Below are 115,343 nucleotides of genomic sequence, written 5' to 3' on the forward strand. Positions count from 1 at the left end.
GACCTGAAGCCAGATTCTCACGCGTTACTCACCCGTCCGCCACTAAATCCTAAGATTCCGTTCGACTTGCATGTGTTAAGCATACCGCCAGCGTTCATCCTGAGCCAGGATCAAACTCTCCGTTTTGATTCCTTTCTTGGCTACCCTTTTTTAACCTTAGCCTGGTTATTTTATTTACTTGACGCAGGCTACTTGTGCTATTATTGCTTTCAAACTATAATCTTTTCATGGTTCGGTTCCCTTCGAGCGAGCTTCGCTTTGCAGCGCCCCCTCTCTCAGGCACTTATCCAATATATCTAATCCCTCAATAAGTGTCAACCTCTTTCTCAAAAAATATTTTTTCTTTTCTCTCTATACCTCTACACTTTCTAGCTAAACAGTCTAGTGTGTCGTGCAGAAAGCTATTTATAAAATAGTGTTGTACATCCAACTCACAAGCTAGATCAGGTAAGTCATCGGTCATAGCAAAGCATCAGGAATCAGTTATGAGGTATATGAACACATACTTTAGTTAAGAACTAAACTTGTGACCATTGTCTGCCAACTTTCGCTAAATTGGAAAAAGGTAGGTAGACTTAAGGAAGTGTTAAATGTCAGCACAACTGTTACTGGTAGATGATGAACCAGGATTGAGAGAAGCTGTGAAGGATTATTTACAAGAAAGCGGCTTTAGTGTTCAAGTTGCCAGTAATGCCCGTGAAGGCTGGGAGTTAATGGAGCAGAACACGCCTGACTTGGTAATTTCTGATATTATGATGCCCCAAGTAGATGGCTATCAGTTTTTGAAGCAATTAAGAGAAGACCCACGCTTTCAAGCATTACCTGTTGTCTTTTTAACTGCTAAGGGTATGACTGGCGATCGCATTCAAGGCTATCAAGCAGGTGTTGACGCATATCTACCGAAGCCTTTTGATCCAGATGAGTTAGTAGCGATAATAGAAAACTTACTGTCTCGTCGTCTTGTTAAGCCTACGTTTACAAGTGAAGACAGTGAAACCCCAGATATTGCCGAATTAGCTAATCAAATCGCGCAAATCAAAGCTCTTTTGACACAAAGAAGTGCGATCGCTCAATCTCCAGCTCCATTTAAAATTGACTTAACCCCCAGAGAGCAAAGTGTTTTAAACCTAGTAGCTGAAGGGCTGATGAATAAAGAAATTGCTCGTCGTTTAGAAACCAGTGTTCGGAATGTAGAAAAATATGTAAGCCGTTTGTTCAGCAAGACTGGCACAAATAGTCGTACAGAATTAGTTCGTTTTGCGCTCGAACACGGTCTTGCTAAGTAAAAATTTCAAAGTAATTGTGATATTGCTCGCTTTAAATCAGGAATTATATAGATATTTTAGCGATTTTTAAATAAAACTCTTTGCTGCTCCCAATTCATATCTTGGGATGCTACACGATCACTCCAAACTCAAGCATAACGCAACCAGGAGCGTTTAAATTAGCAAACTCCTAGATTAGAATCCTGCAAAAGTAAATTCCTCATACTGTACTAAACCAGTATTTTGCCAACCTGGAAAGACAATACAATTTGAGTTTGAGATGCTAGATTTTGGAAGGGTTGATTGGTAAGCTTTTCCGTTATCTAGCTTTTGCAATCATTTTTAAGTTTGGGGTAAAGTCTGAGTCTATCTTCCTGCCTAAATTATTTAAACACAATCAAACATCGATAGATGCCTGAAAGATATTTTGGACTGTTGAGATAGTCAACAACCATATATTCATCTTGAATGCGATCTCTTCACAAAGCAACACCCTGGCTAGAAAAATTTTGCGGGTAGATCAATACTCTTGACTGTAAAGTGATCTGCAAAAAGCATCAAATTATTGACTAGCTGTCCATCTTTATTCCTTGATGCTCAGGTTGATAGCTACTTTAGATGCTTGATGAAGTTTTTGTAAGGCAACATAAATTTAAAGCTTGTGGCTTGGTAGTGAGGTTAAAAACCAACTTAATGATGATTTAGTATGGCGCAGGGAATGAGCGAACTGCAAAAATTACTGTAACGATGCCCCATTCATCAACTATTGCTACTCAATTACTGGAGAGCTTGAGAACCGACTATTGAGTGTTATCAGCAGCATTCCGTAAGCGCATCAGTTGACGACGCATTTGAGGTGATGCCTTAAATTCTGAGACTTCCTGAGCTTTCACAGAGGCTTGCAGCGTCTCTAAGAAGTCATCAGAACCTTCAGTTAAAGCGTCTAGTAGTACTTGTAACAGTTGCTCGCGATCGCCCAGGAGGCTCTTTTCCTCAATCAATCGGAATTTGAGATGAATCTCGCATTCATAAACACCGACTTCAATATTATTTATTTGGCGTGGTAATGCTTTCGAGTTCATAAGTTTTGCGGATTTTTTTTACTTGGTAGTCATGAAATTGAGGAATTATTCTCCTCAGCAAACATCTTTTATCTTTTTTTTGAATCTATACCGCTGTAATTTAAGATTTTCAACTTATCTCATTCTAGGGTTCATTTTTATCTCCTATGTTTTTTCTAGCTAGTCTTGCACACCTGAAGTTGTAATCTTCCTCCACCAGAACTGGTTTAGGTAAACCATCACTATTATTCAGTTTTTAAGATTCTATACAATAAAGTTTCTGTAAGAAGTTGTTCTACCTTTTTAAAGGTTTTTACATCAACTTCATCTTAACGTCAATAACAGTTCGAGTTTTTACTGACTTTTTAGTAATTATACGTAAGTAAATTCGCTGTATTTTTTCAATTTAATTAACCCTAGAGGAAGCTTCACGATAATTACGTGAAAACACTTGATGTTAGTTTTTTTCACCAATAATTTCAGGAGATTTTGATGAATAAATTTATTAAGAGTAAAATATTGATTCTTTGTAGATAAATATACATCGTTAATCAATTTTTTTTAAGTATAAAAATTAGAATTTATCTGTATGAAAACCTGTAAATTTGTGCATTGTAGAAACGAAAACTGCGGTGGCGAAACTTCAGCAGTCAAAAATCAAGTAAGAACTTAAGTATAAAAATCAAAAATTAGCAGTTTAAGTAACGGTATATGGGTATAAATGATTTATCTGTACACAAAATGAGTTCAGCAGTACTAGCAATAGCCACACTCAAAAATCTCACCCAAAAATGAGGTAGAAAGAGGCAGATGTATGGGGAGAATAATAATTAACTACTGATGAATTAATGAAAGCTTATGGATAGAGCAGATTTTAGGGCTGGGCAACCGTCTACAATGATTTCAGTGTAATCAACTGAAACCTTTACACCATTCTATGGACAACCCAATGCTGCTCAAGTCCACAACCCGGCATATCCGCATTTTTGCGGCAGAAATTGACCGGGATGGCGAACTAGTTCCCAGTAATCAAGTTTTAACGTTGGATGTTGACCCAGACAACGAATTTAATTGGAATGAAGATGCTCTACAAAAAATTTATCGTAAATTTGACGAATTGGTAGAATCTTCTAGTGGTGCAGACCTAACAGACTACAACTTACGCCGCATTGGTTCAGATTTGGAGCATTATCTGCGATCGCTCCTCCAAAAAGGCGAAATCAGCTACAATCTATCTGCTCGCGTTACCAATTACAGTATGGGAGTTCCCCAAGTAGCTGTAGACGATAAATAGTAGCACCCCTTACAGCAACCACAGAGGTACAAATCAATTCAATAGCGATGAAGATTTTGCATCCTCAGTAGCCAGAATAAAAGCTGTCAGATCAGCTTTGGCTGGTGCATAAGTTTGATTATTCAATAGTAAGAGTTAGGAGTGATGTGTATTCTCACTCCTATATCTTTAGAGATGTCAAGTTACCGCTGCTATGTAAAAACTAATAATCGATATATATTCATCAATCTATGTTTGGAGACAATCTCGTAGACTAGAGAGATTTTGATTTTATTGATCATTAGCAAAATTACATCGTCTGATAGAAGGCAGAAGTCAGAATGCAGAGGGCATTTCACAATTTTTTCTAGTTATTGTAATTATTGTGACTAGTGCATTCTGAATTATGCTTTCTTGCACAACAACTCCATCCACAATCATCTAATTGAGAGGGTGGAACAAAAATTTTTCAGATCCTGGCTTTAGCAGAGTAATAACTGCTATTTAGCTAGTTTCACAACTAACTTTTTAATTCTTAAATAAAATTAATTTAAAGTTTGTAACTGATCAGCCCATATAGTTCAGTAAGGCACATCAACTTAGTTTAAATTGAGTTTTATACCCTGTTTTTTGGGTAAATTTGGAGATTTTTAACTCCAACTAAACCATATTGACTTATAAATTAAAGAAACAGTTGTATTATGTGTGGCTTTCTAATGCTCTAATTAACTCAAAGCACCTAATTACAGATAAGTAAAGGTTAAGTTTTGTTGACAGGCTTAAAGTTAGTTGCACTGGCAACGGAAAGTCACAGAACAAGAAAAGTTATGATGAGGCTGTAGAATTGGCCAAGGAGTGTGATATTTGCATAAATTCTTTCAACCAAGTATTAGCATTGACTGGTGTTTCCCAGCTAGAATCATGATCCCCAGTGGGATATGTCTGTTTGCAGAAACAAAAGCAGCCTAGTACTGCTCACTGCCTATGGTTTTGAAGAAATTGCCAATCGCTAATCAGTGCGAACACTATGGAAAATGATGCGGCAACCCTCTACTGCCCAAATGAACTTTGTCAGGCTGCCAACCCCCTGACTCATAAGTTTTGTCAACGATGTTCTACACCCCTACCCAAACGATATCTCTGGGTTGTGGGTGATGTTCTAAATGTGGGTAGTCCTGGAGAAATATTAGCCGATCGCTATTTAGTCCTGAATAAATCTGTTGTTTTAGATACTAAGCCTGGATTACTGCCTCAAGGATTAGAAACAGACAACTTACAAACAATTAGAGCTTATTTGAGATTAATTCCCTACAGCTTACATATACCGCAGGTGTATGGAGTACTGCCTTTAAGAGATGGACGCTCTCGCAAAGAAATTTTACTTTTAGAAAAACCGCCTTTATTCACAGAACCGACGACAGATTCTCAATTAAGGTTGTGTCCGCAGTTAACTACTGCATGGCGCAATGCAACATCTATGCGTCAACTGAATTGGCTATGGCAATTAGCACATCTCTGGCAGCCGTTGGTGAGTGAAGGTGTTGCGTCTAGTTTACTTGAACCTCACTTGTTAAGGGTGGAAGGGTCTTTAGTCCGCTTATTAGAATTGCGGTTTGACACTGCAACACCAAAATTATCTGACTTAGGGGAATTTTGGCAGCAGTTATTACCAGATACCAAACCAGTCATTGCCGAATTTCTTAACCAAGTTAGTAATTATCTGATTAACGGAGAAATCAATTCCGCAGAAGTGCTAATCTCAGTTTTAGACCGGGGATTAACTGAATTAGGCGAATTGCAATCGCCAAAAATTAAAATTATCACCAAAACGGACACTGGCCCAAAACGCCAACGCAACGAAGATGCCTGTTATCCACCAAGTGGCACAATGTTGAGTAAACCGCCTCAAGCTACAGCCTTGGCTATTGTCTGTGATGGCATTGGTGGACATGAAGGTGGTAATGTCGCGTCTAATTTAGCAATTGACACTATTCAGCAACAAGTTCAACAACTCACCAAAGTTCCGTACAACCATATAGACCCTTCATTGCTGCTGGCAGACTTGGAGCAAGCTGTGGCAGTTGCTAATGACAAAATTAGCCAGCGCAATGACAGTGAAAATCGTCAGGGGAGAAAGCGTATGGGTACAACCTTGGTGATGGCATTGCCAGTAGCCCATGAGATGTATATTACCCATGTTGGTGATAGTCGCGCTTATTGGATTACACGGGATGGTTGTTACCAAGTCACGTTGGACGATGATGTTGCTTCGAGGGAAGTACGTTTAGGATATGCAATTTACCGGGAAGCGGTGCAGCAAAGTGGTTCGGGTTCCTTGGTTCAGGCATTAGGGATGAGTTCTAGTACAGCATTACATCCAACAGCACAGCGGTTTATTGTGGATGAAGATGCTGTGTTTCTGTTGACATCTGATGGCTTAAGTGACTTTGATCGCGTGGAAGAATACTGGGAAACAGAAATTTTACCAATTTTGACAGAAGAAACAGATTTAGTCACAGTTGCTGATAAATTGCTGGAAATTGCCAACACCAAAAATGGCCACGATAATGTGACGATCGCTTTAGTTCATTATCAAGTTAAATATGTTGAGCCAGAGCTTACCTTAAAAGCGGTGGTTGTTGAACGTCCTAGTACTACAGCCGCAAAAGTTACACCTAAGCCCTTACAACCAACTTTACTAGAAGACATTTCTGAGCAGAAAACTTTAATTCCCGAACATAAGTCTAGTTCTCTTCAACAACTGCCACTACATTTAATTGTGCCAATGATTATTGCGATCGCCGCAGGTTCTTTAGGACTGCTGGTGCGGGGACTGTTCATGTCATCGCCGTTATTGACTACAGATCCTATCCCTACTGTACAGCCGACTCCTACTGCTACAAATGAGCGATCGCTCAATAATCTGGCTCCCGGCTGGGTAATTACCAATAGCCAAGAAATTACCTTGGATGATCAGAAGTTACAACCTGGCAGTTTGCTACAAGTGCTAGAAGTCGAACCGGGAGATCCAGCAAATACTCAGGAATCTGTAATTAAATTGCGGCTTTGCCCTGCTGAAAATACTCCATCTCCTCAAGCTGACAAACCACTGCGAGTTAAATTAGCGCAGTTGCAACGTCAAGGCATTTCTGTACTGCAAGTCAACGAAACTAGTAGTTGTGGAAATTTATCCCAGCTACCAGATAGTTAAACTCCTGTATCTACCAAGGTGAAAATGCAACAAATACTCGATAAACTTGTAGAAGCCTGGAATAATACATTTAATAACTAGATTTAAAATTTCCAGGCGAAAAGTTTTCCTCACGGAAAATTGTTATCGCAAGTCCTTGGTTCCTACTTTTTAACTTAAAGAACCCATGCCATCCCTGAACTTAGCGATCGCCCGTCTCATCAATACTGGCACAGATAGCTTTGCCATTTGGGTGGTCAAAGCTCCTTATCCTAGTGGCTATGTTCTGCGTGACTGTGTATGGCCGGCTGAACTGAATCAAGTTTGGCAAGAGTGGCAGCAAATGTTTGCTGGACACAGTGGTTTAGTTATAAACAACACAGCGCCTCAACCTGCTAACCCACTCGCGTTGAATTTAGGTACCACTAATTCTGGCCACATGCCTGGTTATGGTGGTCGTTTAATGCAATACTTAGGGCTGTATTTGTGGCGCTGGGTATTTGACGGGCCAATTCTCAGCAGTCTCGAACGCAGTTGTGGAATTGCGATGGGACAGCACAAACGTTTGCGCTTTCAAATCGAAATTCGTGACCCAGATTTGATTGCCTTACCTTGGGAAATTATGCAACGTCAACCCGGACAATCCGCGATTTCGCTTTCCCAGGACTTACTGTTTAGTCGTACCACTAGTGAAGTTGAACCACTGCCATTTTTACGTACAGATCAGGCCTTAAATATCTTGCTAGTATTAGGTCATGATGAAAACTTGCAACTAGAACAAGAAGCAAGTATTTTGCAACAAATTTTGGAGAATCAGCCGCAAATTAACCGCAATTATTCTGGGTTTGCGCCTTGTATGGTTAAAACGCTGATTCAACCAACACCCCAAGAGTTGATTCAAGAATTAGAAACAAAAGCTTACAATATATTTTTTTACGCTGGTCATGGCTTACCAGGGCCAGATGGAGGATTGTTATTTTTGCGTCCCGATAAAACCCTCAATGGCATAGAATTGGCGCAAGTTTTAACTCGGAGTGGTTTAAAATTAGCCGTTTTTAATGCTTGTTGGGGAGCGCAACCAGCAGCAATTAATCACCAAGCAATTCCCGCCAGCAGTTTAGCAGAAGTACTCATTCGGCATGGTGTACCAGCAGTTTTAGGAATGCGAGATGTGATTGCTGACCATGAAAGTCACAGTTTTATTAAAGCTTTTGCTGAGGCTTTGCGATCGCGCAAACCTATTGATGAAGCTGTGGCAGAAGCTCGCCAAGAAATGTTAACACTGTATAAGTTCAACCAACCTGCTTGGACTTTACCAGTTCTGTATTTACATCCAGATTTCAATGGCGAACTTGTTAAAAGCATTGATGAGGGAATTACAGAGTTACCAGATATTTCCATTATTAATGTAAATCGCGTTACTTCTAGAGCTTGTTTGCGATCACTCTCCCCAGGAGGTAGAACTTGGTTTTTACGTACCGGTGTAACTCGTATTGGTCGCACTCAAGATAACGATATTGTAATTCCGGAACCATCAGTTTCTAAGCGTCATGCCGAAATTTTATGTCGTAATACTTATACTGGCAACACTCCAGTACAAACTTATTATTTACAGGATCTCTCAACTTACGGTACAACTTGGTGTCTAAGTGCTAATGGCTGGCAACAAATCCTCCGGGAAGAAGTACTATTACAACCTGGAGCTAAGTTAAAGTTTGGCAATTCTGGCAATGAAACCTGGGAGTTTATTATTGAAAATTAAGCCTTCTTTCAGAATAAAAATTACAGTGAACTGTATACTTCACGCTTCATGCTGACTTTATGAAATTTTTTCCGATTCAATTACTAAATAAAAATCAGGTTCGTTTTTGCGGAAATTCTAATTTCCAACTTGTAGCAGTCAGTACTGCTAAATAATTCATCAGGAGTCAAAACAATGATTAACAAATTCGACAATTCCAACAATATCCCCTCATCGCCCACTCAAGCTGAATTAGAATTCCTCGAACTACTGCTAAAACCTGAAGATGGGACTTATCCTTGGAATCCTGCCGATGAGCAAACCGAAACATATTTTGATGAATTAGAACAGCAGTTTGCGATGCAAGATGTCCTAGAAGAAGAACTACATACTAGATCGCAATCTTTTTATGCCAAGCTAGATGGGTTATGGTCTCAGGTGACAAACTGTGCTGATTACAAATGTAATACAAAAGTCAGCATTTTTGACAGTCTTTGTGAAACTTTACATAGTGCCTTTGCCGCTGGCGTACCCACAGGTTGGTTAAACGCGATCGCCCAGAAAGCCACAGAAGTGACAGCTATGCAGCAATCAATCAACGAACAACTAGTGCAATGTGTTCAAACGGTATTACCTGCATGGGAAAGTGACGATATAGAAGTTTTTGCTCGCCCTTATGCTTATGCAATGCGTAGTAGCGAAAAGCAAAACCTGGCATCAGTGATGAATAAAATTAAAAACCAGGATTGGGCAACTTTATCAGAAATCGAGCAAGCTAAAGTGAGTGTAGCGATCGCTTACTATGCACTCAGACAAATAGATAAGTTAGAGACCGACGCTTAATGAGAAATTTGTCAGACTTTCTATTGATGGATGGAGATTAAATCTCTGTAGATTAGATATTATCTTGACTTTAGATAGAAAATTCCCAGAATAAACTCAAACTAAGACAATCTTCCCAACAAAGCAATCTATCCTGAGATAGAAAAAACTGGAATTAATCAAGCCTAGTTGAAAAACACGGTTAGAGAAAGAGGGCAGAAAGCAAACTGTAAGATTTCTACCCTGATCTGCTAGATTTGCAGATATTTATTTCGGGCCGAGAAAACGAGTTGCAAAATTTTGAGATCGCGTTGGTGATAACGCCCTGGCTTTTAAAATTGCTGCCATCAACACAGCGTAAGCTAAAACTCCCACCACCACCAATAAAAAAGCGTTAATCGAACCCAGCGCATTCCATAAAGCATGAAGTACAGATGCACTTAAGTAGCCGATAGAAAGAATTTGCCAACTCTTACTGGGTTTGAGAACAGCTAACCCAATAAAATATCCCAGATAGCCACTGTAAGCCATGTGACCCGCAACCGAGCCTAAAACACGCGGAATTAGCAATTGTAATCCAGCTAATTGACCAGCCGCACCAATACCAACTTGTTGACTCACATTTTGAGTAATATCTGGTACATACTGTCCCAAAGTTTCTAAAAGTGTGAAACCCAAAGCCGAAGCTGTGCCGAGAAGAATACCATCCAGAGGTTCCCACACACCAATATTTTCGCGCCAAGGTGAAGGTAATTTACTGCCGATGAAATATGCACCTAAGATTGGCAAAGCCTTGAGCAATTCTTCCATCAACCCTGCACCAAAGAACATTCGGATGAAAAGTTCTGTGATAGTAGCATCTTGAGCTGCGGCTAAGTTCCCTGGCAAAACCACCCGAAAAATAAAGATAAATAAATCTAAGATTGGACTCAGCAAAATTAACGCTGTACTCAGCGCCGTACCAATGAGAACCCACCAAGGTTTGGACTTACCACAAAGTTGATAAACAAAGTAATAAACCACAAAGCCAATGTAACTGGCTACAATAACTTGGTTAGCCTGGGGTCTACCAACAGTAGCAAACATCAGCACTACAAAAACTACTGTGAGTATTCCAGGGACAAGGTAAGCTTTACTAGTTAAATCCTTACCAGTAGAAATAATCGGAAAAAGTTGTGTAAAGCTAACTGAATCAGGCTGTTTGATTTGGGTATGGTTTTGAAAGTTAGCAGCAGAAGGCAATGATGCGTTTTGTTTCGTCATCATTGTTGGTTGAGGTATCAAGTCATACTCAAAAATAAATTGAGGGCCATCACTACCTAAAGCAATGCGATCGCCTGACTGTAATTCTTGACATCCATAAAAACGTTTACCATTGAGATAAGTACCATTAGCACTGTTTAAATCGCAAATTACCCAGGTGAATTTATTATCTGGCGATGAAGAGAGAGGGCGAACCGCAGCATGACGACGAGATACCATTCGATACATCATGGCATCCAAGACAACCTGACAGCTGGGGTCACGTCCAATTACCATCTCTTTACTTGCGTGTAGCGGGTAACGAGATTCTGAACCAAAAGCTGCTGCATTACCAGACACCAGCCGCAGAAAAGCGTTATGTCTTGCGTTTTTGCCTGTCATCGAGTTAGAGTGTCTTCCCAAACTAATTCATAAAATATTCTGGCAGGATGACTTAACCTTAGCCATACCGACAGCAGAATTGCTAAATCCACTATAGCTTTAGTTTCTGCTCAGAAATTCAAAATTTTCTCATGCAAAATTTAAAATTATCTAACTTCATATTGACAAGCATTTTGGCTATTTTTGGTGTCTTATGTGCCTGTTTGCTGGTAAATATTTCTCATAATACATAGATTTTATGTTATGCAAAGCCCACAGCCAAAAAATGTGCAGTAATAGCTGAAATTTTTAGTAGTATAGGCAACATATTAAGGCATTTATAGCAATCTCATTTTTTCTCAGAATTCAGGAGTCAGTATTCTGAATACAGAATGATGAAAAAACCTTATACTTCAAAAAAGTACAAGGCTTGGCGAATTTTGTATTTCATCCTTAAACTTGAGCAACTTCTGGATGTTCAATTTTAGTACCAAGTACTTTGAGAAACTCCGCCAGCCAACGGGAATGTGCAGGCCAAGCTGGTGCTGTGACTAAATTTCCGTCTACGATGGCCTCATCCACTGGGATTTGCACATAATTACCACCAGCTGCACGCACATCTGGACTACAAGCTGGATAAGCAGTACAATTTTTATCTCGCAGTACATCAGCCGCAGCTAACAACTGTAAGCCGTGACAAATAGCAGCAATAGGCTTATTTGTTTGAGCAAAATGACGAGTAATTTCTAATACCTGTTGATTTAAGCGAATATATTCTGGTGCGCGTCCTCCAGGGACAACAAGCGCGTCATAAGTATTAATATTTACCTCTGTAAAAGTAGCGTTTAACGTAAAGTTGTGTCCAGGTTTTTCACTATAAGTTTGGTCGCCTTCAAAATCATGAATTGCGGTTCTAACTTTTTCACCAGCTTTTTTGTCTGGACAAACAGCATGAACAGTGTGTCCTACCATTTGTAATGCTTGAAAGGGAACCATCACTTCATAATCTTCCACAAAATCGCCCACCAGCATCAAGATTTTTTTAGCTGCCATGTTTTGTTATCCTCAAATTTTTGTCAATGGTCATTTGTTATTTGTTAAATGTACTCTAAAAAATAAATGATTTAATTTATTTACTCAACAAAACTTATATCTGTAGGACTTACGTAAGTGTCACAATTGGTGGTTGGTGCGTGAAGCTATAAATTTCATGACTACGTTCCAATCTTCTTATTGAGTCACGCACCCTACAGAAAAAATATGCCAGTTACGTAAGTTCTAATCTACCTTATCTACCTTGTCCACCTCGTCCCTAAATATAAAGTGTGAACTACAGATTTATTAAAGCAGATCAAATTCTGCTATGGCATGGGGAAAATTTTTATTTTCATGGCTGGGACGGCTGAGTTTAATCAAGGCAAATCTTTGTAAGGGAGTTAAAGCCGCCCACTGTTCTAAACTCAAGTTGACACCTAATTCTTGAGCTTTTTCTTGTAAAGTAGCTGGGATAGTACTAGAGTCCATCCAAGTAGGATAAGCATCTACAGGGAGTTGTCCTACAGGTGTACCTGTTTTTTCTAAAATTAGTTGTTGGAGATATTCTCTGTAAGTGTCAATTTCGGTTTGGGTAGTGCAAGGTAATTCTAGTACAGTTTCACGCTCATCTTGCGTCATTTGTAACCAATCTGATAACTTGAGTTTAATTCCGCAAGTATCTAATTTATATCTCACTTGCATTGGTATACAGCGCAGAGAAGTTACAAAATCTGCTTCAAAATTAAAAAAGGTTGCCATATTTTAAATCATAAAAAACTTGTAGCAGTTGCTATTTGATATACGAGCAAAATAGACAAGGGATAGATATTTGCAGACTATTGAGTATTACTAAATTTTGGATGATTATTTTATATCTTTATATAATGTTAAATAGTTTTGACATTATATAAATACCTGTTAAATATGAAAAATTTTAATGAGATTGTTTGGAATTACTAGAGCGGATGATTAAATAACTGATAGATAAAGCTAAAATAGCAATTCCTAAACCAATTATATCAATTCCTGTGACTTTTTCTAAGTCAAGAATAATAATTTTACGAGCGACAGCAATTAAAGACGTGACAATAACTAATTCTACTTGGAATACGTGTTTGCGTAGATAAGCTGTGATATTTTCGAGAATTTCTAAGGCAATTAGGATATTTAAGAACAAGCCAAATATTTTAAATAATGTTGTATTGAATTTTCCATAGGGAGTATCAAATAACTCTTTAATTAAAAAAATTCCTAAATCTCCGATCGCTACTAATATTACTAGCACCATTAACACAGATAAAACCTTAGAAACTATAACCTCGACGTTCTCGATAACGTGCATGAAGCCTTCATCGGTAAATACTCCGAAGATGTTGTTAAATAGTTTTTTCATCTGCTGCATCCTGGTTATAGTTCAACAAGCAATTGGTAATGAAGCATAGCAGAAGGCAGGAGGCAGGAGGTGAAGCAGTGCGGTCTTGGGGGTTTCCCTCATGAGCAACTGCTGAACCCGAAGGGCAGAAGGCAGGAGGTAAAATTTAATAATTCCTAGCATTCACGCTCATCAGATGTCCTAACCTATATAACTACAGCTATAAATATCAAGAATTAAGACATAATTTCTTATGTCTTACTTATAGTCAAGAGTATAAGATGAGGATTTTAAATTATCACCATCGAATATCATCTATTGATTTAATTACTCAATTACCAATTTCTTGTTTAAGGATATACCAAGCAGATCACCATTGTGACGATTGGAGTTGATAATTTTTGCTTGTTACTTCCACAGAAATTGGTGCTAGTTGGACGGCGCAAGCTTTTAATTCTGGTTGCAGAGAATCGGGACAAGATTCGGGATGAGTGAGGGCGTTGGCTTCGGCTTGATTTGCCCAAAGTGCGCCCCAGTGCATCGGCACAAATACAGTACCAGGTGAGATCGCCTTGGTCACTTTTGCGGGAAAATGAGCTTGACCACGCCGCGATCGCACTTCAATTATCTGGTTATCGCTAATTTCCAACTTCGCCGCATCACGGGGATGAATTTCAATGAATGGTTCCGGGTGCATCGAGCGAATTTTTTCAATTCGACCTGTGCGCGTTTGCGTGTGCCAATGTCCGTAAAGACGACCTGTAGTTAAGATAAAAGGATAATCGGGGTCTGGTGGTTCGGCTAAACCTTTGGAGTAATAAGCCCCGAACCGCGCCCGACCATCGGGGGTGTGAAAGTGTAGGTCTGTGTAAAGGCGTTTGGAGAGGCGAGAGGCGAGAGGCTGGAGGCTAGTTTCTTGATGGTCGGGATGTGGCCAGTGGGTTGGGCCTTGTTTTTGTAATTGTTCATGACTGATACCCGACATATCGCATGGGCGATTTTTGGTGAGTTGGGCAAACTCGGCGTAAACTTCGGCAGAATTAGCAAAGCTAAACTTATCAGCAAAACCTAAACGTCGTCCGACTTCGGCGAAAATTTCCCAGTCGGCTTTGGCTTCTCTTGGTGGTTGGCGGAATGCTTGACATAAACTGACGCGGCGTTCGGAGTTGGTCATTACGCCTGTTTTTTCACCCCACTGGGCAGCAGGTAACAGCACATGAGCATAAGCGGCGGTTTCGGTGGGGTAGTATGCGTCTTGGTAAATTGTGAAAGGCGATCGCAATAAGGCTTTTTTTGTCCGTTCCAAATCTGGCATACTGACAGCTGGGTTAGTAGCGGCAATCCACAGTAAACCGACATCGCCAGTTTCTAAACCTGTAATCATATCCCAAGCCGTCAAACCAGGAACAGAAGAAATTTGTCCCCGCTTCAGTCCCCAAAAATCTTCCACTTCGGCGCGATGTTGGTCATTTTTCACCAAGCGATAACCAGGTAATAAATGCGCTAAACCTCCGGCTTCTCTACCTCCCATCGCATTCGGTTGACCTGTTAACGAAAACGGCCCCGCCCCTGGCTTACCAATTTGTCCTGTCATCAAGTGCAGGTTAATAATAGTCCTTACCTTGGCTGTCCCTTCAGTTGATTGGTTCACACCCATCGACCACAAAGAAAGCACTCGTTGAGACTGACCCCAATAACGTGCGGCTGTTTCTAAATCTTCAATGCTAATACCACATTGACGCGCTGTTACTTCTGGAGAATAGTGGCGGATGACTTCTGCATAAGCTGAAAAATTGCTGGTACAGTCATCGATAAAGCCAACATCGATGTAGTTCCAACGCATTAATAAATGGGCGATACCATTTAACAAATCAATATCTGTACCGGGACGAATTGCTAAATGTAAATCTGCGGCTTCGGCGGTGGGTGTGCGGCGGGGGTCAACCACCACCATTTTTACTTTGCGGTTTTTTTTGTGGTATTTAGCCAGTCGGTTAAAAATAATGGGATGACATTCGGCTGTGTTAGTCCCGATTAAAAATGCACAGTCAGTTAACTCTAAATCTTCGTAACAGCAAGGCGGGCCATCTGCACCAAAACTTTGAATATATCCAGATACAGCACTGGACATACATAAGCGTGAGTTCGCATCAAAATTGTTAGTTCCTAAACAGCCTTTTAAGAGTTTTTGGGCGATGTAATAATCCTCAGTTTGGAATTGACCGGAACCATACATACATATAGCTTCTGACCCTTGGGTGAAGCGAACAGTTTGAATGCGGTTGGTAATTAGTTCAAAAGCCTCATCCCAACTAACTCGCCGGAACTCTTGGTCTAGAGAGTCCCGCACCATTGGGTAATGTAGTCTATTTTTATCTAAAGATTCGGCGATCGTTGCACCTTTAACACATACCATTCCCTGGCTTGATGGGTGAGATTTATCACCCCTGACTCGCCAAGTCGGATTTCCTTGACTATCTCGATTGGTGGGTTTATTAAGTTGGGCTGGTGGAGACACTTCTAAACCACAGCCAACACCACAATAAGGACAAACAGTTTTAGTAAATTCAGTCATGTAGATACACCTAATGTATCGGTGCTTATCGGCTGGTTGATTGTTTATAAACCAACAGCATCCTTATATTCCCATTTATCTCGAAATTCCTTACTTTCAGGACTTACGCAAAATTATGAAAAAACGAACCGCAAAGGGCGCAAAGGACACGAAGTTATAAGAGTTTGAGAGAGTTCTTGCGTAAGTCCTAAGTTTCTCACTCTTCTTTGCGCCTCTGGTTACTGAGTTTCGACTACGCTCAACTACCGCGCAGTCGAAGTATGCGTCTTTGCGCGAGAAAAAATCTTACTCCTCATCATGCGCAAACCGACGATAGAGGAAATCTAGAGCATAGTTCCGCAAGTTGTAGTATTCCGGGTCTTCCATGATGCGGCGGCGGTTGCGGGGACGGGTGAAGGGAATTTCTAACACTTCACCGATTTGAGCGGCTGGGCCATTGGTCATCATCACCACTCTGTCAGCGAGGAACAATGCTTCATCAATGTCGTGGGTAATCATCAACACAGTAACTTGATGGTCACTCCAGATTTGCAGTAGTTCTTCTTGTAGTTCTTCTTTGGTGATTGCGTCTAACGCACCAAAGGGTTCATCTAAAATCAAGACTTGGGGACGGATAGAAAGGGCGCGGGCGATCGCAACTCGCTGTTTCATCCCACCGGAAATTTGACTCGGTTTCTTGTCTGCGGCTTCGGTGAGTCCCACCATTGCTAAGTGTTCTCGGACGATGGCGCGTTTTTCGGCTTGGGGCTTTTTAGGAAATACAGAATCTACAGCTAAATAAACGTTCTCAAATACACTCAGCCAAGGTAATAAGCAATAGTTTTGAAATACCATCATCCGGTCTGGGCCTGGTTCGGTGATGGGTTGGTCTTGCAGCATGACAACGCCATCGGTGGGTGTGTTGAAGCCAGACACCATATTGAGGAGGGTGGATTTACCGCAGCCGGAGTGACCAATTAAGCAGACAAATTCGCCTTCACGAACTTTGAGGTCAATTCCATCGAGGACGGTGTAGGGGCCTTCGGGGGTGGGGTAAATTTTGCTTACGCCTTCGATGATGAGGAAGTTATCGGCTTTGGTTTGTGGTTGTTGGAGTGTTTTGTTTATGATTTGCATGATATGTTTCTGATTTTATGATTTTTTCACGCAGAGGCGCGGAGGCGCGGAGAGTCTGAGGGAGATGGGAGAGTTATAAATGACTAAATAAAGACTTCTTCTATACGGATGTCTCGTTTGATTTCTAAGCTTTTGAGGTATTCTAGGGGTTCTGAGGGGTTAAAAACTTTACCATCGAATAGGTGAATTGGGTCGTCGTAGCCAGTGTCGAGTAAGCCGAGGTCACGGGCGGCTGCACCAAAGATGTCTGCACGACAAACTCTTTCGATAATTTCTAGCCAGTTTTTGGGGAAGGGTGTTAAGCCCCAGCGTGCTAGTTGAGTCACCATCCATAAGATTTCGGTGCGGTTGGGATAGTTGGTTTTGTTGAGGTAAAACTGGTTGTAGGCGGTGAGTGATTGGGGTTGAGTACCATCGCCGCGATCGTAGGGATCGGTGAAGCCGGGGCGGATGTAGGCTGGGTTGAGGTTGAGGTATTCAGGACGACAGATTAATTTGAGAATTTCTTCGCGGTTGCGGAGGTCATCACAGTATTTGCAAGCTTCTAATAAGGCTTTGATTAGAGCTAGATAAGTTTCTGGATATTGCTGCGCCCAGTCTTCGCGCACACCTAAGACTTTTTTGGGTTGTCCTGACCAAATTTCTAGGGCGGTGGCTGCAACAAAACCGACATCATCATGAACCGCCATATAATTCCAAGGTTCGCCAGCGCAGTAACCGTCGATGGTTCCGGCTTTGAGTTGGGCGACCATTTCTGTAGGTGCGATCGCAGTTAAGCTCACATCTGTATCAGGATTAATCCCACCAGCCGCTAACCAATAACGCAGAATTAAGTTCTGCATGGATGTGGGATGAACTACACCCAATGTCAAAATTCTGTCAGGAGCAGCGTTAATGGCTGTTTTGAGATCGCCTAAATTTTTCACACCTTCACCATACAGTCTTTTGCTTAAGGTGATAGCGTTGGCGTTGCGAGAAAGATTCAGCGCGTTGACAACCGGAATTGGTGTTTTACCACCTGCGCCTAAAGTTAGTGCTAAAGGCATTCCTGCCAGCATTTGGGCTGCATCTAATTTGCCTGTGGCTACCCCTTTGGCAATTTCATTCCAATTGCTGGCACGGTTGAGGGTGACTTCTAAACCATATTCAGCAAAGAAGCCTTTTTCTTGGGCGACGATTAAAGGTGCTGTGTCAGTTAAAGGTAAAAAGCCGATTTCTAAGTTGACCTTTTCTAATCCTCTGGGAGATACCGCTACAGGTGCAGTTGCTTTTTGCGCTTGGCGTTTCTTGGCTTGCTTTTGCTGGTTGAGGAAGTAAATTATCTCATTCCGCAGATTGTAGTAACTGGGATGATTGACGACTTCCAAACGTTGACGGGGACGAGGGATAGGTACTTCCAGGATTTGCCCAATGTGCGCTTCTGGGCCATTGGTGAGCATAACAATGCGATCGCTTAACAATAATGCTTCATCCACATCATGAGTTACCATCACACAGGTAACATTATGCTCATTGCAGATTTTCATCAATTGTTCTTGCAAACTACCCCGTGTCAGCGCATCTAAAGCACCAAAAGGCTCGTCTAACAATAACAACTTTGGACGTATAGCCAAAGCACGAGCGATCGCAACTCGTTGTTTCATCCCACCCGATAACTCACTGGGACGCTTCTTAGCTGCTAGACGCAAGCCTACCATATCGATATGCTCTTCGATGATGGACAGGCGATCGCTTTTCGACTTATTTTGATAAACCTCATCCACTGCCAAGGCTATATTTTCCCGCACATTTAACCAGGGGAGCAGCGAATAATTTTGAAACACCACCATTCTGTCTGGACTCGGTTCTCTAATCTCCTTACCTTCCAAAGTCACACCACCAATACTGGCTCTATCTAAACCCGCAATGATGTTAAGTAAAGTAGACTTCCCGCAACCAGAATGCCCAATTAAAGAAACAAACTCCCCCTGCCGGATTTTTAACTCAATATTCTTCAGAGCAATATACTTACCACCATTCGGTAAATCAAATATTCTATCAACGTGGTCAACTTCGACAAAAGTAGTAGTCATATCTAATTACTCTTTGCGTCTTTGCGCCTTTGCGTGAGGTAATTCTTTTTCTGGATTCAGCCAACGCTCTCAGTTTTCTACTTCTGTTCAGCCACAACCTTACTCGCAATAAAACCAACCAATCTATCCAACATCAACCCCACCAGACCAACATAAATCAACGCCAAAATAATCTCACTCAAATTAGTTTCCGTAGTCGTGTTGTAAGCATCCCAAATAAACGAACCAATACCCACACCACCGACCAACATTTCCGCCGCCACAATTGCTAACCAAGACAAACCAATCCCAATCCGTAACCCTGTAAAAATATACGGCACAGTCGCCGGAAACACAATCTTAAAGAAATACTTTGGCCCTTTCAGTTTTAAAACTCTCGCCACATTCACATAGTCTTGGGGAATTTGCTGCACACCCACGGTTGTATTAATAATAATCGGCCAAATTGACGTAATAAAAATTACGAAAATTGCTGAAGGATTAGCTTGTTGAAATGCTGCCAAAGAAATTGGTAGCCATGCCAATGGCGGTACAGTTCTTAACACTTGAAATATCGGATCTACCGCATTATATACAAACTGATTTGCACCAATTAAAATTCCTAATGCAATACCAACAACTGTTGCTAACGAAAAACCTAAACCAACCCTGCCTAAACTGCTGAGTATTTGCCAACCCAAACCTTTATCACTTTCGCCATTATCAAAAAATGGGTGAATAATAAAAGGGTCAAAAGTTTCGGTAAAAGTTTCTATTGGGCCAGGCAATTTAAAAGCAGGATTTAAACAAAGTAATTGCCAGATTACCAGAAAGATAGCTAATGCTACCAACGGTGGGATAACTTTTTTGACAATAAATTTATTAATTGCCGTTTGTGGCTTTTTTCTAACTGTGCGATTTCCTAGAACAACTGCCATTATTTTATGATTCCGAAAGTGTTACTAAATTGTGTTGCGATAGTTGGGAGAGAAGTCAGAAATTAGACTTTCTTAATTTTCAAAGATTGTAAATATTCTTCTGGTTTTTCTGGGTCGAATTTCACACCATCAAAGAAGGTTTCCACACCACGAGAACTGCTGGCAGGAATTTGTGCATCAGGGACACCAATAGCTTTTGCGGCTTTCTTCCAAATGTCTTCTTTATTTACTTGGTCAACGATTTCTTTAACTTTGGTATTTTTTGGTAGATAACCCCAGCGAATATCTTCAGTTAAAAACCAAATATCGTGACTCTTATAAGGATAGGAAGCATTATCAGCCCAGAATTTCATCCGATAGGGAAAATCTTTTTCTGTACGTCCATCACCAAAATCAATATTACCTTTTGCTCTTTCGATAATATCTGCGGCTGCAACATTAAAGTATTTGCGGTCAGCACAGATTTTACACATTTCTTCTTTATTTTCTGCCTTGTCGCACCATTGTTGTGCTTCAAGAATTGCCATCAATATTGCTTGGGCTGCGTTGGGATTTTTATCAACCCAATCTTGACGCATTGCAAAGGCTTTTTCAGGATGGTCTTTCCATAATTCACCTGTAACTAAGGCGGAATAACCCAACTTTTGGCTAACTAATTGAGCATTCCAAGGTTCACCTACACAGAAAGCATCAACAGTACCAACTTTCATGTTGGCAACCATTTGTGGTGGTGGCACAGGTTCTAAAACCATATCTTGATCTGGGTTAATCCCACCAGCCGCTAACCAATAGCGCATCCATAAATCATGAGTACCACCAGGAAAGGTAATTCCAGCTTTCAAGGATTTCTTATCAGCTTTGGCTTTAGTTGCGGCTTCTTTAAGTGCTTTACTTTCGAGGTTGACTTTGAGTTCTTTGAATTTATTGGCGACGGAGATAGCCTGACCATTTGTATTTAATCGCGCCAAGAGATACATCGGCACTTTATCATTAATGGTCATCAAGTATGGCATGGGGCTAAGGATATGTGCGCCATCAATACCGCCGCCAGCCGAACCGATTTTTAAGTTATCGCGGGTGACAGGCCAAGATTTTTGCTTGATAACTTCGACATCTGTCATACCGTATTTCGCAAAGAAACCTTTTTCTTTGGCAATAATGAGTGGTGCAGAATCAGTAAGGGCAATAAATCCAAGTTTGGCTTTGGTTGTTTCGACTTTGGGCGCATTCGCAGAGGTAACGTTAGATACTGGTGCGGCGGATGGGTTGTTCCCACCATTGGAGGCTGTATTACTGGAACAACCATGAGCAACAATAGAAGCGGCGGCGGCTGCACCAGTGGTAAAAATAAATTTTCTGCGGGAAAGATTGGTCATTAATTTGTCCTTTGTCATTTGTAGGAGTTACGAACCGCAGAGGCGCAGAGTTCGCAGAGAAATGAGAGTTTGAGAGAGGTTTTGCATAAACATAAGTAGAAGTCTCAAATTTCAGACTTCAGACTTCATACTTCACACTTCCACCAAGGCTTCTTGTTTGAGTTCTGCGCCGAAGTGTTTAATGAGTAGTTCTTGTAGTACTGGCTGTAAGTCTTCGCAGGGTACGCCTTTGATGGCGCAGGTTCCTAAGTGCGCGTCTTTGCCGACTTTGCCACCCATATAGATGTCTACGCCTTCTACAGCTTTGCCATTTTTGCGGGCTTTAGTACCCATTAAGCCGATGTCTGCAACTTGTGGTTGTCCGCAGGAGTTGGGACAACCTGTCCAGTGAATGCGGACTGGTTGGGTGAAGGTTAAGTCTGCTTCTAAGGCTTGAATGGTAGCTAGGGCGCGGTTTTTGGTTTCGATGAGAGCGAAGTTACAAAATTGTGCGCCTGTGCAGGAAACAAGCGATCGCTCCAACGCCCCCGGATTGATGGAAAATCTTGTTAGTAGGGGTTCTGCTAAAAATGTTGCGAGGCTACCATCAGAAATATTCGGAATGATGATGTTTTGTTCAACTGTTAGTCGAATTTCACCACTACCATAGACTTCTGCTAGTCTGGCAATTTCATACATATCTTCGGCATACAACCGCCCAACGGGAACATGAAAGCCTACATAGTTAAATCCTGGTTGTTTTTGCTTATATATGCCGAGATGGTCGCGTTTTTCCCAATCAATCTCGTCTTTGGGTGCAGCAGGTAACAATGATTTACCTAAACGCTGTTCGACTTCGGCGCGAAACTTATCTATACCCCATTCATCAATTAACCACATTAAACGTGATTTCAGGCGGTTTGCGCGTGAGCCGTTGTCTCGGAACACCTCTAAAACTGCTCTACATACCGCCACTACATCTTCTGGGGCTACCCAAGCATTAAGCGGAATTGCTGCATCACAACGTTTGGCAGAGAAAAAGCCACCCACGAGAATGTTAAACCCGAAATTTAGTGCTGAGTGTTGTTCACTGAGCGTTCGCGCAGCGTCTCCGTCAGGAGAAGTCGAAGTGTGAGTGCTGAGTGCTGAGTGAAAGGCGGGAACGAAAGCTAAATCGTTGATTTCGGCGTGAACTGAATTATCCCTTCCACCGGTAATGGCGATATTAAATTTGCGGGGGAGGTTGGTAAACTCTGGGTTGCCTTGTCCTTTGTTGGTGAGCATATCTTGAATTTGCTGCACCAAGTCTCGCGTATCAAACAATTCGTCTGCATCTAGCCCAGCGACAGGATCGCCTGTGATGTTGCGAACGTTGTCCATCCCAGACTGCACACTAGTTAAACCAACGGCGTGAAATTTATTGAAGATATCGGGTAAATCTTCAATTCTGATCCCGCGCAATTGAATATTCTGCCGAGTGGTAATATCAGCACTACCATCATCACCGTAACGCTGCAATACTTCTGCCAAAACTCGCATTTGGTCACTGGTGAGAATACCATTCGGCATCCGCATCCGCATCATGAACTTGTCAGGGGTAACTGGGCGGAAAAATACGCCTACCCATTTGAGTCGATGATCTCGGTCGGTTTCGTCCATTGCTTCCCATCCGAGGGCGGCAAATTTTTCGATTTCGGCTTTAACAGCGAGTCCGTCTTTTTCGGCTTTGAATTTCTCGAATTTATTGACGCTGGTTTTGGTAGTGGTTCCTGTATCTGTCATGAGTTAACTCTCATTATTACTAATCCAGTGAGAACTTCAGGTTTATTAACCCAATATCAATCAACCCGTAGTTTGAATGTTTTTTCTACGAGTTTGGGGGCTTTAAATTGAATATTTATTTATTGCTAATTTTTAAGTTTTTAGTGCGTTCTGAAATAATTTATCAGCTGACTAATTAACTCAGAATTTGAGATTGAACGCGACTTCGTAAGGTTTGGGAGGTAATTTGTAATCTTTTACATAGGGAAAAGTTAGCAAGAAAACAAGGCAATTGTTTATGTAACAATTTCGACACTTTTAAGGTTAAAGTCAGATTTATGATAAAATCGTATAATTAGCTACAAAATATTAGTAAAATTTCTAATTTTGCATCACAATAATGCGTTTTCTGCATTACACTGAGCAGGACAGTGATCTAAAAGCGTCGCTGAATCACACCAGTATGATGTTGAGGCTACAGTCTGGAAAAGCTGCTAACCGTAGAGCCGGCGATCGCTGTTAATCTAATGACAAATAATTTCCACAACTATGAAACGTCGTGATTTTATTAATTGGGTTGGTTTAGGTTTAATAGCGAGTAACCTACCAGTGGCTATTGCTGCTTGTACTTCCCAAACAAATACACCAACATCGACAACATCTGGAGAGTGGCAAAAAGTAGGCACTACTAAAGACCTAGACCAAAAAGGTCAACTGTTGGTTAAAGGTTCCCCTGTTGGTGATGTTCTGGTAGTAGGTACATCTCAAGCAGCTAATCTGGTTGCTGTTGACCCTACCTGTACTCATAAAGGCTGTACTGTAGACTGGAAAGCTGACGCGAAAAAATTCGCCTGTCCTTGTCACCGTGCAGAATATGGTTCTGATGGTCAAGTACAAAAAGGCCCAGCCGAAAAACCATTAAAAACCTATACCGCTAAAATTGAGGGCGATTCCGTTTTGGTGAAGAGTTAATAGGTTAAAGGTTACAGGTAACAGGTGACAGAATTAACAGTCTTTTGTTCTCTGCTGATGTCCCAACTACTTTGCCAATTGCTATATTTACGCCGTGTGTAACTTTCTCTCAAACCTAACCCCCAACCCCTTCCCTACAAGGGAAGGGGAGTAAGATTTAAAGCCTCTCTCCGTTTCGGGGAGAGGTTTGGAGAGGGGTCGCAAAAATAAGTTGCATATCGGTATTTTCTCCCTTATCCTCCTTGTCTCCCACTCCTTAACTTATGCAAGGCAATACCAACCAGCTTTTAATACAAGCACAGACGGCGTATGATGCTGGTGATTGGTCAGTGCTGATTCAATACCTGCAACAGTTGATTGTGCTGGAAAATGAGAAATATTCAGAATATTTGCTGAAATTAGCACTACCTATTTTAAAAATGGGCGATTTTCAGCAGCGTTGGGAAATTACCAAGGTATTACTTCGCTTGGGGAAAATTGCCATTCCGCCCCTGATTGAGATTTTAGAAGATGAAGAAGCAGAGGAAGAATTGCGTTGGTATGCGGCGCGGACTTTGGGCGAGTTTCAACATCCAGAGGCGATCGCACCTTTGGTAGAATTACTCAAAACTAGCGATGATGAAGAATTAAAAGCGATCGCCGCTACAGCACTAGGACAAATGGGGAGTTTAGCAATTACCCAACTCTCACAACTATTAAAACAAGATGATACCAGACTTCTGGCAGTGCGATCGCTGGCTTATATTCGCACTCCAGAGACAATTACACCCTTATTGACTGTAGTACAAGATACTGAAGTTGCAGTCCGCGCCACCGCCCTAGAAGCCCTCAGCAGCTTTCACGATGAACGTGTACCACCTGTACTCATCAACGCTTTAGATGATGTGGTGGCGACAATTAGACGCATCGCCGTACTCGGTTTAAGTTTCCGCCCCGATTTAACTGGGAAATTAGATTTAGTTACCAAACTCCAACCCAAGCTTTATGACTTCAATATAGATGTTTGTAGTGCGACAGCCGTCGCCCTTTCTCGCCTTGGTGGTGATAATGCTACCAAACATTTATTTTCTGTGCTGATGTCAACCCATACACCCACAACCTTACAACTCGAAATTATTCGTGCTTTAGTTTGGGTAGGGACATTTTCTGGTTTGGAATATTTACAGCAGACATTACACCAAACTAAATCAGAAATATTGTGTCAAGAAATTGTCACAGTTTTGGGGCGAGTCGAAAAACCACAATTAACTGCAAAAGCCACAGAAATTTTATTAGAATTATTAAATTCACATCATCCAGCTAAAGAAATTGCCTATATCAAAAGTGCGATCGCTTTATCTTTAGGACAGTTAGGCAATCAGCAAGCCATCCCCTCATTAACTACTTTATTACAAGACTCGAACGAACAGGTAAAATTACACGCGATCGCTGCACTGAAAAAACTCGCACCAGAAATTCTCCCCATCCAGTCTTGATTACAATTAAAGTAATCATACTTTTATATAGTTTTTATGAGCATCTCAACAGCTAAACGCTTCACAACATCTGAATATCACCGTTTAACTGAACTCGGCTTTTTTGTAGAAAATGACCGCGTTGAGTTAATCAAAGGAGAAATTATTGAAATGGCTGCGAAAGGTACACCACACTCTGTTTGTAATACCCGCTTGAATCGAGAATTATTCACACTCATTGCAGGGAAAGCAACTCTTAGAGGACAAGAACCGATTATTATTTCTGATATTAGCGAACCAGAACCAGATTTAGTAATTGTCCAAAATCGTTCTGATGATTATTTCAGAGAGCATCCTAATCCATCGGATGTCATACTACTAATAGAAATTTCTGATTCTTCTTTAAAATACGACCAAGAAACAAAATTATCTATCTATGCTGAAGCGGGTATTCCCGATTATTGGATATTTAATTTAGTAGATAATTTTTTGGAGTGTTACAGCGAACCTTATCAAAGTCCGCAAGGTCAATTTGGTTATCGTCGCAAACTCATATTTCTACCAAATGAAGCAGTCAATCTACCATACTTTAATGATTTAGTTTTAGATTTATCTAAAGTCTTCCCAGGTGTGTAAATTATGAGTGCTGATCCAGTTTGGTGCTTGTTTAGAATAGAGCCTTCAGATGTACTCAATGTATCTCAAGCTTTTAATCAAGCTGTGGAGCGATCGCAAATTGCATTTCAGTTACAAGACTATCTTAAAATCAGAACTGAAATTCTTAATCAGCTACCTTCCCAAATATTAGATTCATCTAATATTTATTTTCCTGATTGTCTAATTGAAAGACAGCAAAATTCTGATGTGTTCGACTGGGAAGATTTACATCAAACTTACCATCTTTTTTTCCCAAAAGTATTTGTAGAAATCTTTAATAATCTATTTGTAGGCGATACTCCAATTATTTCTCAAAGAATGAGTCAAGCTCAACTAGAATTAATCATAACTAATCGTGTATGTGCCACAGAAATGTTATGGGGTGGTTTAGGTTGGCAATGTGCAAATAAACTTCCTGGTTACTTAGGAAATATGTTTGTCAAACCAGAAGATATTGCAAATGTTTTAGCAATCATAGAAGAAGTTTTTACAGAAATAAGTACTGATGAATTTATTCAAGGAGCGAAGTCAATCGGATTTAGAGGAAACTGTAATGAAGATGATGCAGAAGCTCTGCAATCAATCATTCTGTCTTGTTTTCATACTGTTTTACAGGAAGGAAATGGGCTTCTAGCTTTGAGCCATCCACACATCGGTATTATGCCATTTCCTGAAAATTATTAATTGACCTGTTATATTAATGGGATTATACTCACTCAATAACTCTCCGCGCCTCCGCGTCTCTGCGTGAAACAATATTCTCCTCATAAAATCAAACTTTGCATCGCCTGTTGTAACTCGTTTGTAAAATCACTAACCGCTTGCTTTGCCCCTGCACGACTTTCTTTATATGCAGAATAATGCTCAGATATAGATAACGGTTGACCGATATTAATCTTAACTTTTTGCTTACCCAACTGTGGACGCTGAAAATATTTATCACCTTGAATTTTGGCAATCATCTGGGATAAAATTAAAGTTGTTTCGGCAAATCTTTCAACTGATGGTTTCTCTTTAATATAATTACCAGAAACCGCCACAAAACTTTCTACTAAGCGCATGTGCCACATTCTTGCAGTTGCTTCTTCGGCAATGCGATCGCCTAAAGCTATTTCCACAGAAGATAATGCGTTGATATCCTTAAAATCTTCCCTAAAGATATAATTCCAACCTGCTTGTTCTACTTTCCGACAACGGTCTGTTAAAGTGCCTTTGGCTGGTAAATTAAAATACTGCTCAGATATTTGCAAGGCGGCATTTAATAATGCTTGTAAGCGAAATGCCAAGGCTTCATTTCTATCTTTAATTTCCGCGACAGCTTGAGCATCTGCTAACTTTTGATGATAGAACCGCGTGTAAAATTGCTCCATTAAAGATAATAAATGTTCGGCTAAAGCTAATAATCGCGGATACATTAACTCCATTGAAGCAATATTATCGGTTTTTCCTGCATTCACAGGTAAACCACTAGCCGCTTCTAAATCACTCAATAATTGCGCGATCGCACTCCAAGGCGCAGCAGTATAACTATATTTAAGTCCAACTGGTACAATTAAAACCTGTTCCGAGCGTCCGGCTTTTTGCAAGTCTTCCGCGCACCAAAAGCCTAACTGAGCAATACCGGGTTCTAATGGACTAACAATTTCTGATAGTCCATTTGTCGCACCTTCTGGCGCAGCAGCCATCGGGAATTTACCATTGGCGAACAAATCACGCGCCGAACGCAAACCCGTCCAGTCAGCCTTACCGCGCTGAATAGGAGTTCCACCCAAGCGCGAAGCTATCCAGCCTGCATATTCACCCGCCCAGAGAGGAATGCCGCGATCGTAGATAAAATGAGCATGAATCGGAGATTGTAATGCTATACCCTGTTGTCGTGCTACCCTCGGCACAAGTTGAGACAGTAAGTAAACCAAACAAAAGGGATCATCTGTTTTAGGATGACGAAACGCCAATAAAAAGCGCACCTTACCCTCTTGAAACTGACGATAAAGATCCGCCAAAATTTCTACGTTTTCAGCTTCTATCTGGGAAATAGCTGTTTGCCATTGTATCCAACTAGGTAGAACCGTGTGAACAACGCGCAAAAATAAAGGATTAAACGCTGGCGAAATAAATTCTAAAGGTGGCTGCGCTTGATAAATTACGTCTGACAAGGTAAGTTTCTCCTGAAGTATGAGGTTAGGGGCTAGGGGCTAGAGACATGAGGAAAGTTACAAATGACAAATGACCAATGACTATTGACCATTGACTAACCACTTTATACTTCATACTTGAGAAGATTTGGAATTTGGAAAGGGATTAAACGATGCGACTGTCACAAATGTTATTCGTTACACTCCGGGATGATCCTGCTGATGCGGAAATTCCCAGCCATAAGTTATTACTCCGTGCAGGGTATATTCGTCGCATCGGTAGCGGTATTTATGCTTATCTCCCGTTTATGTGGCGGGTGTTGCAAAAGGTTTCTCAAATTGTGCGGGAAGAAATGAACGCCACAGGCGCACAAGAATGTTTGTTACCCCAATTACAGCCTGCTGATTTGTGGAAGGAGTCAGGACGTTGGGATACTTATACTAAAGCTGAGGGAATTATGTTTTCCCTGATCGATCGCCGTGAGCAACAATTAGGATTAGGGCCGACTCATGAAGAAGTGATCACAGCGATCGCGCGTGATATGATTCGCTCTTATCGTCAGTTACCGCTACATCTCTACCAACTGCAAACCAAATTCCGTGACGAAATTCGCCCCCGCTTTGGTTTAATGCGCGGAAGAGAATTCATCATGAAAGATGGTTATTCTTTCCACGTCGATGAAGAAAGCCTGAAAAAAACCTACCAAGATATGTACCAAGCCTACAGCAATATGCTGCGGCGGGCTGGGTTGGCGTTTCGTCCAGTAGAGGCTGACTCTGGTGCAATTGGTGGTTCTGGTTCAACAGAATTTATGGTGTTAGCGGAAGCTGGCGAAGACGAAGTTCTCTACACCGAAGATGGTAAATACGCCGCCAACGTCGAAAAAGCTGTGTCTTTACCTGCGGATGCTGAAACATCACCTTTTACTAGTTATGAGAAGCGCGAAACACCAGGAACAGATACAATTGAAAAACTCTCTTCATTCCTGAAGTGTTCTCCTACCCAAGTTGTGAAAAACGTTTTGTATCAAACAGTCTACGATAATGGCGTGACTGTGTTGGTATTGGTAAGTATTCGCGGAGATCAGGAAGTCAACGAAGTCAAATTACAAAATGAATTGACGCGGTTAGCAGCTAACTACGGCGCAAAAGCAGTCATCGCCTTAAATGTACCCAGTGCAGAAACCCAACAAACCTGGGCGGCGAAATCTTTACCTTTGGGTTACATTGCACCAGATATTAGCGATGAATATATTGCAGCTAACAAACAAGTTCACGCCAAATTTGTGCGGTTAGTAGATAAAACAGCCGTTGATTTGAAAAACTTTGTCACTGGTGCGAATGAAACTGGTTATCACGTCGTTGGTGCTAATTGGAATGAGCAATTTAAGCTACCAGAAAGTGTAGTAGATTTGCGTAAAGCCAGACCAGGCGATCGCGCTATCCACAACCCAGAACAAACTCTCTCTAGTGCTAGGGGAATTGAAGTTGGTCATATCTTCCAATTAGGTACAAAATATTCCCAAGCCTTGGGTGCAACTTATACCAACGAACAAGGAGAAGAAAAACCCTTGGTGATGGGATGCTATGGTGTGGGTGTTTCCCGCTTGGCACAGTCAGCAGTTGAGCAATCTTACGATAAAGATGGGATTATTTGGCCTGTAGCGATCGCACCTTATCATGCGATCGTCACAATTCCTAACATTAATGATGCCCAACAAGTACAAGTAGCCGAAAAACTTTACACAGAACTCAATCAAGCCGGAATTGAAACATTATTAGATGACCGTGATGAACGCGCCGGAGTTAAATTTAAAGACGCTGATTTAATTGGTATACCTTATAGAATTGTTACCGGACGTGCAATTGCTAACGGCAAAGTTGAAGTAGTAGAAAGAGCCACTCGTCAATCTCAAGAAATTGCCATTGATGAAGTTATAACTACACTAAAACAATGGATTACCACTGCAATAGAAGATAAAAAGTAACCCCCAAAGAATTTAGCTCCGACGAATGGAATTCGCGGCTATAAAAACAAAGTCCGCCTACGCGGACTAAGGCAAAATAAAGGATTTATATTTGTCTGTGTAGCCGCGACTTTAGTCTCTGGGTGCAAGATGTGTGTAAACAGATAATAGATGAAAATTCTGTCACCTGTTACCTGTCACCTATTCCCTAATTCTTAATAATTTCCTAAATCTTACGAAATAATGAGATTTATGAAATTTGACAGATGACGGATTTAAAGTACAAATTCTAGAATTAGATCAGGACTATTTAGATTTAGCGATCGCCTGATTTTAGCGTATCGAGCTATTCACGAAATCTCTGGAAACTCTCAACTTATAAGTATCGTCCATAACCAGGCTGCTCTTCACCTCACAATTATTTCAGCCCTTAGTCAGTCAGGAAGGTTTTTAATATGAATGATGAACAAAAATCTAATCGCATATCTTCGGGCGTAGTTGCAGCTGTTTCCGCAGCCGTAATTGCGGTTAGTGGTGGTGTAGCTTGGTTAACTACCCAGTCCCAAAAAGCGCCTATCACAACTAACCCCGCCAACCCCAATCAAAGCATTCAACAACAGCCCACACAGCCATCAAATACCCAACAAAACGAAAAAACTGCTCAAGTTTATTGGCTGAAACCTAAAGAAAGAAATGTGGCTTTAGTGCCTAAATCAGTAGAAGTAGCCGTTACTCAACCTAATCAAGCCTTAGAAAGAGCTTTTCAGGCTTTATTAGAAGGGCCAAGCGACGCTACAGACTCAACCACAATTCCCAAAGGTACTAAGTTACTCGGCTTAAAAGTCGAAGGTGATGAAGTCCACGTCAATTTATCCAATAGCTTTACCAGTGGTGGCGGCAGTACCTCAATGGTGGCGCGTGTCGGCCAGGTTGTGTACACAGCCTCCAGCTTGAACCCCAAAGCCAAGGTTTACATCGACGTAGATGGTAAACCCTTAGATGTGTTAGGTGGCGAAGGTGTAGAGTTGGAACAACCCCTCACCCGCGAAAGTTTTGATAAGAATTATCCGCTTTAGTCATTGGTCATTCGTCATTGGTCATTAAGAAACACAAATGACAAATGACAAAAGACCTAAAGTTTTGTATTCAGAACGCGAAAGTTACGAGCTTGCTGTTCTAACCTTGTAGCGATGCGATCGCACACCTGATTACACAATTCAAAAATCATTTCGTCTTCCACCCGGTAGTAAGCGCAAGTGCCTTCACTGCGACGGCTAAGAATTCCGGCTTGCCACATTACTTTCAGGTGTTTGGAGACATTTGCCTGCGAAGTTTGTGTTGCCTCTACCAATTCTTGTACACATTTTTCTTCATCCCGTAGTAAGTGCAACAGCCGCAGACGCATCGGCTCACTTAACAGGCTGAAATATTCGGCTACTTGTTGCACCACTTCCGGCGGTACAGGCAACGCTTGTTTCATCAGGAATGATCCGTAAAAACAGACAAGGTTAACAATCACTCATTTCATATATACATTAATACTTAATCAGGGTTAATTCGCATCAAAGGTTGACCATATTCTACAGGTTCTCCATTTTGAAGCAGAATTTCCATAACTTGCCCTGAGATTTCGGCTTCAATTTCGTTCATCAGCTTCATAGCTTCAATGATACACACAGTTTGACCCTGACGGACGCGATCGCCTACTTCCACAAATGGTGCTTCCCCTGGTGCAGGGGCGCGATAAAAAGTCCCTACCATTGGCGAAGCAACTTCTACTAATCTTTGATCTATCGCTGAAGGTGCATTTCCTGTTACCTGTACACCTGCACCAGCAGTATCTAAAATTCGCTCTGGAGAAAGCGTTGGTGCCACTCCTCCTGCTGCAACTGTTGTTACTGCCGCCACACCACCAATCGCAGCTTGCGGTACAGTGTGATTGTTTATGCTGCCAGCTTTACGTACCGATAGCTCAAAGTCATCACTTTTCAGAGTTACTTCTGCAATATCTGTTTGTGCAATAGTTACCAGCAGTTGACGGATTTCATTAAAGTCCAATGGCACAGCTTTTATTACCTCAACCTGTCCGTAAAATGATTATTTTATGTGATACCAATTGAATTAATGATTGAGACTGATGGATCGACAGAACTGAGACACAGACAGTTACTCCCCATTCAAAATCAAAAATCTCAAATCCAAAATGGTATGAGGGCAGGGATTTAAACCCTATATAGGGATTTAAATCACAATTAACTCTAAAATTTAAGAGAAAATTTATTCCCTGCCTAAATATTTATCTTCACGCGTATCAATCCGAATCCGTTCTCCTTGAGAAATAAACAAGGGAACCATTACAGTTGCACCAGTTTCTACTTTGGCTGGTTTAGTACCACCTGTAGCTGTATCGCCCTTAACACCAGGGTCAGTCTCTGTAACTTGTAGTACTACAGAGTTAGGTAATTCCACTTCTAGAACTACATCGTCCCAACGAATCACGTTCACTTCCATACCTTCCTTGAGGTATTTGACGCGATCGCCAATTTGTGCAGCACTGAGTCGCCCTTCTTCATAAGTTTCCATATCCATAAAGACAAACTCATCGCCCTCTTTATAGGTATGCTGCATTGTGCTTTTTTCCAAAGTTGCTTGCGGCACAGTTTCCCCAGCCCGGAAAGTTCTTTCGAGAACCTTGCCACTTTGGACGTTTTTCAGCGTGGTGCGGACAAACGCCGAACCTTTACCTGGTTTAACGTGGAGAAAATCAACCACCCGCCATACAGACCCGTCTAATACAATTGAGACACCGGGTCGAAAGTCGTTACTAGAGATCATGAAGCTTTCAAATGTTGGAAGACAATCGGCATTTATTGTACCCTTCTAGCGGAGTAATTGGTTAATCAAGTAGAAGGCAGAAGGCAGAAGGTAGGAGGCAGAAGGGAAAATTCATTATTCTACCTTGCTCCCCAACTCCTAACTCACTGCTAAAAATACTCAACACTCAGCACTCAACACTCAGCACTCTTACTATGGGAAGATTATTGATGGGTTACGCCCAGTCAACAATATTCATGCTGCATTTGAGCCATACTCATGTTTAAGTTAATAAAATCCTGGCTAAAGTCCAGCCTAGTAACAATACTGTTGGTAATTATATTTTTAGGCATCAATACAGCTGGCTGGACTCCCTCCAGTAATGCCGCCTTGCCCTCTGGCAATGCAATTACCGACGGCAAAGCTTTGTTGCGTTATGCACTCCCAATAAAAAATGAACCAGTCAGGCAACTGCAAGCCAGTCTAGAAGACATATCAACTCAGTTGCGAGCTAATCGACGCTGGGGTGCTGTCTCCAAAGACCTGAGTAAAGCATCTCGCGTGCTTGATAAGCCTTCACAAATCTTAGCAAGCGTTCCCGAAGAACGCCAACCCCAAGCCACAGCATGGCTTGACGAATTAAAATCTGGTGTAGTTGAACTGCAAGAATTGACACAATCCAAAGATAAAGAAAAAATTCTGCAAGGGCGAAACAAATTGTTGAGTTTAGTTTCTTTGCTAGAAGAGTCAATGGTGCAGCAATTTCCCTTTGAAGTCCCAGAAGAATACAGTAATTTAGCCCAACTCAAAGGGCGTGCCACTATTGCAATTAAAACCAATAAAGGCGATTTAACCGTTGTTGTCGATGGTTATAGCGCACCTGTGACGGCTGGTAACTTTGTAGATTTAGTCCAAAGGGGTTTTTATAACGGGTTAGAATTTACTCGCTCTGAAGAATCCTACGTCTTGCAAACAGGCGACCCCCCAGGTAAAGAACAAGGTTTTATTGACCCCAAAACAGGCAAATATCGGGCAATTCCTCTAGAAATTCTAGTCGAAGGAGATAAAGCACCAACTTATGGCATTACCTTAGAAGATGCTGGTCGTTATTTGGATATGCCAGTTTTACCGTTCTCTTCCTTTGGTGCATTAGCAATGGCGCGTCCCGAAAGCGAAGTTAATGGTGGTTCATCGCAAGTGTTCTTTTTCTTGTTTGAACCAGAACTCACCCCCGCCGGACGTAACTTGCTGGATGGACGTTACTCAGTATTTGGTTATCTCACAGAAGGTAGAGATGTTTTAGATAAACTCAAAGCTGGGGACAAAATCGAATCTGCAACAGTAACTCAAGGCATAGAAAATCTAGTCCAACCCCAAGGAGCCTAAATCAAGTATGAAGTATGAAATTTAACACTTCATACTTCATACTTTACAAATTTCCCGCCGCGAATATTTGATGAGGAGCGATCACTAATTCGGGAAACGTCTGCGATACAATTTTCTGGTCAGCCGTAAACAACGTCTCTTCGTAAAATCCTTCTTCCAGCAACAACACAGTGACTTTTAATTCTAACGGGTCTACAATCCAATATTCTGGCACTCCAACCGCAGCATACTCAGAACGCTTATGGCGATAGTCCCGTTTAATAGAATCTGGGCTGACTACTTCTACAACCAGTAATGGTGGTGTCTCAAATACAGATGGAGCCTTTAGTAAATCTCTTGCTTGCTCCTGTGTTACCACACACAAATCAGTTAACCTAGACTTATTTCTTCCCGTCCTGATCCCAGTTTGCTGAAACGTCAACGCAGGTAAACTCAACCGCTTGATTTCTGTATCCAGCAATTGCTCAAGGAATTTAGCAATTAAGCAATGTTCTATCGTTGGGATGTTAATTAACTCCAGCCTGCCATCAACTAGTTCATAGTGAAAACCAGTACCATCATCATAAGTTAAGTACTCTTCAAATGTGAGTTTTGTTACTGGTGTAGCGACCATCCCCACAATCTCCTGAACTATACCATTATCGTAACTTGAGGAAGTAGAGAATAGGGAGTCGAAAGTAGGGGAGGTAAAGGTGCAAAGGTGTAGGGAAGACAAAGAGAAGGGACAAAACAAAGAACAAATGACCAATGACCAATGACCAAAATTAAAGACATTGGCGAACAAGGCCTATTAGCAAAATTACAAAGCTTCTGCCCCCCAGAAATTATTGGAGATGATGCAGCAGTTCTAGAAACAGCGCCAGGAACATCACTAGTAGTAACTACCGATGTTTTAGTTGATGGCGTACACTTCAGTGATGCTACTACTTCCCCAGAGGATGCAGGTTGGCGAGCCGCAGCCGCCAATTTATCAGATTTAGCTGCGATGGGGGCTTCTCCTTTAGGCGTTACTGTTGGTTTGGGGCTACCTGGCGATTTACAGGTAAGTTGGGTAGAGCGACTTTACCAAGGAATGACAGAATGCCTGCAAAAATACCATACCCCAATTGTCGGTGGTGATGTAGTGCGATCGCCAACTGCAACCATCTCCATTACCGCCTTTGGTCAAGTTGATCCCCAGCGAATTATCCGCCGTTCTGCTGCTAAAGTGGGAATGGCGATCGTAGTCACGGGTGTTCATGGAGCCTCCCACGCCGGCTTACAATTACTCTTGCATCCCCAATTAGGGCAGAACCTCTCTCCAGCAGAAAAGACCGCCCTTATCAAAGTTCACCAACGCCCGCAACCCCGTTTAGATGTCTTACCCACCCTCTGGGAAATTGTAACTTCCCCACTCCCCGTTGCCGGAATGGATAGTAGCGATGGTTTAGCAGATGCAGTTTTACAAATTTGTCGCGCCAGTAACGTAGGTGCAGTTATAGAACGCCAGCAAATTCCCTTTCCAGCTACTTTTACCAATTGGCTCAAACCAGAACAAGCAATAGAATATGCCCTCTACGGTGGTGAAGACTTTGAGTTAGTACTTTGCTTACCACCCACACAAGCAAATACCCTAGTACAACAACTCAACCAAGACGCAGCAATTATCGGTACTATTACATCTGGTTCACAGGTGTTATTACATGACCAATATCAAAAAATCCCTGACCAAGTTCTTAGTCTTAGTCAGGGATTTCAACATTTTAGTCCTTAGTCATTTGTCCTTAGTTTTAACACCAATGACAAATGACAAATAACCAATGACTATTGACAAATTATTGCCACTTCTCAGCTACTAGTTCAGCCAAATCTAGAACACGTTGGCTATAACCCCACTCATTGTCATACCAAGCCATAACTTTTACTAAGTCACTGCCCATTACTAAAGTCAAGCTGGCATCAACAATAGAAGAAGCATCAGTACCTTGGTAATCTGAAGATACCAACTGAAGTTCGCTGTAGTCTAGAATACCTTTGAGTGAACCTTCTGAGGCATCCTTGAGGGCTTGGTTGACTTCTTCCGTAATAGTACGCTTCTCAACCTGAACAACGAAATCTACCATTGAGACGTTCGGGGTTGGTACACGTAAGGCAACACCATTCAGCTTACCTTTGAGTTCTGGAATTACTAGCGCCACTGCTTTTGCTGCACCTGTAGAGGTGGGGACAATGTTGATGGCTGCTGCTCTTGCCCGACGTACATCGCGGTGAGAAGCATCTAGCAAACGCTGGTCTCCGGTGTAGCTGTGGGTGGTGGTCATTGTGCCTTTAATGATACCGAATTTGTCATTCAGCACCTTGGCAATGGGAGCCAAACAGTTGGTAGTACAGCTGGCATTACTAATAACGTGATGTGTGTTGTGGTCGTAGTCGTGGTGATTCACACCAATTACGAATGTACCATCTTCATTTTTCCCAGGAGCAGTAATTAGAACCTTTTTAGCTCCAGCATTGACGTGCTTTAAAGCTCCCTCTTTGCTAGTAAATACCCCAGTTGCTTCAATAATCAGGTCAATTTCCCATTCTCTCCAGGGCAAGTTTTCTGGATTGCGATCAGATACGCATTTAATGGTTTTACCGTTAACGATGATAGAGTTATCATCGGCGGAAATGTCAACATCCTTTAACTTCCCAAGCATTGAGTCATACTTCAGGAGGTGAGCATTTGTTCTAGGATCTGATGTGTCATTGATAGCTACAAGGTCGATATTGCTATTTTGCCGACCTAACCAACAACGTGCAAAGTTACGCCCGATGCGCCCGAAACCGTTGATTGCGACTCTAATCACAGTGTCTTGCCCTCTGTATTTATGCCTATAAGTTGATATCTTTGAACCCAATCATATCGCAAAGGAGGGGAGTATTAATAACTATAAAGTGTTAGATCCAAAAAAAAATATATATTTTATTCAGAATTTTCTGAATAGAGGTTATTGGTCGTGATGTAGAATCTAACCGGCTCTGGAACTAAATACTTAATAGATTTATTTTGGCAAGAAAGTTTACGAATAAGACTTGACGAAACTCCCACTAAGGGTATATTCAAGAATTGCCAGTGAATGGTAAGTGACTGCTGTTGTAGTTGTTGCTCAACTTGCTGGCAGATAATGTTGCTTTTAGCTTGATCACCATCTAATTGTCGGGGCGCAATCAACCAGTCACACATTTGTACTAATTCTTGTCTACGGTACCACCGAGGTAAGGTTTGGAAAGTATCCAAACCCAAAATCCAGTACCAGTGAGTATTTGAATAAACAGCCGATAAGTCAATCAACGTGTTGATAGCATAAGAGGTTCCAGAGCGAGTTGACTCCACCAAGGAGACAGTAAAAGCTGGGTTATCTCTTGTAGTTATTTCCAGCATCTTCACTCGATGCTCAAATGGTGCTGCTTTTTTGTGTGGAGGATTGAACGATGGTACCCAAATTATTTGATCTAGGGGTACTTGAGACAAAGCCATTTCGGCTATGAGTAAGTGTCCCCAATGAATTGGATCAAATGTGCCACCGAAAATTGCCAGATGTTGCATCTGCTCATACCCAGGCTTTATACATTTGAAACACAATTTCACTGTCAATGTATTATTGTACTCAATTCATGCCTTAGCTTGATGAAATTTAAAACTCATTTGGCTAGGAATGTATTATCGTAGCCCTTACCAGTCAGGAACCTAAAAATATGTATTTCTCCTTACAAGAATTTCTTTCCCGATGCAGTGGAAATTTTCAGAATAATCTTAAAAACAGTTCAGAAATAGCAAAAACCTCCTACAAAGGTAAAATCGTTCTCAATCCACATAACGAAAGTGGAAAAGCTCTCCGACAGCCAGTATAAAAAAGGTGTAGAAAAATTTACGGTAAAAAACAAATTCCTGTTATGATACGCGTGTCATTTGTGAATATGGTGTGGTGTAAGAGGAGTAATCAATGAATAATGCTGTGGATTTCGGTGGTAGACCATTCCATTTCATTGGAATTGGTGGCATAGGGATGTCTGCTCTGGCTTATGTATTGGCAAAGCGTCAATTGCCAGTATCAGGTTCAGATGTTCGTCCTAATCATATTACGCGCAAGTTAGAATCTATCGGTACACATATTTTTGGTAAGCAAGAAGCAAGTAATCTTGAATTCTTTCGCCCCAAGGTGATGACGAATGAGGCAGAATTAAGTTCACAAGAATTATCAGATGCTATTGAGTCTTCACTGCCTCAAGTAATTTGTTCCACTGCAATTAACACTAACAATTTAGAATATAAAGCTGCTTTAGAATTAGGCTGTCCGATATTACATCGTTCAGATGTACTTGCTGCTTTGATTGCTGATTATAAAAGTATTGCTGTAGCAGGTACTCATGGCAAAACTACAACTAGTAGTATGATTGGTTACATGCTCCTACAAACTGGTTTAGATCCCACCATTTTGGTAGGCGGTGAAGTCAATGCTTGGGAAGGCAATGCTCGCTTAGGTGAAAGTGAATATTTAGTAGCAGAAGCAGATGAATCTGACGGTTCTTTGGTGAAACATGCGCCGGAGATTGGCATTATCACTAATATTGAACTAGACCACCCTGACCACTACGACACATTAGATGAAGTGGTCGATACTTTCCAAACATTTGCCCAAGGTTGCAAGACCTTAATTGGCAGTATTGATTGTGAAACAGTACGCGATCGCCTGCAACCAACAATCAGTTACAGTCTGCATCAAGATACAAATGCTGACTATAGCGTAACCAATATTGACTATCGTCACGATGGCACCACAGCATTAGTCTGGGAACGCGGTAAAGCTTTAGGTGTATTAAAATTACGCTTACTTGGTCGTCATAACCTGAGCAATGCTTTAGCAGCAGTGGCTGTTGGTCGCGTTTTAAATTTAGAATTCGGTGAAATTGCCAAAGCTATTGCCACTTTTGAAGGTGCAAGACGACGCTTTGAGTTTCGCGGAGAAGTTGATGGTATTACATTTATTGATGATTATGCCCATCATCCCAGCGAACTGCGAGCTACCCTTGCGGCTGCACGTCTTCAGGCTAGACCAGGACAAAGAGTGGTGGCAATTTTCCAACCCCACCGTTACAGTCGCACACTGACCTTTTTAGAAGAATTTTCTGAGTCCTTTGCTCATGCTGATTTAGTTGTTCTGACTGATATTTACAGTGCAGGAGAACCCAACTTAGGACAAATCAGCGGGGAACAGTTAGCAGCAGAAGTTGGTAAGTTTCATCCCCAGGTGGTATATCAGCCAACTTTACCCCAAGTGCGTGAGTTTTTGCTCAAAACGCTACGCCCTGGTGACTTAGCTTTGTTCCTTGGTGCTGGAAATCTCAATCAAGTCATACCGGAATTAATTACTACACTTTGTGAGGCTGCTACAGCCACATCTTAAGACCGTTGAGTAACGGCACTATTAATTCATATCTATTGCTGTATTTTTGCGGCAGAAAAATGTAAAAATTTCACAAAATTGATGTCAAAATGAAAATCTCCCAGGCAGCTGGAAACATCTGCACAGTTTCTGCTACACCTACACAGAAACAGGAAACAGATAAATCATCAGATAACAAAATTATTTATTTACCAGGTACGGATTGCATGATCAGGCCACAGGCTGCGTTATCTGCGTTTACTTCTTATAGGGTTGGAGGAGCAGCAGAATGGTATGTTGCGCCTCGGAACTTGGAAGTATTGCAAGTCAGCTTGAATTATGCAAAAGAACATAACTTAACTGTAACAACTTTAGGTGCAGGTTCTAACCTGTTAGTAAGCGATCGCGGTTTACCTGGTCTAGTGATTGCCACACGCCACCTACGCCACACCCACTTTGACCCAGAAACAGGTTTATTAACAGTCGCTGCGGGAGAACCAATTCCCAGCCTAGCGTGGGAAGCAGCACAACTGGGATGGCAAGGTTTAGAGTGGGCTGTTGGTATTCCCGGAACCGTGGGTGGTGCGGTAGTTATGAATGCTGGCGCACATAATAGCTGCATCGCAGATATCTTGGTTAGTGCCGAAGTTCTATCTCCTGATGGCACACTCGAAACTCTCAGCCCTGCACAAATGGGCTACAGCTATCGAACTTCATTACTCCAAGGTAGCGAGTCTCCTTCGGAGAGGCGTTGCCAACGCATCGTCACCCAAGCTACCTTCCAACTGCAACCAGGAGCCGACCCCGCCACAGTTTTAGCTGTGACTAAACAACACAAACAACATCGACTCTCCACCCAACCTTATAACTTCCCCAGTTGCGGTAGCGTCTTCCGTAACCCCAAACCCTATTCAGCCGGTTGGTTGATTGAACAAACGGGTCTCAAAGGCTATCAAATCGGTGGCGCACAAGTAGCTCAACTCCATGCCAATTTTATTGTGAACCGCGGTGGAGCTAAAGCCAGTGATATTTTCTGTCTGATTCGTCACATCCAAGAAAAAGTACAAGAACGCTGGTCTATTTTGTTAGAGCCAGAAGTCAAAATGATGGGTGAGTTTCAAGCAGCTTGTGGCTAGGAAGAGGCTAGAGGCTAGTAAGGAATTTTATTCATAGCCAGCGATATTTAATCAAAAATATTTCTATTTCCCAGTCCCTAGCCTCTAGCCCCTACTCCCTAGCATTAATTATTAGTAACAAAAGTGGCAAATTACCACCCGCATCTATAATTGAATGTGATTTGTTATTGAAAGCACACGCGGACAATCTATTATGACAGGTAAAGGACAAGGATTCGGCTTTGGCTTAGGCAAAATGAAAGAACTTGCCGAAGCCTTTAAAAAAGCGCAGCAAGTTCAAGAAGGTGCAAAGCGACTCCAAGAAGAATTGGAGCAAATGGAAATTCAAGGAGAAGCTGGTGGTGGTTTGGTCAAGGTAATTGTCAGTGGCAACCAAGAACCCAAACGAGTAGAAATTTCTCCTGATGCCTTAGCACAAGGTGCAGAATTACTTTCCGACCTTGTAACAGCAGCGATGAAAGATGCTTACACCAAGTCCACAGCCACAATGCGGGAACGGATGGAAGAATTGACCAGTGGACTGGAATTGCCTGGATTTTAGTTATGAGTCATTAGTCATTAGTCATTAGTCATTGGTTTGTACAAATGGCAAATGGCAAATGACAAGTGACAAAGGACAAAGTACAAAAAATACCTATGCCCTACAAACTTTTGTTTGTCTGTCTGGGAAACATCTGTCGTTCGCCATCGGCAGAAAACATCATGAATCATCTGATCGATCAGGCTGGATTAAGTGACAGCATTATCTGTGATTCTGCTGGTACATCTAGCTATCACATTGGTAGTCCACCTGACCGCCGGATGAGTGCGGCGGCGGCGGCTAAATTAGGAATTCAACTGCGTGGTCGAGCCAGACAATTTGCCAAGTCAGATTTTCAGGAGTTTGATTTGATTTTGGCAATGGATCGAGACAATTACGATGATATTCTTGCTCTTGATCCCACTGGCAAAGATCACCACAAAGTGCGCTTAATGTGTGATTCTTGCACTCGACATAACCTGAAAGAGGTTCCCGATCCCTACTACGGGGGAGTGGAGGGATTTAATCAAGTCATCGATTTACTGGTGGATGCTTGTGAAGGTTTACTTCAGGAGATTACGCAGCAAGAATTACAAGCTTGATTGATGCACAAATAGTTTATAACTTACGCACAAAGGTTATTTGTGAAGAATGGATGTAGGGGTTTTAAATGCCTACATCCCTACATCCTCTTCCAAAGCCTTAGTTTTTTGTATCAATGGGTAAGTTCGATAGTTATTCGACTAGACCATGTTTAATTGCAAACCGTACCAGTTCAGCCCGGTTACTGGTAGCGGTTTTTCTTAATAAACTACTAACGTACTTTTCTACCGTTCTGGGACTCAGGTGTAATTGTTGTCCCATTTCCACATTTGACAAACCATGAGTCAGCAGTTCTAAAACTTCTTGTTCTCTGGAAGTCAGGGAAGAGAAAAACTCTGGTTTGTCTAGGTGAGTAAAAACAGAGTTCTGAGCTTCTACGGCTGTTGCTGGGGTAGAATTACTCAGATTTTCTTTATGAGAAACGCGGTATTGTGATTGAATGATTTGCGATCGCTCCAACAAATTGCGAATAGCCGCCGCTAATTCCTCTAACTCAAAAGGCTTGGGTAAATATAAATCACAACCCGACTGATAGCCCAAAATTCTCTCTTGGGTCTTGGTACGTGCTGTTAATAAAATGACAGGCAATAAACGGAATCCTGGTTGTTGGCGCACTCGGCGTACCAGTTCATAACCATTCATCCTTGGCATAACAATATCAGTGACAATTAAATCAGGACGGTATTCTTCTACCATTGCCAAAGCTTCTTGACCGTCATTAGCCGTGATCACCGAGTAGCCAGACAGTTCAAGATAATCGCTAATAGACAGACGAGTGCCCAGGTCGTCATCCACCACAAGGATCGTCAAGGGCATGGACAGTACACCCCTAGCATTTTTGTTAATTGGAAATTTGCTTCTACGCGCTTTTTCAGTGAACACAGCTAATAATAGTGTTCTTATGTTTCATACTATGACAGGATTACCAGCTAATGACTGCCCGAATAGATCAATTATAAAGAAAATCTTAAATCATTAGGAGTGGCTCAAGCAGTTTAACGTAGGTTGTATAGCTAGTGCTTGCTAGACATAGAGACTTTTGTAATTCTTCACAAATTGCAATTAACTCAGAGTAATAACTCACCATACTGTAAATAATATTGACTTTATAAATCATAATGCAGCAACTTGTGAGGCAAAAAACATTTTACTTGATAGTTGTCAAAAGCTAGATTAATACAATAACACTGATATTCCGAGAATAATTAATTTATAGTGGTTTAATATGCCTCTATAAATTCACCTGCCAATCTCAAAGATTTTGGCAACACATTTAAACTTATAAAAATATCAATGAGTGAAAAAAGCGAAAGTTACAAAGTCATTAGCGACAACCGTCAAGCCCGTTATTTGTATGAAATCTTGGAAACTTATGAAGCTGGTGTGCAGTTGACTGGAACAGAGGTGAAATCCATTCGTGCTGGCAAGGTGAATCTCCAAGATGGTTATGCTTTGATTCGTGATGGAGAAATATGGCTAATTAATGTGCATATTTCTCCATATACTGCTAGTGGGCAATATTTTAACCATGAACCCCGACGGACACGCAAGTTATTATTGCATCGTCAGGAAATTCGGAAGTTGATTGGCAAAGTAGAACAGCAGGGTTTGACACTAGTACCTTTAAAAATTTATCTCAAGCGAGGCTGGGTAAAAATCAGCATTGCCCTTGGTAAAGGTAAAAAACTCCATGACAAGCGAGAAGACCTCAAACGTCGTCAGGATCAACGCGACATTCAAAGGGCGATGAAAAATTATTAGTCAATGGTCATTTGTCCTTGGTCATTGGTCATTCTCCCTTCCCCTACTCTTTGCTTTTAAGCCAAGAAGTGCAAGGAAAAAATTTCAGACTTCAGAATTTAGACTTCACACTTTTTCTTTATATACCCTCAGCGTGAGTTGATAAACAGCTTAGTTTATAGCTACAGATTGATTCTGGTCTTGCTAGGAGTCGATACAGTGGTGGGTAACTTTGGAACCAACAAGGAACCTCACCATGAAACTCAACTTAACTAAAGCTGTTAGTGCTGGAGTATTAACATTAGGTATGGCAATTATGCCTTTAACATTACCTGTGCAAGCTCAAGACAACACTACTACAACTACTGGTGATGCGCCCAGAACAACAACTTACGCTCGCAATGATTTTGATTGGGGTTGGCTGGGATTATTAGGTCTCATTGGTTTAGCAGGTTTAGCTGGTAAAAAGCGTAACGATGAACCTACTCGTTATCGTGATCCTAACACTCCTGGTGCTACTAGCTACAGAGACTAGCACCACAAACTAGAATGCGGCAACATCAACAACAGAAATGGGCAAGTTTAAAGTAACAACTTGCCCGTTTATTCAGTCAGTAATTACGCACAAAGGTTGTCTGTTGAGGATGGGTTTAAGGATGTAAGGGTTTTGAACAACTCTTTCCTAAACCTTGATTTTGCATCCCACGGCTTAAGTCCTGTCAATGTTAACTAGCAGATTCTGGGTTAGATGAATTAATGGCTTGGCTACTATCTTGATGTAGTGGTCGCCAGTAACTTGCAATGATAGCCACCATCAACCACCAAAGTGTATTTACTTCCGGCCGGAACCAAATTGTATCTACAGTACCGTGGGCTAACATTCCCAGTAAAGTTGCACAAGCACCAATTAGCCAAAAACCTTGAACATTTCCTAATTCGCGCAATCTCCGCAGTTGCATAAATGCTGAGTTGAAGGTGACTACTATCAACCACAGGAAACAAGCCAAACCCACAAAGCCAGTTTCCACAGCAACCTCTAGCAGAATTGAGTAGGCACTTAACGCACTATAGCGAGGATGTTGATATAGTGGGTAAACTTTATTAAAAGCGTTGTGACCGGGGCCAATACCAATAATCGGACGATCGCGGATCATTTCAAAAACAGCATCCCAAACATTGCGGCGATAATTGTTACTACTATCTTGGCGATCGGCAAAAATACTAAAAACTCGCAAACGTACAGGCTCAACAAAAATAACTGCCAGTACTAATAATCCCAGCAAACCGCCCAGAATTATCGGCAGTGACCAAGTACGCCAAAAAGGAGGTAGCTGTAAACTCTGCCAATAAACTAATAATGCGATCGCTGTTAAAATTGCGACTACCAGGCCAATCCAGCCACCACGGCTAAAAGTCAAAATCAAGCAAGCCGTATTTACACCTACCATTGTCAACGCTAAAGCTTTTTTGACCCAACCTTGCCAAACAAAAATTGCCACTAAACTCAAAACCACAGCTGGCATTAAATACCCAGCCAACAAATTAGGATTACCCAAATAACTATAAACCCTAGTTGTTTTCGACAAAGGTGATTCCGGGTCTACCCATGTAGCTAATTGGGCAGCACCAAAAAACCATTGCCGTAATCCATATACACTAACAATTAGCGATATATGTAGATATAACGTAATAATCCAAGACCGCAGTCGCGGCGACCTCAGTACCCTAGCACAAAGAGCAAACAGCAACAAATATAGTGTTAAAGTTACCAAGTCATTCAAAGCAGCCTTTTTCACTGGTGATAATGCTGTAGCTACCACAGCAATTCCCCAATAAAGCAATACCAACAAGTGAATAGGCGTGACTAACGGTGCATGGGCTGGTACTGGTTCATCAGATAAAGTCAACAACAGCCAAAAACCTACACATGCTATCAGCAGTAACCCGATTAATGTACTCGACACAAAAGGCGCAAGAGCATAAATTAAGCTGATTAAGGCAGCTGCAATTATGTCTCCCCACTGAAGCAAAATGCTACTTTGCCGCCACGAATTCAGCAAACCAATCGAACAACGACGTAAATAGCTCGTTGCTAGATATTCTTTGAGCGGTAAATCAGATAAAGTCAATCGTTGCCAAACTAAATTCATAAAACACGCTGCATTTAATGAGCAGAACTGCACAGGCAGAACTTGCACTCAATCATAATGCGGGTGATTATAAACAGTTAACAACAGCGATCGCAAGGTAATATTACATCCGGGCGAAAATAAGATATCACATCTAAAAATTGGTCAAAAATCGAAATTTAAGATTGTAGTCTTTTTCTTTAGGATACTCCCAAAAATAAATTATCCCATTTGTTTATTACACAAGGTTTCTATCTACCTTGTTATCCTGATATTCCTTGTCCTCGAAGACGGAATATTTTTTCTAAATTTCCGCCGCTTCTGTCTGTTGATACTAGTCGTGATTGATCAAATGATGCTGATTGATGGGAACAAATTAGTAGTTGGGTAGATTCTAAACAAGTAGCTGGTGATTAGATTTCGTTAACAGGTTCGCTCGTATTAGCAGTTTGTAGTGGCAAAGAAAGTACATAACGGTGTCCTGATTCTGCTGAACCTTGGATCGAAATTTGCCCCCCATGCAACTCAGCCAGCTGACAACTGAGCAATAAACCTAAGCTTTCACGAGATAAACCATTATTGGTCTTCACTAATTCCATATCAGAATTAGCGGTCAATAAATCTGAGTAAGAATCATTTAAGTTTGGTGATTGTTCTAGTGCTATTGTCAAACCTCCTAATTCATCTGGGTTAGCGGAATAAGAACTGTATGATACTGCTTCATTGGTCAATTCCAATAAAGATAAGGGATGAAGGCGAAAATAAGGATCAACTTCAGTAATTCCATCTCCTAACCAAGGATGTGAAACCCAAACGGTAATATTGAGGGTATTTTCCTTGTAAGAAACATGAATCCGCACAATACTACCTGTAGCAGACAACTGAATAACGCTGAACACCATGTGATAAAGTATTTGCCGCACTTTGTCTTTATCTAAAGGCCAAATACGACCACGCCCTGGTTCTATTGACAGGCGAATATCTTGCTCCCGCCGATTAGCTGGCTCTTCTAAGCTATTTATAGCTTGTTGGCATAACATTTCGATGTCTACTGGAGCCAGGTTGAGACTCAGGGAATTGTCATCTACAGTACCCAATTCAGTGATCTCATTCACTAACGAAAGTAAGTAACGACCACTGTGTTGGATAATTTCCAAATACTCTCGTTGCTTAGTTGTCAAAGGCCCATAAATTTCTCTACCTAAGACACTAGCCATACCCAGTACAGAAGTTAAAGGAGTACGTAACTCTTGGGTAAGTTGCCCTAATAACTCTAGTTTTAGCTGTTTAGTAGAATGTGATTCTTTTTCTAAACTGGCTGATGTGAGCTTAATGCCATTGCTAGACTCATCATTGATAAACAAGGTAGACGAATTCTTTTGGTTGCTCTTTTCTGGTCTACTTTGCAGGAGTCGGTTGCGCTCAAATTCACTCATGCTCCAACGAGCAATGATTTGCAGAAATTCAATATCTCGATTTTTAAATTCACGCGGTACCAAATCCATCACGGCTAAGGCACCCAAACAATGACCCGAAGAATCAATTAATGGCACTCCCAAATAGGCGCGAATGCCATATTCTTGTACTAATTTACTAGTAACAATAGTATTACTACTATATTTATGCGTGTCATTAATGACTAGTTCTCTGCAAGTTTCTACGACTTGGGTACAGAAAGATTCTCGGCGCAATAACTGACGGTTTTGCGCCAAATGATTCATTAATCCCAGTCTGGATAAACCTACTGCTGACTTAAACCAGTGACGTTCCTGATCTACAAATCCCAATATGGAAATTGGTGCTTCCAAAAAATGGGCAGCCGTTTGAGTAGCTTCCTCAAAAACTGGTATTGTTTCGGGTTGTCGCAAACCTAGTTCTAACAGCACTGTGAGGCGCTGTTGTTCTCTTGTTTCCTGAGAAGCCCAACCATCTTTAAGAGCAAATAAGTTATTTTCAGGCTCTACCATTGCCACCGCTACCTTGATAATTCGTCGATATTGTAATATATATAACCACTGTTGCCGGGTTATGATTTCCTATTGTTAAGCATTCCCCAATTTTGCCCTCGACAAACAATAATCGCATAGAAATTTTATACAACTGTGGAAAATACTGAGATAAAGCAGGATGGCAAGATTACTCAAGGTTTTGATGTCAGACGACGTTAGTTTTCAAATTGATATGGGTAACATAATTCTAAGACTGGTATAAAAGTAGTTTCTCTATAGTAGTTTTATACATAGGGTAAAAATGAGTATTTCTGAATTACTTACGCAAATATTGTTTACATCCAAAGTAAATTTTAAGTATAAATACGGTTAAAAAACAATTGAATTTCAGGGGATATTTTGATTTTTAAGCTAAAAAAATATAGATTTTTCTAGTATTTAACAAATGATAAAAATCATTTTCACAGCAGGATAAATTTGACAGCAACACAAATTAGCCCCAGGCTTTTATGTTGCTTATTCATGGATTTCATGGCAAAGAAATGGTATTTATCTGAGCCAGAATTATCTTCAAGAGTAAATTTTATCAAAGGTTTACTTGTGTTTTACAAATCTGATGTGTTTAAAGTTTATGGTTAAGCAATCAGGTTAAACAGATTTTATAGCAAGTTTTACACCTAAAGTTTGAGGCGCAAAATCAATGAATCAAATGGCTGTTAGAGTACCTTTTGTTGACTTAAATTTACAACATCAACCAATTCAAAATCAATTAGAAAAAGCAATTAATGATGTATTAAATCGAGGAGATTTTGTTTTAGGTAAGGCCGTTGCGGATTTTGAAATAGCTTTTGCGGCAGCATCTGATTCACAATATGGTGTGGGTGTAGCTTCTGGGACAGATGCGATCACTCTCGGTTTACAAGCTTGTAATATTGGTGTGGGTGATGAAGTAATTTTGCCAGCCAACACTTTTGTTGCCACATTAATTGGAGTGTTACGAGTTGGTGCAAAACCGATTTTAGTTGATTGTGACCCCGATACAGCCTTAATTGATTTAGCCGCAGCAGCGAAAGTAGTTACTGCCCAAACCAAAGCGATTATTCCTGTACATTTGTATGGGCAGATGGTATCACCAAAACAATTATTAGATTTTGCAGCTACATACAAACTATTAATTTTTGAAGATGCAGCCCAAGCGCACTTAGCTGAACGTGAAGGTTATCGGGCTGGTTCTGTGGGGACAGCCGCAGCTTTTAGCTTTTATCCCAGCAAGAATTTAGGGGCTTTTGGTGATGGTGGAATGTTAATTACCAAAGATCCAGAAATTGCCCAAAAAATGGTGCGCTTACGCAATTACGGTGCAGCCCAAAAATATGTACATGTAGAACCGGGGACAAATAGCCGCTTGGATACTTTGCAAGCAGCAGTGTTGCAGGCAAAATTGCCTTATTTACAACAGTGGAATAGCGATCGCAACGCCATCGCCCAACAGTACGATACTCAATTAGCCCCCTTAGCCTCTGCTGGCATTATCGCCATCCAAAATCACAGCGGTGCAGGACACGTCTATCACCTCTACGTCATTAAAATTGATGATTCGACTTCACCAGAACGCCGCCAGCAAATTCAAGACAAACTCTCAGCCGTCGGCATTCAAACAGGTATTCACTACCCAATTCCTTGCCATTTGCAACCAGCATTCACCTACCTGGGCTATCAATCAGGAGATTTCCCCCACTCGGAAAAACTAGCCAAACAGATATTATCTCTACCCATGTATCCTGGTTTAAGCAGTAGCCAAATTCAAGAAGTCGTAGCAGAAATTACATCAATCATGAGTGGCGAACAGCAACAGTTGTTATCTGTTTAACAATCAGGAATTCAGGAGTCACTGCCGGAGGCAGTGACCACATTTCGGCAAGCTCAATGACCACCTGCACGGCTTCCAAAGTATTGCTTTTAGGTTAGTCCGCGCAGGCGGACTTCGGTTGTGTAGCCGCAGACTTTAGTCTGTGGGCATAATGAGATTCATTCCAGAGACTAAATTTATCATCTGATGGTCTTTTGACTCCTGAGTTCTGAATTCTTCAATACTTTAAAATCATGGCACTTCCGCAACACATTCAAATTAAAAGCACCCAACAAATACTGAGCATCGCCATTTTAGGTGTTTTGGCATTGCTGTACACACCATTGTTGCTTCATTGGCTAGATGGTTGGCTACACAAAACTATCAGCATCGAACATGAATATTTTAGTCATGGAATAATCGGTCTACCGTTTGCTGCTTATTTGAGTTGGTTAAACCGCAAACAATGGCAACGCCTACCAGATAGCACTCATCCAGTGGGTGCTTTTTTACTATTAATCGGCGGCGTATTTTATTTGAGCGGAATTGCCGATTGGGTTAACCTGTCTTTACCAATTATTCTGACAGGATTGTGCTTATGGTTTAAAGGTGTGGACGGTGTGCGCTTACAAGGCTTTCCGTTGGTATTGATATTTTTGGCAACCCCCACTTTTGTACCTTATTTATTAGTTCCCTACACCTTACCTCTACAAAGCTTTATCGCTGGCACAGCCGGATTCATACTCAATCAAATTGGGATGCAAGTCACCGTTGATGAAATCAATATTTACGTTGGTGGACGCATTGTAGAAGTAGCACCCTATTGTGCAGGACTAAAAATGTTGTTTACGACTCTCTACGTCAGCTTAATGCTGCTGTATTGGACTGGTGCTTTGGTTTCCCGACGCATTAGTATTTGGTTTATGTGTATTGCTGTAGCCATTAGCGTTACCGCCAATATTATTCGGAACACTTTCCTTAGTTACTTTCACGGCACAGGCAACGAAGCCGCATTTAAATGGTTACACGATAGTTGGGGCGGTGATCTGTATTCTGCTTGTATGCTTTTATTATTGGTACCATTACTGAATTGGATGAACAACAACTTTTTAGCAGATCCAGAAATTGTAGAACCTATAGAAGAGCAGAACTAATAAAAAAGTTATGTTTGGTAAAAAACAGCCAAAACAACCAAGCCAATCTCAAAGTAGCAGTGGTGTAAATTTAACTGGAAGTGCAATTTAACAAGGGCAAGCTGGACTTTAAACACTGACTGTGTAAGCTTTACCAGCAATTTTAGTCTACTCTCCGCCAAGACCCAATTATTAGAGACTGCTACTTTTACTGAACTCAGAGTACCAATTATTCAGTAAAATCTTGCGTAAATCTTGCAAATTTTACTGATGATTTCCTTTTCTAAGGTTCTCAAAGAAAAACAGGTGACTTATATAATACCTCTGGTATTATTGCTGCTGCTCTTGGCAATGGGCGCAGTTCCCAGCTACTTAAAAGGACGCTGGGAATGGAAACAGCCACCACCTGTCACCACCCTCAAGGAATTAAGAAAAATACGCAAAACCGGATTAACCATTCCTGGATGGGACACGGTGCAACGAACCGAACAACAAGTTGGCGAACATAAATGGTCGTTGCAAGTTATCAAACAATCAAATTCACCCACTCAGGTGATTTTGCTATTACTGCCACAAAATGGCCCGAAGGATCAACCGGAAGTTGAATGGACGGAGATTAACGGCTGGGGTAGGTTGCGCTGGGGAAAATGGGATATAGCCCAAGAACGTTCTCTAGAATTTTCAGTTAAACAGTCCCAAACCTCCAACCCTAATTCTGATATGTCGGTGAAAGCGAGATTTTTCCGCGTTTCCACCCAACAAGATACCTTTGCTGTTTTACAGTGGTATGCTTTCCCCAATGGTGGCAACCCGTCGCCTTTGCGCTGGTTTGTTAAAGATCAACTAGCACAGTTGCAAAAACGCCGGAATCCTTGGGTAGCAGTAAGTATGATGATACCGATTGAGCCTTTGGGTGACGTGGAAAGTACTAAGCCTTTAGCTCAGTCTTTGGGTGAAACGGTGCAAATTACATTAATGGCAAATGCTTTATCGCCAGTTGAGAAGTAATTTGGGCTGCAAATCTGTGGATTTAACTAATAATGTGGAAAAACTGCTATCTTGAATCAATCAATTTCGTAGAGTAGCAAGTTAAAAATTTACCTCTTTTCTATAATCAATTCTGCAACTCAAAACAAATATACAAGTTAATTTCAATCTAAAATAACGACTCGGTAGAATTAATTCTCAATACAGTTTGACTGCACCGATGTTTATAGTTTCCCATCCTTATGTACGTGCATTTAGCACTTTATGTTTTGTGAGTTTTCAGGCAGGTGTTTGGCTGACAAATTCTGTTCAACCTGTTGTAGCTCAATCTTTACCATCTCCTGCAACCTCTCCAGGGCAATTTCCGGTGCTACCACCTGCAAATCCAACCCAGGAAGAATCACCACTACAGCCTCCTACACCACCACCAAATGCTGATGGTACATTTCCCAATGAAAGCGGCCCAGCGTCTTCTCAACTCAATCGTTACCTTTTAGGGCCGGGAGATGTGATTAGTGTGACGTTTCAACGTCCTCCTGGTGCTTATCGCTTGGGGCCGGGAGATTCTATTAGTGTGATAGTTCAACGCTTCCCAGATTTAAGTTTCCAAGCTTCGATTAATCCAGAAGGTAATATTGCCGCCCCCTTGCTTGGCACAGTACCACTACAAAGTTTAACTTTACAAGAAGCCCAAGAAAAAATTCGCTTGTTATTCAATCGTTATGTGATTAATCCTGTAGTTGTGTTGTCTTTGACTGGTCTGCGTCAGGATTTGAGTTTTCAAGCCCAAATTAGTCCTGAAGGCAATATTGTTGTGCCACAGGTGGGAATATTATCTATACAAGGTTTGAGTTTGGCAGAAGCTCAAGAAAAAATTCGTTTAAGTTTAAGTCGGGTCATGGTTGATCCGATGATTTCTGTATCTCTATTTTCCACAAGACCTGTACAAATTACGATTAGCGGTGAGGTTTTTCGTCCAGGAATTTATTCTGTCAGTTCTTCAACTCCCAGGGTTGCTGATGCTTTACTCATAGCTGGTGGTTCTACAATGAGTGCTGATCTGCGCCAAGTGCAAGTACGGCGGACATTAATGGATGGTTCTGTAATTTCGCAAAATATTGATTTGTATGCTGCTTTGCAAAATGGTGCTTCGGTGCCGAATTTGCGTTTGCAAGATGGTGATGCAGTAATTATTCCCCGTCGGGAGGTGGGTAATGATGATGGTTATGACCGCAATTTAATTGCTCGTTCATCTTTGGCTGTACCACAAATCCGCGTCCGGCTGTTAAATTACGCCTCTGGGGGACTGGTGACACAAACCCTACCAAATGGTAGTACTTTTGTAGATGCTTTGGGGGGGATTAATTTAGATACAGCGAATCTCCGAGATATTGCTTTAATTCGATTCGACCCAGAACGGGGTCGTGCAATTACGCAAAGACTTGATGCTAAAAAAGCACTTTCTGGTGATATATCTCAAAATGTCCCCTTACAAGATAATGATGTTATTGTTGTTGGTCGCAACTTAATTACGAGAATCACCAATATCTTTAGTACAATTACTCGGCCGTTCTTTGATGTTCAAAGTTTTATCCGCTTCTTCCAATTTTTTGGCGGTGGCTCAAATTAAAACATCTCTGGCTTGTTAAATGATTCTTGACCACCATTCTCTCGCTTATTTCTATATGTCTGTGCTATGACCCCACCAATTGTTAAACGCTATCTAATTGCATTCGAGAAGTACAAGTGGATTGGACTAGCTAGTTTTGGGCTAGTTGTTGTCGGGTCAACAGTGGTGGCTGTACAACCAGATCCACCAATAAATTACATAGGAGATGCAGCACTGACTTATAATCGTCCACCGGTTTCTTTTTCGCTGACGGGGAATGAAATTCAGCAGCAAGGACAAGACTTAAGCGAGGCGGCTTTATTGTCAGATCAAATTATTGAAGCAGTGGCAACAAAGGTAAATGTTAAGCCCAGAACTATTGGTGCAAGTATAGCTTTGAAGTTACCAGAAAAAGCCAAGGCGGGGGAAGTAGCATCGACAGTTATTGATCTGAAATATAAAGATACTGATCCAAAACGCGCCCAAGAGGTGCTTCAGGAATTGATGCAAGCGATGATTAAGTTGAGTGCGGAGATTAATACCGGGCGATTAAGATCAATTATTCAAAAAATTGAAGAACGTATACCCCAGGCAAAGGCAGAATTACAAATAGCGGAAAAAAGATTAGAACAATACGATCGCCGGGAACGTCCGGCGATATTATCGGCAGAAAATGGTAGTCTCTTGGCAGCAATTACAAATAGCCAAAATCAACAACGGCAAATTCAATTAAATATTGCGGGGATTGATGCTCAAATTCTCAGTTTACGCAACAAGTTGGGTTTAGATGTCAATCAAGCTTATGTTTCTTCGGCTTTGAGTGCTGACCCCATTTTAGGTAATTTGCGAACACAGCTATATCAAACAGAATCGCAAATCGCTTTGCTGCGGAAAGATTTACGCCCTGAACATCCGACGATGATTCAGTTATATCGCCAAAAAGAAGCCACAGAATTATTAATTCAACAACGTGCTAATGAAGTGATTGGTGGCGGTGGTGCAGCCGCACCTTTTGCGGGAAATATTTCGGGAATTCGCGCCCAAAGTAACTTAGACCCAGCTAGACAAGGGTTAGCGAATCAAATGGTGACTTTGCAAACCCAACGCGACACTCTACAACAACAGTTGGCACAGCAAATCCGCGAGGAAGTCCGACTGCGGCAGGAGTATTCTTTAATACCCAACAAACAATTAGAGCGATCGCGTTTAGAACAGGAAGTTGCCTTGAAAAAGGCGGTTTATGACCAAATGCAAGCCAAACTGACTGATTCTAAAACCGCAGAGGCGGAAACTGTTAGCAGCTTAACTGTTGCTCGCTCACCATCGATTATTCCTGAACCTACGAAAGCCAAGAGTGTACCAGCTACTTTAGGGATTGGTGGTTTCTTGGGCTTGTTAGTAGGTGGTGGTGTGATATTTTTATTGGGTTCCCTTGAAGGGACTTTCAAAACCAAAGAAGATATCCGCGACAGCCTCAAACAACGGGAAGTTGTATTACTGGGTGAAATACCTTTAATGTCTGTGAATGATTTAGCTCCAGACACAGTACCAGTAGTATTTTCCCCCGATTCTCCATATTTAGAGTTTTACGAAAAGTTCCGCAGTAATTTACGCCGTTTAGCAGGTAAAGACGTAAAAATACTTCTCATCGCTAGTACTGGCGCTCAAGAAGGTAAAACAGTTAGTGCTTACAATTTGGGTGTAGCTTGCGCTCGTGCTGGTAAACGTACTTTGATTATTGAAACTGATTTGCGATCGCCTTCGCGGGCTGCATCCCTAAAAGTTAATCTCGACCCCGACGCGACTATTGAACCTTTGCGTTATTATGCCAGCTTGAGCGATTGCATTCGCTTAGTGCCGGATGTGGAAAATTTATACATTATTCCTAGCCCTGGCCCTGTACGCCAATCACCAGCTATCATTGAATCTAGCGAAATGCGGCGGCTGATGGAAGATGCTCGTGAACGTTATGATTTGGTGATTTTAGATACCAGTCCTTTAAGTTACTCTAATGATCCTTTGTTGATTCAACCCTACAGTGATGGTATAGTCATGGTCGCCCGACCAAACTATACACAAGAAAGTCTGTTAGGTGAAGCGATCGATCAATTACAAGAGGCCGAACTGGGGTTGTTGGGTGTAATTATCAACGGTGCTGATATTGAAGTTGCTTTACCCGACACTAAAGAACAATTATCAACCTCTTTGCCAGAACCAGAATCAGCCATTGTTGAAGAAGCTGACCAAGTTTCCGCAGGGAAGTAAGAGTATACGGCGCAGAAAAAATTTTTACTGATCACTTTGCTAAAATTCAAGGGAAGTATGATGATCATGCTTCCCTGAGAATATGCTTGTAAGTAAACAAGCTAAATTAAATTGATTTTAGTAAGCTAAAGTTTCTAAAGTTTCTCTTAAATACTTTTGTACTTGCTGTTCCAGGAGCAAATCTTGTAATTGGGTATTACGTTCTAGTTGCCAACGTTGGAAACCGGAACTGGCAGCGATCGCACATTTAAGGCTATACCAAATTTCGGTATCGGCGGGGTATTGACGATTACTAGCAGCAGAAGTTGGAGTCATAGTCCCTTATTCCTCAACTTTAAAAGTTATGGCAGTTTTCGTTGTGAGCAAATACAACCTGTCTAAGCCAGACAGGGTATACTCTGTGAAATCTTGATTAGGTTCTGATTTTTAGGGCTGCTGCGAGTTTCTATTACTCCCGATGAAGGATTGAAACAACCTGGGTAAAATTTGATTAACTTGCACCCCTAAAATAGTGAAATTATGCTTGATATTTTCTAAAGATAACGGTTCGAGGGCAGCAAATTCTGTGTCATTAGTCACTAAAATCCGCGCCACACTCACAGGAACTTGTAAAAATAAATTACTTGCTAAAAAAGCTAAAGCAGCTAAAAGTAAGCCTAAGCCATGCCACTGAGGCAAAAAGCTGACTAAATGTTGCAGATGGGGTACAACTTTGTAAAGCTGCCACAAGATGACAGTTAATATTATTGCTGCCACCAGAGACAACACTCGGTTTAACTTAGTATTAATTAAACAAAGTATCTTACGTTGTTGCTCGGTTAAATTTTCGGGTTTGAGAGCTATCCCTAAAAGAGAATATATATAAAATGGGCGGCGTAACTGCATCCATAACAATGGGGTAACGCCGACAGTGGCGACTAATAATAGTTCTCCCCACACCGGGAAGAGTGGCTCACCTATAGCCAAGAACAATAAGCACAAAACCAAAAAAAATGGTAGTGTCGCTAATCCAGCAATGTGAATCCACAATATAGGGTCAGAGCGAAACGAAGGCATAGTTATAGTGCTGAGTGCTAAATTCTGAGTGCTGAGTTTGAAGTTTTGAGTGTCGAACTAACTTAATTTTCAGTTCAACACACTTAAACTTAGATTTCAACTCAGCACTTAGTGTTAACCACTATCTTGTCAATGTGAGGGTACGACGTTTTGTCACCATCTGGTAGGCTTCAATAATGTCGCCTTCTACCCAGTCATGGAATTTATCGACGTTAATACCGCATTCATAACCGGCATTGACTTCCCGAACATCGTCTTTGATCCGTTTGAGAGAATCAAGGACTCCTTCGTAGACGACTTTACCACCACGACGCACACGCAGTTTGCAGTTACGTACTAGTTTGCCAGACTGCACATAACAGCCAGCAACGGCTCCTTTGCCAACTGGGAAAACAGCACGGACTTCGCACTGACCAAGAGCTTCTTCTACCAACTCTGGTTCCAGTAGACCTTCCAAGGCTCCTTGGATATCTTCGAGGAGTTTATAGATGATGTTATACTCCCGGACATCAACACCAGCCTCATCAGCAGCTTGTCTTGCGCCACTGGCGTAGGTAGTGTTAAAGCCAATGATGACTGCGTTACTCGCAGCAGCTAAGTCAATGTCTGTTTGGGTGATTTCCCCAGCTGATGCTAACAGCATCCGGATCTGCACTTCGTTTTGGGGTATTTGCTTCAGCGAACCAATAATCGCTTCTACAGAACCTTGCACGTCGGCTTTGAGAATTAAGTTGAGTTCTTTCAACTCGCCTTCTTGAGCTTGTGCCGATAGGGTGGTGAGGGTAACACGTCCCTGCAACAGTCGTGATAGACGTTGCTTGTCGGCGCGATCGCCTGCAATGGAACGAGCTTCTTTTTCGTTCTCGAAGACCTCGAATTCATCCCCAGCGGCGGGTACATCACTTAAACCCAACACCTCAACGGCGAAGGAAGGTGTGGCTGCTTCAACTCTCCGTCCACGATCATCAACCATTGCTCGGACTTTACCAAAGGCTGAACCTGCCACCAGCATATCTCCGACATGGAGACTACCGTTCTGAATCAACAAGGTAGCAACTGCACCCTTGGCTTTATCCAGGTGAGCTTCAATAACAGTACCTTTTGCTAGGCGATCGGGGTTGGCTGAGAGTTCTTCAACTTCTGCCACCAATAGAATCATTTCCAGAAGTGTATCAAGGTTCTCGCCCTTAATCGCACTGACTGGCACCATGATGGTTTCACCACCCCATTCTTCTGGGGTTAAGCCATATTGTGTCAATTCTTGTTTCACCCGGTCTGGTTGTGCGCCTTCTTTATCAATTTTGTTGATGGCGACAACAATTGGCACTTCTGCGGCTTGAGCGTGGCTGATGGCTTCAATTGTTTGGGGACGCACACCATCATCGGCTGCTACAACCAAGATGGCGATATCTGTCACCCTCGCGCCTCTAGCCCGCATCGCCGTGAAGGCTTCGTGACCAGGAGTATCTAAGAAGACAATCTGATGCAGCTTACTGTCATGTTCGATGTCCACATGGTATGCACCGATGTGTTGGGTAATACCGCCTGCTTCTCCAGCCGCGACTTTGGTTTTGCGAATCGAGTCGAGTAGGGTAGTTTTCCCGTGGTCTACGTGACCCATGATGGTGACAACTGGCGGACGACGAATGAGATGTTCTAAATCTGCCACGTCGATCATTTCTGTGACTTTCCGCGCTTCTGCTTCTGGTTCGGCGGTTTCTACTTCTACTTCTAACTCTTTAGCTACCAAGGTAATGGTCGGAATATCCAAATTTTGGGTGATACTCACTGCCATACCTTTGAGGAACAGGATTTTCACAATCTCTGTATCCGCCACTACCAATTCGTTGGCAAGTTCCTGCACAGTCATCGGGCCTGTGACCACGATTTTGGCTGGGCGTTCGCGTTTTGGCTCTGCTTCTGGACGACGGTTCTGCTCACCGCGATTTGAGCTAGTTCTCTTGCCTTTAACAGTTGGTGAAGCTACAGATGTGGCTGCTGTTTGGGCTGGTCGAGCTGCTTTTGGTTTTGGCGGACGAGCAATAGAAAGAGTTGCCTGGATGGTAGCTGGGATTTCTAGACCTTCTTCTTCTAGGAGATCATCATCTTCAAAGTCATCATCCAGAATTGGTTTGACCCGCTTGCCTTTAGGGCCGCCTTTGCCTAATTTCTCTTTAACTTCGTCGATGATTTCTTCTTCTTGCCATTTTTTGCCACCTTTGGCTAGACGAGGTGGTGTTGGCCGTTTTAAGTCTAAGAGTTCAGGAACGACAGGATCATCATCAACTCCGAGTTTGCCTGTGGCTGCACCTGTGGGACGACTTGGTGGAGTTGCCAAGGGTACAGTCGCCGCAGGTTCTGATGGACGCATCGGTCTTTGGGGACGTGGTACATCTCCTGAACCTGGAGCTGAGGGTCGATTTGCCCGCTGTTCTGATTTGACTGGCCCTGAGTTCTGACGACTTTGTTTGGGTGCTGGCCCTGCTGATGAGTCTGAGTGAGACTGAGATGGTTTACCAGCCTTGGTGGGTTTATTGGGGCTATTTTGGTCGCGATCGCGCTTCAGTATCGGTTTTTCTGCCGTACTTGACCCACCATTAACTGCGGGTTTTTCTGCCTCTGGTCTGGCAGGTGGCGCAGATAATTGCGGTTTTTGTGGTTTTTCTGGCCTTGGCTTGTGCGAAGGCGCTCTTTCTGGTTTTTCCGCTGCTGGGTTTTCTGCTAAGGGCGTATTCGGTTTTTGAGGTGCATCTGTGACAGCAGGTGCTTGTGAGTTCTCAGATTGATTCCGGGGTACTGGTTTGGTTGGTGCCGTCGGCTTCATGGATGAGACTGGTGTAGCGAAGGGCCGTGGAGGTGCTGGAGAATTGACTTCAGAAGAAGCTGATTGATTATGATTAGCAACTGATGCCTCTGGGGCATTGGTGTTAGGATTTCTCAATATTTTGGGTTTACGAATTTCCAAAATTTGTTGTTTGTGTGGTGGTGGTGCAGGTCGGCTATGAGAGCCAGTTTGGTGTGAATTTGGTTTGGGGGTGTTTGTTCCTAGTTCTCTTTTAGGTGTTCCATTCGTTACTGCCAACTTTTCGGCAGCCGTCCGGATTCGTTCTGCCTCTGATTCTGAAATTGTGCTGCTATGGCTTTTGACCGCAATATTGAGCTGGTCGCAAATTGCTAATAGCTCTTTGTTATCCAAATTCAATTCCTTTGATAATTCATAAATTCTAACTTTGCCGTTGTTCATCCACTCTTCCCCTTTAATTTACAGTTTTTTGGCGGATGGTTGCCTGGGAGTGCGACATCTCCATCCTTAGATCACTGTTTTTCGGTTGCCCTTGGTATTTTTGCCGGTGCCTCCAATCAGGAAAGAGAGATGTTTCAGGTTAATGTTGGCATCTGTGCCAAATCTGGCTGTTGACTGGCTCCCATAAAAGTTTTGTTAATAAAAAAAATTTATTGGAACTTGTGATGCCGAACTGCGCCTGATCGCTACCAGGTTGCCATTCTGTAGTTTTTTGTTTTGCTGATTCTGAGTCTTCCACAACACAATCGAGTAAAACTTTTTGGGAGTATTGCTGCGTTCCTTGTTCAAAGGCTCGCTGACAAACTACACCTACTTACTATTTTGGCACTAACCCCAACAATTGCAGAGGGTGTGTTTGGAGCGCGAACAGTTCGGCTTTAGGCACAATCCTCTGGGGATTACCGCCACCAAGTTTTTCAACCTGATATTTGATTTTGGTGATGACTTGGGGCTAGACGCTGCCACAATGTTTGATACAGTGTTTCTGGCACTGATGCTTGTAGCGATCGCCCTAATCTATTCTTTTTTTGTGCCGCTTGCAAACAAGTCACTTGCGGACAAAGATAGGCAGAACGCCCCATGCCCTCATCTAATTGTACCTTTCCAGATGGAAAGACGCGGACAATCCGCCAAAAGTCTTGCTTTAAGCCGACTTCGCGGCAACTAATACAACGCCGATAATTCGGTTTCATCAGTTTTTTCTAGGCATGAAGTCCAACAATTTGGGATTTTGAATTTACCTCCCTAATGAATAATCATGGCTGAACCGGAATTTTAAATTTTTTATTAATTCCATCAGCAAATTATGACTCAGTAGTTTTATAGCAAAATTAAGCTAGTACAGCTAATCTTTTACTAATACCTCATTTTTTCTCAAGTAATTATTAAAACTCTTACTGAGCTAAATATTAGCAGAACTATAGCCATCCTATTTGATTCCTTAAGTACTGCTTAAGGCAGGTAATAGGCAGTAGATTTGTTGGTAATTTCTACTAGACTGCTATTTCTCAAGCAAGCTCATCTGTTACTCTTCTTCATCCAGATCAAAAGATTCATCTTCTAATTCTTGTTGATTCTCTGCCTCTAATTCTTCTAATTCCAGATCATCATCTTCTAATTCGATGTCATCTTGCTCTAGTTCCATTTGTTCTTGCTCTAGTTGAGCTTGGGCGCGGGCTGCGGCAAATTTCGCATCTTCGCCAGCATGGTCGTACTTGGCTTTATCTTTAATATCAATTTTCCAACCTGTTAAGCGAGCTGCGAGGCGGACGTTTTGACCTTCTTTACCAATTGCCAAGCTCAGTTGGTCTTCGGCTACTAAGACGTGAGTTTGCCGCGTTTCCGGATCCATCAGGCGGACTTCATCTACTCTTGCTGGACTTAAGGCGTTAGCAATGTATGTGGCTGGATCTGGCGACCAACGAATTACATCGATTTTTTCACCGCGGAGTTCATTTACTACTACTTGAATGCGTGATCCCCGTGCGCCAATACAAGCACCTACTGGGTCAACATCTCGATCTAAGGTATCTACGGCGATTTTAGTCCGGGGGCCAACATAACGCGATGGTGGATTTGCTTCCCGCGCCACAGCAACTATTCGCACCACTTCATCTTCAATTTCTGGGACTTCGTTGGCAAACAAATAAACTACCAACCCAGCATCAGCACGAGATACTAAAAGTTGTGGCCCCCGTTGTTGACCTTGGGAAACTTTCTTTAGGTAGACCTTGAAGGTAGCATTGGCACGATAATTATCGTTTGGTAGCTGTTCTCGTTTTGGTAATTCAGCTTCTACTTCTGGCTGACCAAAAGTACTGCTAACTGCCAAAATTACCGATTGTCTCTCAAAGCGTAGGACTCTGGCTTGCAATACAGTTCCTTCCAAGTCTTGGAACTCTTCTTGCACCATTTGACGTTGTTGATCCCGTAATTTTTGCGCTAGGACTTGTTTGGTTTGCATGGCAGCCATGCGTCCAAATTCGCCTTGATCGGGAGTGACATCTAAAACTACAGAATCACCTAATTGAGCTTCTGGCGCGACTTGCTGCACTTCGTCTAAAGAAATTTGATGGTCGCTGTTGTTAACTTCTTCAACGATGGTTTTTGTAGAAAGGACGCGAAATCCTTCTTCATCAATGTCGAGTTCAACTTCAAAATTATCAAAGTAATCTTCATCAAATTGCCTGCGTTCTAAATTTTGAGCGCGGCGATAACGTTCATAACCTTTGAGCAGTGCTTCTCTAATGGCTGATTGCACTGCTAACCGCGGTAAATTTCGCTCCCGACTAATACTTTCAATTAATTCTTTTAATCCTGGTAGACTAACCATTGACATAAGCAATCTCCTTTAAAAATAAGGGAATAGGGTCTAGGGTTGAGAAGATAGAAAGTTAAAATTGAGCATTAACGAATAGGGATTAGAGAAAAGATTGACTCTAGTCCCTAGTCCCTAGCCTCTAATCTCTAGACCCTAATCCCCCGTTTATCGACGTTCGTCTAGTTGCACCCTAGTAATGAGAGAACGAGGAATCTCTACTACCCGACCCTTTTGATTTAAATAAATTTTGGTTTCATCCCGGCGAATCAACTGACCATTCCACTCTGTTTGTCCTTCGTGGGGTGGCGAGGTGGAAACAATCACGGGAAATCCTTTGAAGGAGATAAATTCCCGGTCAGTTACCAATTGGCGCGAAATACCTGGACTAGACACCTCCAAGACATAGGCATCTGGAATGATCTCCGCTGCATCTAAGCAGGTTTCTAAAGCGCGGCTCATCCTTTCACAATCATCCAAACCAGTATCTTGCTGGGGATTACGGATGTCTACCCGCAATACTGGTGGACGTTGGTTAGTGTGAAAAACTGCGCCAACGACTTCTAATCCCAGTTGTTCTGCTACTGGTGTCGCCAAATCGATAATTTGTGGGACTAACGGATGAGTCATGCGAAATTTCAATAAAAAAAGTGGGCTTCGACCCACTTCCTGCGATAGGGATATCTTCCAAGAAGTCTTGTAACGAACTGATGATAGTTCGCCCTAAATTGAGTGTAGCGCATTTCTCTAAGAGTCAATAGTTAAATGGTCATTTGTTATTAGTCAGTGGTCAATAGTCAAAAGGCACGAAGATAAAATTTAACACTTCATACTTTTTTATCTCTGATTTCAACGATCGCCGTACTTTGCTCTACTATGGGCTGAATGTATGATTGTGTTCTTAGCTGTCTGGTTTGCTCGACGATGCTTTCTATGTCTTCTTGGGATAGACGTTGAACGTAGTTGAGCTTAACTTCTTCTAAGAAATCAAATAGCAAGCTTTGAATTTCAGCTGTGACTTTTTTTTGCTGCACTTCTGCACCTAAAGCGTTGGTGAAGCTTTGGGCAAGTTGGCTTGTGAGTTTTGCACCCACGGGATCTTGGATAGCACCGACTAAAACGCTGTATAAGCTGGTGGTTATTTGAGTTGCTAGTTGTTCGCTGAGTTGGGTTTGGGCTTGTCCGATGGCGGGGAAGGCTTGGAGGTTGCGGTACAGGGGAACTTGATTGAGTACTGTGTCGATGTTGTGGCGCAAAATTGCTGCTATGTCAGGCTGAATTTTGGGTAAAACTTCATAGACGACGGTTTGGGTTAAAATCCCTGCGATCGCTTCAATTTCATTAACATTATTAATATCCACATAGGGACGTAGGTTTTCTTGTTGCGATATCCAACGAGTAAAATCTCCCTGTTTAATCGAAATTTGAATTTGGTTGATCACCCGTACCACCACAATTTCCGTGAGTTCCTCAGCAAAATTCGCTACAACTGTTTGATTCATTTGGCGCTGTAATGGTTGCAGATTTAATAGTTGCGCTTGGTCGAGGCGGACAATTACAGGTATAACTCGCAACCATCGCCAAAACGGCATCAGTAAAAATAAATCATACCAGCGGTCAAATACTGCATTTAACCAGCTAGAACCGGAGTGGCGACGTTTGATGTAAAAGATGCGTGCAAGAAACTCAATCGCAAAGATGCTGATAAATGGTAGGTCGATCAGCCAAAAATCATCGAGATATTCACTATTTTCACCGATTTGGCGGTAATAGTTGCTGGCGATTAAAGGACTAATTTTTTGGTTAAAAAAGGTAATTTCTTGATTCCAGCCTTTTTGGGAGAGATAGGCTTGACTCCAGAAAGTGGCAAAGGATTGCTTGGCGGAATCTTTACCGATGCGATCGCGCATTCGGTTTTTAATTTTTTCCAGAGTCCCACTCTTGCCAACCCCAGCAAATGGGTTACTATCAATCATCTCCACACTCAGGCGGCTGAGTTCGTCTAGTTTTACCTTCGCTTGGGGAGATGTTAAACCTGTCTGGTTGACTTGTTCTTTGAGTACATCTACCGCTTTTAAATAACTTTGAGTTTCTCTATGGGCGGCAATACCTTTAATTGGATCATAAGTTTGAGTTATTTGCGGTAATCTCCGCAAGTAAAAATCCCGCCATTGTACATAAGTCAAATCAAACACAACTAAACCTAAGTTGACTGTGGCTACCAGTGCCATCAACCTTTCAAACCAAAGGTTTTTGTGTTTTGGCAATGTTTGATTAACCATTTTTTTGTTTTAGATTATACAAGTTTTAAGTATTTAGTTATAACCCAATTAGCGAGTTGAGAAGTAGACATATAAAATCTCAATACTTCTCAAGGAAGATTGCAAAAATTTTATATCAATATAAATTAATTAATTTTAATTAATCACAAATGATTAAACATTGAGACAAAAGTCTTCAAGAAACGTAAAATGCACCTGTTAATCTCTATATAATGCTGATTTAACTGCAAGGAGTTTGAGATATGTGGTGTGGGTTTAATAAATCCAGCGCGATGATTGCGGCTACTTGCCTAGTAAGCGCCAGTGTACTAATTGCCGACAGTACCTTTGCTGCCCGTCAACGTAACTATACACCCCAAGAATTTCGGGCTGTGTTGCATGGACTGGGTTACAAAGTTAAAGTCTCCAATACACCTTTAACAGACGAGGAAACCAAAAAAGCAATCCGCGACTTTCAAAAAGGCTACAAGCTTGGTGTGGATGGGATAGCAGGGCCAAAAACTCAAGATTTTGCTGCTAATATTGTGCAGATTCTGCAAGCTAATTTAAATGCAGTCCTCAAACCAAATCCGCCTTTACCCCGTGATCAATTCTTTGGCCCCCGCACAGAACAGTTAATTAAGGAATACCAGAAAAAAAATCAGCTTTCAGAAACCGGAATTGCTGATTTAGCACTCCGTCAGAAGCTAAATGCAGAAGCAAAAGAAACTATAGGTAAGCCTCAACCTCAGCCTACAGCAACACCAACAACTAAACCGACGGCTAAACCAACAGCGACACCAACAGCTAAACCGACGGCTAAACCAACACCAACAACTAAACCGACGGCTAAACCAACAGCGACACCAGCACCAACAGCTAAACCGACAGCGACAGCGACACCAACAGCAACACCAACACCTTAAGTTTCATAGATGTAATCAAATAGATTAAGAAATCACTGATGGCTACAGCTTGATGAACTGAGTTTAAACTCAGCAACGCCACTGAGGGAGTCAGCCAAGCCTTCCAACACAGTGGTTCCTTAGCACTTAATCTAAGCTTCTTCCAAAGGTCTGCCTTTGGGTGTTGGTAAAATTGGACGACGGTCATCATAAGGCATAGGAATATACTGGACAGTTGGCCGTCCTCCCTGGGGTTGGGGATACAAATCCATCAAGTCGTAAATGGAACGGTGTAGTCCGACTGTGATGGGCAACCCCATCTCTGTAGCTTCTTCTACCGTGACAGGATAATCATGAGTCACACGTCCAGTTGTCAAAGCATCGATAATCGGTTCAATATTTTCTGGCTGAACCTTTTGTTTAGGGATGTTATCTTTTAGCAGCGTCCGCACAAAGCGTTGTACTTGTTGAATGGCTTTTTCTGCTTGGTCAGCCATAATTAAAGTTTGGTCATCAATCTCGCTGATGGGTTTATCTTTAACTACTTTTAAAATACTAGCTGCGGGGAGGTTTCCTAATTGGGGATCAACTGGCCCCAAAACAGCGTTCGCATCCATCACAATTTCATCAGCAGCCAAAGCCAGCATTGTGCCACCACTCATAGCGTAGTGTGGGACAAAAACTGTCACCTTGGAAGGGTGACGAATTAACGCCCTAGCAATTTGTTCGGTAGCGAGTACCAAACCGCCAGGAGTGTGCAGAATCAAATCAATGGGAACATCTGGGGGTGTGAGGCGAATTGCCCGCAAGATTTGTTCTGAGTCTTCAATTGTGATGTAGCGTGATAGAGGAATGCCAAGTAAACTAATAGATTCTTGTCGGTGGATGAGTAAAATCACCCGCGTTTTGCGTTCTTGTTGAAATTCTTGTAAGGCGCGAATACGCTGATATTCTACTTGACGCTTTTGCCAGAGGGGTTGTAGGGAAGAAAGCAGTAGAAAAATCCAGAATAAATCACCAATACCGAAGCCCATAGGTTTGATTGTCCAAAAATAACGGTTATCGTCATTTATTTTGACAATTTTTGATTAATAGCAAGTCTATCTAGGGGTTTATCTCCAGTAACAAGGGGTGTAGGGGAGAAGAGAGAGACAGGGAGACAAGGGAGATGAGGAAAGGGGGGACAAGGAAGACAAGGAAGCTTAAAAGTGTAGGTTTTTAACAATTTCAAAACTTGAGTACCAGGAATAGTAAGACTTTTCCTCCTGCCTTCTGCTATATGACTGTCAAAATCACGAGTTAATTAAAGTTTCATCACTCCTAAAAACGTTATGCTGACGCTCGCCGTGAAGCTATTACACCCCTACAATTCATCAGGATTTACACCCAGTTGGCGTAACCGTTCAGCAAGTTTTTCGGCTTTCTGTTCAGCAATTATCGCCCGTTCATTTGCCGCAGCAACTTCTTCTGTAGGTTCAGGGATTAATTCACCTTCTAGTGTGAACCACCGTAACCATAATCTTTCAATATCCCGAAATGTGCCTTGCCATACACCCAAACTTAACCTTAACTCTGGTATGAGTATGCGTCCTTGAGTGAAATTCATCGGTTCATAATGACCACCAATTAACTGAAATGCTTGGAGTTCATTGGTGTAGCGGCTAAAGACAATATAGTAAGGAATTCGCAAGATTTGTTCATAAACTTCCCATTTACTAGGAGGTTTATCTTCTACTTTTTCGCTTGTTCCTAGGTCTTCGGCTTCGGTTTTGGGAGATAACAATTCAACAACCACAAAAGGATTTGCTGGTTCTTGCCAAGTCACATAACTTAATCGCAAATCTTCACCGTTGTAGAGTTTTTTCACCCCCACGACTCCAAACCAATCTGGACGTTTATACCACAAAGGATGCTGTACATCATAATAAAGATTTAAGTCAGCAGCACTATAGACTAATTCAGGATTCCAATTAATTGGTTGAAAAGTTAAATATAAAAGTAAAGGTTGTAAAAAATGAAAATCGTCTGGCAAACCTGGTTCCTCTGGGTTATCGCTGGGTAAATCATACATTGTTGGCAGCGTTTCCCAAGGTGGACGCGGCGGATCGGATTGGGGGATGTATTTGGGGAATGTTGTCATAATCTATAATTCGAGATATTTAGATTACCGATTTTTTGAAGAAGTCGAGGAGCTTGTTATTTACGAATGATTGAGGATGGTTATAGCATCGCATTGATACGAGTAAAAATTTTATCTATGGTGCTGGTTCAGTATAAAATAGTGATGTATTCAATTACTATAAAACCATGATACCAGCATCAGTTAAACCTTCATCTTGGCTAGAAAAAGGGATTCAAATTGAAAAAGTCAATAGTGTGAATCTGTTTAAATTGACGGATGAATTGCAAGACCGAATGCAAGAACTTGTCGATAAAAAATTAGCTGATTCTCTGACACCAAAGGAAGCGTCTGAATTGGAAGCAATTGGGGATTTAATTTTTATTGTTACTTATATTAATGGGCAGATTGTTTCTGCGGCACAAAAATCTCAAGATACTGAAACTTGGGAACAAAAACTAGACAAAAACTAGGCGGTTTCAAAGCATTTTTTTATAGGCAAATGCTATCAAGTTGGCTTTACGTAATATACTGCCCAAGAACTAGCAAATATTGATTAAATAAACCCCTCAGACTGGAAGTCTAGGGCTATACAAACAAAGCCTGCCTCCGCAGGCTATATGCTTCTTCATATCGATTTGGTATTAGATTGTTCCATACCCGACTTTGCCAAAAAGTCGGGTATTTAACTGTTACGTTAAAATGTGCCGGATTAAAATACTCATAACTTCATCGGCGTTTCCAGTTGCTAATAGTGGACTCCAGTCGCCGACACTGGCGTAGCCAATTACCTGTAAACGGTGAATTGTATTGGTGACTGCTTTGGGAGAACCCATTAATAAATGTTTTATTGGTTCTCGATGGGGAACTGGCGGTTGAGTTGATTGACTGCGGATGCTTTGATTGAAGTCTTCGTCACGCAGATATTGTTCTAGTTTTGACTGTGCAGACTGTTGTAATTGTGTCATGATGAATTTGTAATCGTAGTAGGGTTACATAAAGGCGATCGCAAACTCTGGCCGGAGAACGATCGCCTTTATTCTTTAGTAGGGTTTAGATAAGAGCGATCGCAAACTCTGTTTGGAGGGCGATCGCTTTTATCATGCCACTGTATTAAAGTATAATTTTATACTTATCAAACGCAAGCAAAAATTTTTTCATCATCAAATTCTCTTTAGCTAATCATAGAAAAACCACTGATTACTGACTGCTGAAGAATGAATTAAAAAGCAGCTAATTGCTATATAGCAGTCCTGTTTGATGTACACACAAAACACACAAGGGAGAGAGATATTTGTAAATCATTTAGGTTTATCTATGCTTATGATTCATCTTTCTTGATTCATCTAAAACCAGTCATTGGTGCTGACAAAGAAAAAATAACTAAACTCAATCAAAGTATTTGCAATTGCAAGGCATATCGACTTAGTTATACAGAGTTCATATTGACTTTTATTCCTAAAAGTTTTAGATTCTTTTCTTGAAGTATTTGAAACTTTTTATCAAAAATACTGCCAATAGTTCCTAACGGAGAGTTAGAAATGAATGTGAATAAAAAGGGTGTGTTGGGTGCTGGTGTTGCCTTTGCGGCGCTAACCGGTTTGGTTGCTGGCAGTTTTGGGGCGATGCAGACGAGTGATGCTAATGCTAACGTTATTCCTCATCAACAAACGCCTCACTTACTAGCCCAAGCTAGAAGACTAAATAATTTAACGATAATTTTTCCTAGTCGTTCTGACTCTACAGATTTGCAAAATAAAGCCAATGCTGTAGCCAGATTTCTCTCTAACGAGTTAAAAATTCCCGTCAAAGCGCAAATTGGTGATGATACGGCGGCGGTGGAAGCTTTGAGAGCAAATCGCGCTGATGTGGCTTTTCTGAGCAGTCGTCCGGCGTTGAAAGCGGAACAGTTAGCAAATGCAAAGTTGTACCTCGCAGAAGTCCGCGACAATTACTCTGGGAGATACACCTATAATTCAATATTTGTCGTTCCTAACAATAGCCCTTTAAAAACTAGAAATACGGCTCAAGCAACTCTGGGACAACTGCGGGGTAAGCGCATCGCCTTTACTTCTCCAACTTCTGGTTCAGGGTTTGTTTTCCCGGTGAGTGAATTGGTGAAACAGGGATTTGTCCCCAACCGCGATCGCCTCGATGGTTTCTTTGGTCAAGTTGCTTATGGTGGTAATTACAGCAAAGCCTTACAAGCCGTTGTGCGCGGTCAAGCTGATGTAGCGGTTGTGTCTGAGTATGCTATGTTCTCTCCGTACATCACCGCCCAAGAAAGAAGTCAGTTGCGCGTACTGCATAAAATCTCCGGTGTTCCTGCCCACGGTATCGCCATTGATGATGATGTCCCAGTTCAAGACAGAGAAAGATTAATCAACGCTTTACTCAAGTTAAATCAATCACAAAATAACCAACTTCTGCGTAACTTATACAATTCCACCGAATTGGTGAGAGTTGATCATAACCGTCACTTGTCCCCAGTTCGTACCGCCTTGTCTCGCATTGGAATTGCGCCATAGTCACTGGGTGAAACACAGGGGTGTATGGGAATAAGGGTGTATGGGTGTGGGTAAATTATTGACTGTGAATTTATCCTCATCATCATTTCCTACACCCTCATACCCTTACACCCCTCAATCCTTACACCCCTTAAAAAAAATCGATGAATGATTTTGTAATTGAATGTCATAACTTAGAAACAGCCTACACCGCGTCTTTGAATCGTCCTATTTTGAATGGCATTAATTGTCAGATAAAACAGGGCGAGTTTGTGGTTTTACTGGGACTGAATGGTGCAGGTAAATCAACATTATTGCGATCGCTGATTGGGTTAGTACCTTACACCAAGGGAGAAATTAAAATCAATGGTGTAACAATGACACCCCGCACACTTGTGCAGATTCGCCGTCATGTTGGAATGATATTTCAGGGCGGTGGGTTAATTCGGCAGTTATCCGCCATTGATAATGTATTGTGTGGCAGACTTGGCGTGAGGACAACTTGGCAGACATTGTTTGGTTTCCCCCAACGCGATCGCAATTTAGCAATGGATTTACTTGCACAGTTGGGTTTAAAAGAACAAGCCTATCAAAAAACCAGTCAACTCAGTGGCGGACAGCAACAGCGAGTTGCGATCGCCCGTGCATTAATTCAATCACCGCAGATACTTTTAGCTGATGAACCAATTACAGGTTTAGATGTTGTTGCCTGTCAACAGGTGATGGAAACTTTATCAGAACTGCACCAGCAAGGGATGACGATTGTTACAGTTTTGCATGATTTAGGTATAGCTGCAAAATACGGACAACGTGCGATCGTCTTAGATGCTGGACGCATTGTTTACGACGGAATTTGTGAAAACCTGCAAGCCCAATTTGCCTAATGTTAAATTTCAAGACTCTTCGCCGTTATCCTTGGATTAGTCCCTTACTCATCCTATTAATTATAGTCGTAGTTTATACATGGGCTTTGCAAGGCATCAAAGTTGATTTTGAATTGCTAACCTCTAGCTGGCCTTACATCACCGACTTTGTATCTCGCCTATTCCCCCCAGATACCACAGTTATAGATATAGCAATTAAAGCACTCATTGAAACAGTGCAGATGTCTTTATGGGGAACTACTGTTGGTGCAATTTTATCTTTACCCATTGCAGTAGCGAGTGCTAGTAACGTTGCGCCTCGTTGGTTGCAATGGTTAGCCAACTTACTCCAAAATGCAGTCCGTTCTGTTCCTTCGATCATTTTAGGTTTGATTTTCGTCGCCGCCACTGGTTTAGGCGCACCAGCCGGAACTTTAGCCTTAGCTATATACACCATTGGCTATTTAGCAAAGTTCTATCAACAAGCCATTGAAGCCGTCAACGCCAAATCTTTAGAATCTTTAGAAGTCATGGGTGCATCAAGATTTCAAATTGTGCAGTATGGCATTTTACCCCAAGTTTTACCTTTAGGATTAGGCTACACCTTATGGATGTTTGAATATAACATCCGCGCCGCTTCAGTATTAGGTGTAGTTGGTGCTGGTGGAATTGGCTTTCAACTCAAGAGTTATATTGATGGTTTTGAATACAACAAAGCCACAACGATGATGTTAGTCCTGTTGGTTGTTGTAACTGTAATTGATACCTTTAGTAGTAAATTACGTCAGCGCCTAGATTCGATGTAGTTGCAGATGGGAATACTATAAATAACGTTGGCTCTCCCAGACTTGGGTTGATAAATTAACACTAAAAAATGGCTAAAACAATTGATATAACAAGGTTTGCCTAAAATAGAATCAAAGATTTAATAAAAATTTACTTTATCTCTTTTAAATCCCAGACTATGTAAGGATTTAACCAGATATCAAGTATTAATTTGTTATAGCTAGTCTAGGAGAGCCATAACGTTTAGTGTTTGAGAATGTTATGGGCATTATTGCTAACTACTGGCGTGTGACACCAGAACAGTTTGCCGAACTTCAAAATGATCCTCAAGCAGCTAAAGCTTTTTTTGGGTTTGACTTAGATAGTTTCCACTTCAGTCATCCAGAATCAATGTTAGCCACACAAAAAGAGAAACAATCTAGTGAAAATTTCTTCACTCTAGAAAAAGAATGGCACGCACTACATTGCTTACTGACTGGAGACTTAAGTTTAGAAGAAGAGACTCAAGCATCACCATATTGGAATGTAGTAATGGGAGGTACACCAACACAGTTTGAAGCCACCTATGGATTTGTCCGCTATTTAAACCCTGAAGAAGTTAGGGAAGTTGCCGAACTGTTGAGTGCAATTTCTGTGGAAGAATTAAGCCAAAGATTTGATGTTGATGCGTTTAATGCTGCACAAATTTATCCTAATCCTAGTCCTGGTGGATGGGAGGAAGAAATAGAGTTTTTGTTAGAAATATATCCAGAGTTTGTCCAATTCTTTCAAAATGCTGCTAGACAAGGAGACATAGTTTTACTGTCATCTGATTGAGTTGATTTTTGTGAAACAGTTCTTCTACAAATTCTCTGAGAAACTGAGACGTTATATACAACGTCTCTACTTTTAGCGATCGCACTAACTGTTGATTTATGATCAAGGTTAAAATATAGGACTTGAGTGAATGCAAACTTTTACAGATATTGGTACATTGATTGTTCGCACACCAGGAACACTAGGTGGCCGTCCTCGCATCGCAGGAACCAGATTATCTGTACAAAGGGTTGCAGCTTGGTACAAAACGGGGCTAAATGCTGAGGAAATAGTTGAAAGAATGGGTAACTTGACTTTAGCGCAAGTATATGCAGCATTGACTTATTATCATACTAATCGAGAAGAAATTGAAGCTTACCTCACGACTGAAAAGCTCGTCTTTTTAAGCGCCTATCCTGAAGAGTCATCTAACAACTATAGCAATCCTATCTGAGTTGTGAAAAAATATTCTTTTTAACGAACCGCAAAGAACGCATAGACGCGATAGCGGCTTCCCGCAGGGTAGGACACAAAGAAAGAGAGGAGAGAAAAGAAAGGAAATTTCACCAATGATTTAGGACTGCTATAACCAATAAAATATTAAAAATTGGCGTTGCTAATTAGTGGGATGAAGGTTAACTCACGCAGAGACGCAGAGGCGCGGAGCATAAGAGTTTGAGAGATTGAATTTTTAATTTTCATCCTCATATTCAGCAATGCTAAAAATTAAATAACCCAGCTATAACTCTTGCATCTTTTTTGTCAAAGTTATAGCCAAGTTTAAAGGAAACACACTAATCTGCCGACTTCATGATTTTCTCATTAAATTGCAGAAATTTTTGCAGAAACTTTATTGAAATTAGAGATATTTATTGGTAATAATTCTGAACTTTCAGTTTGCTTATCTTCTGGCTGTTGTGCAAAGTGCTTATCCATCACAGAAGCAACTTCAGAAGGTTTAATCCGGTTATAGCGGGTTTTATCAGGCATCACTACATTAGGGCCAGCTTTGCAGTTTTTCATACAGCCTGTACCTTTGATGGTAACTTGGTCTTCTAGGCCGCGATCGCTCAATGCAGCCTCAAATGCTTGACACACTTCTTTACCGCCGCGTTTCCAACAGTCTGATTTTTGACACATTAAAATTGTCTGCTTGGCCTTTGCAGATTTAACTTTAGCTACAGTATTCGCTGGCGGTTCCTGTAACGCTACTCTACCCAAATCAGAACGCGCAGCCATTACCCGTTCAGCTTTGAGTGTAAACTCACTTTTTTTATCATCGTATTTCTTGGTACCGACGACTTGCAGCCAAGTACCTTTAGGTAAGCGCCAATCAAAAGCAGCCCTCAAATGTTTAGCCAGCTTGACATAACATTCACCCTCAGAAGTCTCTAATTTTAAACCTTTGAGCTTATAACCATCTTTAATAACAAAATCTATAAATCTGCCTTCTAAGCAAAATTCCGTAATTTCCTGACCGTAGATTATACCCATATTTTTCACCCTATCTTTTACCAAGTAACTTTTTTCTAACCACGTCATGGCTCTCAGACATCTGTCTTTGGCTATGACTTTCAATAGCGGCTTTGCCAGCTATTCTCAAGAATCTGAATTAGTTCTGGGCGACAAGCGAAAAATCGTTGCATCACGCACCAAAACTGCACCATTGCCAAGGGATTAGCAATTTCCACTTGCAATGGCTGATTAGCCTCACAGCAACAGGGAATATCTAGCTCATTTAAACGTTGATAGACTTGCCAGCGATCTGCCCAATTAATTTCTACTACGTACTTTTGGTCTATTTCTGAACCGGAACTAAACGATTTCAAGAGACGAACCCTCAAAGCGCGACGAATTTGCAGTAACTAGCCTGCCTTGGCTCCCCGATTTTGCAAATCTTGGGATCACAGCTTCTTTAAATAAGGATAACCTAAGTGCGAACTATTCTCAGTTATTTCCAGGTAAAAATATGAAATTTTCTCATTAACAGAAGGTTAAAAAGTAGCTCAAACGCTTATGTCATCAAGCTTTGACCTGATTGTAAATTTGTAAAAATTTAATAATATTTTAGGAATTACGTAGTGGGACGAAATGGAGGTGTGGGGAGTGTGGGGGGAAAGATTTCTTCACCATCCTCCCACCGTTCGGCTGACGCTCACGGCGAAGCCCCAAACCCTTTCACCCTTACACCCAATCTCTACAGATAATCTTTGTGCGTAACCCATAACTCTGACACCCAGCCTCTTTGTGCGTGAGTCTTATTTATTGATACCCAGTCACTTTCAAGTAGGTATTAAGTAAGAGCAATAGTAAATTGTCTGCTTTAGTTCAGTGGTGCTACTGGGAAAGACTGAACAAAGTTCAGAAAAATCAGGCTCAAAACCTCTTCAGTTCTGCTTCTCGGTTTTTGATTCTACTTTTCCTGAATGTCTTTCTTGTTTCCTTTACTTTATGAATTTCTTAATTAGTAATTAATCCTATTAGTAAATATTTCTACAATCGCCAGATATACGTCTTAAGAAATAGTTCAAGATTTATGTGCTAAAAAGCAAGAATTTGCAATTATCGCCACAAAAAGTTTTAGAAATTTATGATATTCTTTGGTCTTGCTTTTATTTTCAGAATGTTAATATGTAAAAACTAAGCGGTTAAAAACTATAACTGCAAAAATAGCGAGGAGAACCATGTCTGATACACAAACTTTGTTACAAAATTTCGGTCAGGTTTATGACAACCCTGTATTGTTAGACCGCAGTGTTACAGCTCCAGTTACAGAAGGACTAAACGTTGTCTTAGCTAGTTTTCAGGCACTCTACTTGCAGTATCAAAAACATCATTTTGTTGTAGAAGGTGCAGAATTTTACTCATTGCATGAGTTTTTTAACGATAGTTACAACGAAGTCCAAGACCATGTTCATGAAATTGGTGAAAGACTTAACGGTTTAGGTGGTGTACCGGCTGCTTCTTTCAGCAAATTAGCAGAATTAACTTGTTTTGAGCAAGAATCTGATGGCGTATATTCTTCCCGCAAAATGGTAGAAAACGACCTAGCCGCCGAACAAGCTATTATTAATGTAATTCGCCGCCAAGCCGCTCAAGCAGAGAGCTTGGGCGACCGTGGTACACGCTATATGTATGAAAAGATTTTGTTAAAGACAGAAGAAAGAGCTTATCATTTAGCCCATTTCTTGGCCAAAGATAGCTTAACTTTGGGTTTTGTTCAACCTGCTCAAAACTAGAAATATTATTATCTAGTTCAGTCTTTATCCGGTTGCAGCAAAATCTGATAGTCCAGAATATTAAGAGAAAGTAAAAAATGACAGAGAGCCATTCAGTATCTCTGTCATTTTTTATTTAGATACACAAAAAATCACAAGCTAAAATAATTCTCTAGTTGTATATTAAAAATTATTAGCGATTAAGTAAATGATAAATACTTTTATTTAAGAAACATTGCGGCTCTTGTTAAATATTTATATTAGCTGGAAATTAATACTTAAATAATTAAAGTAGATAGTAGCTTAGATAAAAATTATTTGCGGGTAATTACGAATTTGCGTTTTGAGAATTACTTAAAACTGTCAATACAAAAAAACGGGATACCGCGTTAGTCAAGACAAGTAAGATACATAAGATAGTAAAAGAGATATATTCGTTGATAGTCATTCGTCGATAGTCATTTGTTCTGTGTATAGCAGTCGAAGTATAAGTGAGGAAATTTAAAAAGCACAAATGGCAGACACAGTATAACTTTTACCTCCTGCCTCTGGTTGGTGAGCGAAGCCGAACCACTGCCTTCTGCCGTATATCCTGGTTTTATTACTTTCTTTTCTCTAGCGGCGAAGATTCAACCCGGAAAACTTGATAATAAACAAGATGACTGAGGGCAAAGACCCTTAAAATAATCAGGATTTGTATTTTCTTACTCCAACCCCAAGACTATGCCCCGCCGTCAAGACCTGAAAAAAATACTACTGTTAGGATCTGGCCCAATTGTGATTGGGCAAGCTTGTGAGTTTGACTACTCTGGAACCCAAGCCTGTAAAGCATTACGAGAAGAAGGCTATGAGGTGGTGTTGGTCAATTCCAATCCTGCCACAATTATGACTGACCCGGAAACGGCCGATCGCACTTATATTGAGCCGTTAACACCAGAATTAGTTGCTAAAGTCATCGCTAAAGAACGCCCAGATGCTTTACTCCCGACAATGGGAGGACAAACCGCCCTCAACCTCGCCGTTGCCTTAGCTAAAAACGGTGTCTTAGATCAATATAATGTGGAATTAATCGGTGCAAAGTTAGACGCGATCGAAAAAGCTGAAGACCGCAAACTATTTAATGAGGCGATGGCCAAAATCGGCGTGAAAGTCTGTCCCAGTGGTACAGCCTCATCCCTAGAAGAAGCCAAAGCGATCGCTCGTAAGATTGGCAGTTATCCCCTAATTATCCGCCCCGCCTTTACAATGGGGGGGACTGGTGGCGGTATTTCCTACAACCAAGAAGAATTTGAAGAAATGGCACAGGTGGGGATTGATGCGAGTCCGGTATCGCAAATTCTCATTGACCAATCCCTCCTCGGCTGGAAAGAATATGAATTAGAAGTCATGCGCGATTTGGCAGATAACGTAGTGATTATCTGTTCTATCGAAAACCTCGACCCGATGGGTATCCACACAGGCGACTCCATCACCGTTGCACCCGCCCAAACCCTCACCGACAAAGAATATCAACGGTTGCGGGATATGTCGATTAAAATTATCCGCGAGATTGGGGTAGAAACTGGCGGTTCTAATATTCAGTTCGCCGTTAACCCGGTGACTGGGGATGTGGTGGTAATTGAAATGAACCCCCGTGTATCTCGCAGTTCGGCGTTGGCTTCTAAAGCTACAGGTTTCCCCATTGCTAAGATGGCGGCGAAGTTAGCCGTCGGTTACACCTTAGACGAAATTAACAACGACATCACCAAAAAAACCCCCGCTTCCTTTGAACCGACAATAGATTATGTAGTTACCAAAATTCCCCGCTTCGCCTTTGAAAAATTCCCCGGTTCGGAACCAGTGCTAACCACACAGATGAAGTCTGTTGGGGAAGCAATGGCTATCGGACGCACCTTTAATGAATCTTTCCAAAAGGCGCTGCGTTCTTTAGAAACCGGACGCGCGGGTTGGGGTTGTGACAAAGCCGAAAAATTACCTAGTGGCGAACAAATCCGCGCGTTGTTGCGGACACCGAATCCCGATCGCATTTTTGCTGTGCGTCACGCTATGCAACTAGGTCTCACCAATGAGGAAATCTATGAACTCACAGGGATTGACCCTTGGTTTTTAGATAAAATGCAGCAGTTGTTGGAAACTGAAAAGTTTATCAAACGCACGCCGTTAAAGCAGTTGACGAAAGAACAACTATATGCAATTAAACGGGAAGGTTATAGCGATCGCCAAATTGCTTTCGCCACCAAAACCACAGAAGATGAAGTGAGGGCATACCGTCAACAGTTGGGAGTCATACCAGTGTATAAAACTGTTGATACCTGCGCGGCTGAGTTTGAAGCGTTTACCCCATACTATTATTCCACCTACGAAGAAGAAACCGAAGTTTTACCTTCCGAGAAACCCAAGGTGATGATTTTGGGTGGCGGGCCGAACCGTATCGGTCAAGGAATTGAGTTTGATTATTGTTGCTGTCACGCCTCTTATGCTTTAAAAGGCGCAGGCTATGAAACCATCATGGTCAACTCCAACCCAGAGACAGTTTCTACAGATTACGATACTAGCGATCGCCTCTACTTTGAACCATTAACCAAAGAAGATGTCCTCAACATCATCGAAGCCGAAAACCCCGTTGGAATCATCGTTCAATTTGGCGGACAAACCCCATTAAAGTTAGCCTTACCTCTGCAACAAGCACTCAGTGAACATCCCTCAGCACGGCCTGAACGCCCCGCTACCGCTAACAGCACTAAAATCTGGGGTACATCACCTGATTCTATCGACACCGCCGAAGATAGAGAAAGATTTGAGCAAATTCTCAAGCAATTAAATATCGCTCAACCACCAAATGGTATTGCACGGAGTTATGAAGATGCGTTGATTGTGGCTAGACGCATTGGTTATCCTGTGGTGGTGCGTCCTAGTTATGTGTTGGGTGGACGGGCGATGGAAATTGTCTACTCGGATACAGAACTAGAACGCTACATGACCTTTGCGGTACAAGTAGAACCAGACCATCCCATCTTAATTGATAAGTTCTTAGAAAATGCCATCGAAGTCGATGTAGATGCGATCGCTGATCATACCGGAAGAGTAGTAATTGGTGGCATCATGGAACACATCGAACAAGCTGGTATTCACTCTGGTGACTCTGCTTGTTCTTTACCTTCAATTTCTCTCCCCCCCGCCGTTCTCAATCAAATTCGTTCTTGGACTGTACAACTGGCGCAAGCACTTTCTGTCGTTGGGTTGATGAATATTCAGTTTGCGGTGGTGGGTGTTGGTTCCTATTCTCCCCAAATCTACATTCTCGAAGCTAACCCCCGCGCTTCCCGGACTGTACCTTTTGTTTCTAAGGCTACAGGTGTGCAGTTGGCAAAACTGGCATCATTAATTATGTCGGGTAAAACTCTGGAGGAGTTAAACTTTACGGAGGAAGTAATCCCTTCACATATTGCCGTCAAAGAAGCAGTTTTACCCTTTAATAAATTTCCTGGTACAGATACAATATTAGGCCCGGAGATGCGCTCAACTGGTGAAGTGATGGGCATAGACAGCGACTTTGGCCGCGCCTTTGCCAAGGCAGAGTTAGCTGCTGGTGAGCGTTTACCCCTAACTGGTACTGTATTTGTATCCATGAGCGATCGCGACAAAGCCTTAGCCGTTCCCGTAGTCAAGGAGTTTATTGACCTAGGCTTTACTGTGATGGCGACTTTTGGGACACGCCAAGTACTTCAAGAAAATAACTTAAATGTTGAATTGGTGCTGAAACTCCACGAAGGCCGTCCCCACGTCCTGGACGCAATTAAAAACCAGAAAATTCAACTCATCATCAACACACCTTCCGGTGAAGAAGCCCAAACCGATGCTAAACTCATCCGCCGCACAGCCTTAGCCTACAAAATCCCGATTATTACTACCATTGCTGGTGCCAAAGCCACCGTCGCCGCTATCCGTTCTCTGCAAAATACGACTTTAGACGTAAAAGGCATCCAAGAATATTGTCTGAGGCGAGAGCCGTAATTCTGCCCGGCGTGGCACTTAATTTGACTGGAGTATGAGGGGTTTGGAGGCAGTGTAAAGATTTCACTTGTCTCCTACCCTTTTTTCATGAATCTGCTTTAAGCAGTATTTACAAGGAAAATTAAGTAATTATTATAGAAGAAACCTTATGGTTCATATTGAGATATTTTAACAAATATGAGTAAATTAATTTTTCTCTCTGCGAATTTTTATTAACTAGCAAGTGCGATCGCCTTTTGCTATCTCAAGTAATTATGCTCATGCTAAACACTTGATTGATAGGAGTTTCAGCCTCAAACAACCAATTAATGACTTTTGTCTACCTATTGACCACAGTCTATGGTTCTCATTGTTGCTATACAAGGAATAAAGCTTGATCAAGCAGTGTGTTTAGACTATTACAACCATTCTCAAATCCAATAGTTTTTAGTCTGTGGGGCTTTGCAATATTTTTCATAAATGTTACAATTTTTAATAAAGTTTAAAGATGTAAGGTGTTGTTCTAGCTACCTTTATCTATCCGTAGATACTTGTACAATCTCTGAAAAAACTGTAACGTCTAGCAGTTAATAGCCTAATTTGATTAATAAAATCTGCCGCCCGTAACGGAAGCGTAAATCGTAAACCATATCATGTGTTCCCAATTCAATTGGACAGCACATCAACAAACATCTATTTATCAGTTATCTACTAGTTAGTTGAATGACTCCAGCAATTAACCCCCCAACATCACCAATGAGTAGCGCCATCAAGACGGCCCCAACAGCTACAGACCTCGTGCGGACTTATCTGCGTGAGATTGGCCGTGTACCCCTGTTAACCCATGAAGAAGAAATCCGCTACGGTAAACAGGTACAGCGTTCAACAGCTTTACAAGAACTCCGAGAATCTTTAGCTGACAAGTTAGGTCATGAACCCACCTTAGAAGAATGGGCGAAGGAAGCCAAGCTTGAGACAACCGAATTGAACAAAGCGATCGCCGAGGGTGAAATTGCGAAACGTAAAATGGTCGAAGCCAATTTGCGCCTAGTGGTATCTGTCGCCAAGAAATACATCAAGCGCAACGTAGACCTACTTGACTTGATCCAAGAAGGTAGCATTGGAATGCAACGGGGTGTAGAAAAATTTGACCCCACCAAAGGTTATCGGTTTTCTACCTATGCTTACTGGTGGATTCGCCAAGCAATTACGCGGGCGATCGCCGAAAAAGCCCGTACTATTCGCCTACCTATTCACATCACCGAAAAACTCAATAAAATCAAAAAAGCCCAGCGTCAGTTATCGCAAAAACTCGGACGCGCCCCTTCAGTCGGTGAATTAGCCCAAGAACTAGACCTCACTCCCAAACAAGTCAGAGAATACCTCGAAAAAGCCCGTTTACCCCTTTCCTTAGATTTACGCTTGGGAGACAACTACGACACCGAACTCGGAGAAATGCTAGAAGATCCAGGCGCTTCTCCCGAAGAGTTTGTCATGCAAACCTCCCTCTCATCCGATTTAGAACGAGTCATGGCGGAACTCACCCCCCAACAGCGAGAAGTCATCACCTTGCGCTTTGGGTTAATTGATGGTCAAGCCTTAACCTTAGCCAGAATCGGTGAACTTCTAAACATTAGCCGTGAACGAGTCCGCCAAATAGAACGGGAAGCCTTAAACAAACTCCGCAAATCCAAAGCCACCATGAATGAGTATTTGGCGAGTTAGTTTTTTGTCTTTTGTTCTTTGTCCTTGGTTATTAGTAAAAGGGTTTAAGGGTGTAGGGGTACAGGGGTGTATGTATCCACAAGCCTTACGCCCCATACCCTTACACCCCTACACCCAATCTCGACAAACAAACTTTGTCCGTAAGTCCTGAATAATTGACTAATAACCATTAGGCGAGAAAATACTCCGGTTTTGGTACGGTTACACCGACTTCTATATGAAAATATGCCTGTTAAATTATTTATCAGGAACATAAAAACGGCAGCGATCGTTAAATATAAGACAGGCACATATTATCTCAGTTGCAAACATAACCGCCAGCAACGGTAGTATAGGAGGCTAAACGTGAGTAACCAATCCAATCGAGTCTCAGAAGAATTTTTCCCCAGCGACGCATCAGAAACCAGTAACTTACTGTGGCAATATGTTAAATCTTTAAGCCCCGAAACAGTGAGCCATTTATCTAAACCAACATCTCCAGAAGTCTTCCAAGTCATGGAACGTAACATTGTAGGGTTGTTAGGTAACTTACCACCAGAACACTTTAATATGACCATTACAACCAGCCGGGAAAGTCTTGGTCGTCTCCTCGCTTCCGCAATGATTAGCGGTTATTTCCTGCGTAACGCTGAACAACGTATGGATTTTGAAATGGCGCTACAAGGTACAGAAACCAATAATCAAGAAATTGAAGAGTAATGCAAAATTTCACTGTCCTGCGAAATCCTAATTACCTACCTTTGCTCACATCCAAATCCCTGTAATGCGTTAGCGACAGTCTCAATACAATGACTCATCGCTAACGTCGTGAGGATTTGATTCAGGGTAATGAGTAGTTATGAAGGGAGTGAGATGATATTAGATTTCTCAGAATAGATGAATCAATAGTTCTGAAATCAAAACTTGTAGCTTAGAGCGACTTCTGCGACAATATTTAAGAAATTAACAGAAATTTGACTATCAATCATATAAACTCGGCAGACACAAAATTAACCTGCCGAGTTTTTTGATCAGTCTGTCAGATACCCGACTTCTTCAAAAGTCAGGTATCTTACCACTCCACTTAATTAAATAAATCACCAAATCTGTAATCTAAAATTAATATGACTTCTATTCCACATAAAATTATTGGTGTTGCCGTTATTTGGAATGAACAACAGCAAATTTTAATTGACCGCCGTCGTCAACAAGGTGCAATGGGTGGTTTATGGGAATTTCCTGGGGGCAAAATTGAGCCTGGAGAAACCATAGAAGAATGTATCCGGCGAGAAATAGCCGAAGAACTGGGTATAGAAATTACAGTCAAAGACCATCTCATCACCATCGACCATACTTATACCCATTTGCGCGTAACTTTAACCGTGCATCACTGTCACCTGTTATCAGGTATTCCCCAACCTCTAGAATGTGAGGAAGTTCGCTGGGTAAGCTTAGATGAATTAGAAAATTATGCTTTTCCCGAAGCTAATGGTCAAATTATCGCGGCTTTAAAAAGTGCTGAGTGCTGAGTGGGATTAAACAAGGGAGAGGGGGTAGACAAGGTAGAGGGGGTAAAACAAGGTTGAAGATTGCTCCCTTCTTGTCTCCCTACCTCCTGACCTCTGCCTTCTGCTTTAACATTGTCCACAAGTAACAATCTATTAATTCAATTCAGTTCATCCCGGCAATTTTCTACAATAATGCCAGAGACTGTAAAAAATGGTGTCAGCAAGCAAATGTCTAAAACTGTTGACGACGTAATGAGCCGCAACCCGATTGTTGTTCGGACGGAAACTCCTCTAAAGGAAGCTATTCAAATTTTGGCAGAGAAACGCATCAGTGGGCTGCCTGTGGTGGATGATGTCGGTCAACTGGTGGGGATTATCTCGGAAACTGACTTGATGTGGCAAGAAACTGGTGTAACTCCACCTGCCTACATTATGTTTTTGGATAGTGTGATTTATTTAAAAAATCCTGCCACTTACGATCGCGATTTACATAAAGCGTTAGGGCAAACTGTGGGAGAAGTGATGAGTAAAAACCCCGTAACTATTTCTCCCAATAAAACCTTAAAAGAAGCCGCACAAATGATGCACGATCGCAATGTGCATCGCTTACCTGTCTTAGATAGCCAAGGTCAAGTTGTTGGCATACTTACCCGTGGTGATGTGATTCGGGCAATGGCAGCAAGTTAATCATGGTCATTAGTCATGAGTCCTTTGTCATTAGTTAGGAGTTTCTTGACTATTGACTATGGACATTTGACGATTAACTATGGAGATTTTTTAAAACATTTTAGAAGTTAGGATCATTAAATGAGTATTACTCCTGAGTCGGTAAGACAAATGCTCAGTTCTGAAGATTTGGGCGATCGCTTGCGTGCTGTCAATCAAATCCGCGACTTAGAACCCGCAGTTGGTTTAGAACTTGTGCAGCTTGCTATAGGTGATAGCAACTCAAGAGTGCGTTACTCAGCAGTGAGTCAGATGGATACACTCGGTAGCCAAGATTTGCAATTGTCTTTGAATATTTTACGCGATCGCCTGATCAATGACCCCGAAGCCGATGTGCAAGCCGCCGCCGCCGATTGTTTAGGTGCGCTCAAATTACACGATGCTTTTTTAGATTTACAGCACCTTTACCACTCGACTAATGAGTGGTTAGTTCAATTCAGCATCATTGCCGCATTAGGCGAATTAGGTGATCCTCGGTCTTTTGAGTTACTCAAAGAAGCCCTGTCATCCGAAAATGAATTAGTCCAAACTGCTGCCATTAGTTCCTTTGGTGATTTAGGAGATACCGCAGCCATTCCTTTATTAGCACCATACTCTACTAATCCCGATTGGCAAATGCGCTATAGAGTCGCCCAAGCTTTAGCCAGACTGGGTGGCGCAGAAGCCAAAGCGATATTAGAAACTATGGTGAATGATGAAGTCGAAGCAGTCGCCACAGAAGCACAGAAATCTTTGCAGACTTTTTAGTGATTCGCTAATTTAGACGATCGCACCGTTGTGAGTTGCAGGTGCGATCGCTTGCTACATCAGAAAAGTCTTAAGATTATTTGTGTCACAATTGAGGAACAAACAATAAATCCCACAAACGAGCAAGCGCAAGCCTGTGTGCGTGTCTGCCAAATGTTATCAAACACCTATCGCAGTATAGAGTTATTCCGCTTTGATGACCAAACCAAAATAGTGTTTATTTTTGTGAATGAGGAAATTCAAATCATTGTACCCCCTGATGGAAATTGGAGGTTTTTCAATGCGTCCGAATTTTGAAGCTATGACTAACAAAGAATTGATAGCTTATGCGCTGGCACATCGTGAGGATGTAGAGCCTTTGCGTGTACTGTATAGTCGTCGTACTCCAGACTCGGAAGCGACATGGTACGGGCCAATGTTTGCTGAAGATGGTACGCCAATTGAAGAGAATATTCGGATAGCGGAAGAAGCAATTAGACAACGTATTGAACAAGCAGAGAAAAGAAAACAAGATTCTCAAAGTTAGGTTATCCGCCAAATACTTGCGGCCAAGTTGTCACAATAAAAACAGCAACTGCGGCTACTGCTAATAAGCCTTGAATCAGATTTCCGACTAATGTACCGACTACAATGCCTATACCTGCTTTTACTGCTGGCCATAATTCTCGGCGGTAAATAAATTCACCCACAATTGCGCCTAATAGCGGCCCGAATAACATTCCGAGTAACGGCCCGCCAAAAGGTAAAGCTGGTAATAATCCCAAAATTCCTAATACTAACCCCACAACTGCGCCAATTTGTCCCCATTTACTAGCACCTGCTTGTTTTGCACCTACGTAACTTGCTAAAAAGTCAACGCCTATACTTAACAGCAAAACAATGACTGTGACTATTAACGGTATCTTAATCGCTGCAAAAGAACCGCTTATAATTCCCCAAATAATAATGGCAGCTAAAATTAAGCTGCTACCAGGAATTGCTGGCACTACAGCACCAATAATTCCCACAACCATTAAGGCAATTAGTAACCAATAAATAATTTGCATAAGTAATTTTTAATTATGAAGCATCAACGCTGATTTGTTGGAGAGTTACGGCTAATTTATCAGCAATGCCAGCAATCCAATTTTCATCTTGTTTGGTGTAACTTCTGGGTGCATTAGCTCCTAAAATCATCACACCTTGATTGCCAATTGGTTGACAAATTACTCCTTGAGTATTTTCGGGTAAGTAATCAAATTCTATTCTGCCTGGGTAGAGGTTTAACGCTACTAAATAAACTGGCTGTTGTTTTTCGATAACCCGATTGAATATTGCCCCTGGTAAGACTTCTGATTTAGAACCCAGAATACCGCGACGTAACAAAACTTTGCCTTGATATACAACTACCAGCGATCGCGTGACGGTATTAGTTAATATCAAATGAGATGCCCAAGCTAGTTCTGTTTTCACGGCTTCTGGTAAGTCTTCTGACAGCACAAAACCTTCTTCCCCAATCAGTTCCACAGCTTCAGGCGATCGCGGCTGTACTTGCTGCCAAATTAACCCTGTTAAAATTAACACAGCACTCAAAATTACCCCCAACACATCGCCACGGGATTGGGATTCTGTGAGTTCTGGTGTTAATACACGGTTAATCAGCAAAAGTATAGCGCCTAACCCACCAACAACTATGGGTAAACGGCGCAAAACTCGATTGGGATCAGGTTTAGTCATTGTTCAGTGCTGAGTGCTGAGTACTGCGTGCTGAGTGCTAAAATTTCACTCTTCACACTTCATACTTTCCCTTACTCTTCTCCAGGTTCAATTATGCGTTGAAACAGATAGCCTGTACCGCGTGCAGTCAGGATTAGTTCTGGATTACTAGGATCGTCTTCTAATTTTGCCCGTAACCGAGAGATATGCACATCTACCACCCGCGTATCTACATGGCGTTCTGGTGTGTATCCCCAAACTTCTTGCAAAATTTCAGAACGAGAAAAAGCTTCACCAGAACGACTAACTAGCAATTCTAGTAAACTGAATTCCATTCCTGTCAAGCGAATGCGTTCATCGCCTTTGTAGACTTGCCGTTTGTTGGTATCGATTTTGATATTCCCTACGTGAATTACTCCGGAACTGGGAATTCCCGATGCACCTGTTTTATCGACACGACGCAAGACTGAGCGAATCCGCGCTTCTAGCTCTTTGGGGGAGAATGGTTTAACTACATAGTCATCAGCACCTAATTCTAAACCCGTGATGCGATCGGCAACGTCCCCCAAGGCTGTTAGCATAATAATAGGGACATCTGATTCCTTACGTAATTCTTGACACACGCCATAGCCATCGAGCTTTGGCATCATCACATCCAACACTACTAAATCAGGATCAGATTTGCGAAAAGTGTCCAACGCTTCTTCACCGTCGCCAGCTGTCACCACATCGTAGCCAATCATCGAAAGGCGCGTTTCTAAAATCCGCCGAATGCTGGCTTCATCGTCTACCACCAGAATTTTTTCTTTATGACTTTCCAAGTTTCTCAACGCTCCTTAACTAAAATTTTTCATGATTAATTTTTAATACCATAATATTAAGATATCATTCCCACAATTGATTTGAAAAATGCGGTAGAACCCACTTTTCTTTGACTTTAGATTTTTGTAAGAATTAAGAAAAAATTAAGAATAATTAACTTAATTAAGATTTAAGAATGCCTAAGCCTAAAACCTTTTACATTTGTAACGAATGTGGTGCAGAATCTCCCCAATGGTTTGGTAGATGTCCTAATTGCGGAACCTACAATTCTTTAGAAGAACAAATTGCGATTCAATCTTCTGTTGATGTACCGACAAGGGGCGGAGTTAGCAGTTGGCACAAAGAGCAAAATAATGGTAAGCCTAACGCTAAACCAGCAAAACCGCGAGCTTCGCTGACTTTTGATCAAATTAGCGATCGCCAAGTCACGCGCTGGGAATCTGGCTATGGAGAATTAGATCGAGTTTTGGGTGGTGGCGTTGTTCCTGGTTCAATGGTATTAATCGGTGGTGATCCGGGAATTGGGAAATCGACATTATTGTTGCAAGTATCCAACCAACTGGCGCAGAGATACCGTATTCTTTACGTTTCTGGGGAAGAATCAGGACAACAAGTCAAATTGCGGGCTTTGCGTTTGGGTGTATCCAAACCAATGAATGTAGTTGGGAATGGTAATGGTAAACAAGCTGAATCTGAGGAGAATACAGAAGAGTCAGAAACATCGGCGACTCCAGAAGTAGTAGAAGCAGAAAACCCCGAAGGGATAAGTGCAGACTTGTATGTTTTACCAGAAACTGATTTAGAAGAAATTCTGCGTGAAATAGATTCCCTCAGACCGAATGTTGCAATTATCGATAGTATTCAAACAGTGTTTTTTCCGGCTTTGACATCTGCACCTGGTTCGGTAGCCCAGGTAAGGGAATGTACCGCAGCCTTGATGAAGGTGGCGAAACATGAAGATATTACGATGTTAATTGTGGGACACGTCACCAAAGAAGGTGCGATCGCCGGGCCGAAAGTTTTAGAACACTTAGTAGATACAGTATTGTACTTTGAAGGCGATCGCTTTGCCTCCCACCGCTTATTAAGAACCGTGAAAAACCGTTTTGGTGCTACTCACGAAATCGGTATTTTTGAAATGGTGGAACACGGACTGCGAGAAGTTTCTAACCCTTCAGAGTTATTTTTAGGCAATCGTGATGATCCCGCACCTGGTACAGCCATTGTTGTAGCTTGCGAAGGTACACGCCCGATTGTGGTGGAATTGCAAGCCCTTGTTAGCCCTACCAGTTATCCTTCCCCGCGACGGGCTGGAACTGGTGTAGACTACAACCGCTTGGTACAAATTCTCGCCGTCTTAGAAAAACGTGTGGGGATTCCCATGTCTAAATTAGATTCTTATGTTGCTTCGGCGGGTGGATTGAGTGTAGTGGAACCAGCCGTAGATTTAGGAGTCGCGATCGCTATTGTTGCCAGTTTCCGCGATCGCATTGTTGACCCTGGTACAGTTTTGATTGGGGAAGTCGGCTTGGGTGGACAAGTCCGCGCCGTTTCCCAAATGGAACTGCGGTTAAAAGAAGCAGCTAAATTGGGATTTAAAAGAGCGATCGTCCCGAAAGGCACAAAATTTCCCGACCTTAACCTAGAAATCTTACCAGTATCCAAAGTAATTGATGCCATTATCGCCGCCATCCCCCATCAAACCCTAGAAGATAGCGATTTCGATCCCGACGATGACGAATAGGTAATAGGTAATAGGGGACAGGTTATAGAATCTCCCCTCAACACTGGTTACTGAGCGCAGCGCCTCCCTGAGCCTGTCGAAGGGCCGAAGTACACCCCACACCCCTACTCAACATGACAGCCACAATCACCCAAACCTACCAAATCACTTGGGAAAAACTACCTGAAGATTACATTCTGCCTGATGAACCAGTAGACAACATCAATAAACCAGCCTTAGCGGCAGCTTTAACCCAAAGCTTAGAACTAGCAGGAAAACTCCCAGCTAATGCACTAACACCAACAAATTACGGCATTTGCGCGACTTTAAATGGTGCAACAGTTGTCAAAGCCCCAGATTGGGCATATATTCCTAAAATTACAGTTAGTAGAGAAGAAGTAATTCGTAGCTACACACCGCAATTAGAGGGAGACATCCCCTTAATTGTGATTGAATTTCTCTCAGATAAAGATGGCGGAGAATATTCAATTAAACCAACTTATCCCCCTGGTAAATGGTTTTTTTATGAGTGCATTTTAAAAGTTCCAAATTATGCAATTTTTGAACCAGCCAGTGGTAACTTAGAGGTTTATTTGTTAGATAACAGTACAGGTAGATATGCCATACAAAGCCCTAACGAAAACCAACATTACTGGATAGCCGACATGAATCTTTATTTGGGTGTATGGCAAGGTACACACGAAAATCGTACAGGCTATTGGTTGCGCTGGTGGGATGAAAATGGACAATTACTGTTGTGGGGTTCTGAGTTAGTTGAACAAGAACGTCAACGTGCAGAACAAGAACGCCAACGCGCTAAAAGACTAGCAGCACAATTACGAGCCGCAGGTATTAAACCACAAGATTAAATTTTTGGTCAATACACATAACATAAGTTTTTATACAACACCCCACCCTTCCTCATCCGAAAGGTGGGGTGTACTATATCAATATGATTTCAGTAAAAAACTTTGTGTGTAAATCCTGATTGGCTGGTGATTTACTGAATATATTTTTAACATCAGTATTTTTTTTAATATAAGCGATCGCTCATTTTCAAAAGAATCGGCAGAAATCATTTTTTATACACTCCATGAAAAAAATTAGCCATAAAATTACCCATAAATTAGAGCGAATCTTAGTATCTTTCATCCCACATATCGTCAAGTGGGAAGAGTACTTGCAAACTAAAATCAGGCAATACAAACATCAAGAACTCAAGCGTCAATTAAAATCCGTAGGTTCCCGTGTACGATTTCGAGATGATATTCGGATTGACCATCCGCAAAATGTTTCTTTTGGTAATAAAATTTACATCGGTACAAATGTTGTCTTAGATGGTCGTGGGGGAATTACAATTGGCGACAATACTACAATTGGTTTTAACGTCGTCATCTTATCTGCAAATCACGATTATCAAAGCAATGCTCTACCTTACGAACACGATGTTTATATTCATAAACCTGTAGTGATTGGTCGGAACGTTTGGATAGGAGCCAATGTCTTAATTATTCCAGGTATTGTAATTGGTGATGGAGCAATTATCGCCGCAGGTACAGTTGTAACGTCTAATGTGGAACCTTTAGCAATTGTAGGTGGTCAACCTAGCAGAATCATCAAATATAGAGATAAAGAACACTATGAATGTCTTGCACTTGAACAAGTAGGTAAAACTGAAATTTCTTCAGTTTATTCCAGCGTTGAAGGTTAATATAACTATCAATTCCGGAAACTGCTTAATTAATATTGGATCTATAGCCATCCTCGATAATTTGCACTTACAAATTAAATAGGATAGTTAAACTTATTTTGTATTGAGCAACGAAAATCACCTCTAAATTCAGTTGTTCAACTACTAATACTTTTAATTCAGTATTAATTATTAGTTACTTGGTCAATATGCAGTTATCTAAAAACAACAAAAGCGGATATTTGGCAGCAATTATCGGTAGTGTTATTGGTGCGGTTCCACTTTTATACTTGGGTGGTTATTTAGGCAGAGAATACGTAATTAAATTTATGCCTAATGCCGAACTAGATGGTATTATACCACCTTTAATGGGTCAATTTTTAGGTTGGTGGATTGGAGAAGTGCTGGGATGTTGGATAGCTTTACGCTGGCAGAATTATAGAAAAGTAAATAAAACAGTTAAATTATTAGCAATACTAACTCCGATTGGAATAATTATTTGGGTTGTAGCCTTTCTGTTTGCATTCCAGTTCCTCAATCGTAGTTTTAGTGATTTAGAAATTTTGCAATTGCAAAATCAAATCAGACCAATATCTGTCGGTTTATGGATAATTGCTTTAGCATGGCTGGCAAGATTTTTAACAAAACCCCTGCCGCGCGATCGCTACACTTATGAGTAAGCAACCATCCGTAAGAAACAAGATCCCCGACTTCTTTGAGAAGTCGGGGATCTGAACAAACGCAATTCTCACGAATCCAATAGTATTACTATTAGTTTCAAATCACTGCGATACAGTCAATTTCTACCATGACATCTTTTGGTAAACGCGAAACTTGAACACAAGCACGCGCTGGGGCTGTATCTTCAGGGAAGTATTTAGCATAAACAGCATTCACAGCAGCAAAATCATTCATATCAGCTAAAAATACTGTTGTCTTGACGACATTGGCAAAAGTCGCCCCAGCAGCTTTTAAAATTGCTTCTAAATTTGCTAATACTTGCTCAGTTTGCTTTTTGACATCATCTGTATAAACAACATCACCGAGTCGGGGATCGATCGCAATTTGTCCAGCCACAAATATCATTTGTCCAGAAGCCGCGATCGCTTGATTATATGGCCCCACTGGTGCAGGTGCTTGATCAGTATTAATAACTTGTCGTGTCATAGATATTACTTTTTCTGGTGATACTACCTGTTTACCGACTTCTACCTCAGAGGCGATCGGTTTGTAAATTTCTCCATCAGGCATTATCGCACCAGTTAGGTCAGCATCTATAAAGCTGGCTCCATAAATATCAGCACCAGTTAAATCAGCCCTTCTCAAATTTGCTTTATCGAGATTTGCGTTGGTTAAATTTGCCCACCGCAAATTGACCTTTTCTAAATTTGCCCCTTGGAGCAATGCTTTTTTAAGATTTGTACTTTGGAGCGATGCTGCTGTAAAGTCTACATCAGCTAGGTTCATTCCTGATAAATTAACTTCGTATAAGTTTGCTCTATGAAATTTAGCATTTTGAAATTTAGCTCCTGCTAATGTTGCCTCAGTTAAATTTGCCAGAGTAAAGTCAGACCAAACTAAATAAGCTTCACCTAAATCGGCCTTACTTAAGTTAGCTTTATTTAAATTAGCTCCAGCTAATGAAGCTACACTTAAGTCTGAACTACTAAGATTAGCTCCAGTTAAATTCGCTGCATCTAGATTGGCATAAATTAATTTTGCGCTACTTAGATTTATACCTGTTAGATTTGCTTGTTCTAAGTTTGCATAATTCAAATTAGCACTACTGAAATTTGACCAACTTAAATCAGCACCATTGAGGTCTGTCCAATGAAATGTTGCTGAAGAAGCATTAACTGAATTTAAGTTTGTATTTTTCAGACACGCTTTAGTGAGATTTGTATTAGAAAGATTCGCTTTTGTTAAGTTGGTCTCATTTAAATCAGCACCACTCAAATTTGCGTTGTTTAGTTCTATATCACTAAAATCTGCGCCTTGAAGATTTTTTCCACTCAGATTTACTGAATGAAATTTTCTTTCCCCTGCGGCATACTTTTCTAAAAGTTCCTCAGCATCCATAATGCACCATTGAATACCACTGACACAGTATAATCGCTATGATTCTGTGTCACCAGTATTCTTTATTCTCTTCCTTCGCGCCCTTTGCGTCCTTTGCGGTTCGTTAAATCCCTAACCTGGGACGTATACCATAATGCCGATAATGCCAATAATCGCGCAGAATGCGGTCATGATCAAAACATAAATTATTTGGTACAAGCCAAGACTCAAAAACACCTATACCCTTAGCATCATCTCCTGCCTTTGGTTCTCCGGTAGCTGTAGCCAAAAATACTATGCTAATCGTATGCTGACGGGGATCACGATTGGGGTCAGAATAAACCAAAAATTGTTCAATTAACTCAACCTTTAAACTGGTTTCTTCTTGTGCTTCCCGTTTGGCTGCGACTTCCACAGGTTCGCCGTAGTCAACAAAACCACCGGGAATTGCCCAACCAAAAGGGGAATTAAGCCTTTCAATTAACACTATTGGCCGATGTGGTCGGTCAATTAATTCAATGATGATATCAACCGTTGGCGCAGGATTGCGGTAACTCATAGTTATTGGTCATTAGTCAATAGTCATTTGTTATTAGATCATTAACTAAGGACACATGACAAATGACTAAGGATACAAGACAAGAACTTCCTGTTCTGTGGTAGATTCAATGCGATCGCCCAGCGTATCCGTCAAATTTATACTTGAAATTACATAAATATGCCTTTTCCCAGATCCAGCGGCATTTTGCTGCATCCTACTTCTTTTCCCAGCCGATTTGGTATTGGTGATTTAGGTTTAGCAGCCTACAAGTTTATTGATTTTCTCCGCGAGAGTTACCAGCAATATTGGCAAGTTTTACCTTTAGGGCCGACCGGTTACGGTAACTCTCCTTATGCTGCTTATTCTGCAATGGCGGGTAATCCCTTCCTCATCAGTCCCGAAAAACTTCAAGAACAAGGTTTACTCGCTGAAACCGACTTTGCGAATCTACCAGAATTTAACAATTCTCAGGTAGACTACGACAAAGTGATAGGGTTTAAAACCCAACTGCTCAAAATAGCCTGCAAAAATTTTCAAAGTCAAGCCACGCCTCTACAACAAACTGAATTTGCAGGTTTTTGTGATAGTAAAGCTTATTGGTTAGATGATTATGCCTTATTCATGGCGTTGAAAGATGCCCATGAAGGAGCAAGTTGGCATACATGGGAACCAGAACTAGTTAAGCGCGAACCAGCAGCGATTGAGCAAGCAAAACAGCAGTTAAGTGCGGAGATTTTTTATTACAAATTCATCCAATTTGAATTTTTCCGTGAATGGTCAGAACTAAAAACTTATGCCAATATGAGCGGCATTCAAATTATTGGCGATATCCCGATTTATGTCGCCCAAGATAGTGCTGATGTCTGGTCACATCCCGAAATTTTTTGTTTAGATGAAGAAACCAGAGAACCGAAACTCATGGCGGGAGTTCCACCAGATTACTTTAGTGCTACTGGTCAATTGTGGGGAAACCCGGTTTACGACTGGGAAGAATTACAAAACCAAAACTTTAAGTGGTGGATAGGTCGCTTTGAAGCGATGTTAGATTATCTAGATGTGATTCGCATTGACCATTTTCGTGGATTTGAAGCTTATTGGGCTGTTCCTCAAGGGGAAGAAACCGCAATTAATGGCGAGTGGGTGAAAGCGCCAGGAGATGAATTATTTGCTGCTATTAAAGAAGCTTTGGGTAAGTTACCTGTATTAGCTGAAGATTTGGGAGTAATTACCCCAGAAGTAGAAGCACTGCGCGATAAATATGAATTTCCGGGAATGAAGGTATTGCAGTTTGCTTTTGGCTCTGATCCCGGTAATCCCTTTTTACCATTCAACTATTCGCGGAATTTCGTAGTGTATACCGGAACCCATGACAACGACACCAGCGTTGGCTGGTTCGACAAAGCAAATGATTACGAAAAGCACAACTTCCTACTTTATTTGGGTTGTATCAGTCCCGAAGGTGTGCATTGGGATTTAATTCGCTTGGCTTTGAGTTCCGTCGCTAATCAAGCAATTATTCCTTTACAAGATGTTTTAGGTTTAGGAACTGATGCGCGGATGAATTTCCCCAGTGTGGCTGAAGGTAATTGGGGCTGGCGCTATCATACAGAAGCACTGAGCAAAGAATTAAGCGATCGCTTAAAAACTCTCACCCAATTATACGGCCGCGCTCCGCAACCAAAATAAGGGAACTTGGACAGGGGGCAGGAAGCAAGGGAAACAGGACTTACGCACCAAGATTGTTTGTGGAGATTGGGTTTAGGGGTGAAAGGGTATGGGGTTTAAGGGTTTTCAAAACCTACACCCCTACACCCTGACCCAAACATTGATTTTTCCTCTCATTGCGTAAGTCCTGTGTAATTAAGATTGGGGTTTAGCGGCTGCAATTTTCACTTCTTCTGGTTTCCCAAGTTCTCCCATTTGTCTAGCCTCTTGCTGATTAACGCTCATCATCACACCTCCAGCATTATCGGTTTTGACTGTGAGTTGCTCTTGGGCTTTCCAAACCCGATGACTTCCCTCTGGTAAGACCCCTTCAAACTCAGTTTTGCCATCAGCCACTACCCGAATCCAAGATGCAGCTTTTAAAGTCACACCAATCTGTACAGTTTGATTTTCTTGAGTGCTGCTGACAGACTCGGCGGCTGTATTTTCTGGCTCAGAATTAGGTGCTGGCTGTGAGACAGTTTCTGGTTGTGACTGAAGATTGTTATCAGCACTCAATTCCGCACTGTTCAATACTTTAGACAAGCTGCTGACAGAGCAAATAATTACAAATATGTACAGCAAGTAAAGATGAACTGGTCGTAAGAGTTTCAGTGACCTATTCACAGGCACAGTCGCTGTGGTTGTAACTGGGATGACAGTTACAGGGAAAGCCTTAGCAAATTCTGTACCGTTAAAACCTAATGCGTCAGCATATTGACGAATAAATCCTTGAATGTAAACTGGTTCTGGTAAGTCTTCCAGATTACCTTCTTCAATCGCCTGCAACAACCGCCGCGAAATTTTGGTCATCACCATCATTTCTTCTAGAGATAACCTTTTTTCTTGACGCGCTGCCCAAAGTTGAGCGCCCATTTCTTTCAGCTTTTCGGCACGTTGTTGTTCTGGAGTTAGGGTTGGCTGCTCATTGTTTTTTCTTTTAACCTTAAACCACTTCATGTTTTAATTACACTCCTTCCCTCAGCTAAGTCTTTAATAGTTCTTCCCTTAATGCTGTTGTGCAGAAAACGAATTTCCGCATCACTCAAATACCGATATTGACCTTCACGTAAAAAGGGTTCTTTTGGTTTTTTTAATTGAATTGTGCCTATAGCAGTTCGATGTAATTTAATGACTGGATGTCCCAAAATTTCGGCTACGCGCCGAATTTGGCGATTTCTACCCTCCTTTAAAACTATTTCTAAACAACTATTTTCCGCATAACTTTCTATAAGATTTACTTGAGCAGGCAGTGTTTTTCTTCCATCTAACATCACACCCTGAGACCACTTTGCGATTACTGCTGGCGAAGGATTACCTTTGACCACAACTCGATAAGTTTTTGGAATACTATGGCGTGGATGAGTGAGTCCAAACGTTAATTCTCCATCGTTTGTCAGAATTAATGCGCCTGTAGATTCTGCATCTAGACGACCAACAGGATGAATTCCTAAACCTGCACGTAACTCTTGAGGTAGTAAATCCAAAACAGTCTTTCTGCCTTGAGGATCATCACAAGTTGAAACTACTCCTGGTGGTTTGTTTAGCAGCAGATATATTAAAGGGGGGCGTTCTGCGGCAGAAATTAATTTACCATCTATGGCGATCGCATCTTTTTGTGTGTCAACTTTTTGACCTAAATTTGCTAATACGCCATTTACCTGCACACGCGACTGCCGAATCATTTCTTCCGCTTCTCGCCGTGAGGCAATACCTAACTGTGACAGAGCCTTTTGTAACCTTACCTCCATGTTGAAATTACTTATGCTTTATTCAGCCTTTAAATAATAATAATATTTGCATTTTGTACTGAATCGCCATAGATGTTAAATTTAAGGCTTGTTTCAGTTTAGTTAGTTGATGAGCTAAAATTCATCAACAGAATAGTTCCATGCCTGAAAATAATTCCCAAGCAAAGGGTGCAAATAAAATACGAATTATCACCAATGTTCTCACTACAGCAATCAAACTCTGGTTAAGATCGCAAGTGAGTCATGTGTCCCAGTTAGAGGTGGATATTCAAGCGAGCGATCGCCAACTTCTCTCTGGTTGTATTCCTTGGGTTTCTATTGCTGCAAGCAATGCAGTCTATCAAGGCCTCCATATTACACGAATTCAACTCGTTGCGGAGAACATTCAAATCAACATAGGCGCAGTACTTAAAGGCCAGCCCTTGCGACTGTTGGCAACAGTACCAGTGGTTGGCGAACTGATCGTAGATGAGACAGACCTCAACAGTTCTGTCTCATCAGAACTATTATCGACTGCTTTAAATGAAGTACTGGTTCAACTTGTACCAGAATACTGCCTACAATCCAAGCAAATGGCTTGGGAAAAAATTATCTTGGAGAATCATCGAGTAATTCTGGCTGCTATCCTAACACGTCCTAGTGACAATATACCTCTGGAAATATCTTTAAATTTAGATTTATTTGGTAATCAAGAATTACGGTTATCACAGATTCAAGTGATAGAAAATGGTTCGCCACTAATTTTAAGTAACGAAAATTACAATTTAGATTTAGGTTCTGATGTCGAAATTCAAGAACTCAAACTGATCCCCTCTCAGTTAGTGTGTCGCGGGAAGATTAATGTGAATCCGTGAGAATTGTGAAGTGGGGACAGAAGGGGGACAAGGGAGACAAGGGAGAAAAGACTTTTGACTTGTATCAAAATAAAGTTCATATCAGCTTTTTTATCTTTTACTGTTACCTGTTACCTGTTACCTAATCAACGGCAATAACAATGTGACGAAGTAGTAAACTAATGGGGCTGTGAAGATATAGCTGTCGGTGCGGTCTAAAATGCCACCATGACCGGGGATCAGTTGTCCAGAGTCTTTCACCCCAGCATCGCGCTTCAGCATAGATTCTGTTAAATCGCCTAACAGACTAGCAATGCCAATTAGTAAACCCAAAGCTATGCCTGTAAACAAAAATTGGGGTAACTGAAGATAATAGCAGCCTGCGATCGCTACAGCCACACTACCAGCAATCCCAAATACTGCGCCTTCTACAGTTTTTTTCGGGCTAATATCTGACAAACGAGTTTTACCAAAGAATTTGCCAAACACATAAGCGCCAATATCTGCCGCCCAAATACATAAAAACGCCAATATAGTAAATGTGAATCCTGGTGGTAAAGCAGCTAAATTTTTTTGGTCTAAAATTTCAGCCCAAGAATTCGGCCAGTAACCATTGAGGGGAATATTACTCACGGCTGCGCTACCAATGCCCCGTAGCCTTACCCAATAGCTTGACAGATAAGCTACATAAAATAGTCCCATAATTGAAGCAGAAACATCAGCGATCGTCGCCATTTTGGGCTGAAATAGCAGGTAAAAACAAATCACAGTCCCACCCAGAGGTAAGACTGCATCTGCTAAACTGCCATCGACTGTACAGATAATTAGTAAGACTTGGCTGACAAAAATGGTGGTTTTTGTCGCCGGGATAATGCCTCTAGCCTTGACTAAATTAAAATATTCCAGTTGCCCTAAAAAGATGCTGACGGCAATCGCAACGGTGAAGTACCAACCTCCTAAAAGGGTGGCTGCCAAAGCAAGGGCGATCGCAATAATTCCACTAATAATTCGAGACCAAGGCATAGAAGTATTTTAGATTTAGTCTAGTTTCTCACCACTGAGGATAAAAATGGGATCAACTGCGGTAAAAGTCTGAGAAAAGCCTTTTGTCTCTAGACGATTGACAGCAGACTGAACAACTTCAATATTTACTGCGCGTAACTGAGAAAAGCTTTGAGAAATAGCATACAGACTTTCTAGATTACCAGCTGTAGCCACAACGCGACCTGATGATGGCAAATAATCCCAGACAGTTCTTAAAATATCCTGAATATATCTTCCCCCTTCGATGCACACCCTGTGAGGTGCTGTCTTAATTTCATGCAAACATTCTGGGGCGCTACCTTCTATTACTTCCACATTTTTGACCTCAAAGCGATCGCAGTTACGCTTAATTAAATTCGCCACTTCTTCATCTCGTTCTACGGCAATAATCTTGCCCTGGGGACACAGTAGCCCAATTTCTACAGGTATCGTCCCTGTACCTGCACCAATATCCCAAAATACAGAATCAGGTTTGAGGCGCAGTTGAGCAATCAACAACAGTCGCACTTCTCGTTGAGTAAAGGGAATTCCCGGCAAATTCTCAAATAATTCGTCGGGAATGCCAGGTGTAACGTAAGGCCAATGTTGGGTAGGCATATTAAAGATATTTTTATACTAAAGATACTCGCTTGTTAAATTTAGACAAGTTATACGCTATCGAGAGTTTGGCAACGTAGCATCATCAGCAATTATGATAACTGAGCAAATATTAGGCGGTCGCTACGAAATTCAACAGCAATTAGGCAAAAAGGCAGGGCGGCGGACTTTTGTCGCTCGTGATTTAACAACTCAAGAATTAGTCATCATTAAGTTACTCTCATTTAATAGTGACTTTGAATGGGATGATCTCAAGTTATTTGAGCGTGAAGCCGAAACGTTAAAATCTTTATCACATCCTGCTATCCCTCGGTATTTAGACTATTTTGAGGTAAATTCACCAACTATCAAAGGCTTTGCTCTGGTACAAACTTATATCCCAGCCCAAACTTTAGAGCAGTGTTTACAATCGGGGCGGAGTTTTACAGAAGTTGAAGTTAAACAGATAGCCACAGCAATTTTAGAAATTTTGATTTACCTACACGGTTTAAATCCACCTGTGATCCACCGTGATCTTAAGCCTAGCAATATTTTATTGGGCGATCGCTCTGGTAATAGTGTCGGTCAAGTCTATTTAGTCGATTTTGGTTCTGTGCAAACAGTCTTGGCCACTGAAGGGGGAACGCGGACTGTAGTTGGTACTTACGGTTATATGCCACCAGAACAATTTGGTGGACGCACAGTACCCGCATCTGATTTATACAGTTTAGGCGCAACTTTAATTTATTTAGTTACAGGTACTCACCCGGCTGATTTACCCCAAAAAGATTTGCAAATTCAATTTGATAATGCTGTTCATCTGAGTTCGGGTTTGACGCAGTGGTTACAGTGGATGACTGAACCAAGTTTAGACAGGCGCTTGAGTTCGGCAAATGCAGCACTGGCAGCTTTGGAACATCCACAACTTTTACAAAAACTCCAACCAGCAGAAATTAACTTGTCAGACTGGATTAGAGGTCATTGGTATTGGGATGGAAATAATTGGGTTTCTAATAATCTAGATGTTGACATTTCCAAACCTGCTGGCAGCAAAATTCAACTCACAAAAAATGGGGATGCACTAGAAATTACAATTCCGTCAAAGGGTTTTGATATATCAATCCTATATGGCGCTGGATTTGCGATCGCGTGGAATTGTTTTACTTTATTTTGGACTATTACCGTTATGATTTCAGCTTTTCCGGTTGGGATTCTCGTTGCTCTTTTTTCCATACCTTTTTGGAGTGGTGGCTTGGCAATGATTTGGGGCATACTATTTGATTTATTTGGCAGTCTACGATTACGAATAGATAACAACCAATTCAGCTTAAAGCGGCATTTGTTTGGCTTTACATTTAATCGTCCGCAAGCATCGCCCAGAGACAAGATCAACCATTTAGTTTACATTCCTGAGCATTTTACGAAAAACCAAGAAGGTATTCGCAAGCTAGTTCCAGCACAACTAGATATTTGGGTTGGTAGAGAAAAATACAGCCTTGGTGGTTACACAGGTATAACTTTATCAGCAGTAGAGATAGAATGGTTAGCTCATGAATTAAGCGATTGGTCAAGTATCCCCATTACCCAAGACTAAGCAAGATAGTTTTAGAAATAGCTTGTACAACATCGGTTTATAGTTGACTACAGAAGCTTGAGAGAGAGGAAACTTGTATGTTTGGACTGGGATGGCCAGAGGTGGGTATCATTGCCATAGTCGCACTGCTGATTTTTGGCCCGAAAAAAATTCCTGAACTGGGAAATGCACTGGGCAAGACTTTACGAGGTTTTAAAGAAGAATTGAATACTAGCAATGATGAAAAGAATTCGGAAAAAGAACAGGAATAAGAGATAGGTTACAGGTTACAAGGTTACAGGCTTGTTTTGATTGCCAAACAGCCCTGACGCTGTTGAGGTGAAAATATAAAGGCGCGAAGTTTTCGCGCCTTTACTAATGAAAAATCCTAAATTGTATTTACAGCAGGGTACAGGTGAGTGAGGGACAAATTTTCAGAAAAAAGCGTATGTTAAAGAACTTTTAACCTGATACCTGTTCCCTGCTATAAAAGTGTGTTGATCACTGAGGAAGGGGACACCCCATTTTGATTTTCTGCGGCGGTTGTGGGAGTGTTTTGTAGAGGCACTTCTTCTTTAACTAGACCACGCACTTTAATTAACTTAATCGCGCGGCTCACACTCTCTGGCAAAATTACCACAAGGCCGTTTTCAGGAGCCATATCCAAACCTTTGTTAATAGCTTGGGTTTCGTCCATAATGACTTCGCAACGGGCATCGGGTTTCACTTGTTTAATCCCCTTCATAATCAATTGCGAAGCTGATCCCCGTGGTCTACCGCGTGTGTCATCATCTTCTTTAACGATGATGTAGTCGAAAATATCTGCGGCTAGTTTACCTAAAGTAACAAAGTCTTCGTCGCGGCGATCGCCAGGGCCACCAACTACACCAACCCTTTGTCCAGTATTCCAGTTACGCACAAATGCACCAACAGCTTCGTAACTGGCTGGGTTATGGGCATAATCTACTAAGGCGTGGAAGGTTCCTAAGTTAAATAAGTTCATTCTGCCAGGGGTTTGACTGACAGAAGCACGGAATGTCTTTAACCCAGCGCGAATTTGTTCAATGGTGACGTTCTGCACAAAGGCTGCCAAACTCGCAGCTAAGGCGTTAGCAATCATAAACGGCGCACGTCCACCCATTGTCAACGGGATTTGTTCTGCCCTTTCGATGCGATGTGTCCAATCGCCCTTGACAATTGATAGATAGCCATTTTCGTAGACTGCGGCGACTCCTCCTTGTTGAATGTGCTTGCGGACTAATTCTGAGTCCGGGTTCATGGTGAAGTAAGCAATGTTTGCCTTGGTTTTTTCTGCCATTGCAGCCACACGGCGATCGTCGGCATTCAAGACAGCATAGCCATCCGGATATACAGCTTCAGCAACTACACTCTTGAGGTTAGCTAATTGATCAATGGTATCAATATCACCAATCCCTAAATGATCAGCAGCCACGTTCAACACTACACCCACGTTTGCCGCTTCAAATCCTAAGCCGGAACGTAAAATTCCACCACGGGCGCTTTCTAATACAGCTACTTCTACAGTTGGGTCTTGCAGAATCAGGTGGGCGCTTTGCGGGCCTGTGTTATCTCCTGCCTCTACTAAGTAATCTCCGATGTAAGTTCCATCTGTAGTTGTGTAACCTACTACCTTACCCGTTTGTTTATAAATATGTGCCAGCAGTCGGGTCGTGGTGGTTTTACCATTTGTACCTGTGATGCTGAGGATGGGAATCTGGTTGGATTGTTCGTTGGGGAACAGCATATCAATCACTGCACCAGCAACGTTGCGGGGAATGCCCACACTGGGGGCAACGTGCATCCGAAAACCAGGAGCGGCGTTGACTTCCACAATCACCCCATCAACTTCGCGCAAGGGGCGGCTAATATCTGTGGTGACGATATCTAAGCCAGCGACATCTAAACCGATAGTCTTGACAACCCTTTGAGCAATCCAAATGTTTTCCGGGTGGATTTCATCAGTCCGGTCTACGGCAATGCCACCTGTACTGAGGTTAGCGGTTGCTCGTAGGTAACAAATTGTGCCTTTGGGTAAGACGCTGTTGAGGGTATAACCTTGGCGTTCTAGTAGCTGGTAGCTAGTGCGGTCAAGTTCAATCTTGGTGAGAACTTTGTCATGTCCTTCGCCACGATTGGGATCTTTGTTGGTTTCTTCAATTAATTCGGCGATCGTGGATCTACCATCACCAACAACATGAGCAGGTACACGTTCAGCTACGGCTACTACTTTGCCATCTACCACAAGTACCCGATGATCGCGCCCAACGTAATACCGCTCAACAATAATTGACCGAGAAACTTGTCTAGCTGCTTCGTAGGCTGCTTCTGCTTCTTCCCAGTTTCTAATATCAATGGTGATGCCGCGTCCATGATTGCCGTCTAGTGGCTTAATCACGATGGGATAGCCACCAACGTATTCAATCGCTTCTTCCAAATCATCCAAAAAGTTAATCACAGTACCTCTGGGTACTGGGACACCAGCTGCGGCTAAGATGCGTTTTGTCGCTTCCTTATCACAAGCTAGTTCTACTCCCAGGATGCCGGTTTTATCCGTCATTGTGGCTTGCATTCGCTTTTGGTTCACGCCATAACCTAGCTGAATCAAAAAGCGTGCGCCTAGCTGCATCCAGGGAATGCCTCTTTTTTCTGCTTCTTTAACAATTGCTTCTGTAGAGGGGCCTAAAGAAGCGTCACGCCAGAAGTCTTTCAGGTCTTGGATATCTTGTTCTAGTTCTGCCTTGGGATAGCGGCCGCGATCGACAATGCTTTGGCACAGCCTAACTGCGGCTCTGCCGGCATAGCGTCCTGCTTCCTCGTTCAGGTATTCTATGACTACCTGATAAACTCCGGGGGTTGATGTTTCGCGGGTGCGGCCGAAGCCGACGTGCATTCCAGCTAGTTCTTGGAGTTCTAAGGCTACGTGTTCCACAATGTGGCCCATCATAGTACCTTCTCGTACCCGCATTAGAAAACCACCATGACAGCCAGGCGAACAATAATGACCCTCCAGACTTGGCAGCGCCTCAACTAATCCTTCATAAAATCCAGGGATTTCATTTGAGGGCGTCTCGGCAAGGTTCTCTAAATCGAGGCGCATGACGATCAGTTTGTGGCGTCGAATGCTCCAGTAGTTTGGGCCGCGTAAGGTCTGGATCTTGAGGATTCTCATGGGAATAGGTAGATGGAGATTCGGAACCAAAATTCTAGTTTCTTACTGGATTTGATCGCTAAACTGTTCATGGTAAACAGTTTTTTCTGTTTACATGGTATTCTGTGGATTTTTTCTACTGCCATAAATAAACAGATGATCAACTCACTGTAACCTCGGATACTCTATCCCGTCAGCTGGAGATCCGGTGTACCGCAGGCAATACAGTCCGCTGGTACAAGTGGAAGCGATCGCCATAGCTGAGGATATGCAGACGTAAGTTATGCAACGTCAATGGTTCATTTGCACCAACGTGAGGTTCATTGGTGTGGGTAAGTTCAGTGGGGTCAACAATGGTCACACTGCCTTTGCCCATAACTTGTAACCAACCATCGCGTTCAAATACAGCACAGGTATCTTCATCGATACCAATTCCCAGTCGGTCTGGATGAGAGGCGATCGCACTAATCAGACGACCCATACGATTACGGTTGTGGAAGTGTTGATCAACAATCACTTCAGGGATAAATCCCAAACCCGTCGCCATATCGACTAAAGAGCGATTGGGCGTTTCACCACTACCACCACCAGCTATCATGTGATGCCCCATTACGGCTGCACCAGCACTAGTGCCTGCTAAGGTTAACTGTCCCCCTCTCACCCGCTGCCGGATAATTTCCATCGCTGGTGTATCTGCCAACACGCCACAAAGGCGCAATTGGTCTCCTCCTGTCAGAAATACCCCGCTACACGCCTCTAGAGATGCCTTAACCTGGGAGGATTCACATTGTTCCCGCTCACGAATATCTAAAATTTCAACTTTTTCAGCACCCATCTCCTCAAAAATGCGAATGTACCGACCACCGATAATAGCGGGTTCGCGGGAGGCTGATGGAACAATTGTAATATAAGCCTTATTAGCACCGGCACGGCCGAAAAAAGTTCTTAGGATTTCGCGCCCATGAACTTTATCTTCAGCGCCTCCGATGACCATAACAGCGGTTTTAGTTGCTTGGGGTGTCCTCATTTCCAGCGATTTAGCTTTTAATTGCTGCATTTTGTCTCTCCTGTCAACAACTTCAGGAACCATTGCTTGGGACGGGTTTTCCGGTATATAGCAAATGGCATGGCCATTACTTGGGACGGGTTTCCTGGCTGGTAGCGAATGGTATGTGAATTTAACAAGGTTCAGTATCCATTTTGCTTTCTTAAGAGGACACTTTTTGGAAGTTGCAAGGGGCAATTTCTGCCAACTTGGCTTCTTGCTTGAGCCACATAAAGTTGTGATTTTTTATGTGTCTCTTGCCTTTGTTCAAAGCCAGCGCCTTGTTGTTTCCCTGTCCACAGTTCCAGACTGGCAGAATATTGTTTCGGAGCTAGGGTTCCTGGAAGAATTGGGGAACTCATTTTCCTTTCTGGGATTGGGTGTGAGCAGGTCTGAACACGCTGTTTTGTGGTCTGGCTCGATAAATCCTGGAAGTTGTTAACTTTGGTCAGATTATTAATTTAAATGTAGTTGTGACAATATTTAAACATAAATTAAGTAATTAGAAAAACTTTGGTTGCCACTAAAAATCAATAGTTCTAGTACTTTTAGATACTATTGATTAAGCTTATCTGTAGTTGTAACCTACATTTGCTTCTTGTGTTTACTAGACATTCAATTTTAAGATTAGTGTTCTTGAATACGAATTACTGTGCGCTTTGATATAGTTACGCTTTTTCCTGATTGTTTTACCTCAGTTCTCAGTTCTGGGCTGTTGGGTAAAGCTTTAGCCAAACAAATTGCCCAAGTGAACTTAGTAAATCCCAGAGACTTTACCAATGACAAACACCGTAAGGTAGATGATGAACCCTACGGGGGCGGCGTGGGAATGCTAATGAAGCCGGAACCAATTTTTGGTGCGGTGGAGTCGCTACCTTGTTTACCTCGCCGAGAAATAATTTTGATGAGTCCCCAAGGTCAAACCATCGACCAACCTCTGTTGCGGGAGTTGGCGACTAATTATGACCAACTAATAGTCATTTGTGGTCATTATGAAGGGGTAGATGAGCGAGTGCAGAATTTAGTGACGCGGGAAGTGTCTTTAGGGGATTTTATTCTCACAGGGGGCGAAATTCCGGCAATGGCGTTAATTAATGGGGTGGTGCGCTTGTTACCGGGAACTGTGGGTAAGGTAGAATCGCTGAAATCTGAAAGTTTTGAAGAAGGGTTGCTAGATTATCCCCAATATACTCGTCCAGCAAATTTTCGCGGCTGGAAAGTGCCAGATGTCTTACTCTCTGGGAATCATGCGGCGATCGCGCGTTGGCGTTATGAACAACAAATTCAACGCACCGGCGATCGCCGCCCCGATTTACTGGAAAAATGGCAAGAGGAGAAGAAGCAGGGGAGCAGCACCTCGGCTCCGCTCGGCGAACGGGAGCAGGGAGCAGGGGAGAATAATTGTTGACCATTGACCAAGGACAAATGACAAATGACTAACATCAGAATTGGTAACGGCTACGATATTCACAGATTGGTGAGCGATCGCGCTTTAATTTTAGGTGGCATTCAAATTCCCCATGAACTTGGTTTACTTGGACATAGTGACGCGGATGTGTTAACTCACGCCATCATGGATGCTATGTTAGGGGCTTTATCCTTGGGTGATATTGGCCATTACTTTCCCCCCACTGATCCCCAATGGGCAGGGGCAGATAGTTGGATACTTTTAACTCAAGTACATCAGCTAATAAAAGACCAAGGTTGGCAAATAGGTAACATAGATTCAGTCGTGGTTGCTGAACGCCCAAAATTAAAACCGCATATCGATAAAATGCGTAGTAAACTTGCCACTGTTTTAGAACTACAACCCAATCAAATTGGCATCAAAGCTACCACCAACGAAAAACTCGGCCCAGTAGGACGAGAAGAAGGTATTTGTGCTTATGCTGTAGTCTTACTCATCGCTACTGATTAAGGTCAGAATCTATTAAGGGGTAGGATACTAGTAAATTAGCAAGTCTTACTATCCCAAATTGTTAACTAACTCGGAACCAGAGAACAATGGAAGCTGCAAAACTGGACGCTGTTAATGATGTTGTTGATATTGTTGGGTTAAGTAAAAATAATAAAATTGTTTTGTTTGTGAAGGTTGAAACTTTAGAAATAGAAAAAAATCTTGCGAAAGAACAAGGATTGTCACACCTGAAAGCTTACTGGAAAATAGCACAGAAGAATCAAGTGTTAGTAATTAATAATGACCTATTTGCTATGCTAGTTGATTTGGAGAATATAGAAATTTTTAGATATTCTATATCTAAAAATCGTCCTTTATTAAAGAGGCTGAGTTCATTTCAAACATCTGACATTCTTAGCTACTATGATGCAGAATTTAGCAATAAAAGAATATTCAAGCTATACATGGAAACTCTTATAGAAGCATGGCTACGAGATTTAGCTTATCACTGGAAATATGAATTTCCGCCAGCCTCAAAAGGATTGGCAGATATTGGTTTATTGTCACAACTGGAAGGGGGAAAAACTTATTCTCAGGTAAACATAGGTGCTGATACTTTATATTGAAACTAATTTCTTGATGGCTATTGCCAAGGGAAGAGATTTACAAGCAGAAAATTTACTTCGGAATCCACCGCAATCACTTCATATAGTGATACCAGCTATTTGTTATATCGAAGCTCTTTCCACATGGGAGAAAGAGAAGTATTACACTAAGAAATTTGCTCAAGAGTTAGATAAACAAATTAATAATTCAAAACGCGATTTAACTTCTCCTAATGCTAAAAATTTTTTATCTTATTTAGAACAGGTAAAAATCTTAAATGTATCATTACTTAATGATATTCAAGGGCGATTATCTAATGCCATTGAAATTATTCTAGAAAAAGCTGAACTCATACAACTAGAACAATTGATTATTCAGGATATTGCTCAAGCTACTATCATTCAACCAGAAACTTTACCTATTCAAAATGATATTATTGACAATTTAATTTTAAGGAGTATTATTGAACACGCAAACTCACATAATCAATCAGTTAAGGTTTTTCTAAGTGGAAATACAAATGATTTTGGCAAGCAAGAAGTAAAAACAGCTTTACATAATGCAGGCATAAAATATTTTACTCAGACTCAAAATTTTTTGGGTTGGCTACAATCTCAAACAAAATAGTTAACATAATTACAATTGAGTAAGCTATTAAAAATATGTTGTCGTTAATTAAACGTTCTTGGATACTGATAATTTTATCGACATTTACAGCAATGACTGTTGCTGCTTGCAACCCCAGTAACTTTAAAAGTTCTGCGGCACAAATACCACAAGTAGTAAGTAGTATTCTGAGCGATCCCAAAACCTTTAATTTTCCTTTGAGTCAAGAATTTCCCAATATTTTTGGCTTGACTTATGAAGGCTTGGTTGATCAAAATCCTATTACGGGCAAAGTTGAACCAAGATTAGCAGAATCTTGGCAAATTTCTGAAGATAAATTGAAATTTACATTTGCTATGCGTCCAGATTTGAAATGGTCTGATGGTCAACCACTTACAGTCGATGACGTTGTATTTACATATAACAATATTTATTTTAACGAAGCTATTCCGACAGATGTCAGAGATGCCTTTAGAATTGGCGTTAGTCGGAAACTTCCTACTGTTCGTAAAATAGATGAACGACGGATAGAATTTACTTTACCAGAACCGTTTAGACCTTTTCTGTTAAATACAGGTACTCCTATCTTACCTGCCCATGCTTTACAAAAATATGTGCAGCAAAAAGATAGTGAAGGAAAGCCGATATTTTTAGCAAAATGGGGTGTGGATACTCCGCCTGAAGAAATTATTGTCAATGGCCCTTACAAACTTGAACGTTATGACACTAGTCAACGTGTGGTATTTCGGCGTAACCCTTATTATTGGCGTAAAGATACTCAAGGAAACTCTCAGCCTTATATTGAACGTTTAGTTTGGCAGATTGTCGAAAATACAGATACAGCGTTGCTGCAATTTCGGTCTGGTGGCTTAGATACTATAGGTATTTCACCTGATTACTTTTCCCTGCTCAAGGTGCAAGAAAAACAGGGAAACTTCACAATTTATGGTAATGAACCTTCAACTGGTACTAGCTTTATTCTGTTTAATTTAAATAAAGGTAAAAGAAATGGAAAACCACTGGTAGATCCAATCAAATCACGTTGGTTTAATACAGTGGAATTTCGGCAGGCGGTTGCTTATGCGATTGACCGTCAAACAATGATTAATAATACCTTTCGCGGTTTAGGCAGACCTCAAAATTCACCAATTACAGTCCAGAGTCCTTATTATCTTTCGCCGGAAAAAGGGCTAAAAACTTACAATTACAATCCCGAACAATCTAAACAATTACTGATTAAAGCTGGATTTAAATATAATGAACAAGGTCAATTATTAGACGCTGAAGGTAATCGGGTTCGCTTCACCTTGCTGACAAATTCTGGTAATAAGATCCGGGAAGCAATGGGGGCGCAAATTAAACAAGATTTGGCTAAAATCGGTATGCAGGTTGATTTTACACCGATCGCCTGGAATACTTACACAGATAAACTCTCTAATACCCTCGACTGGGAAGCTTCTTTACTCGGTTTAACAGGCGGTTTAGAACCAAATGATGGGGCTAATGTCTGGTCTCCTGAAGGTGGATTGCACATGTTTAACCAAAAACCCCAACCTGGACAAAAACCCATTGAAGGTTGGGAAGCTTCTCCTTGGGAATTAGAAATTGGGAAACTTTACATCCAAGCTACTCAAGAATTTGATGAGGGTAAAGTTAAACAAATTTATGGCAAAACTCAACAAATTACCCAGGAAAACTTGCCTTTTATTTATTTAGTCAACCCCTTAGCAATGACAGCAGTACGTAATCGCTTTGAAGGAATTAATTATTCTGCGTTGAGTGGTGCATTCTGGAATATTTACGAAATCAAAATTACAAAATAGTCAAAGCTGAAAATGATCGTCTTGACTATGTACTATGGACTATGGACAAGTGACCCATGACAAATGACAAATGATCAGAATTTGCGATCGCTCCTAGAAGAAGTCGCAAATGGTAAAGTTACCCCAGATATAGCCTTAAATTCTCTGAAAAACTTAGCCTATGAACCTGTAGGTGAGTTTGCCAAAATCGATAACCATCGCGCCCTCAGAACTGGTTTCCCGGAAGTTATTTGGGGGCCGGGCAAAACTACTGAACAAATTGTCCGCATTATTGAGGTGATGCGTCAACGTAACCCAGTGGTGATGGCGACTCGCATTGAACCATCGGTTTACACAGTACTGCAATCAAAAGTCCGGGGTTTGCAATATTACGAGTTAGCCAGAATTTGCGCCATTACTCCCGAAACAATTGAACCTCAGTTTCCCGGAGAAATTGGGATTCTCTCGGCTGGGACTGCGGACTTACCTGTAGCGGAAGAAGCAGCCATCACAGCAGAACTGTCTGGGTTTCGCGTCCAACGTCTCTGGGATGTGGGCGTTGCTGGTATTCACCGCTTGCTGAGTAACCGTCATTTGATTGAGTCAGCATCAGTATTAATTGTTGTTGCGGGAATGGAAGGGGCGTTACCCAGTGTGGTTGCAGGTTTAGCTGATTGTCCTGTGATTGCTGTACCTACTAGTATTGGCTATGGTGCAAGTTTTGGCGGTTTAGCACCTTTGCTGACGATGCTAAACTCTTGTGCTGCTGGCGTTGGTGTAGTGAATATTGATAACGGTTTTGGTGCAGCAGTTTTGGCGGGGCAAATTTTGCGAACGGCGGCGAAGTTGAGTCAAGAAGAGGATAGAGGATAGAGGCTGGAGGCTAGAGGCTAGAGAGTAGTATTTTGTTCAATTTTCTTCTAGCCAGTTATTTATAGTAAGTGACAAGTTACAGATTTATCTCTACACTCTTACACCCGGTTCCACCTGTAAAAATATCACAACTCAACATCCAAACCTATTTCTAACCCCTAGCCTCTAGCCTCTATTCTCACTCTCCAACTCTGTCAACTTAAGTTGTTGGAGATTTTCTGCTGACAGACCTGTTACTTTGATGACCACTTCATCAGCTACTCCTTCCCGTAGAAGATTAAGGGCTACAAGGCGAACACCTTCTTCAATACCTTCAACTCGACCTTCCGCGCGACCTTCCGCGCGACCTTCAGCCCTACCTTCATTCATGAGTGCTTGATAAGTTACTGACTCTTGCATAAGTTCTCTCCGCAGCAACTGTTGAATAATATCTTGATAGCAAAATCACTGGCAAAGTTTTCTACAAGAAATTTACAGATGTTATCAAACATAAGAAAACTTTACCAAGTAATGATCGTGCGATCGCTCCTTCCAATACTCCCTCCAATTAAGTCAGCCAAACACTGGACATCACCTAGAACTAGAGGTTATGACATAAAGGTCTTATTTGGGACTCGGTATGCACTACCTCAACGATTTAACTTTTCAGCTATTTTGGCATTTGCCGATGAATGTAACGGTGTTGGCGCAGCAAGTTAGTGACCCAAATCTTATGGGTCAGGTGCAGAAAGCTTGGAATCACTTTATACAAACAGGTCAAGTCTGGGCTTTACTGATTGGTTTGGTGATTGGTTGGCTATTTCGCAATCTTACCAGCTACGGTTGACACAGACAGGGGGTTGGTAGTACGGATTAGAGTATTTGCCTACTTCCAATTCCCCTTTGTTTTATGACGCAACAACAAACTTGGAGTCAGCGATTTGAATCAGCCTTGCATCCTGCGATCGCTCTTTTTAATGCCAGCATTAATTTTGATATTGAATTAATCGAATACGACCTAACTGGTTCTCAAGCTCATGCCAAAATGTTGGCGCATACGGGGATAATTTCTACTGAAGAAGGCGAACAACTCGTTACAGGTTTGGAACAAATTCGCCAGGAATATCGCCAAGGCAAGTTTCAGCCAGGGATTGATGCTGAAGATGTACATTTTGCCGTAGAACGACGACTTACAGAAATTGTCGGCGATGTGGGGAAAAAGTTACATACGGCGCGATCACGTAATGACCAAGTAGGTACAGATACTCGGCTATATCTCCGTGACCAAATTCAGCAAATTCGCACTCAATTACGAGAATTTCAAAGTGTTTTATTAGATATAGCCGAAAATAACATTGAAACTCTCATCCCTGGCTATACCCACCTCCAACGCGCCCAACCTTTGAGTTTAGCCCATCACTTATTGGCTTACTTTGAAATGGCACAGCGTGACTGGGAACGTTTGGGTGATGTTTATCGCCGAGTGAATATTTCACCTTTAGGTTGTGGTGCTTTGGCGGGAACGACTTTCCCCATTGATCGCCATTACACAGCCCAATTGCTCAATTTTGAGCATGTTTATGCTAACAGCTTGGATGGTGTAAGCGATCGCGATTTTGCCATTGAATTTTTGTGTGCGGCTAGTTTGATTATGGTTCACCTCAGCCGTCTTTCCGAAGAAGTGATTCTTTGGGCTTCGGAAGAATTTCGCTTCATCACGCTCAAAGATAGCTGTGCAACTGGTTCTAGCATTATGCCCCAAAAGAAAAACCCCGATGTACCAGAATTAGTACGTGGCAAAACTGGGCGTGTCTTTGGTCATCTCCAGGCGATGTTAGTCATTATGAAGGGTTTACCTTTGGCGTATAACAAAGATTTGCAAGAAGACAAAGAAGGTTTATTTGATGGGGTTAATACTGTCAAAGCTTGTTTAGAAGCAATGACAATTTTGCTACGGGAAGGCCTGGAATTTCGTAGCCAGCGTTTAAATGCAGCCGTCGCGGAAGACTTTTCTAACGCTACCGATGTCGCAGATTATTTAGCTGCTAGGGGTGTTCCCTTCCGCGAAGCGTATAACATTGTGGGCAAGGTGGTAAAAACTAGCATTGCTGCGGGTAAACTGCTGAAAGATTTAACCTTAGACGAATGGCAACAAATACATCCGACATTTGCGGCTGATATTTATGATGCGATCGCACCCCAGACAGTTGTCGCTGCCCGTAACAGTTATGGTGGGACAGGTTTTGCCCAAGTCAGCAAAGCAATTGATCATGCCCGCAACCAAATCAGGGAATAGGTGATAGGTGATAGGTTACAGGTTAAAAGTCTTGTACTGCCTTCATACTTAAAAAAAATAAGAGCGTACATCTGTACGCCCTTAAAATTAGAATCACTTAAAGAATCAGAGACTAAGCTGGCGGCTTACTCAGCGTCAACTGCTGCTGCGCCTTCATCTTCTTCACTCTTGGGTGATCTTTGCTGGAATCTTCTTTGCATTCTTCCCGTTGTAGTCCGTTTACGAAACTTTCTGGCGTATGCCTGGTTCCGTAGCGCCTTTTCTTTTTTCGGGTTACGGCGCTTTGCCATGTTCACCTCATTTAATAAACAACAAAAAAAGATAAACTAGGCATGTCGTAGGCATTATTCAGCTACTAAGGCTGATGCTATTGATATGATTTTCCCCTAGTTTAACAGTTTAACTACTTTATTTGAACAGCATATAATTATATCGCATTAATTTTAAGCATGTCAATATAGATTTCGCTGATTTCTATCAGGCGAACAAGTCGAAAAATGAAATAATAGATAAAAGCAGCAATTGGTAAAACTTGAGTTAGAAACTTTGGGAATAACTTTATGTAAAAATCACAGGCGATCGCTCACCAAAAATTATCCCGATGATTTATGTAATTTGGTCATTTCTTTCAACAAATAAAACAACTATTTTCTATAGATTAAATATCTCGTCAGGAAAATTTTAATATATTCCTATTTATTCACCTACTTAACCAAATAATGTATATAGAAATACTAAACAATTTCAGGAAATTCAGTGCTAAAATTGATCTATCATAAATAAACTATTAGATGATATTTGAAAACCATCAAGTATTTTGCTTGATTTTCTTAGTATAAGCTGGACATATAGCAGTCCTCAATGATATTTAAGCAAACCTGTTTCCTGTTCCCTATCTTGACGAATTAGCTTATAAATCAAATAGGACTAGTCTATCTCAATAGTTATCAGTTAGCCAAGCCTTGTTTTTGGCAATTTTGTGGGGAAAGACTTAACTAAAATAATTGTCGAAGAAAGTAAATTCTCCATAATTTGCCAACAAGTTAGTCTAGAAGTAGACGTATAGTAAATTACTAAGTAAATCAGCTAATACTTTTCAAATAACCTCTAAGAATAAACTCTCAAAGCACAAGCATCTTTGTGTGAAACAAATCTCAATAATTAGCTATTTGAGTAAATGCGAGTGCAGGAAATCAAAAAACATAACACCAAGATTTTTAGCTTGAACGTTCTGGCTTTTTTTGCAGCATTTGTCCAGTCTACACGCGGTTTATGGCGTTATGGACAAACAGTATTAGGTATTATTTTCCGTCATCCTATTACTGGTACAAGTATTATTCCGATATTACCTGACGGTCGAATTGTCTTAATTCGACGGCGAGATAATGGTCTTTGGTCATTACCAGGAGGAATGGTGGACTGGGGAGAAGACATCCCGAATACAGTCCGCCGAGAATTGCTAGAGGAAACAGGACTGGAATTAGTAGCGATTAAACGTTTAGTAGGTGTTTATTCTGCACCAGACAGAGATCCTCGCATTCATTCGATTTGCGTTGTAGTGGAAGCCGAAGTCAAAGGAAAAATGGAAATTCAAGATGCTTTAGAAGTCATGGAAATTCAAGCTTTCTCTCCTAGTGCTTTACCAACAGGGCCAATGTCCCATGACCATTCCCGACAGCTACAGGACTACTTAAACGGCTTGACAACACTGGCGTAACAATACTTTAGATTTTCTCTGGGAGTTTTAATTACAAAATCCAATATAAAAACTACAATCAACTATGATGTAATTTTTATATATAAAATGGATACACTACTACGTAACTCCCGCAGAAAACTCTCTCAAGGATTGTTATTTTGGAGCGAAGCTGGTCAAGGCATTCCGGTGGTTTTGTTACATGGTGCTTGGAACGATAGTAGTCAGTGGTCATCAGTCATGGAAAAACTGGCGAAAAATTTCCATTGCTTTGCACCGGACTTATTAGGCTTTGGCGAGTCTGATAAGCCGAATATTCATCACTCCATAGATTTACAAGTAGAGTCGATCGCGGAACTGCTGCAAGCCTTAAGATTAGAAAGAGTGTACTTAGTGGGTCATTCGCTTGGAGGTTGGATTGCAGCAAGTTATGCTTTGAAATATCCAGAACAGGTAGAAGGTTTAGTTCTCTTAGCACCAGAAGGTGTAGAAGTTGAGAAACAAGAAAAACGTTGGCAACAACGGCGCAAATTATTAGAATTTTCTCCGTTATTAGTGAAACTATTAAAATTTGTCAGACCAATCACTAAAATATTCGGTTGGCACGAAAAAATCGAGCAAGACTTACAGCAACGTCAACATTTATTGAAATATCCCGCCGCTTGTC

At 41.6% G+C, this 115,343-nt stretch carries 106 protein-coding genes and 1 rRNA gene (1 of these 107 running past the window's edge); 60 read left to right on the forward strand and 47 right to left on the reverse strand.

Features of this window, described 5'->3' with window-relative positions; translation table 11 throughout:
* A 16S ribosomal RNA gene (locus tag H6G75_RS14770) occupies positions 1–126 on the reverse strand; the annotation flags it as partial.
* 464 nt (positions 127–590) lie between these two features.
* Here H6G75_RS14770 and H6G75_RS14775 point away from each other — a divergent pair.
* Positions 591–1,286 (forward strand): response regulator transcription factor, encoded by a 696-nt coding sequence (locus H6G75_RS14775; protein WP_190980795.1) that lies wholly within the window; start codon positions 591–593, stop codon positions 1,284–1,286.
* A gap of 779 nt (positions 1,287–2,065) precedes the next feature.
* Here H6G75_RS14775 and H6G75_RS14780 read toward each other — a convergent pair.
* Positions 2,066–2,347, reverse strand: coding sequence for an Npun_R1517 family heterocyst differentiation transcriptional regulator (locus H6G75_RS14780; RefSeq protein WP_062289935.1), 282 nt, complete (start codon positions 2,345–2,347; stop codon positions 2,066–2,068).
* Positions 2,348–3,263: 916 nt separating this feature from the next.
* Here H6G75_RS14780 and H6G75_RS14785 point away from each other — a divergent pair.
* The 4 genes from H6G75_RS14785 (at position 3,264) to H6G75_RS14800 (ending at position 9,373) form a co-directional block, all read left to right on the forward strand.
* A complete protein-coding gene (locus H6G75_RS14785) occupies positions 3,264–3,620 on the forward strand; it encodes an NAD(P)H-quinone oxidoreductase subunit M (RefSeq protein ID WP_062289938.1) in 357 nt (118 codons plus the stop codon).
* Between the two features lie 1,006 nt (positions 3,621–4,626).
* On the forward strand, positions 4,627–6,810 hold the full coding sequence (locus H6G75_RS14790) for a protein phosphatase 2C domain-containing protein (RefSeq protein WP_190980796.1): 2,184 nt from the start codon (positions 4,627–4,629) through the stop codon (positions 6,808–6,810).
* Between the two features lie 166 nt (positions 6,811–6,976).
* The gene (locus tag H6G75_RS14795; RefSeq protein ID WP_190980797.1) at positions 6,977–8,551 is read left to right on the forward strand and encodes a CHAT domain-containing protein; all 1,575 of its coding nucleotides are present in this window, start codon (positions 6,977–6,979) and stop codon (positions 8,549–8,551) included.
* 174 nt (positions 8,552–8,725) lie between these two features.
* Entirely contained in the window at positions 8,726–9,373 is a 648-nt protein-coding gene (locus tag H6G75_RS14800) for a hypothetical protein (protein ID WP_190980798.1), read from the forward strand.
* A gap of 246 nt (positions 9,374–9,619) precedes the next feature.
* Here the strand turns inward: H6G75_RS14800 and H6G75_RS14805 are convergent, their stop codons facing one another.
* The 10 genes from H6G75_RS14805 to H6G75_RS14850 form a co-directional block, all read right to left on the reverse strand.
* Positions 9,620–10,996 (reverse strand): PrsW family glutamic-type intramembrane protease, encoded by a 1,377-nt coding sequence (locus H6G75_RS14805; RefSeq protein WP_190980799.1) that lies wholly within the window; start codon positions 10,994–10,996, stop codon positions 9,620–9,622.
* Positions 10,997–11,428: 432 nt separating this feature from the next.
* Positions 11,429–12,028 (reverse strand): DJ-1/PfpI family protein, encoded by a 600-nt coding sequence (locus H6G75_RS14810; protein WP_190980800.1) that lies wholly within the window; start codon positions 12,026–12,028, stop codon positions 11,429–11,431.
* A 288-nt stretch (positions 12,029–12,316) separates the two neighbouring features.
* A complete protein-coding gene (locus H6G75_RS14815; RefSeq protein WP_190980801.1) occupies positions 12,317–12,769 on the reverse strand; it encodes a nitrate reductase associated protein in 453 nt (150 codons plus the stop codon).
* 175 nt (positions 12,770–12,944) lie between these two features.
* Positions 12,945–13,403 carry a phosphate-starvation-inducible PsiE family protein gene (locus tag H6G75_RS14820; protein WP_190980802.1) on the reverse strand — a complete coding sequence of 153 codons (459 nt, stop codon included), beginning with the start codon at positions 13,401–13,403 and terminating at the stop codon, positions 12,945–12,947.
* Between the two features lie 349 nt (positions 13,404–13,752).
* Positions 13,753–15,957, reverse strand: a complete 2,205-nt coding sequence (locus H6G75_RS14825) for a molybdopterin oxidoreductase family protein (protein ID WP_190980803.1) — start codon at positions 15,955–15,957, stop codon at positions 13,753–13,755.
* Positions 15,958–16,242: 285 nt separating this feature from the next.
* On the reverse strand, positions 16,243–17,073 hold the full coding sequence (locus H6G75_RS14830; protein ID WP_190980804.1) for a nitrate ABC transporter ATP-binding protein: 831 nt from the start codon (positions 17,071–17,073) through the stop codon (positions 16,243–16,245).
* 83 nt (positions 17,074–17,156) lie between these two features.
* Positions 17,157–19,145 carry a nitrate ABC transporter ATP-binding protein gene (locus H6G75_RS14835; protein WP_190980805.1) on the reverse strand — a complete coding sequence of 663 codons (1,989 nt, stop codon included), beginning with the start codon at positions 19,143–19,145 and terminating at the stop codon, positions 17,157–17,159.
* A gap of 77 nt (positions 19,146–19,222) precedes the next feature.
* Positions 19,223–20,062, reverse strand: coding sequence for a nitrate ABC transporter permease (gene ntrB, locus H6G75_RS14840; protein WP_190980806.1), 840 nt, complete (start codon positions 20,060–20,062; stop codon positions 19,223–19,225).
* Between the two features lie 62 nt (positions 20,063–20,124).
* Positions 20,125–21,438, reverse strand: coding sequence for a CmpA/NrtA family ABC transporter substrate-binding protein (locus tag H6G75_RS14845; RefSeq protein ID WP_190980906.1), 1,314 nt, complete (start codon positions 21,436–21,438; stop codon positions 20,125–20,127).
* 132 nt (positions 21,439–21,570) lie between these two features.
* Positions 21,571–23,199, reverse strand: a complete 1,629-nt coding sequence (locus tag H6G75_RS14850; RefSeq protein ID WP_190980807.1) for a ferredoxin--nitrite reductase — start codon at positions 23,197–23,199, stop codon at positions 21,571–21,573.
* A gap of 528 nt (positions 23,200–23,727) precedes the next feature.
* Here H6G75_RS14850 and H6G75_RS14855 point away from each other — a divergent pair.
* The 4 genes from H6G75_RS14855 (at position 23,728) to H6G75_RS14870 (ending at position 26,945) form a co-directional block, all read left to right on the forward strand.
* Complete coding sequence (locus tag H6G75_RS14855) at positions 23,728–24,150, forward strand: ubiquinol-cytochrome c reductase iron-sulfur subunit (protein WP_190980808.1); 423 nt, start codon at positions 23,728–23,730, stop codon at positions 24,148–24,150.
* Between the two features lie 263 nt (positions 24,151–24,413).
* Positions 24,414–25,625, forward strand: coding sequence for a HEAT repeat domain-containing protein (locus H6G75_RS14860; protein WP_190980809.1), 1,212 nt, complete (start codon positions 24,414–24,416; stop codon positions 25,623–25,625).
* Between the two features lie 36 nt (positions 25,626–25,661).
* Positions 25,662–26,240, forward strand: coding sequence for a Uma2 family endonuclease (locus tag H6G75_RS14865; protein ID WP_190980810.1), 579 nt, complete (start codon positions 25,662–25,664; stop codon positions 26,238–26,240).
* Positions 26,241–26,243: 3 nt separating this feature from the next.
* Entirely contained in the window at positions 26,244–26,945 is a 702-nt protein-coding gene (locus tag H6G75_RS14870) for a hypothetical protein (protein ID WP_190980811.1), read from the forward strand.
* An 80-nt stretch (positions 26,946–27,025) separates the two neighbouring features.
* Here the strand turns inward: H6G75_RS14870 and H6G75_RS14875 are convergent, their stop codons facing one another.
* The gene (locus tag H6G75_RS14875) at positions 27,026–28,417 is read right to left on the reverse strand and encodes a 1-acyl-sn-glycerol-3-phosphate acyltransferase (protein WP_190980812.1); all 1,392 of its coding nucleotides are present in this window, start codon (positions 28,415–28,417) and stop codon (positions 27,026–27,028) included.
* 152 nt (positions 28,418–28,569) lie between these two features.
* Between H6G75_RS14875 and H6G75_RS14880 the strand changes: the two genes are divergently transcribed.
* Both H6G75_RS14880 and H6G75_RS14885 read left to right on the forward strand, forming a co-directional pair.
* Positions 28,570–30,384, forward strand: a complete 1,815-nt coding sequence (locus tag H6G75_RS14880) for a proline--tRNA ligase (protein WP_190980813.1) — start codon at positions 28,570–28,572, stop codon at positions 30,382–30,384.
* A gap of 434 nt (positions 30,385–30,818) precedes the next feature.
* Positions 30,819–31,439, forward strand: a complete 621-nt coding sequence (locus H6G75_RS14885; RefSeq protein WP_190980814.1) for a GerMN domain-containing protein — start codon at positions 30,819–30,821, stop codon at positions 31,437–31,439.
* Between the two features lie 56 nt (positions 31,440–31,495).
* Here H6G75_RS14885 and H6G75_RS14890 read toward each other — a convergent pair whose 3' ends face one another.
* The 3 genes from H6G75_RS14890 to efp form a co-directional block, all read right to left on the reverse strand.
* A complete protein-coding gene (locus H6G75_RS14890) occupies positions 31,496–31,843 on the reverse strand; it encodes a helix-turn-helix transcriptional regulator (RefSeq protein ID WP_062289993.1) in 348 nt (115 codons plus the stop codon).
* 62 nt (positions 31,844–31,905) lie between these two features.
* Complete coding sequence (accB, locus tag H6G75_RS14895; RefSeq protein ID WP_190980815.1) at positions 31,906–32,427, reverse strand: acetyl-CoA carboxylase biotin carboxyl carrier protein; 522 nt, start codon at positions 32,425–32,427, stop codon at positions 31,906–31,908.
* 213 nt (positions 32,428–32,640) lie between these two features.
* Positions 32,641–33,198, reverse strand: a complete 558-nt coding sequence (gene efp, locus H6G75_RS14900) for an elongation factor P (protein ID WP_190980816.1) — start codon at positions 33,196–33,198, stop codon at positions 32,641–32,643.
* A 258-nt stretch (positions 33,199–33,456) separates the two neighbouring features.
* Between efp and H6G75_RS14905 the strand changes: the two genes are divergently transcribed.
* Positions 33,457–34,563, forward strand: a complete 1,107-nt coding sequence (locus H6G75_RS14905; RefSeq protein WP_190980817.1) for a peptidylprolyl isomerase — start codon at positions 33,457–33,459, stop codon at positions 34,561–34,563.
* 43 nt (positions 34,564–34,606) lie between these two features.
* On the opposite strand, the gene H6G75_RS14910 is transcribed toward H6G75_RS14905, so the two are convergent.
* Positions 34,607–35,176 carry a Uma2 family endonuclease gene (locus tag H6G75_RS14910; protein ID WP_190980818.1) on the reverse strand — a complete coding sequence of 190 codons (570 nt, stop codon included), beginning with the start codon at positions 35,174–35,176 and terminating at the stop codon, positions 34,607–34,609.
* Positions 35,177–35,317: 141 nt separating this feature from the next.
* On the opposite strand from H6G75_RS14910, the gene thiL reads away from it, so the two are divergent.
* The gene (gene thiL, locus H6G75_RS14915) at positions 35,318–36,316 is read left to right on the forward strand and encodes a thiamine-phosphate kinase (protein WP_190980819.1); all 999 of its coding nucleotides are present in this window, start codon (positions 35,318–35,320) and stop codon (positions 36,314–36,316) included.
* Between the two features lie 61 nt (positions 36,317–36,377).
* Here the strand turns inward: thiL and H6G75_RS14920 are convergent, their stop codons facing one another.
* On the reverse strand, positions 36,378–37,391 hold the full coding sequence (locus tag H6G75_RS14920; protein WP_190980820.1) for a type I glyceraldehyde-3-phosphate dehydrogenase: 1,014 nt from the start codon (positions 37,389–37,391) through the stop codon (positions 36,378–36,380).
* 116 nt (positions 37,392–37,507) lie between these two features.
* Positions 37,508–38,131 carry a nicotinate (nicotinamide) nucleotide adenylyltransferase gene (nadD, locus tag H6G75_RS14925; RefSeq protein WP_190980821.1) on the reverse strand — a complete coding sequence of 208 codons (624 nt, stop codon included), beginning with the start codon at positions 38,129–38,131 and terminating at the stop codon, positions 37,508–37,510.
* A gap of 397 nt (positions 38,132–38,528) precedes the next feature.
* Between nadD and murC the strand changes: the two genes are divergently transcribed.
* From murC to H6G75_RS14945, 4 genes are all read left to right on the forward strand, one after another.
* Positions 38,529–39,989, forward strand: a complete 1,461-nt coding sequence (gene murC, locus H6G75_RS14930; protein ID WP_190980822.1) for a UDP-N-acetylmuramate--L-alanine ligase — start codon at positions 38,529–38,531, stop codon at positions 39,987–39,989.
* An 89-nt stretch (positions 39,990–40,078) separates the two neighbouring features.
* The gene (gene murB / locus H6G75_RS14935; protein WP_190980823.1) at positions 40,079–41,104 is read left to right on the forward strand and encodes a UDP-N-acetylmuramate dehydrogenase; all 1,026 of its coding nucleotides are present in this window, start codon (positions 40,079–40,081) and stop codon (positions 41,102–41,104) included.
* 193 nt (positions 41,105–41,297) lie between these two features.
* Positions 41,298–41,645, forward strand: coding sequence for a YbaB/EbfC family nucleoid-associated protein (locus H6G75_RS14940; RefSeq protein WP_190593026.1), 348 nt, complete (start codon positions 41,298–41,300; stop codon positions 41,643–41,645).
* A 95-nt stretch (positions 41,646–41,740) separates the two neighbouring features.
* Positions 41,741–42,226, forward strand: coding sequence for a low molecular weight protein-tyrosine-phosphatase (locus H6G75_RS14945; RefSeq protein ID WP_190980824.1), 486 nt, complete (start codon positions 41,741–41,743; stop codon positions 42,224–42,226).
* 133 nt (positions 42,227–42,359) lie between these two features.
* On the opposite strand, the gene H6G75_RS14950 is transcribed toward H6G75_RS14945, so the two are convergent.
* Positions 42,360–43,043, reverse strand: a complete 684-nt coding sequence (locus tag H6G75_RS14950; protein ID WP_190980825.1) for a response regulator transcription factor — start codon at positions 43,041–43,043, stop codon at positions 42,360–42,362.
* 477 nt (positions 43,044–43,520) lie between these two features.
* Here H6G75_RS14950 and smpB point away from each other — a divergent pair, with 477 nt between their 5' ends.
* Both smpB and H6G75_RS14960 read left to right on the forward strand, forming a co-directional pair.
* Positions 43,521–43,988, forward strand: a complete 468-nt coding sequence (smpB, locus tag H6G75_RS14955; RefSeq protein ID WP_190980826.1) for an SsrA-binding protein SmpB — start codon at positions 43,521–43,523, stop codon at positions 43,986–43,988.
* A gap of 235 nt (positions 43,989–44,223) precedes the next feature.
* Positions 44,224–44,502 (forward strand): WGxxGxxG family protein, encoded by a 279-nt coding sequence (locus tag H6G75_RS14960; protein ID WP_190980827.1) that lies wholly within the window; start codon positions 44,224–44,226, stop codon positions 44,500–44,502.
* 190 nt (positions 44,503–44,692) lie between these two features.
* Here H6G75_RS14960 and H6G75_RS14965 read toward each other — a convergent pair whose 3' ends face one another.
* Both H6G75_RS14965 and H6G75_RS14970 read right to left on the reverse strand, forming a co-directional pair.
* A complete protein-coding gene (locus H6G75_RS14965; RefSeq protein WP_190980828.1) occupies positions 44,693–46,117 on the reverse strand; it encodes an IctB family putative bicarbonate transporter in 1,425 nt (474 codons plus the stop codon).
* A gap of 392 nt (positions 46,118–46,509) precedes the next feature.
* Positions 46,510–48,063, reverse strand: a complete 1,554-nt coding sequence (locus H6G75_RS14970) for a GAF domain-containing sensor histidine kinase (protein ID WP_190980829.1) — start codon at positions 48,061–48,063, stop codon at positions 46,510–46,512.
* Between the two features lie 691 nt (positions 48,064–48,754).
* Between H6G75_RS14970 and H6G75_RS14975 the strand changes: the two genes are divergently transcribed.
* From H6G75_RS14975 to H6G75_RS14995, 5 genes are all read left to right on the forward strand, one after another.
* A complete protein-coding gene (locus H6G75_RS14975; RefSeq protein ID WP_190980907.1) occupies positions 48,755–49,915 on the forward strand; it encodes a DegT/DnrJ/EryC1/StrS aminotransferase family protein in 1,161 nt (386 codons plus the stop codon).
* A 233-nt stretch (positions 49,916–50,148) separates the two neighbouring features.
* Positions 50,149–51,048: a cyanoexosortase B gene (gene crtB, locus H6G75_RS14980; protein ID WP_190980830.1), complete on the forward strand. Its 900-nt coding sequence runs from the start codon at positions 50,149–50,151 to the stop codon at positions 51,046–51,048.
* A gap of 249 nt (positions 51,049–51,297) precedes the next feature.
* Entirely contained in the window at positions 51,298–52,035 is a 738-nt protein-coding gene (locus tag H6G75_RS14985) for a cyanoexosortase B system-associated protein (protein ID WP_190980831.1), read from the forward strand.
* 199 nt (positions 52,036–52,234) lie between these two features.
* Positions 52,235–53,644, forward strand: coding sequence for a polysaccharide biosynthesis/export family protein (locus tag H6G75_RS14990; RefSeq protein WP_190980832.1), 1,410 nt, complete (start codon positions 52,235–52,237; stop codon positions 53,642–53,644).
* 66 nt (positions 53,645–53,710) lie between these two features.
* Positions 53,711–55,888 carry a tyrosine-protein kinase domain-containing protein gene (locus tag H6G75_RS14995; RefSeq protein WP_190980833.1) on the forward strand — a complete coding sequence of 726 codons (2,178 nt, stop codon included), beginning with the start codon at positions 53,711–53,713 and terminating at the stop codon, positions 55,886–55,888.
* Between the two features lie 117 nt (positions 55,889–56,005).
* On the opposite strand, the gene H6G75_RS15000 is transcribed toward H6G75_RS14995, so the two are convergent.
* The 7 genes from H6G75_RS15000 to H6G75_RS15030 all read right to left on the reverse strand — a co-directional run bounded on the left by H6G75_RS15000 (position 56,006) and on the right by H6G75_RS15030 (position 64,847).
* Positions 56,006–56,203: a hypothetical protein gene (locus H6G75_RS15000; protein WP_190980834.1), complete on the reverse strand. Its 198-nt coding sequence runs from the start codon at positions 56,201–56,203 to the stop codon at positions 56,006–56,008.
* Positions 56,204–56,314: 111 nt separating this feature from the next.
* Positions 56,315–56,944 carry a low-complexity tail membrane protein gene (locus H6G75_RS15005; RefSeq protein ID WP_190980835.1) on the reverse strand — a complete coding sequence of 210 codons (630 nt, stop codon included), beginning with the start codon at positions 56,942–56,944 and terminating at the stop codon, positions 56,315–56,317.
* Positions 56,945–57,065: 121 nt separating this feature from the next.
* Positions 57,066–60,188 carry a translation initiation factor IF-2 gene (infB, locus tag H6G75_RS15010; RefSeq protein ID WP_190980836.1) on the reverse strand — a complete coding sequence of 1,041 codons (3,123 nt, stop codon included), beginning with the start codon at positions 60,186–60,188 and terminating at the stop codon, positions 57,066–57,068.
* A gap of 476 nt (positions 60,189–60,664) precedes the next feature.
* Positions 60,665–60,940, reverse strand: a complete 276-nt coding sequence (locus H6G75_RS15015; protein ID WP_190980837.1) for a YlxR family protein — start codon at positions 60,938–60,940, stop codon at positions 60,665–60,667.
* Positions 60,941–61,272: 332 nt separating this feature from the next.
* Positions 61,273–62,586 (reverse strand): transcription termination factor NusA, encoded by a 1,314-nt coding sequence (nusA, locus tag H6G75_RS15020; RefSeq protein WP_190980838.1) that lies wholly within the window; start codon positions 62,584–62,586, stop codon positions 61,273–61,275.
* Between the two features lie 147 nt (positions 62,587–62,733).
* Complete coding sequence (gene rimP, locus H6G75_RS15025; protein ID WP_190980839.1) at positions 62,734–63,195, reverse strand: ribosome maturation factor RimP; 462 nt, start codon at positions 63,193–63,195, stop codon at positions 62,734–62,736.
* A 197-nt stretch (positions 63,196–63,392) separates the two neighbouring features.
* Complete coding sequence (locus tag H6G75_RS15030; protein WP_190980840.1) at positions 63,393–64,847, reverse strand: hypothetical protein; 1,455 nt, start codon at positions 64,845–64,847, stop codon at positions 63,393–63,395.
* Positions 64,848–65,089: 242 nt separating this feature from the next.
* Here H6G75_RS15030 and H6G75_RS15035 point away from each other — a divergent pair, with 242 nt between their 5' ends.
* Positions 65,090–65,752 (forward strand): peptidoglycan-binding protein, encoded by a 663-nt coding sequence (locus H6G75_RS15035; RefSeq protein WP_190980841.1) that lies wholly within the window; start codon positions 65,090–65,092, stop codon positions 65,750–65,752.
* A gap of 131 nt (positions 65,753–65,883) precedes the next feature.
* On the opposite strand, the gene H6G75_RS15040 is transcribed toward H6G75_RS15035, so the two are convergent.
* Complete coding sequence (locus H6G75_RS15040; RefSeq protein WP_190980842.1) at positions 65,884–66,765, reverse strand: SDH family Clp fold serine proteinase; 882 nt, start codon at positions 66,763–66,765, stop codon at positions 65,884–65,886.
* A 329-nt stretch (positions 66,766–67,094) separates the two neighbouring features.
* Positions 67,095–67,871 (reverse strand): Uma2 family endonuclease, encoded by a 777-nt coding sequence (locus H6G75_RS15045; protein ID WP_190980843.1) that lies wholly within the window; start codon positions 67,869–67,871, stop codon positions 67,095–67,097.
* Positions 67,872–68,038: 167 nt separating this feature from the next.
* Here H6G75_RS15045 and H6G75_RS15050 point away from each other — a divergent pair, with 167 nt between their 5' ends.
* Positions 68,039–68,323 (forward strand): hypothetical protein, encoded by a 285-nt coding sequence (locus H6G75_RS15050; RefSeq protein ID WP_190980844.1) that lies wholly within the window; start codon positions 68,039–68,041, stop codon positions 68,321–68,323.
* A gap of 219 nt (positions 68,324–68,542) precedes the next feature.
* Here the strand turns inward: H6G75_RS15050 and H6G75_RS15055 are convergent, their stop codons facing one another.
* Positions 68,543–68,818 carry a hypothetical protein gene (locus H6G75_RS15055; protein ID WP_190980845.1) on the reverse strand — a complete coding sequence of 92 codons (276 nt, stop codon included), beginning with the start codon at positions 68,816–68,818 and terminating at the stop codon, positions 68,543–68,545.
* Positions 68,819–69,391: 573 nt separating this feature from the next.
* Between H6G75_RS15055 and H6G75_RS15060 the strand changes: the two genes are divergently transcribed.
* From H6G75_RS15060 to H6G75_RS15080, 5 genes are all read left to right on the forward strand, one after another.
* Positions 69,392–70,378: a phosphate/phosphite/phosphonate ABC transporter substrate-binding protein gene (locus H6G75_RS15060; RefSeq protein ID WP_190980846.1), complete on the forward strand. Its 987-nt coding sequence runs from the start codon at positions 69,392–69,394 to the stop codon at positions 70,376–70,378.
* 143 nt (positions 70,379–70,521) lie between these two features.
* Entirely contained in the window at positions 70,522–71,241 is a 720-nt protein-coding gene (locus H6G75_RS15065) for a phosphonate ABC transporter ATP-binding protein (RefSeq protein ID WP_190980847.1), read from the forward strand.
* A complete protein-coding gene (phnE, locus tag H6G75_RS15070; RefSeq protein WP_190980848.1) occupies positions 71,241–72,026 on the forward strand; it encodes a phosphonate ABC transporter, permease protein PhnE in 786 nt (261 codons plus the stop codon). Before H6G75_RS15065 ends, phnE begins: the two co-directional genes overlap by 1 nt.
* Positions 72,027–72,267: 241 nt before the next feature.
* Positions 72,268–72,822, forward strand: coding sequence for a YfbM family protein (locus H6G75_RS15075; RefSeq protein ID WP_190980849.1), 555 nt, complete (start codon positions 72,268–72,270; stop codon positions 72,820–72,822).
* A gap of 130 nt (positions 72,823–72,952) precedes the next feature.
* Positions 72,953–73,255, forward strand: coding sequence for a DUF433 domain-containing protein (locus tag H6G75_RS15080; protein WP_190980850.1), 303 nt, complete (start codon positions 72,953–72,955; stop codon positions 73,253–73,255).
* A 368-nt stretch (positions 73,256–73,623) separates the two neighbouring features.
* Here the strand turns inward: H6G75_RS15080 and H6G75_RS15085 are convergent, their stop codons facing one another.
* Both H6G75_RS15085 and H6G75_RS15090 read right to left on the reverse strand, forming a co-directional pair.
* Complete coding sequence (locus H6G75_RS15085; RefSeq protein ID WP_190980851.1) at positions 73,624–74,295, reverse strand: (2Fe-2S) ferredoxin domain-containing protein; 672 nt, start codon at positions 74,293–74,295, stop codon at positions 73,624–73,626.
* A gap of 80 nt (positions 74,296–74,375) precedes the next feature.
* Complete coding sequence (locus tag H6G75_RS15090) at positions 74,376–74,630, reverse strand: Asr1405/Asl0597 family protein (RefSeq protein WP_190980852.1); 255 nt, start codon at positions 74,628–74,630, stop codon at positions 74,376–74,378.
* Between the two features lie 252 nt (positions 74,631–74,882).
* Here H6G75_RS15090 and H6G75_RS33540 point away from each other — a divergent pair, with 252 nt between their 5' ends.
* From H6G75_RS33540 to H6G75_RS15130, 10 genes are all read left to right on the forward strand, one after another.
* Positions 74,883–75,008 (forward strand): hypothetical protein, encoded by a 126-nt coding sequence (locus tag H6G75_RS33540; protein WP_277884093.1) that lies wholly within the window; start codon positions 74,883–74,885, stop codon positions 75,006–75,008.
* A 477-nt stretch (positions 75,009–75,485) separates the two neighbouring features.
* On the forward strand, positions 75,486–76,040 hold the full coding sequence (locus H6G75_RS15095) for a Dps family protein (RefSeq protein ID WP_062294090.1): 555 nt from the start codon (positions 75,486–75,488) through the stop codon (positions 76,038–76,040).
* Positions 76,041–76,742: 702 nt separating this feature from the next.
* Positions 76,743–80,033, forward strand: coding sequence for a carbamoyl-phosphate synthase large subunit (carB, locus tag H6G75_RS15100; protein ID WP_190980853.1), 3,291 nt, complete (start codon positions 76,743–76,745; stop codon positions 80,031–80,033).
* Positions 80,034–80,780: 747 nt separating this feature from the next.
* On the forward strand, positions 80,781–81,737 hold the full coding sequence (locus tag H6G75_RS15105; protein ID WP_313934850.1) for an RNA polymerase sigma factor, RpoD/SigA family: 957 nt from the start codon (positions 80,781–80,783) through the stop codon (positions 81,735–81,737).
* A gap of 345 nt (positions 81,738–82,082) precedes the next feature.
* Positions 82,083–82,436 (forward strand): DUF760 domain-containing protein, encoded by a 354-nt coding sequence (locus H6G75_RS15110; RefSeq protein ID WP_062294098.1) that lies wholly within the window; start codon positions 82,083–82,085, stop codon positions 82,434–82,436.
* A 404-nt stretch (positions 82,437–82,840) separates the two neighbouring features.
* Positions 82,841–83,245: an 8-oxo-dGTP diphosphatase MutT gene (gene mutT, locus H6G75_RS15115; RefSeq protein ID WP_190980854.1), complete on the forward strand. Its 405-nt coding sequence runs from the start codon at positions 82,841–82,843 to the stop codon at positions 83,243–83,245.
* A 207-nt stretch (positions 83,246–83,452) separates the two neighbouring features.
* A complete protein-coding gene (locus tag H6G75_RS15120) occupies positions 83,453–83,911 on the forward strand; it encodes a CBS domain-containing protein (RefSeq protein WP_190980855.1) in 459 nt (152 codons plus the stop codon).
* A 120-nt stretch (positions 83,912–84,031) separates the two neighbouring features.
* Positions 84,032–84,697: a phycobilisome degradation protein NblB gene (nblB, locus tag H6G75_RS15125; RefSeq protein WP_190980856.1), complete on the forward strand. Its 666-nt coding sequence runs from the start codon at positions 84,032–84,034 to the stop codon at positions 84,695–84,697.
* 30 nt (positions 84,698–84,727) lie between these two features.
* Entirely contained in the window at positions 84,728–84,994 is a 267-nt protein-coding gene (locus H6G75_RS33930; RefSeq protein WP_397332098.1) for a DUF6888 family protein, read from the forward strand.
* On the forward strand, positions 84,978–85,223 hold the full coding sequence (locus H6G75_RS15130; RefSeq protein WP_190980857.1) for a DUF6887 family protein: 246 nt from the start codon (positions 84,978–84,980) through the stop codon (positions 85,221–85,223). The genes H6G75_RS33930 and H6G75_RS15130 overlap by 17 nt, the downstream gene beginning before the upstream one ends.
* A gap of 1 nt (position 85,224) precedes the next feature.
* Here the strand turns inward: H6G75_RS15130 and H6G75_RS15135 are convergent, their stop codons facing one another.
* The 3 genes from H6G75_RS15135 to rpaB form a co-directional block, all read right to left on the reverse strand.
* Positions 85,225–85,743 carry a DUF456 domain-containing protein gene (locus tag H6G75_RS15135; RefSeq protein ID WP_190980858.1) on the reverse strand — a complete coding sequence of 173 codons (519 nt, stop codon included), beginning with the start codon at positions 85,741–85,743 and terminating at the stop codon, positions 85,225–85,227.
* Between the two features lie 13 nt (positions 85,744–85,756).
* Entirely contained in the window at positions 85,757–86,413 is a 657-nt protein-coding gene (locus tag H6G75_RS15140; RefSeq protein WP_190980859.1) for a cofactor assembly of complex C subunit B, read from the reverse strand.
* Between the two features lie 71 nt (positions 86,414–86,484).
* Positions 86,485–87,213 carry a response regulator transcription factor RpaB gene (gene rpaB, locus H6G75_RS15145; protein WP_010997963.1) on the reverse strand — a complete coding sequence of 243 codons (729 nt, stop codon included), beginning with the start codon at positions 87,211–87,213 and terminating at the stop codon, positions 86,485–86,487.
* 176 nt (positions 87,214–87,389) lie between these two features.
* Here rpaB and radA point away from each other — a divergent pair, with 176 nt between their 5' ends.
* From radA to H6G75_RS15165, 4 genes are all read left to right on the forward strand, one after another.
* Positions 87,390–88,958 carry a DNA repair protein RadA gene (radA, locus tag H6G75_RS15150; protein WP_190980860.1) on the forward strand — a complete coding sequence of 523 codons (1,569 nt, stop codon included), beginning with the start codon at positions 87,390–87,392 and terminating at the stop codon, positions 88,956–88,958.
* A gap of 113 nt (positions 88,959–89,071) precedes the next feature.
* Positions 89,072–89,806, forward strand: coding sequence for a Uma2 family endonuclease (locus H6G75_RS15155; RefSeq protein WP_190980861.1), 735 nt, complete (start codon positions 89,072–89,074; stop codon positions 89,804–89,806).
* A gap of 224 nt (positions 89,807–90,030) precedes the next feature.
* Positions 90,031–90,648, forward strand: a complete 618-nt coding sequence (locus H6G75_RS15160; RefSeq protein WP_190980862.1) for a DapH/DapD/GlmU-related protein — start codon at positions 90,031–90,033, stop codon at positions 90,646–90,648.
* A gap of 188 nt (positions 90,649–90,836) precedes the next feature.
* Positions 90,837–91,307 carry a hypothetical protein gene (locus tag H6G75_RS15165; protein WP_190980863.1) on the forward strand — a complete coding sequence of 157 codons (471 nt, stop codon included), beginning with the start codon at positions 90,837–90,839 and terminating at the stop codon, positions 91,305–91,307.
* A gap of 97 nt (positions 91,308–91,404) precedes the next feature.
* Here the strand turns inward: H6G75_RS15165 and H6G75_RS15170 are convergent, their stop codons facing one another.
* Positions 91,405–92,706, reverse strand: coding sequence for a Rid family detoxifying hydrolase (locus H6G75_RS15170; RefSeq protein ID WP_190980864.1), 1,302 nt, complete (start codon positions 92,704–92,706; stop codon positions 91,405–91,407).
* 103 nt (positions 92,707–92,809) lie between these two features.
* Complete coding sequence (locus H6G75_RS15175; RefSeq protein WP_190980865.1) at positions 92,810–93,244, reverse strand: NUDIX hydrolase; 435 nt, start codon at positions 93,242–93,244, stop codon at positions 92,810–92,812.
* A gap of 159 nt (positions 93,245–93,403) precedes the next feature.
* Between H6G75_RS15175 and malQ the strand changes: the two genes are divergently transcribed.
* Positions 93,404–94,912, forward strand: coding sequence for a 4-alpha-glucanotransferase (gene malQ, locus H6G75_RS15180; RefSeq protein ID WP_190980866.1), 1,509 nt, complete (start codon positions 93,404–93,406; stop codon positions 94,910–94,912).
* Between the two features lie 174 nt (positions 94,913–95,086).
* Here malQ and H6G75_RS15185 read toward each other — a convergent pair whose 3' ends face one another.
* Both H6G75_RS15185 and H6G75_RS15190 read right to left on the reverse strand, forming a co-directional pair.
* The gene (locus H6G75_RS15185; RefSeq protein ID WP_190980867.1) at positions 95,087–95,890 is read right to left on the reverse strand and encodes a RodZ family helix-turn-helix domain-containing protein; all 804 of its coding nucleotides are present in this window, start codon (positions 95,888–95,890) and stop codon (positions 95,087–95,089) included.
* Positions 95,887–96,681: a pseudouridine synthase gene (locus H6G75_RS15190; RefSeq protein ID WP_190980868.1), complete on the reverse strand. Its 795-nt coding sequence runs from the start codon at positions 96,679–96,681 to the stop codon at positions 95,887–95,889. Before H6G75_RS15190 ends, H6G75_RS15185 begins: the two co-directional genes overlap by 4 nt.
* A 140-nt stretch (positions 96,682–96,821) precedes the next feature.
* Here H6G75_RS15190 and H6G75_RS15195 point away from each other — a divergent pair, with 140 nt between their 5' ends.
* Positions 96,822–97,535 carry a DUF2993 domain-containing protein gene (locus H6G75_RS15195; RefSeq protein ID WP_190980869.1) on the forward strand — a complete coding sequence of 238 codons (714 nt, stop codon included), beginning with the start codon at positions 96,822–96,824 and terminating at the stop codon, positions 97,533–97,535.
* Positions 97,536–97,652: 117 nt separating this feature from the next.
* On the opposite strand, the gene H6G75_RS15200 is transcribed toward H6G75_RS15195, so the two are convergent.
* Positions 97,653–98,537 carry a phosphatidate cytidylyltransferase gene (locus H6G75_RS15200; protein WP_190980870.1) on the reverse strand — a complete coding sequence of 295 codons (885 nt, stop codon included), beginning with the start codon at positions 98,535–98,537 and terminating at the stop codon, positions 97,653–97,655.
* Positions 98,538–98,552: 15 nt separating this feature from the next.
* Entirely contained in the window at positions 98,553–99,155 is a 603-nt protein-coding gene (gene cbiT, locus H6G75_RS15205) for a precorrin-6Y C5,15-methyltransferase subunit CbiT (RefSeq protein ID WP_190980871.1), read from the reverse strand.
* Between the two features lie 94 nt (positions 99,156–99,249).
* Between cbiT and H6G75_RS15210 the strand changes: the two genes are divergently transcribed.
* Both H6G75_RS15210 and tatA read left to right on the forward strand, forming a co-directional pair.
* A complete protein-coding gene (locus H6G75_RS15210) occupies positions 99,250–100,728 on the forward strand; it encodes a serine/threonine-protein kinase (RefSeq protein WP_190980872.1) in 1,479 nt (492 codons plus the stop codon).
* Positions 100,729–100,805: 77 nt separating this feature from the next.
* A complete protein-coding gene (gene tatA, locus H6G75_RS15215) occupies positions 100,806–100,979 on the forward strand; it encodes a twin-arginine translocase TatA/TatE family subunit (RefSeq protein ID WP_190980873.1) in 174 nt (57 codons plus the stop codon).
* A gap of 212 nt (positions 100,980–101,191) precedes the next feature.
* Here the strand turns inward: tatA and cphA are convergent, their stop codons facing one another.
* Positions 101,192–103,897, reverse strand: a complete 2,706-nt coding sequence (gene cphA, locus H6G75_RS15220) for a cyanophycin synthetase (RefSeq protein ID WP_190980874.1) — start codon at positions 103,895–103,897, stop codon at positions 101,192–101,194.
* A 172-nt stretch (positions 103,898–104,069) separates the two neighbouring features.
* Positions 104,070–104,933 carry a cyanophycinase gene (locus H6G75_RS15225; protein WP_190980875.1) on the reverse strand — a complete coding sequence of 288 codons (864 nt, stop codon included), beginning with the start codon at positions 104,931–104,933 and terminating at the stop codon, positions 104,070–104,072.
* Between the two features lie 64 nt (positions 104,934–104,997).
* Between H6G75_RS15225 and H6G75_RS15230 the strand changes: the two genes are divergently transcribed.
* The 7 genes from H6G75_RS15230 (at position 104,998) to larB (ending at position 110,705) form a co-directional block, all read left to right on the forward strand.
* Complete coding sequence (locus H6G75_RS15230; protein ID WP_190980876.1) at positions 104,998–105,363, forward strand: hypothetical protein; 366 nt, start codon at positions 104,998–105,000, stop codon at positions 105,361–105,363.
* A 210-nt stretch (positions 105,364–105,573) separates the two neighbouring features.
* Complete coding sequence (gene trmD, locus H6G75_RS15235; RefSeq protein ID WP_190980877.1) at positions 105,574–106,329, forward strand: tRNA (guanosine(37)-N1)-methyltransferase TrmD; 756 nt, start codon at positions 105,574–105,576, stop codon at positions 106,327–106,329.
* A gap of 24 nt (positions 106,330–106,353) precedes the next feature.
* Complete coding sequence (ispF, locus tag H6G75_RS15240) at positions 106,354–106,839, forward strand: 2-C-methyl-D-erythritol 2,4-cyclodiphosphate synthase (protein ID WP_190980878.1); 486 nt, start codon at positions 106,354–106,356, stop codon at positions 106,837–106,839.
* Positions 106,840–106,925: 86 nt separating this feature from the next.
* Positions 106,926–107,444, forward strand: coding sequence for a hypothetical protein (locus tag H6G75_RS15245; RefSeq protein WP_190980879.1), 519 nt, complete (start codon positions 106,926–106,928; stop codon positions 107,442–107,444).
* 13 nt (positions 107,445–107,457) lie between these two features.
* The gene (locus H6G75_RS15250) at positions 107,458–108,051 is read left to right on the forward strand and encodes a PIN domain-containing protein (protein WP_199337886.1); all 594 of its coding nucleotides are present in this window, start codon (positions 107,458–107,460) and stop codon (positions 108,049–108,051) included.
* Between the two features lie 35 nt (positions 108,052–108,086).
* Complete coding sequence (locus H6G75_RS15255; RefSeq protein ID WP_190980881.1) at positions 108,087–109,853, forward strand: ABC transporter substrate-binding protein; 1,767 nt, start codon at positions 108,087–108,089, stop codon at positions 109,851–109,853.
* 63 nt (positions 109,854–109,916) lie between these two features.
* Positions 109,917–110,705, forward strand: a complete 789-nt coding sequence (larB, locus tag H6G75_RS15260) for a nickel pincer cofactor biosynthesis protein LarB (RefSeq protein WP_190980882.1) — start codon at positions 109,917–109,919, stop codon at positions 110,703–110,705.
* A 165-nt stretch (positions 110,706–110,870) separates the two neighbouring features.
* Here larB and H6G75_RS15265 read toward each other — a convergent pair whose 3' ends face one another.
* Positions 110,871–111,104 (reverse strand): hypothetical protein, encoded by a 234-nt coding sequence (locus H6G75_RS15265; RefSeq protein ID WP_199337887.1) that lies wholly within the window; start codon positions 111,102–111,104, stop codon positions 110,871–110,873.
* Positions 111,105–111,324: 220 nt separating this feature from the next.
* Here H6G75_RS15265 and H6G75_RS15270 point away from each other — a divergent pair, with 220 nt between their 5' ends.
* Complete coding sequence (locus tag H6G75_RS15270; protein WP_190980883.1) at positions 111,325–111,531, forward strand: hypothetical protein; 207 nt, start codon at positions 111,325–111,327, stop codon at positions 111,529–111,531.
* Between the two features lie 63 nt (positions 111,532–111,594).
* Entirely contained in the window at positions 111,595–112,980 is a 1,386-nt protein-coding gene (argH, locus tag H6G75_RS15275) for an argininosuccinate lyase (RefSeq protein WP_190980884.1), read from the forward strand.
* A 125-nt stretch (positions 112,981–113,105) separates the two neighbouring features.
* On the opposite strand, the gene H6G75_RS15280 is transcribed toward argH, so the two are convergent.
* Positions 113,106–113,270 carry a hypothetical protein gene (locus tag H6G75_RS15280; protein WP_190968897.1) on the reverse strand — a complete coding sequence of 55 codons (165 nt, stop codon included), beginning with the start codon at positions 113,268–113,270 and terminating at the stop codon, positions 113,106–113,108.
* Between the two features lie 932 nt (positions 113,271–114,202).
* Here H6G75_RS15280 and H6G75_RS15285 point away from each other — a divergent pair.
* Positions 114,203–114,697: an NUDIX hydrolase gene (locus tag H6G75_RS15285; protein WP_190980909.1), complete on the forward strand. Its 495-nt coding sequence runs from the start codon at positions 114,203–114,205 to the stop codon at positions 114,695–114,697.
* Between the two features lie 87 nt (positions 114,698–114,784).
* Positions 114,785–115,343, forward strand: partial view of an alpha/beta fold hydrolase gene (locus tag H6G75_RS15290; RefSeq protein ID WP_190980885.1) — the 5' portion only. It continues 254 nt past the right edge of the window; only the first 559 of its 813 coding nucleotides appear in the window; its start codon is at positions 114,785–114,787; its stop codon lies off the right edge, out of view.

Origin of the sequence: Nostoc sp. FACHB-280 (assembly GCF_014697615.1) — a bacterium.
Classification (GTDB): Bacteria; Cyanobacteriota; Cyanobacteriia; order Cyanobacteriales; family Nostocaceae; genus Nostoc_B.

Excerpts from the sequence above, each read along its gene's own strand:
- H6G75_RS14780 (WP_062289935.1), bottom strand. The coding sequence starts at position 2,347 with ATGAACTCGAAAGCATTACCACGCCAAATAAATAATATTGAAGTCGGT.
- H6G75_RS15255 (WP_190980881.1), top strand. The coding sequence starts at position 108,087 with ATGTTGTCGTTAATTAAACGTTCTTGGATACTGATAATTTTATCGACA.
- H6G75_RS15280 (WP_190968897.1), bottom strand. The coding sequence starts at position 113,270 with ATGGCAAAGCGCCGTAACCCGAAAAAAGAAAAGGCGCTACGGAACCAG.
- H6G75_RS14865 (WP_190980810.1), top strand. The coding sequence starts at position 25,662 with ATGAGCATCTCAACAGCTAAACGCTTCACAACATCTGAATATCACCGT.
- H6G75_RS15085 (WP_190980851.1), bottom strand. The coding sequence starts at position 74,295 with ATGGGTATAATCTACGGTCAGGAAATTACGGAATTTTGCTTAGAAGGC.
- H6G75_RS15065 (WP_190980847.1), top strand. The coding sequence starts at position 70,522 with ATGAATGATTTTGTAATTGAATGTCATAACTTAGAAACAGCCTACACC.
- H6G75_RS15050 (WP_190980844.1), top strand. The coding sequence starts at position 68,039 with ATGATACCAGCATCAGTTAAACCTTCATCTTGGCTAGAAAAAGGGATT.
- tatA (WP_190980873.1), top strand. The coding sequence starts at position 100,806 with ATGTTTGGACTGGGATGGCCAGAGGTGGGTATCATTGCCATAGTCGCA.
- H6G75_RS14845 (WP_190980906.1), bottom strand. The coding sequence starts at position 21,438 with ATGACCAATCTTTCCCGCAGAAAATTTATTTTTACCACTGGTGCAGCC.
- H6G75_RS14835 (WP_190980805.1), bottom strand. The coding sequence starts at position 19,145 with ATGACTACTACTTTTGTCGAAGTTGACCACGTTGATAGAATATTTGAT.
- H6G75_RS14850 (WP_190980807.1), bottom strand. The coding sequence starts at position 23,199 with ATGACAGATACAGGAACCACTACCAAAACCAGCGTCAATAAATTCGAG.
- cphA (WP_190980874.1), bottom strand. The coding sequence starts at position 103,897 with ATGAGAATCCTCAAGATCCAGACCTTACGCGGCCCAAACTACTGGAGC.
- H6G75_RS15000 (WP_190980834.1), bottom strand. The coding sequence starts at position 56,203 with ATGACTCCAACTTCTGCTGCTAGTAATCGTCAATACCCCGCCGATACC.
- phnE (WP_190980848.1), top strand. The coding sequence starts at position 71,241 with ATGTTAAATTTCAAGACTCTTCGCCGTTATCCTTGGATTAGTCCCTTA.
- ispF (WP_190980878.1), top strand. The coding sequence starts at position 106,354 with ATGACTAACATCAGAATTGGTAACGGCTACGATATTCACAGATTGGTG.
- H6G75_RS15130 (WP_190980857.1), top strand. The coding sequence starts at position 84,978 with ATGCGTCCGAATTTTGAAGCTATGACTAACAAAGAATTGATAGCTTAT.
- H6G75_RS15200 (WP_190980870.1), bottom strand. The coding sequence starts at position 98,537 with ATGCCTTGGTCTCGAATTATTAGTGGAATTATTGCGATCGCCCTTGCT.
- H6G75_RS15155 (WP_190980861.1), top strand. The coding sequence starts at position 89,072 with ATGACAGCCACAATCACCCAAACCTACCAAATCACTTGGGAAAAACTA.
- H6G75_RS15035 (WP_190980841.1), top strand. The coding sequence starts at position 65,090 with ATGTGGTGTGGGTTTAATAAATCCAGCGCGATGATTGCGGCTACTTGC.
- thiL (WP_190980819.1), top strand. The coding sequence starts at position 35,318 with ATGACCAAAATTAAAGACATTGGCGAACAAGGCCTATTAGCAAAATTA.
- H6G75_RS15095 (WP_062294090.1), top strand. The coding sequence starts at position 75,486 with ATGTCTGATACACAAACTTTGTTACAAAATTTCGGTCAGGTTTATGAC.
- murB (WP_190980823.1), top strand. The coding sequence starts at position 40,079 with ATGAAAATCTCCCAGGCAGCTGGAAACATCTGCACAGTTTCTGCTACA.
- H6G75_RS15245 (WP_190980879.1), top strand. The coding sequence starts at position 106,926 with ATGGAAGCTGCAAAACTGGACGCTGTTAATGATGTTGTTGATATTGTT.
- H6G75_RS14830 (WP_190980804.1), bottom strand. The coding sequence starts at position 17,073 with ATGCAAATCATAAACAAAACACTCCAACAACCACAAACCAAAGCCGAT.
- H6G75_RS14885 (WP_190980814.1), top strand. The coding sequence starts at position 30,819 with ATGAATGATGAACAAAAATCTAATCGCATATCTTCGGGCGTAGTTGCA.
- H6G75_RS14985 (WP_190980831.1), top strand. The coding sequence starts at position 51,298 with ATGATTTCCTTTTCTAAGGTTCTCAAAGAAAAACAGGTGACTTATATA.
- rimP (WP_190980839.1), bottom strand. The coding sequence starts at position 63,195 with ATGACTCATCCGTTAGTCCCACAAATTATCGATTTGGCGACACCAGTA.
- H6G75_RS15210 (WP_190980872.1), top strand. The coding sequence starts at position 99,250 with ATGATAACTGAGCAAATATTAGGCGGTCGCTACGAAATTCAACAGCAA.
- H6G75_RS14940 (WP_190593026.1), top strand. The coding sequence starts at position 41,298 with ATGACAGGTAAAGGACAAGGATTCGGCTTTGGCTTAGGCAAAATGAAA.
- H6G75_RS15135 (WP_190980858.1), bottom strand. The coding sequence starts at position 85,743 with ATGCAAATTATTTATTGGTTACTAATTGCCTTAATGGTTGTGGGAATT.
- H6G75_RS14790 (WP_190980796.1), top strand. The coding sequence starts at position 4,627 with ATGGAAAATGATGCGGCAACCCTCTACTGCCCAAATGAACTTTGTCAG.
- H6G75_RS15175 (WP_190980865.1), bottom strand. The coding sequence starts at position 93,244 with ATGAGTTACCGCAATCCTGCGCCAACGGTTGATATCATCATTGAATTA.
- crtB (WP_190980830.1), top strand. The coding sequence starts at position 50,149 with ATGGCACTTCCGCAACACATTCAAATTAAAAGCACCCAACAAATACTG.
- H6G75_RS14815 (WP_190980801.1), bottom strand. The coding sequence starts at position 12,769 with ATGGCAACCTTTTTTAATTTTGAAGCAGATTTTGTAACTTCTCTGCGC.
- H6G75_RS14795 (WP_190980797.1), top strand. The coding sequence starts at position 6,977 with ATGCCATCCCTGAACTTAGCGATCGCCCGTCTCATCAATACTGGCACA.
- mutT (WP_190980854.1), top strand. The coding sequence starts at position 82,841 with ATGACTTCTATTCCACATAAAATTATTGGTGTTGCCGTTATTTGGAAT.
- infB (WP_190980836.1), bottom strand. The coding sequence starts at position 60,188 with ATGAACAACGGCAAAGTTAGAATTTATGAATTATCAAAGGAATTGAAT.
- H6G75_RS15120 (WP_190980855.1), top strand. The coding sequence starts at position 83,453 with ATGTCTAAAACTGTTGACGACGTAATGAGCCGCAACCCGATTGTTGTT.
- H6G75_RS14800 (WP_190980798.1), top strand. The coding sequence starts at position 8,726 with ATGATTAACAAATTCGACAATTCCAACAATATCCCCTCATCGCCCACT.
- H6G75_RS15160 (WP_190980862.1), top strand. The coding sequence starts at position 90,031 with ATGAAAAAAATTAGCCATAAAATTACCCATAAATTAGAGCGAATCTTA.
- H6G75_RS14810 (WP_190980800.1), bottom strand. The coding sequence starts at position 12,028 with ATGGCAGCTAAAAAAATCTTGATGCTGGTGGGCGATTTTGTGGAAGAT.
- H6G75_RS14785 (WP_062289938.1), top strand. The coding sequence starts at position 3,264 with ATGGACAACCCAATGCTGCTCAAGTCCACAACCCGGCATATCCGCATT.
- H6G75_RS14970 (WP_190980829.1), bottom strand. The coding sequence starts at position 48,063 with ATGGTAGAGCCTGAAAATAACTTATTTGCTCTTAAAGATGGTTGGGCT.
- H6G75_RS14855 (WP_190980808.1), top strand. The coding sequence starts at position 23,728 with ATGAAACGTCGTGATTTTATTAATTGGGTTGGTTTAGGTTTAATAGCG.
- argH (WP_190980884.1), top strand. The coding sequence starts at position 111,595 with ATGACGCAACAACAAACTTGGAGTCAGCGATTTGAATCAGCCTTGCAT.
- H6G75_RS14995 (WP_190980833.1), top strand. The coding sequence starts at position 53,711 with ATGACCCCACCAATTGTTAAACGCTATCTAATTGCATTCGAGAAGTAC.
- H6G75_RS14880 (WP_190980813.1), top strand. The coding sequence starts at position 28,570 with ATGCGACTGTCACAAATGTTATTCGTTACACTCCGGGATGATCCTGCT.
- H6G75_RS15080 (WP_190980850.1), top strand. The coding sequence starts at position 72,953 with ATGCAAACTTTTACAGATATTGGTACATTGATTGTTCGCACACCAGGA.
- H6G75_RS14860 (WP_190980809.1), top strand. The coding sequence starts at position 24,414 with ATGCAAGGCAATACCAACCAGCTTTTAATACAAGCACAGACGGCGTAT.
- H6G75_RS15185 (WP_190980867.1), bottom strand. The coding sequence starts at position 95,890 with ATGAAGTGGTTTAAGGTTAAAAGAAAAAACAATGAGCAGCCAACCCTA.
- H6G75_RS15040 (WP_190980842.1), bottom strand. The coding sequence starts at position 66,765 with ATGGGCTTCGGTATTGGTGATTTATTCTGGATTTTTCTACTGCTTTCT.
- H6G75_RS14805 (WP_190980799.1), bottom strand. The coding sequence starts at position 10,996 with ATGACAGGCAAAAACGCAAGACATAACGCTTTTCTGCGGCTGGTGTCT.
- H6G75_RS14960 (WP_190980827.1), top strand. The coding sequence starts at position 44,224 with ATGAAACTCAACTTAACTAAAGCTGTTAGTGCTGGAGTATTAACATTA.
- H6G75_RS14990 (WP_190980832.1), top strand. The coding sequence starts at position 52,235 with ATGTTTATAGTTTCCCATCCTTATGTACGTGCATTTAGCACTTTATGT.
- murC (WP_190980822.1), top strand. The coding sequence starts at position 38,529 with ATGAATAATGCTGTGGATTTCGGTGGTAGACCATTCCATTTCATTGGA.
- radA (WP_190980860.1), top strand. The coding sequence starts at position 87,390 with ATGCCTAAGCCTAAAACCTTTTACATTTGTAACGAATGTGGTGCAGAA.
- H6G75_RS14945 (WP_190980824.1), top strand. The coding sequence starts at position 41,741 with ATGCCCTACAAACTTTTGTTTGTCTGTCTGGGAAACATCTGTCGTTCG.
- smpB (WP_190980826.1), top strand. The coding sequence starts at position 43,521 with ATGAGTGAAAAAAGCGAAAGTTACAAAGTCATTAGCGACAACCGTCAA.
- H6G75_RS15270 (WP_190980883.1), top strand. The coding sequence starts at position 111,325 with ATGCACTACCTCAACGATTTAACTTTTCAGCTATTTTGGCATTTGCCG.
- H6G75_RS15190 (WP_190980868.1), bottom strand. The coding sequence starts at position 96,681 with ATGGAGGTAAGGTTACAAAAGGCTCTGTCACAGTTAGGTATTGCCTCA.
- H6G75_RS14890 (WP_062289993.1), bottom strand. The coding sequence starts at position 31,843 with ATGAAACAAGCGTTGCCTGTACCGCCGGAAGTGGTGCAACAAGTAGCC.
- H6G75_RS15170 (WP_190980864.1), bottom strand. The coding sequence starts at position 92,706 with ATGGATGCTGAGGAACTTTTAGAAAAGTATGCCGCAGGGGAAAGAAAA.
- H6G75_RS15195 (WP_190980869.1), top strand. The coding sequence starts at position 96,822 with ATGCCTGAAAATAATTCCCAAGCAAAGGGTGCAAATAAAATACGAATT.
- H6G75_RS15055 (WP_190980845.1), bottom strand. The coding sequence starts at position 68,818 with ATGACACAATTACAACAGTCTGCACAGTCAAAACTAGAACAATATCTG.
- H6G75_RS15265 (WP_199337887.1), bottom strand. The coding sequence starts at position 111,104 with ATGCAAGAGTCAGTAACTTATCAAGCACTCATGAATGAAGGTAGGGCT.
- ntrB (WP_190980806.1), bottom strand. The coding sequence starts at position 20,062 with ATGGCAGTTGTTCTAGGAAATCGCACAGTTAGAAAAAAGCCACAAACG.
- H6G75_RS15045 (WP_190980843.1), bottom strand. The coding sequence starts at position 67,871 with ATGACAACATTCCCCAAATACATCCCCCAATCCGATCCGCCGCGTCCA.
- H6G75_RS15075 (WP_190980849.1), top strand. The coding sequence starts at position 72,268 with ATGGGCATTATTGCTAACTACTGGCGTGTGACACCAGAACAGTTTGCC.
- nblB (WP_190980856.1), top strand. The coding sequence starts at position 84,032 with ATGAGTATTACTCCTGAGTCGGTAAGACAAATGCTCAGTTCTGAAGAT.
- H6G75_RS14965 (WP_190980828.1), bottom strand. The coding sequence starts at position 46,117 with ATGAATTTAGTTTGGCAACGATTGACTTTATCTGATTTACCGCTCAAA.
- nadD (WP_190980821.1), bottom strand. The coding sequence starts at position 38,131 with ATGCAACATCTGGCAATTTTCGGTGGCACATTTGATCCAATTCATTGG.
- larB (WP_190980882.1), top strand. The coding sequence starts at position 109,917 with ATGACAAATGATCAGAATTTGCGATCGCTCCTAGAAGAAGTCGCAAAT.
- H6G75_RS15030 (WP_190980840.1), bottom strand. The coding sequence starts at position 64,847 with ATGGTTAATCAAACATTGCCAAAACACAAAAACCTTTGGTTTGAAAGG.
- H6G75_RS15230 (WP_190980876.1), top strand. The coding sequence starts at position 104,998 with ATGGCATGGCCATTACTTGGGACGGGTTTCCTGGCTGGTAGCGAATGG.
- H6G75_RS14950 (WP_190980825.1), bottom strand. The coding sequence starts at position 43,043 with ATGCCCTTGACGATCCTTGTGGTGGATGACGACCTGGGCACTCGTCTG.
- H6G75_RS15140 (WP_190980859.1), bottom strand. The coding sequence starts at position 86,413 with ATGACTAAACCTGATCCCAATCGAGTTTTGCGCCGTTTACCCATAGTT.
- H6G75_RS14910 (WP_190980818.1), bottom strand. The coding sequence starts at position 35,176 with ATGGTCGCTACACCAGTAACAAAACTCACATTTGAAGAGTACTTAACT.
- H6G75_RS15060 (WP_190980846.1), top strand. The coding sequence starts at position 69,392 with ATGAATGTGAATAAAAAGGGTGTGTTGGGTGCTGGTGTTGCCTTTGCG.
- H6G75_RS14870 (WP_190980811.1), top strand. The coding sequence starts at position 26,244 with ATGAGTGCTGATCCAGTTTGGTGCTTGTTTAGAATAGAGCCTTCAGAT.
- H6G75_RS15005 (WP_190980835.1), bottom strand. The coding sequence starts at position 56,944 with ATGCCTTCGTTTCGCTCTGACCCTATATTGTGGATTCACATTGCTGGA.
- malQ (WP_190980866.1), top strand. The coding sequence starts at position 93,404 with ATGCCTTTTCCCAGATCCAGCGGCATTTTGCTGCATCCTACTTCTTTT.
- H6G75_RS15165 (WP_190980863.1), top strand. The coding sequence starts at position 90,837 with ATGCAGTTATCTAAAAACAACAAAAGCGGATATTTGGCAGCAATTATC.
- nusA (WP_190980838.1), bottom strand. The coding sequence starts at position 62,586 with ATGTCAATGGTTAGTCTACCAGGATTAAAAGAATTAATTGAAAGTATT.
- H6G75_RS14975 (WP_190980907.1), top strand. The coding sequence starts at position 48,755 with ATGGCTGTTAGAGTACCTTTTGTTGACTTAAATTTACAACATCAACCA.
- H6G75_RS15225 (WP_190980875.1), bottom strand. The coding sequence starts at position 104,933 with ATGCAGCAATTAAAAGCTAAATCGCTGGAAATGAGGACACCCCAAGCA.
- efp (WP_190980816.1), bottom strand. The coding sequence starts at position 33,198 with ATGATCTCTAGTAACGACTTTCGACCCGGTGTCTCAATTGTATTAGAC.
- H6G75_RS14905 (WP_190980817.1), top strand. The coding sequence starts at position 33,457 with ATGTTTAAGTTAATAAAATCCTGGCTAAAGTCCAGCCTAGTAACAATA.
- carB (WP_190980853.1), top strand. The coding sequence starts at position 76,743 with ATGCCCCGCCGTCAAGACCTGAAAAAAATACTACTGTTAGGATCTGGC.
- H6G75_RS15250 (WP_199337886.1), top strand. The coding sequence starts at position 107,458 with ATGGCTATTGCCAAGGGAAGAGATTTACAAGCAGAAAATTTACTTCGG.
- H6G75_RS15015 (WP_190980837.1), bottom strand. The coding sequence starts at position 60,940 with ATGAAACCGAATTATCGGCGTTGTATTAGTTGCCGCGAAGTCGGCTTA.
- H6G75_RS14775 (WP_190980795.1), top strand. The coding sequence starts at position 591 with ATGTCAGCACAACTGTTACTGGTAGATGATGAACCAGGATTGAGAGAA.
- H6G75_RS14820 (WP_190980802.1), bottom strand. The coding sequence starts at position 13,403 with ATGAAAAAACTATTTAACAACATCTTCGGAGTATTTACCGATGAAGGC.
- cbiT (WP_190980871.1), bottom strand. The coding sequence starts at position 99,155 with ATGCCTACCCAACATTGGCCTTACGTTACACCTGGCATTCCCGACGAA.
- H6G75_RS14825 (WP_190980803.1), bottom strand. The coding sequence starts at position 15,957 with ATGACTGAATTTACTAAAACTGTTTGTCCTTATTGTGGTGTTGGCTGT.